Here is a 115,343-nt window from a genome sequence, read left to right on the forward strand (position 1 = left end):
CACCACGCGCAACAGGTAGTCAAAATCTCCGGTCATCAGATAGCACTCCATTACCTCTGGCCACTGCGCAATGGTGGACTCAAAGTGCTGCAATTCTTTCTTTACCTGGTGATTCAGGGTCACCTGAATAAACACGCTCACCGGTAGGCCCACCATATCCGGTTCCAGCAAGGTGACGGCGCGCTTGATAAAGCCCTGTTCGTGCAGGTTTTTCACACGGCGGGAACAAGGGGAGGGAGACAGACAGACCTTCTCCGCCAGCTCAATATTGGGAATGGTCGCGTCCTGCTGAAGAATTTCCAGAATGTGCTTGTCGATGGCGTCCAGCATATAGGCCATAGGGGGGTCCTGGTGTTTCCGTCTGTTTTTGATCTAGGTGCAAATTAGGTGGCGCTGGTAGCGAATGCGACAGCTGCCACCGCGGACATTGTCTTGAAAAGCATACTTCCCGTGACCGGATTGTTGAACTGGTTCAATCGGGAATCGCCAATTACCCGCGCTCGGGCAGGCACTGAAACCGGCGGCGGGACACAATTTGATAAAGATTCTCAATAATTGTCCACGGCTTGTTGATTATTGCAGAAACCGTTAGAGAAGTGGTGAATTCTTTCCGTCTTGCTCGCGTTTTCTAGTGAATTTGGTATGACCTGCTCGTCTTTCCGGTGATAGCGTACGGAAAACAACAAATTATCACCGGATTACGCCGACTTGCCCCCCTTTGCATCCGGCGCCGGAAACAGCGAGAAGGTCCCCACCATGGCGATGGTCGAAACTGATCAGGAATTGGGCTTTGACCGGGAGTACTCCCTGACGGCGGCGTTTACCCGGGAATCCGGACGCGTGTTTCTCACAGGTATCGATGCTCTGGTACGCCTGCCGTTGATGCAAAAGCAGTTGGATGAACAGGCGGGCTTGAACACGGCCGGTTTCATTTCCGGTTATCGCGGCTCACCTCTCGGTGGATACGATCAGGCACTGTGGCGCCACAAGAAGCTGCTCGCCGAGCGGGATATCCACTTTGAGCCGGGTATCAATGAGGATCTTGGCGCGACCAACATCTGGGGAACCCAATTGTTGGATCACTACCGCCAACAGGCCACCCGCGACGGGGTGTTTTCTATCTGGTATGGCAAGGGGCACGGCGTGGATCGCAGCGCCGACGTTTTCCGTCAGGCCAACATCCAGGGGACCTCGAAGCTCGGTGGCGTGCTGGCGCTCTGTGGCGATGACCACACCGCGGAGTCCTCCATGTTTTCCCACAACACCGACCAGATTTTCGAGTCGGTGATGATGCCGCTGCTGTTTCCCGCCACCATCGACGAATACCTTACCCTGGGCCTTGCGGGTATCGCGCTTTCCCGTTTCTCCGGCCTTTGGGTTGGTTTCAAGACCATCACCGAAACCGTGGAATCCGGAGCTTCCATTGTGGTGCCGGAATTGCCTCGGTTTGTACTGCCGGATTCGTTCCCGGTTCCGGCCCACGGTCTCAATTACGATCCACACCTCAACTGGCCCGCCGAGCGCCTCGAGTACGAGCGACGCATGTTGGAAGAGCGTCTGCCTGCAGCGCGCGCTTTTGCCTATGCGAATAAGCTCGATCGGACCATCATCGATGCGCCGGTAAAACGTTTTGGCATCGTCACTGTTGGCAAGGCCCATGGCGACCTGCTGGAAGCGCTCAAGTTGCTGCAGCTAACGGAGCAGCATCTATTGGACGCGGGTATTTCCATCCACAAGGTCGCCATGAGCTGGCCGCTGGAGCCCCGCGGCATGTCGGAATTCGCCCGCGGTATGGAGCGGATTCTGGTGGTGGAAGAAAAGCGTCCGCTGGTGGAAGACCAGATGAAAAACCTCTTCTACGGCTGGCCGGATCAGCAGCGCCCGAGAGTGGTGGGCAAAAAAGACCTCGACGGCAATGACCTGCTGCCGGCCGTCTGGGGTTTTGGCCCGGATCAAGTGGCGAAGGCCATTGCGCGCTGGCTGGCGGATACCGAACTCGCGACGCGCCTGTCGCCATTGGCAGAAAAACTCGGAAAAGATGTGGTGCAGAAAGCCAGTGGGTTGCTCGCCCGTGAACCGATTTTCTGCGCCGGCTGCCCCCACAACAGTTCGACCAAATTACCGGAAGGCAGCATCGGCAGTGCCGGTATCGGCTGCCACATCATGGCGCTTGGCAAGGGATTGCGCACGGATACCTATTCCCACATGGGAGGCGAGGGCGCGCACTGGGTGGGCTTGCATCGCTTTTCCAGTGACAAGCATATTTTCCAGAATATGGGCGATGGTACCTACAACCACTCCGGCTTGCTGGCGATCCGCCAGGCGGTGGCGAGCAGGATCAACATCACCTACAAGATCCTGTTGAACGACGCGGTGGCCATGACCGGTGGCCAGCCTGCCGATGGTGAAGTCACCGTGCCCACACTCTCCCGGCAGCTGCTGGCGGAAGGAGTGGGGCAGGTGTGTCTGGTCAGTGAAAACCCCGATCACTGGCGGCAGCATCGCGATCTGTTGCCGGCGGACCTGCAGATATTCCATCGCGACGAACTGGATCAGGTGCAGCGCCGGTTGCGCGATACGGCCGGGGTCACCGCGATCATTTACGAGCAGGTGTGCGCGGCGGAAAAGCGCCGCCGCCGCAAAAAGGGGCAGATGCAGGACCCGGCGAAACGCCTGCTGATTAACCATCGCGTTTGCGAGGGGTGCGGCGATTGCAGCGTGCAGTCGAGCTGTATTGCCGTGGAACCGCTTGAAACCGGGTTTGGCCGCAAGCGCCAGGTGAACCAGTCGAGTTGTAACAAGGATATGCGCTGTGCCGACGGCTTCTGCCCGAGCTTTGTCAGTGTGGAAGGCGGCGAACTGAAAAAACCGGCACTGGATACACTGGCTGAGGCGATTGACCGCGCCACAGAAAATCTGCGGGATGCCCCGGCGCCAGAACTCGAGCAGCCACTGAGCATTTTGGTTGTCGGTATCGGTGGCAGCGGTGTACTTACCGTGGCCGCGCTGCTGGGCATGGCTGCGCACCTGGAACAGAAGGGCAGTACCACTCTGTATTTCACCGGGCTGTCGCAGAAAAATGGCGCGGTCGTGGCGCATGTGAAAGTGGGGAACACGCCGGAAGACATCACCACCGCGCGCATTCGCGATGGTGCCGCCGACCTGCTGCTCGCTTGCGATATGGTGACCGCGGCGGCGCAGCGCCACAAGTTTGCCAGTGGCAGCATGAAAGCACTGGTGAATACCGCGGAAGTTCCGGTGGCTGCATTTGTGCGTAACAATGAGCTGGCGTTTCCTGCGGACGCCACCGCGGACAGTATCCGCTCTGTGGCTGGAGAATATTTCGGCTTTGATGCAAACCACTACGCCGAGGCGCTGTTCGGAGATTCGGTTGCGGCAAACCTTATGATGCTCGGTTACGCCTGTCAGCGCGGGTTGCTTCCTGTTTCACAGAATGCCGTGGAGCGCGCGGTTACCCTGAATGGCGTTGCCGTAGAAAATAACCTTCGCGCGTTCCGCGCCGGTCGCCTGCTTGCGGTCGATGCCGCTGCGCTTGATCAACTGGTGAATCCGGCTCAGGCCGTACACATTGCTGAGCCGCTGGAAACTACTGAACAACTGGTGACACGACTGGCCAATGAGCTTATTGAATACCAGGGCGCCGGCTACGCGCGACAATTTACCACGGCGATCACTGCGCTTGAGCGGGCGGAAAACCGTCTTCAGGAAAGTACCGGGAGCCTCACCCGTATCGCCGCGCGAAGCCTGTTTAAAGCCATGGCCCATAAAGACGAGTACGAGGTGGCGCGTCTGTACAGCGGAGCGTCGTTCAGGCAACAGTTGCGTGAAACATTCGCCGGTGACTACAAAATCCGTTTCCTGATGGCACCGCCACTGATTGCCCGACCGGACGCCAGCGGCAAAATCCGCAAAATTACACTTGGCCCGTGGCTGGCAAAAGTGTTACCGGTACTGGCCAAAGGCAAAGTATTGCGCGGCGGTATCTTTGATGTGTTCGGCTATACCGCGGAGCGTCGCGAGGAGCGCCGCTGGGCCCGGGAAGTGCACGACGTGGTGACCACGGTGGCTGGGAATCTGAGCATTGCCAATGCTGAGCTGGCGGCTGAACTGCTGGCACTGCCGCAGCAGGTGCGTGGTTACGGCCATGTGCGGGCAGAAAAGATGGCGGCGATTCGCGAGCGCTGGGAGGTGCTCAAGGAGCGCTTTAAGAAAGGCGGTAGTCCCTTTGTGGGAAGTGGTGTGATTGCCGGCGCACGCTAGGTTATCAATAAATGCAATGCCCGGATTACTGCGTAATGCTGTTCACTCGGTAGCGGCACCGCCACAGAGCTGCTTAAGTGAACAGTATTACGGATAACTCCGGGCTTTCCGGGCCTCCGGATAACGGCCGCGAGGTAGACGTTATTGCGGCTTTATGGACAGAAAAGGGTTCACAAGCTTGCCCAGGAATCCAGTGAGCGCCACCGGCGCCTCCACTACGGAAAGGCAGAGACACTCCTGATCCAGGGTGGCGGTAGGGCGGTGGACCTCACCGGGTTCCCGCACCAGAAAATCGCCCCGTGAATAGACTCCGTCTGCATCGGAAAAACTTCCGTATAGCACCATGGTGATCTCCTTGCCGCGGTGATCGTGCTCGGCCACCTTATTACCGGGCGCAATGCGATGGAATGCCACTTCGTGACGGGATTGGCCGGTCTTCAACCGCGCCTCCCGCAGTCCCTTGGACAGTCGGCGCCACTTCAGCACGGGATTGCGCTGCATCAGTTTTTTCACCACTGGCGGCAAACTGGAAAAGACCGGTTCCCGTGAAGGGGATGGATTCTCAGCGTCCACCACCACGCGATCCATCACGTTTTCATTTGTATCGATCCTGCCCATCAGCCGTGAAAAAGCACTCTCGGTATCATCGGTGTGATTTGCGGGCGGTACCGCGGACTCAAGTAAGGCGCCGCCAATGCTGTTTAGCAACTTCAACTGTGCCGCGCACTTGGGGCAAAGTTGCAGGTGCGCGGACACCACCAGGCTGTGTGCCCAGTTAAGGCTGCCACTGGCGTATTCCAGCAGCATGTTGTTGTCGGGATGGTGTTGAATCATGGTTACCTACCTGACAAGTGTGCTCTGCAATTTCTTTAATGCCAGGCGCACTCGGGATTTGACGGTCCCCAATGGCAGCCCCAGCTCCGCAGAGATCTCACTGTGAGATTTTCCCTCCATATAGGCTTTTTCAATGACGTGACTCTGTTCCGGAGGCAGACTGCTGAGACCGGCTTCTACGGTAATCTGAGCTCGGGATTGCTGTAGATAGACCAAAGGCTGGTTGTCAAAGCGTTCATCCCAGATGTCATCCACTTCCAGGCTGTCATCGGTATCCGGTTGGCGACTGTTGCGGCGCAACGCATCAATTCGGCAATTGCGCATAATGGTGAATACCCAGGTGCTGGCTGAGGAGACGGCCGGGTCGAAACTTGGCGCCTTGCGCCATACCCGGAACATCACCTCCTGAACCAGTTCATCGGCGGCTTCCGGCGCCGAACTCTGCCCACCGCGACTGAACTGGAACCCCTTGATCAGCGGCGCAAAGTGGTTGAAGAGCTTCTCAAATGCCACGCGATCCCGCGATACCCCAACTTTTACCAGCAGGGTACTCCACTCGTCGTCTCGTGTTTGCGGGGAAGACTGCATTGCCTTCAGGCCACCTTTTCCTGATTCCATTGCCGCCATGGTAATACGATTCGCTCTCTTTTTTCGCCCGGTATCACAGTCGCGCCTTACTTTACGCAGCGTGAACGCATTCGGATCACCTGTGCATCCTTCCTCTGCGCCCCCTGCTCAGTGCATGAGTGTGAACTGGTGGTCATGTAATCCAATACCCGGATGGCAGCGTATGCAGCCTAAGTACTGGGTTTAATGAGGAGGGGCCTTGAATGGCGCCGCTATTAGAGAAACTCGAAGATCTTTACGGGGATTTTCTCGCCGTGGATCCCCGACAATTGCGCGATGTTTATGCGGAGAGTGTCATCTTTCGCGACCCGATCCATAAGCTGCGTGGCCTCCCGACAGTTGAAGATTACTTCGCCGGTATGGCCGCCAATCTGAGTGAATGCCGCTTTGTGTTTGATCAGACGCTGGCAAGCGCTGACAGAGCCTCGCTGTGGTGGACCATGCACTACCGCCACCCGAAGCTGGCCGGCGGCAAGTTGCTGTCGTTGCGCGGTGCCTCACTACTCACCATAGATCCGACTGCGGAACGGGTGCTCGAACATGAGGATATCTACGATCTCGGAGCGATGGTCTACGAACAGATTCCGGTACTCGGCGCGGTCGTGAATCTGGTCAAGGGTCGGCTGGCGAGCGGAAGCCGGCGTGCGCCAATGTCTGCCGCGACGCCCTTCCGCGGGGAGGAAAGGAGATGAGCTGGCAGAATGTAACGTCAACGCAGAAAGAGCGGGCACAAACTTGCAAAAAGATGGTTTGGATAACCGGTGCCAGCTCGGGAATTGGTGCGGCGTTGGTGCGCAGGCTGGCTGCCGATGGGCACTTTGTAATTATCAGCGGTCGCAACCGGGATGCGTTGCTCAAAATTCAGCAGCCGTCGCCGAAATTGGTCAAGGTGCTCACCTGTGATGTTGGCGACGACATCTCCATGGCGCAGGCCGGGCGGGAACTCGCGGAGATCACCGACCAGCTCGATCTGGTGATCGCCTGTGCGGGGATCTGCGAGTACGAAGACAACCTCGAGCTGGACGTACACATGTATCGGCGGGTATTTGATGTCAATTTTTTCGGGGTTGTGAACACCCTGCACCAGTCGCTCCCCCTTCTCGCAAACAGCCGGGTACCGGTCTTTGCCGCCGTTGGCAGCCTCTCTTCCGTCGTGGGTTTTCCCCGGGCCGAGGCTTACGGGGCCTCCAAGGCCGCGCTCAGTTATTTCATGGAATCGGTGCGAGCGGATACGTGCCGCGTGCGGCTGCGCACGGTACTTGTCCGTCCGGGATTCATCGACACACCGCTGACGAAAAGCAATGACTTTGCAATGCCGTTATTGATGAGTCCCGAGCAGGCGGCGGATCGTATCCTGCGTGGGCTTTCAGGGAGTGGTTCCACCATCGATTTTCCCCGTCGCCTTAGCTGGCCACTGCGGATACTCGGGGTCTTGAAGCCTGTGTGGCACAGACTGTGTGCGCCACGTATCACCAGAATCAGAAAGTTGAGGAGCGCCTGATGCGTATCGCTATTGTCGGAAGCGGAATTTCCGGCCTTACTGTGGCCTATCTGCTGCAACAGAAGCACCAGATCACTCTGTTTGAAGCGGGGGACAGGCTGGGAGGACACACGGCCACCGTTGATGTCGTGCACGGCGGCGACAGGCTGGCGGTGGATACCGGCTTCATCGTATTCAACGATTGGACATACCCCAACTTTATCAAGTTGATGGCGCAGCTCGGAGTGGAGTCCCAGCCCACGGACATGGGCTTCAGTGTAGTGTCGCCACTGGAGCAGTTCGAGTATGCCGGCAACAGCGTCAATTCACTTTTTGCGCAGCGTCGCAATCTGCTTGATGGCGGCCACTGGCGTATGCTCCGGGATATCGTGCGCTTTAACCGCGACGCGGTCGCAGACTGGAAACGGGGTGTACTTGATGAGGAAATGACACTGGGCAGTTATCTGATCAGCAACCAGTATTCCAGCGAATTCGCCTATCGCTATCTGGTGCCGATGGGGTCCGCAATTTGGTCCGCGAGCATGGCGCGAATGCTGGACTTTTCTGTCCATTTTTTCATTCGTTTCTTCTACAACCATGGCTTGTTAAATCTGTTTAACCGACCTCAATGGCGGGTGATCAAGGGCGGCTCCCGCAACTATATCGGCCCACTGACAGCGGGGTTTCGCGATCGAATACGCCTCTCCACACCGGTAACAGGTGTCCGCCGCCTGGAGAAGGGGGTGGAATTGCGCTTCCAGGGTGCTCAGGGCGGTGATCAGTGTGAATCTTTTGACGAGGTGGTGCTGGCGTGTCATTCAGACCAGGCCTTGAACATGTTACTGGACTCGAATGCCGCGGAGCGGGAAGTGCTGGGTCAGATACCGTACGAAAAAAATTCCGTGGTGTTGCATACCGACACCAGCCTGCTGCCCACACGCAGGGCCGCCTGGGCGAGCTGGAACTATCGTCTTCAAGGGGCGCATGACACGCTGCCGGTGCTCACCTACAACATGAACATCCTTCAGCGCCTGAAGAGCGAGCACACCTATTGCGTAACCCTCAACGCCGACAGCGCCATTGACCCGCAAAAGATTCTGCAGCGCTTCGAGTATGACCATCCGCAGTTTTCCGCCGAAGGCAACAGGGCGCAGCGCCGTTGGGGCGAAATCAACGGTGTAAGGCGAACCTGGTTTTGTGGGGCCTACTGGGCCAATGGCTTTCATGAAGACGGGGTGGTAAGTGCGATGCGCGTGGCGCGCGGTCTGGGAGTCGAGTTCTAGTGCGCAGTGGTATTTACACTGGCTGGATCCAGCACAGACGCTTCGCTCCGCGGAACCACAGTTTTCGCTACCGCGGATTCATGGTGTATGCGTTTCTGGATGAGCTGCCGCTAATCCTCGCGCAGACAGCGCTCTGGTCTGAAAGTCGCTGGGCGCCGGCGCAATATCGACGGGAAGATTTTTTCGGTAATCCGGATGTACCACTGGATCAGGCGGTGCGGGATCGTGTGGAAGAGGAGGGCGGCTGTCGTCCCGAGGGACCCATTGCCTTTCTCGCCAACTGGCGTTACTTCGGCTACAACATGAATCCCATCAGTATTTACTACTGTTTTGATCGTACGGGGAGCGCCGTGGAGGCGCTTCTGGTAGACGTCCACAATACCCCCTGGAATGAACGACACGGCTACGTGTTGGCATTGGGGGAGCGGAATCGCAACCGGGTCCAGAAAACCTGTTTTCAGAAAACTCTGCACGTCTCTCCGTTTATGCCTCTGGATCAAGTGTACCTGTGGCGAAGCACTACGCCCGGTGACCGCCTCACTGTCAGTATCCGCTCGATCGAAGCCGGAAACTGCGTGTTCGATGCCTGTATGAGTCTTGCGCGCGAGGAAATAACCGCTTCCGTATTGCGAAACAAGCTGATCCAGTTCCCGTTGTTCACCGTAAAAGTCATCAGTGCCATTTATTGGCAGGCGCTCAAGTTGTTTGTCAAACGCGTGCCGCTGTTTTCCCATCCGGGTAATACGCTGGGCGCGTTGGCTAGTCGCCCGCGCAAGAAGCATTCATAAGACGGAGTCAACAGGATATGAAGTCAGCAGTTCAAACGGCGATGAGCAGTGCACATCCCTACTCGCGGGGTAGGGTAAACCTGCAGTCGGTTGCAACGGTTTCCGGGCTTGAGGCCGACAGCGGAGCCGAGAGCTGGTTTGACCGGCTTGCTCGCAAGCTGGTATTGCACCGCCTGGCGGACATCACCGTGGGCACTCTGTATATTCATGAAACGCGAGTATCAGACCACGGTATACAGGGCGTGCGGAATCAGGCCCTAGGTGGTAATACCGTGCATCATTTCGGTCAGGCACCGGGCAGCTCCGATATCGAAGCCCATATCCACGTGCGCGAGCTTTCTGCCTATACGCAGGTGCTGCTCAACGGATCCATCGGTTCCGGTGAGGCTTACATGGACGGTGCCTGGCATACACCTGACCTAGTGCAGGTCATTCGTTTGTTCGTGGTCAATATGGCTGTGTTGGAACAGCTGGACTCCCGTTGGAGTTCTGTTTCGAAATTCCTGCTGAAAGGATTGCACCGCCTGAATGCCAACTCCATCCGGGGAGCGCGCAAGAATATTGCTGCCCATTACGATCTTGGCAATAACTTCTTCCGTCTGTTTCTCGACCAGAGCATGCTCTACTCATCCGCGGTGTTTCCCAGTGTGAACGCGAGCCTGGCCGAGGCATCCCAGTTCAAACTTGCGCGTATCTGTCGCAAGCTGAGACTGCAGCCTTCGGACCATCTTCTGGAAATTGGCACAGGCTGGGGTGGTATGGCGATTTATGCCGCCAAGCACCACGGTTGTCGCGTAACCAGCATCACTATCTCTAAAGAGCAGTACGAGTACGCACAAGCCTGGGTGAAACGCGAGGGTCTGGAGGATCGGGTTACCCTGCTGCTGCAGGATTATCGTGAGCTCGACAGCGACGCCGAAGGACAGTTCGACAAGCTTGTCTCCATAGAGATGATTGAAGCGGTCGGGCACGAGTACTATCGCGAGTTCTTTTCCCGCTGCAGCCGCCTGCTCAAACCGGACGGCATCATGGTGATGCAGGCGATCACGATTCAGGACCAGCGCTTCGACAGCTACAAAAGCAGTGTCGATTTCATCCAACGCTATATTTTCCCGGGTGGCTGCCTGCCTTCCAATCACATCATCGCCAAACATATTGCCGAAGATACGGATATGCAGATTGTCGGCCTGGATGACATTACATTTGATTACGCCAAGACATTGGCAGCTTGGCGCGGTGCATTTTTCGAGAATCTTGAGGAAATCCGCCATCAGGGTTTTGATCAGCGATTCATCAATATGTGGGATTTCTATTTCTGCTATTGCGAGGGCGGCTTCCTTGAACGTGTTATCAGCACAGCTCAGTTTACCTTTGCAAAACCACGCTTTCGGTGGGCCGCTTAGTTATTTCTGAGTGCCGCCATCGGTGGTTTCGTGGCACTGAAGGAACCTCTCTGGCTGACCCTCGCGCTGCTTTCACTATTGTGGTTGCCGTTCCTTGTGGGGGCGATGAAATTGGCCAGGTTACCCTGCCTGAGGTATTGAATATGATTCACGCGATTGCAGCCATTGCCATCTCCACATCGGTGTGCGTTGTCCCGGAAGCGGTTGTGCAGCAGGCGGCTGTGATCGGGCTGGCGAGGAGTGTCGGAGCAGGCGGAAGTGACTCTGCTGCGTTGCAATACTGCGAATACTTTCTGGTCGATGATACGGGCAAGGCCCGGGTTCTGTACTACGATCCCCGTGGGCAGAAAATTGCCGAAAAACAACTGTCCTCAACGGTCGCCAGTTCTGGGGAGGCGCAGTTGGAGGAAGCACGGCCGGATGTAATGCAGGAAGATTTTCGCCTGGGCGAGATTCGCGAGGTCATACGGGATGGCGACCGCTGGCAGATGCGTTATCGAAAAAACCGCCAGGACAAAGTTGGCGAGGTTGAGGTGCCCGATTCCGACGTCGACGTAGTCGATGCAGGCTTTGACCCGTTTGTGCGGCAGCATTGGGAGCAGCTCGCGGCCGGCGGCAGCATCGAATTCAATTTTGCCTCGCCGCCGCACGGCCAGGTGGTTCGTTTACGTGCGCGTGCAGTGGCTTGCGATGGCAGCGTGGCGGCAGCGGAGCATCTGTGCCTCAGGGTCGAGCCCGCCAATGCCCTGCTGCGCTGGTTTGCTGGAGATCTCTTTTTGGCTTACTCGTCCCGGGATCGCCGGCTCCGCTATTTTACCGGTGTAGTAAACCTGCAGGACGCGCGTGGCGCGGCGCAGAAGCTGTCCATTCGCTACTCCTACCGCTAGCCTGAATTGCCTCGGTATTGCAGGGCCTTGAGTCTCGTCTCCTTTCTGGAATCAGGTATGAAGCCTGCATTATTCCCGCTACGCATCGCCTGAACAGGCAGTCAGCAGGTGAGCTCGACTCGGCAAAAATTCTTCCATGCCGTTGGCACATAACCAAAATGTCGTCTAAACCTACAGTTGAAGCAGGCGACAATGTGGTGATGAGCGCCAATGAGACTGAATATCCTGGCCGCTGTGGGCCTGAGCGCAGCAACCCTATTTGGATGTGCCTACCAGCAGGAGCAGGTGCCTGGTGCCGGCAACATCGTGATTGATACCTACGGCGTCAACATGCGTCAGTATCAGTTGGATCTCGCCGACTGCCGAGGTCTGTCTACCGCCGCGCGCAACGATGCCGGTCGTCGCGGTGTCACCAGGGCTGCTGGTGGTGCTCTACTGGGTGGCGCCCTCGGCGCGATCATTGGCGATACCAGTAGTGCCGCTCTCGCGGGTGCCGGAGCCGGTGCCTTGCTCGGTGGCGTCAGTGGGGTGGGCAGTTCTGGCGCGGAAGCGAGTTACATCACCCGTAACTGCCTGCGTGGACGCGGCTATCGTGTGCTGAACTAGCCGTGTATTGAATTAACTCCAAGTGCTATTCGGCAACTCTCACAGGACTTGGCTTGGCCGGAGTAACCCTCCGGCTTTTTTTTGCGGTGATGCTGTAATCCGTTTGTCATAAAAAATTCATCTTACTGAAGCCTAAAAAAAAACTATGCCTTTAGAATCCCCGGGTCATTTACAGGGGGTTCCATGCGATTATTTTCCAACCTGACACTTACCTTACTGCTGCTTTGCTTTTGCGGGATTGCCGTTGCCGATGTTTCCGGCAATGTTCACCGAGATCTTGAGGAAAGGGTTTCGCGCATTATTGCCCGTATGTCCGAAGATCTGTCACCAAAAGAACGCATAGCGTTGACCGCGGACTCTGCTGCCAGGTTTCTCACCCGGGATGAGCGGGATTATTTGGGAACCAGCTTTTCCCATTTTCGCGTTGATCGCCCGGCCGTTATTTATGTCGCCTTCGATGCTTCTTACGGGGAAACGCCGTTCTGGCTTAAGGATCAAAAATTCTCGCGGAGAACAGAACTCGACTTCATCGTGGATGAAGAAGACCCATACCATGTATGGTCGAAGCAGGTGGAAGCGGGGCAGGTGAATTTGGGTGTGCCCAGTCTGTCCGGTGAGTTGAAGCCCTATCTGGTGTTTGCCGGTGCGCTGGATGGAAAAGCACCGGTTACCATCACTCCGCTGATTGAAGGTGTGGACGTGCAGATCGCGGAAGTCGGCGGCCTGCCGTTTATCGACGATAACGACTACTTCAACACTTTGCCGCAGGCGCTGGTTGGCCTGCCGGTGTTGCGCAGCTACGAGAGCTGGGAGCTGGTATCGCGCTTTGTGGGTTACTTCCGCGAAACCCGCTATCCCTCGTCATCGCGGCCGGACCATCTGCAGTTGACCTGGCAGGGCGACCCGGCAACATCCGCCACGGTACAGTGGCGCACCGACAACAGTGTGGAAAAAAGCCGGTTGTGGGTGGCCCCGAAAAACCGCTTCCTCGCGCGCGGTAACCGTGCCGGTCAACGCAAAAACGCGACCTACACAGAATTGCACAGCCGTCAGGTGGTGAATGACCCGGTGGTGCGACTGCATCGCGTTGTGCTGAGGGACCTGCAGCCGGCCACGGACTACCTCTATGCAGTCAGTACCGATGACGGCAAGAGCTGGACTTCACCACGAGAATTCCGCACCGCGGCGAGTTCTCCTGTCGAGCCGTTTTCTTTTGTCTATCTGGGCGATCCCCAGAACGGTCTGGATCAGTGGGGGCAGTTGATCCGCCAGGCAGATTTCGAATTCCCGCACGCGCGCTTTTACATGATTGCCGGAGACCTCATCGACCACGGCCAGGAACAGGACAACTGGGATCAGTTTTTCCACGAGGGCAGTTCCGTTTTCGACCGCTCCATGGTGGTGCCGGCGCTGGGTAATCACGACAGTCACGGCGGACATCCCACGTTGTATCTCAAGCAGTTTGCGCTGCCGGCGAACGGCAGTGAGCAACTGGATGCCGGCCGCACCTATCACGTGACCTATCAGGATTTGCTCGTCGTAGTGATGGATTCCAACTATCACCTGGTGGAACCGGAGCTGCAGGCGGAGTGGTTGGATCGGGTGCTGGGCGAGAGCGAGGCGCGCTGGAAAGTGGTGATCTATCACCATCCGTTCTATGCCTCCCGCGAGGGCAGGGACAACAAGCCGATCCGCGACGTGTGGGGGCCGATCTTCGACAAGCATCACGTGGACATCGCGTTCCAGGGCCACGACCACGCGTATATGCGCACCGTTCCCATGCGCGGTAACGAGCCGGTGGCGGCGGACGAGCAGGGCACTATTTATCTGGTGGCAGTGTCCGGGACCAAAATGTACGAGCAGGAGTTGCCGGAGTTCGCCGCCTTTGGTGCGGTGAATACCCGCACCTATCAGGTGATTGACGTGGACCCACTCTCCGGCTCACTGAAGTATCGCGCCATCGACGACAACGGAAATGTGATCGACCAGTTTGCACTGCGCAAACCGGTAAACACACAAGCGCGGCGATAATCCATAGACGTATTTTCGTCGCGCAAAAAAAGAAGCCCGGGAATTTCCCGGGCTTCTTTTTGTGAGGCGATTACTGCCCCAGGGTAAACAACTGCGTGTTGCCGCCGGTTGCCACGGTGTTGACCGTCTTGGTCTTCTCGTTGGCAAAGCGGAACAGGTAGTGCGGGCCGCCGGCTTTGGGGCCGGTGCCGGAGAGGCCCATACCGCCGAACGGGTTCACGCCCACAACCGCACCCACCATATCGCGGTTGATGTAGCAGTTGCCCGCATCAATGCGCTTGAAGATGGCGCCGGCGCGGCCTTCGATACGCGAATGCAGGCCGAAGGTGAGGCCGTAGCCGGTGGCGTTGATGCTGTGGATCACGTCTTCCAGCTCTTCTGCCTTGAAGCGCACCACATGCAGGAACGGACCGAACACTTCGCGCTTTAGCAGATTGATGTCGGTGATCTCTACCACTTGCGGGCCGAAGAAGGTGCCGTGCTGCGGGCGCTTGTTTTCGTCGAACGCGAACAGGGGGTTCGCCTCCGAACTCATACGCTCGCGGTGCTTCTCCAACAGGCCGAGGGCTTTCTCGTCGATCACCGGGCCGATGTCGGTTTCCAGTTTTGACGGGTCGCCCAGCACCAGTTCTTCACAGGCGCCTTTCAGCATGTTCAGCAGGTTGTCCGCGATCACGTCCTGCACACACAGAACACGCAGGGCGGAGCAGCGCTGACCGGCGCTCAGGAACGCGGATTGGATCACGTCGTCCACTACCTGTTCTGGCAGCGCGGTGGAGTCCACGATCATCACGTTCTGGCCACCGGTTTCGGCGATCAGCGGCACGATGGGGCCATCTTTCGCGGCCAGCTGCATATTGATGTGCTTGGCGGTTTCGGTGGAGCCGGTAAAGGCCACACCGGCAACCCGCGGGTGATCCAGCAGCGGCTTGCCGATGGCGGCACCGGTGCCGGTGATCAGGTGCAGTACTTTCTGTGGAATACCGGCCTCGTGCATCAGCTGTACTGCGCGCGCGGCGATCAGTGGGGTCTGCTCCGCGGGCTTGGCGAGTACCGCGTTACCAGCGGCCAACGCCGCAACCACCTGGCCGGTGAAAATCGCCAGCGGGAAGTTCCATGGACTGATACACACGAACACACCGCGCCCGCACAGGCTCAGTTCATTACTCTCGCCCGTGGGTCCGGGAAGAATGGTGGGCTCGCCGAAGTGCTGGCGCGCGCCGTTGGCGTAGTAGCGGCAGAAGTCCACTGCTTCGCGCACTTCGCTGATGCCGTCGTTCAGGGTGCGGCCGGCCTCGCGGCAGATCATCGCCACCAGTTCGTTCAGATGCTGCTCGTAGAGGTCCGCGACCTTGTCGAGGATTTTTGCTCGGGCTTCGCCGCCCAGACGGTTCCAGGCGCGCTGGTGCTCGGCAGCGGAGGTAAACGCCTTGTCGATCAGCGCGGCATCGGTGTTGGCGGTGTGGCCCACCACCTCGCCGGTGGCCGGGTTGAGCACCGCCAGGTCCGCCTTGCCAGCAATGCCGTCCACGATGGGGCCGCCGCTCCAGGTTTTGCCTGCAGACGCTTCCACCATCTGTTTCAGTGGGGCGAAGGCAATCGGGTCGGTGAGTTCAAAACCGTGGGAGTTTTTCCGCGGCAGTGTCTCATGGCCGATGTAGATATCCGCCGGCACCGGGATTTCCGGATGGCGGTAGGGGTTGCAGGCTTCGCTCAGCTTCAAGGTGTCCTGCACCAGCACGTTGACCGGGGTCTTCTCGTCCATAAAGCGGTTGACGAAGGAGCTGTTGGCCCCGTTTTCCAGCAGGCGACGCACCAGGTAGGGCAGCAGGTCGCGGTGCGCACCCACTGGGGCGTAAACCCGCACCGGCGCGCGTTTGCCGTGTACCGCTTCGATCTGATCGTAAAGCAGGTGGCCCATGCCGTGCAGGCGCTGGAATTCGTAGTCGGTACGGTTGCCAGCCATTTCCAGGATCAGGCCCACGGTATAAGCATTGTGAGTGGCGAACTGCGGATAGATCGCATCGTTCGCGTCCAGCAGCTTGCGTGCGCAGACCTGATAGGAGAGGTCGGTGTGGCACTTGCGGGTGTATACCGGGTAATCGGACAGGCCCATCTGCTGGGCGTGTTTGATCTCGCTGTCCCAGTAGGCGCCCTTGACCAGGCGCACCATCAGTTTGCGGCCGGTATCGCGGCCGAGCGCAATCAGCCAATCCGCCACGTGTGGGGCGCGCTTCTGGTAGGCCTGCAGCACAAAACCGAGACCCTGCCAGTCGCGCAGCTCCGGCGCGCGCGCCAGGGCTTCAAAAATATCCAGGGAGATATCCAGACGGTCCGCTTCCTCGGCATCGATATTGAGGCCCATCTGGTATTTGGCGGCAGCCGCGCACAGCTCGATGACTTTCGGCAACAGCTCGTTCATCACGCGCTCGCGCTGCAGCTCGCTGTAGCGCGGGTGCAGGGCGGAGAGCTTGATGGAAATGCCGTTTGCCTCCACCACGTTGCGCTGGCCTTCGCTCTTCTTGAGGTTGTCGGCGCCGATGGCCTCGATGGCCATCATGTAGGAGTCGAAGTAGCGCTGGGCGTCCGCCATGGTGCGCGCGCCTTCGCCAAGCATATCGAAGGAGAAGCGGGTGCCGGGCTTGTTTTCGGCGGGGCCGCGCTTCAGGGCTTCCTTGATGGTGCGGCCGAGCACATACTGCCCGCCCATGATCTTCATGGCCTGCATCATGGAGGTGCGCACCATCGGCTCGCCCATGCGACTGACCAGTTTCTTCATCCAGTGGGACGGCTTTTCGGTGATGTCCGGGTCCAGTTCCACGATGCTGCCGGTCAGCATCAGCCCCCAGGTGGAGGCGTTCACGAACAGGGAGTCAGACTGGCCACGGTGACTGGACCAGTTGCCGGAGTGCACCTTTTCTGCGATCAGCTTGTCGGCGGTATCGGCATCCGGCACGCGCAGCAGGGACTCCGCCAGGCACATCAGCGCCACCCCCTCCTTATTGGAGAGACCAAACTGCTGCAGAAAGGCATCTAAAGTACCGCGCTTGCTGCGCTGCTCGCGGGACTTCACCACCAGTTGGCTGGCGGTGGCGAGGATCTTCTCGCGCAGGGCCTCACCCGGGCGGGGGGCCGCCAGCAGTTCGCTGACGCACTGGTTTTCGTCGGCATGCAGGTATTGGCGGGCTTTCTGGCGCGCGTTTTTCAACTCTTCGGTCAATGGGCCGGCGAAGTGAGTTGGCATAGATTTTTCCTCAAAACTCCCTGATACAAATGGGTGCAGGATAAAAACCCAGATTATGTGGTAAGAGTCCTAGAATTAATCGCCATTTTAGAAAAGAGTGTGGTTAAATATAGGGCGTATTTGCTTGATCACCAGTAGGGTATTTTGTCATGTCTCGTAAGTTGGAAGATCTGGATCGTATCGACCGTCAGATACTGCGGATTCTGCAGCGAGCAGGCCGCCTTCCCAATGTGGAGCTGGCCCGTCGCGTCAACCTCAGCCCCACACCCTGCCTCGAACGCGTGAAGCGGCTCGAGCGCGAGGGCTTCATTAAGGACTACGTAGCGCTGCTCGACCCGTTGAAGGTACACGCGGGCCTGGTGGTGTACATCCAGGTGTCTCTTACCGATACCGCGACCGAATCGCTGGAAGCGTTCAATAAGCACGTGTCCGGCTTAGAGGAAGTGCAGGAGTGCCATATGGTGGCTGGTGGTTTCGACTACCTGGTAAAAATCCGCATTAAGGATATGCTCGGTTACCGCCAATTCCTCGGCGAAAAGCTGGCCTCCGTTCCCGGTGTGCGCGAAACCCACACCTATGTAGTGATGGAGGAAGTGAAAACCGATACCTCGGTGGCGGTTCCCGACCCGGAGCCCAAAAGCGGCAAGCGCTGACAGGGTATGTTGGGAAAAGATGGCAGGTGCCGGGCGCCTGCCATCTTTCGTTTATAGCTGAATAAATAATTGGCCGAATAAATTTTTGTTCGGGTAAATCCCTAGCCGTATGACTCAGCGGTTCTGTCTGGCGGTTTCAAAAAATGACTGAGCAATCCGCTTCCATAATGCAAGGCAATCGCCGGGCGACGGTTCTGGCGCTGGCAGCCGTGCTCTGCTGGTCCACTGTTGCTAGTGCCTTCAAGCTCTCGCTGCAATATCTTTCTCCACTGCAGCTGGTGACCATTGCCTCAGTGGTCTCCACCCTGTTTATGTTCGCGGTGATCTGCTGGCAGCGCCGATTACCGGAGCTGCGCACCAGTTGGCGTGCCAATTACAAATGGTATCTCGCCCTCGGCTTTTGCAACCCGTTCCTCTACTACCTTGTCCTGTTCAATGCCTACGCGCTGTTGCCCGCACAGCAGGCACAGCCGTTGAACTACACCTGGGGCGTGGTATTGGCCCTGTTGTCCGTTCCTCTATTAAAACAGAAGCTGCGCAGGCAAGATCTGCTGGCAGGGCTCGTGTGCTATATCGGCGTACTGGTGATTGCCACCAAAGGCGATCCTTTTTCCCTGCAGTTTGATCAGCCATTCGGTGTGGCACTGGCGCTGTTCAGTACCGTGATCTGGTCCTGTTACTGGTTGCTGAATACCCGTATCGGCGGCAATGCTGCAGTGAATCTGTTGCTGACATTCTGTTGCGGCCTGCCGTGGCTGTTCGCTGCTGTTATGTGGCAGGGTGGCTGGCAATCGCCGCCAGTGGAAGGCTGGCTGGGGGCTCTGTATGTGGGCCTGTTTGAAATGGGTATCGCCTTCCTGCTGTGGCAGGGGGCGCTGCTCAGTTGCGACAATACCGCGCGCATCAGCAATTTCATTTATTTGTCACCACCGCTGTCGCTATTGCTGATCGCACTGCTGGTGGGAGAAAGCATACACGTGGCTACCATTGCGGGCCTCGGTCTGATTCTGCTGGGCGTGGCGATCCAGCAGGGTGCGCTGCGCCACTTGCTGTTCCGGTGGCAAGCATCCCGGTGAGCGAAACTACGAAACCACCGTCATCGATACAACAATAAACAGCCTTTGCCACAGTGTTTACCACATGGTTTGGAAGGCGAGTATGAGCGAGAAAACACCATGAATTTTGCACTGACCGAAGAACAACAGATGATCCAGGAGGCCGCGCGCCAGTTTGCCGAAAGCGAACTGAAGCCGATCGCCGCGGAGCTGGACAAGACCGGTAACCGTCCACTGTTTCTACAGAAACTCAAGGAGCTGGCGGAGCTCGGTTTCATGGGCATCGACATCGACCCCGAATACGGCGGCACCGGTGCCGGCACCATCGCCTTCAGCCTCGCTATCACCGAAATTGCCCGCGGCTGCGCTTCCACCGCCACCACTACCTCGGTCACCAACATGGTGGCGGAAGTGATCCAGGCGATGGGTACCGATGCACAGAAAGAGTATTTCCTGCCGAAAATCTGCAGCGGCGAATACGCTGCGGGCTCCTTCTGCCTGACCGAACCCAGTTCCGGTTCCGACGCCGCCGCCATGCGCACCCGTGCGGTCAAGGACGGCGGCGACTATGTGCTGAACGGCAGCAAGCTGTTTATCAGCAGCGCCGAGTTTGCCGGTGTGTTTGTGGTGTGGGCAGTAACCGATTCCTCGGCACCGAAAGGCAAGGGGATCTCCTGCTTCCTGGTCGAGGCTGGCACTCCCGGGCTGGTGATCGGCAAGGCGGAAGAAAAAATGGGGCAGAAAGCGTCTGTCACCAATGAGGTGGCGTTTGAGGATTGCCGCATCCCCGCGAGCAGCATGCTGGGCGAAGAGAACCGCGGCTTCCGCATCGCCGCCGGCGAACTGGCGGGCGGGCGCATCGGCATCGGTTCGTTAGCATTGGGCATTGGCCTTGAAGCTCTGGACTGCGCGCGCATTTATCTGCAGGAGCGCGAGCAGTTCGGCAAGCCGCTGGCCCAATTTCAGGGGCTGCAGTGGCAACTCGCAGACAAATACACCGAGTTGGAGGCGGCGCGACTCTTGTTGTTGCAAGCGGCCTGGCAGAAAGATGCCGGTTTACACTTCGGCCCTGCGGCTTCCATGGCGAAGCTCTACGCATCGGAAAAAGCCAACGAGGCCTGCTATGTGGCGCTCCAGATGCACGGCGGTGTGGGCTATACCAGGGAGTTTCCACTGGAGCGGATGGCGCGGGATGTTCGCATCACTACTATCTATGAGGGTACCAGCGAGATTCAGCGCCTGATTATCGCGCGGCATCTGCTGGAGGGGGTGCGCTGAAAGATTAATGTGTGCGACGGGCAGGAAATGCTGACCGTCGCATTAATTGGCGCGAACTTCTACGGCCGAACTAATAAAGTAGATTTTCGAGAGCACGTGGTATTTATTGTCAGGTCAAATCGTGTAATTTGGTCCTTCACAAGGATTCGTTACCGGGACAATCAATAACGAGGGGAATACCATGTCGATCACGCTCAATGTCAATGGTGCCGAACATCAGGTCGACACCACACCGGATACACCGCTGTTGTGGGTGATCCGCGACTACCTGGAAATGACGGGTACCAAGTTCGGCTGTGGTATGGCCATGTGCGGCGCCTGTACAGTGCATATGGACGGCCAGCCGATCCGCTCCTGTTCCACGCCGGTACAGCTGGCGGCGGGCAAAAAAATCACCACCATCGAAGGCGTTTCCTCATCCGCGGCTTCTCCCGTGAGCAGGGCTGTGCAACAGGCCTGGGATGACGGGCAGGTAGTCCAGTGCGGCTATTGTCAGTCGGGGCAGATCATGTCCGCCATTGCGCTGCTGGAAAAGAATCCGAAACCTACCGATGCGGATATTGATTCCGCGATGTCCGGTAATATCTGCCGCTGCAATACCTACCAGCGAATTCGCGGTGCCATCAAAGAAGCGTCGAAACAACTGGTCTGAAAGGGAGGGGATCATGCGCTGGATTAATAACGAAACCCGTGCAGAACTGGCAAGGAGCTTTCAGGAAATTGACGGCTTAGCAAGTCCGCAGGAGAGTCGCAGACATTTTCTCAAGGTCATCGGCGGCATTGGCGCCGGCCTGACTCTGGCTGTCAGCAGCCCGGGAACGCTGGCGAAAATGCTTCCTACAGGAGTGACTGCTGCAGAAGGCGAGGCTTTCGCTCCCAACGCCTTTGTGCGTATCGGGACCGATAACCGTGTGGCGGTGGTCATCAAACATGTGGAAATGGGGCAGGGCACTTACACCGGCCTTGCCACGCTGGTGGCCGAAGAACTGGACGCTGACTGGGAGCAGATCGATGCCGTTGGCGCCCCCGCCGATGGCAAACGCTACAACAATCTGTACTGGGGCCCAATGCAGGGTACCGGCGGCAGCTCCGCCATCGCCAACTCGTATCAGCAGATGCGCATTGCCGGTGCCACAGCCAAAGCCATGCTGGTGGCGGCCGCGGCGCAACGCTGGAATCTACCGACAGCGGAGATCAGTGTTAACAAGGGCGTGTTGAGTCATGCGGGCAGCGGCAGAAAGGCGACTTTCGGTGAGCTCGCAGAACTCGCAGCCACCTTGCCAGTGCCGGATGAAAAATCAATCCGCCTCAAGGAGCCTGAGGAATTTACCTATATCGGTACGTCGATGCCGCGCAAGGATGTGGGCAAGACCGACGGCACCGCGATCTATACCCAGGATGTGTGGCTGGAGGGCATGCTCACCGCAGTGGTTGCCCACCCGCCGCGCTTTGGGGCAAAAGTGAAAAGCTTCGATGCAAAGGAAGCCAAGGCTTCCAACCGCGTGGTGGACGTGATCCAAATTCCCACCGGTATTGCCGTGGTTGCGAAGGACTACTGGAGTGCAAAAGTCGCGCGCGACAAGCTCAACATTGAATGGGATGAATCCCGGGCGATGGACAAAAGCACCGACCAGATAATGGCGGAATACCGTGAGATCTCGAAAAAACGCGGTGGTGTGGCGCACGATCACGGTAGCGTAGGCGATGCGTTGGACAGTGCCAAAACCGTCATTGAGGCCACTTACGAATTTCCCTATCTCGCGCACGCGGCCATGGAGCCGATGAACTGTGTGGCACTGGTCAACAAGGACAGCTGCGAAATCTGGAACGGCGAGCAGTTCCAGTCGATAGACCAGATGAACATCGGTAAGTTGCTGGGGCTGCCGGTGGAAAAGGTAAAACTGAATATGCTGTTTGCCGGCGGCAGCTTCGGCCGTCGCGCCAATCCGGTGTCTGATTATCTTGTAGAGGCGGTGCACATCGCCAAAGCAAAAATGGGTACCCCGATCAAACTGGTGTGGTCCCGCGAAGACGATATGCAGGCGGGTTATTTTCGCCCGGCATACGTACACCGGGTGCGTGGCGGTCTGGATGCGGAGGGCAATATTGTCGGCTGGGAACAGCACATTGTGGGGCAGTCCATTCTAACGGGTACGCCGTTTGGGCAGGGGATCAAGAATGGCGTCGATCATTCATCGGTCGAGGGCGCGAGCACACTTCCTTACGCCATTCCCAACCTGCGTGTCGAAGTTACCTCCACCGAAGAGCAGGTCCCGGTACTCTGGTGGCGCTCCGTGGGCCACACCCACACGGCCTATTCCACGGAAACCTTTATCGACGAACTGGCCGTGAAAGCAGGGCAGGACCCGGTGGACCTGCGTATGAAGTTATTGGCTGACCACCCGCGCTGGCAGGGTGTGCTGAAACTGGCTGCGGATAAAGCCGGTTGGGGTAAGGCGCTGCCGAAAGGTTGGGGTCGTGGTGTCGCCGTGCATGAGTCGTTTAATTCCTATGTGGCCCAGGTGGCGGAAGTATCCGTGGCGGATGACGGTAAGTTCAAAGTCGAGCGGGTGGTGTGCGCGGTGGACTGCGGTGTGCCGATCAACCCGGATGTGATCCGCGCGCAGATGGAGGGTGGCATCGGCTTTGGTTTGGCCCCTGCGCTGGTGAGTGCGATTACCCTCAAGGATGGCAAGGTCGTCGAGTCCAACTTCCACAATTATCAGGTATTGCGCATTAACCAGATGCCCGAGGTGGAGGTGCATATCGTGCCCTCCGCGGCGCCGCCTACCGGCGTCGGTGAGCCGGGAGTACCGCCGATTGCACCGGCAGTAGCCAATGCGTTGGCGGCTGTCACCGGCAAGCGCTACTACTCATTGCCGATCAAGGTCTGACTTATCCATGTCGAACCATCTGCTTGCGCTCTTGAAGTCCTGGTACCCATTACGCGATTTCTGCGACTGGGTACTGGGCACCGTGTACAAAACCGAGGGCCCATGCTACCGCAAGGCGGGCGCGATGATGCTGTTTAGTGCCGATGGACAACAGCTCGGGATGCTGAGTGGCGGTTGCCTGGAGTCGGATATTCACCAACAGGCCCGCCGCGTAATGCAAAGTGGCCGTGCGGTAACGCTGACCTATGATGGCAGCGACGAAGACGATTTGTCGTTCCAGCTGGGCATTGGCTGCGGTGGTACGGTACACATTCTGCTGCAGCCGGTGCATCGTGAGAATGGCTACCTGGAACTGGATCGGGTTTACACGGCGCTGCAGGAGTTTCGCTCCGGTTACTACTACCAGTGTGTCCCCGAAAAAAACGGCGCGGCACGATCGCGCTTTATGGACAACGATGCGGTTAGCATCGAATCATTCCAGGTTAAGGCACAGCTGGTGCAAGAGGACGAGAGCCACTGGCTGTGTACCGGCATCACGCCGCCGCCCCATCTGTTGATTGTCGGCGGTGGCATTGACGCGCGACCTCTGGCGGCTATCGGACATCAACTGGGTTGGCGCATCAGTGTGTGGGATCCGCGACCGGCTAATGCGCGGAGAGAATACTTCCCCGACGCGGATGAACTGTTGAGCGTTCCGGCGGAGCATTTGCCGGAATTTGTGCGCAGTTGCAAGGTCAACGCCGCCGTGTTGATGAGTCATAATATCGCGCTGGATGCCCGCGCGTTATTGGTGTTACACGGCGAGTCACTCCGTTATCTCGCGCTGCTTGGGCCGCGCAAACGCCGCGAACAGGTAATTGCGGAGGCGGGAATAAATCCGGATAAGCATTCTCCAGTGATCGCTGGCCCAGCCGGGTTGCAAATCGGTGCCGATCTGCCGGAAACCATTGCCCTGTCGATTCTGGCGGAGTGTCAGGCCGCGCTAAACCAGGGCAGTGGCCGCTCAATGAGTGGCGTACTTGCATCTGATACGCCACCGCGCTCCATGCAAACCGTCTTCAGTTGATCGCGTACTGGGCTTGCGGCCCTGTGTCAGCTGCTTCCATATCGAGAAAGAACGACATATAGCGATGCATGGCGTGAACGGCGGCCAGATCACCTTCCATCGCGATCATCAGCGGTGGGTGAAAGGCAATCAGGTGGGCCATGGCGAGGTGAAAGTCCTCGCAGGGTTCGCTGAGCGCATCCGCGATCACGGATGCAATTCGCTTTGCCGCCATTGACGTGGAGCCATTATCGGTCAGTGCCTTGGTCAGCGATGTGCAGAACCTCTCCCGATGAGGTGCGTGCGGCGCAAAGAGTTCGATAGCGTGATAGATCTGTTGTCCTACTGACATGGTGTTCCCCCCAATGAAAATGAGCGGCGCATCCTAGCGGTTGAGACCTCACCAACCTATATGTGATGGGGGCTTTGCCATGAATCCGGTGACATTATTTGTAACCGAGCAGTCACTAGATCTAAAACGCGCCGGAAATTTCACTTGGCTGGAACCGGTACTGCCAGCACCGAAACCAGAACCTAAATATCAGTTCTCATGATGGATATGCCGATGACGTCGGAAGCGATCAAATCCCGATCTATTGCCGCCATGATCATGGCGGCCGGAGAGGGACGGAGATTCGGTGGTTGCAAGCCGCTGGCGACCGTTCATGGAACCTCTCTGGTGCAGAGAATGGTCAAGCAGGTGCGGCATTTGGTGTCGCATACCTGTGTGGTTACCGGTGCCTGGCACACCTCGATCGTTCAGGCGCAGAGGGATGGAGACTTGACCGACGTAACACTGATTTACAACCCGGCCTGGAAAAATGGCTTGGGACACTCGATTGCCGCAGGCGTATCGCAGTTGGAGCGCGATTTTGACGGGATTTTAATTTTGTTGGCTGACCAGGTTGCGATTACCGCCAATGATATTGAAGCCCTGATTGATCAGTTTGAATGGAATAACATCGCTTGCGGTTACTATGCCGGCCGCCGCGGCGTACCGGCAATTTTCGCAAAAAACAGTTTCCAGCAGCTGAAATCCCTCACGAATGACCGAGGTGCCAAGCGGCTCCTTTACAGTTCGGATGTCCCTGTCTCCGAATACAATATGCCGGAAGCGTCGGTCGATATTGATACGCAAAAAGATCTCGAGGACTGGGTGCGGATAGCGCCAGCAGCTTTGTATAAATCTGTGTGAAAATAGCGCCTATCTCAAAATGAGAGCAGTTTAATCTCCCATTGAAATTTCCGGGTATTCGATCGCACAGATGTAATAGGTTGCTCAGCGCCAACGATGTCAGCGACTTCTTGAAGCGGAAGCTCTCCGGATTGCAAAATTCCGCTTTTCTTCTTGGTCTGCTTGTAGTGGTGCCGTTCGGGGCCCCGGCTTTAAATACCGCTGATTGACGGATCAGGGCGAAAATTTAGCGGTTTTGTCGCTAATTTTCGAGTCGCAGAACATGTAAATTCATTTTTTAAATCACAGTTGGAGACTTCCTGTGCGTCGTTCGATTATTAAACTGACTTTGTCGCTGTCGATCTTTCTGTCCGGTACTGCTTTGGCTGGGACATTCACTTTGGATAGCAAAGACATCTCCAATGGTGAATTCATGCCGAAACAGCATGAATTTCAGGGCTTCGGATGTAGTGGTGGCAACAAATCTCCGCAACTTTCCTGGAGTGGAGCGCCGGAAGGTACCGAAGCCTATGCGTTGATGGTATACGATCCGGATGCGCCCACTGGAAGCGGATGGTGGCACTGGCAACTCGTCAACATTCCTGCTTCGGTAAATAATCTTGATGCCGGTGCCGGCGACCCGGGAAAGAACTTGTTACCTGCGGGCAGCATCAATATCACCAATGACTACGGTGCTAAAGGCTTCGGAGGCGCTTGCCCACCAAAAGGTCACGGTGTACACCGTTATCAATTTACTCTGTATGCGCTGTCGAAAAAGCTGACGCTGCCTGAAGGGGCTTCTGGCGCATTGACTGGCTACATGGTTAAAGCTCACTCGCTGGCTACAGCAAAAATTGAGGCTTTGTACGAGCGCAAGTGATCGGCCGTCATCTGGTATGTTTGTAGCGCAGACTAAATTTGGCGTCTTAAATGCTGTTAGAATGTGTAAAACTTAAGACGCCTCCGATTTGATTAATAATCAATAAAGGCTGGTGGACGTTATGCCAATGGATGAATAGGAAGCGCTGTGGTTTCAGTTAATCTAAATTCTCAAGCATGCCTCTCGTATGAAAAGCTGAAGGAGATGGCTAAAGCTGCCGTCGATACTCACTCTGATTTACCTTTTTCTGTCTATTCTTCGGTCAAAGAACAGCGTTTGGCCAATGTGCCAGTCATCAGGCCGCTGTTAATCTTTATCCTCGGTGGTACCAAGCTACTAGGAAAGGAGCGGGAAAAGTGTCCTGCTGGCAGCTTTGTCTTTCTCTCCAATAGTCCCGATGTGGATATGAGAAATATTCCGAGTAGCAGGAATGATGGATATTTTGCTGTGCTGCTGGAATTTGACTACGCGGATTTTAGTCAGTTCAGGCATAAACCGAAAAGTACTAAAAGGTACTTTCTGGGCGAGATCAACAAGCCGTTGAGTATCGCTCTTGCACAATTCATTGAGTTTTCGACCCAAGTGCCCAAAGGTGCGCTGAAGTTTCGTAAACAAGAACTTTTGAATCTTATTTATTTGTCTGGTCACGAAGAAGTATGTGGCATCGCCGAGCCGCCGAGCTTAAGTCACCAAGTGTATGAAATTATTAATCAGAATATTGCTGATGATTGGGGCGTAGAGCGCCTATGTACCTTGCTGTGTATGAGTGAATCGACATTGCGGCGCAAGTTGAAGGCCGAAAAAACCAGTGTGCAGGACATTAAAAATAGAACCAAACTTGGCTTTGGGCTGCATTTGGTTCAAAGCACTATCGAGCCTATCGGACTTATCGCAGAACGTTGTGGGTACCAATCTCAATCGCGCTTTACTGACCAATTCAAAATGCTGTTCGGCATGACACCGAGTGATTTGAGAAAGACTCGTAAGATGGATTAGGGCGAAAACTTGACGGTTTTGTGGGTGCCGGGCGCTGCCAGTTCCTTCTAATATAGTCAGTGCTCATGTGGTCGCCACTCAGATGCAACCACATTTTGTTGCCAATCTAGAAGGAAGAATACATATGAAATATGTCGCTGTTAGCCAGCACTGGGGGAGGGGTATTCAATCTCTACAATGTAGTAAGTAACCCTCTGCTCCATTTGCTGGATCTCAATTTCATCATCCAGTCGCTTGCCGAGCAGGGCGCGGGCGACAGGGGAGTCCATGGAAATCAGGCCTTCCTTAACGTTGAATTCATCCGGGCCAACGATGCGGTATTTCACTTCTACACCATGCTCGTCTTCCAGGGTCACCCAGGCGCCGAAGAATATTTTTTCCCGGTCGTCGGGAATACGGTCGACCACGGTAATTTCTTCCAGGCGCTTGGTGAGGAAGCGCACCCGGCTGTCGATTTCCCGCAGTCTTTTCTTGCCGTAGATGTAGTCAGCATTTTCGCTGCGGTCCCCCAATTTGGCGGCATCGCTGACTGCCTGCGTAACGCGTGGCCGTTCCACTTCCCATAATTGCTTTACTTCCGCACGCATGCGGCGCGCGCCTTCCGGTGTGATGTAGCGCGAACCGCGAGGCCGCGGCGGTCTCCAGCGCCCCATCAGCATACCTCCCGCAGGTTGTCGATCTTGATTCCCGGTCCCGGGGTGGGCAGCGGAAAACCGAATATTCGGCTGTAAAACTCCAGTTCACCTTCAAGCGCCAGCTTAATGCTGTCGGCACCGCGAAAGCCGTGGCCCTCATCTTCGAAGGTGATGTAGGCCACGGGAATACCACGGTTACGCAGGGCGACCACCATGGTTTCTGCCTGGTCCGGCGGTACCACTTTGTCTTCCATACCCTGGAAGAAGATCACCGGGCAATCCAATTGCTCAATGTGATTAATAGGCGAGCGGGCGCGGTACACAGACTCTGCCTCGGGCCACGGGCCGACCAGTTTGTCCAGATAGCGGGATTCGAATTTGTGGGTGTCGCGGGCGAGCGTGGTCAGGTCGCCGATACCGTAGTGGCTGGCTCCGGCGGAAAAGGTGTCGTGGAAGGTCAGTGCTGCCAATACGGTATAACCGCCGGCGCTGCCACCCTTGATCAGCAGACGCGCGGGGTCGGCGAGGCCCTGTTGCACCAGGTATTCCGCGCCGGCACACACATCTTCCACATCGAGGATTCCCCATTGGCCCTGCAGGCGGTCGCGGTATTTGCGACCGTAGCCGGTGCTGCCGGAGTAGTTGACATCGAGGATGGCAAAGCCTCGGCTGGTCCAGTACTGCACCTTGAGGTTGAGTCCGGCTGAGGTGGCACCCGTTGGGCCACCGTGGCCGAACACGATCAGCGGCGGCTTCTCACCTGCTGGCGCGGTGTAGGTGGGGTTACAGGGTGGGTAGTAAAAGGCGTGCACCAGACGGTGCTCGTGTTCAAAGTCTATGGTTTGAGCGCGGGAGAACCAACTGGTTTCCACTGGCGCGGCACTGCTGCTGGCAATGGTGGTGAAACGGTTGCTGTCGGCCTGGTACATCACCACAGATGGAAAGTCCGCGGTACCGCTGCTGATGAAGAGGGCGCGGTCGCCGGTACAGTGGATGCTTTCAAAGTCGCAGCCACTGTGCTCGAGCAGCCGCGGTTGACCGGTGTTCAGGTCCAACAGCGCCAGCTGCCAGCGGCCGCTCCGAGTGAAGGTGCAGAAGATTCGCGCATCATCGAGAAAACCGTAGGTGGACATCCCGAATACCCACTGCGGGGTAGCGAATTCGGCGTCGAGATCCCACAGGGGTTGGTCGCTGCCTGCGAGGTAAATATTCCACCAGTTGCTTTTATCGGAGATGTAGTACAACTGGCCGCTCGGTGACCATTGGGGCTGAAAAATGGATTCTCCGTTGCCGCCGGCAATGTGGCGGGCTTTGGCAACTGCGCCGGTTTCATCCAGTTCAGCCAACATCAACTTGGTGGCGTCCCAGGGCATGTCCGGGTGGTGCCACTGCAGAAAGCTCAGTTGCAGTCCATCCGGACTCAGCGCCGGATTGGAATAGAAATCCGCGCCCTCAGCGAGCACGGTGATTCTGCCGAACTCCTCTCCCTGCTTACGATCGAGCGCAATGGCAATTAGGCGCGCGACGGCTTCGCATCCGGACTCACTTTCTTCTTCCTGCACGCAGATCAGGCGGTTCCTGCGCTGGTCCAGCTGCAGGTCAGCGAAGTGCCAGGGACCAGCCGGTGTGACGGGTTCGGGGATATCACTGCCTGGGGCGATGCGGTAGATGCGCTGGTCGGCGGCGAGCACAAAATAGACATACCCGTTGCCAACGGTGTAGACGCCGCCACCGTATTCGTGCGCCTTGGTGCGGGCGCCGAGGGGCGCGGGGATAAGATCCCTGGGCGCAGGCTTTTCACTGTCGAGGTCGTATTCCACCAGCACCGAGCGGCCTTTTTCCGCGGGGCGGGACTCCAGCCAGTAGGCTTTACCGTCAAACAGGCGCGCTTCACTCAGGCGCACATTGCCAGCGGTGAGCAGGTCGGCGCTGATATTTGAGGCCCAGCTGCCGTAGGGCGCGATTTGTTTCTGTGGCGAAGTGTTGGGCATAGCTGCGGTCAACGTCTCTGGTGATCGGAAGTGGATTTTCTAAGGACGCATTTTACGCCCGCGTTTATTGATAACAATGGGCGGACAGTATTTCTACGTTCCCCGGCCTGGTTTCAGTCTGAACAAAAGATACCCGCTTCGCAAAATGCGGCTGCTAATCTTTTACGGCGGCACATTGCGCACGTGAGCACGGAGAAGAGCAGGGCAGGGAGCGGGACATGCAGGCGTTACTTGATGGGTTGAGCTCGGTAATCAATGTCGGCAACCACATTGCCTGGGGTGGCATCGGCGGCATATGGTGGCTGGGTATCCTGATTGCGGCGCTGTTACCTGCCGGAGTGTATTTCACGGTGCGCACCGGGTTTGTGCAGATCCGCGCCTTTGGCCATATGGTCAATGTAATGGCGCGGAGTTTTCGCAAGGAACACGATGATTCCGTGTCCTCATTTCAGGCATTTGCCACCAGTGCCGCAGCGCGGGTGGGTACCGGCAATATTGCCGGTGTCGCGGTGGCCATTACCACTGGCGGTCCTGGTGCCATTTTCTGGATGTGGATGGTGGCGCTGGTGGGCATGGCCACCAGTTTTATCGAAAACACTCTTGCGCAGACGTTTAAGGAGCGGGGGGAAGTTCACGGAACCTTTCGCGGCGGCCCCGCGTATTACATCGATAAAGGGCTGGGCAAGAAGTGGAAGTGGTTGTCCGTGGTGTATTCCGTGTTCCTGATTTTCTGTTTCGGATTTTTTTTCAACGCTGTTCAGGCCAACGCCATGGCGGAAGCGATACATGCGGCGTGGGGGATCAATCCATTGCTGATCGGTGCGGCGATTGCGCTGGTGGCAGCGCTGGTGGTGTTCGGCGGCATCCAATCCATCGGTCGCTTTGCGGGCGTTGTAGTCCCGGTTATGGCGCTCTGTTACATCGCCGTTGCCCTGTATATTGTGGCGATCAACCTCGCCCGTATGCCGGAGGTGTTCGGATTAATCTTTCGCAGTGCTTTCGGCTTGCGGGAAATAGGGGCAGGGACCTTTGGTGCGGTGGTGGCCAATGGGATTAAGCGCGGGCTGTTTTCCAATGAGGCCGGGATGGGATCGTCTCCCAATGTTGGCGCGGCGGCAGATGTAAAACACCCGGTGGTGCAGGGCTATGTGCAGATGGCGTCGGTATTTCTCGACACGTTCATGATTTGTACTGCTACTGCAGCGATTATTCTGCTGAGCAATGTGGAACTGAGCAGCGCCGCAGAAGGGGTAACCCTGACCCAGACGGCGCTGGCCAGTGAGGTGGGGCCCTGGGGAAACAGCTTTGTGGCGATAGCACTGCTGTTTTTTGCCTTTACCTCCCTCATCGCCAACTACTACTACGCGGAAACCAATATCTTTTACCTCTGGCATACCCGCACGTCGATTTTCTGTTACCGGGCGCTGTACCTTTGTTTCATCCTGTTCGGGGCCTGGGTAGCGTATAGCGGTAGTTCCGACAACTTTGCGCTGCTGTGGAATATGGCTGATATGTCTATGGGGTTTATGGCGTCTGCCAATCTACTGGCCATTCTACTGCTCTCCGGTGTGGCAGTTCGCGTATTCGCGGATTACGAGACACAGCGACGCAATGGGATTGCAGAGCCGGTATTCGACGCCCGCCAGCATCCGATACGCGGGGTAGAGATTGAGGTCTGGACACCGGAGTCCAAACCCTGATTGAAGAGGCGCAGTCTTTGCCGTCAATCACTTCCCGTGACGTGGTATCGGGTTCCGGCTGCGATGGCGTTAGCGATCACCTTGTGATGCCCGTTGCCATTTTGTCATTCGCCGTTGACTGGCCGGCTGTCTGAGAACCAGTGCGCACACCGCTCAAGGGGAATCTTTTACTCTCACGCCTTCCTATATCCAGCAAGCCCTGTGCAGTGAGCTCCCGATGTCAGCCCAGCAAAAATTCCAGATTGTTTCTGCGGGTAAAACTCTCCGTGCCAAATCGCCGGCGGAGGTATTGCAGCAGATGGCTAGTGCGTTCTCTATCAAGACCGAGCAGGCGCGCAAACTGTTTGTTAAGGGCTGGGTGATCAAAGATCAACTGACTCCAGCGCAGGTGGTGCAGTATCGCACACAGCTGCAGCAGATCGGCCTGAAAATCGAGGTGCATCCGGCGGGCAAGTTCGACAACCGCGCAATCCTTGCCCGACTGCAGTTTGCCCGCCAGCGCAAGGCGAAGTTGAATCCGGAGGTGGCAGAAACGGCTCCGGTCGCGGCACTTCCCGCCGGGCTAGTCGATACGTCATCGGCGGATACGAAAAAAGCAGGGGGCAGCCTGTCTTCGCAAGACCTGCCAGCCAACCGGCCGCGTGTTCAGGTATCCCGTGAGGAGCTTCCTGGCGGTGACACGGGCGCAATGGCGAGCGCCCGCGCCCAACTGGAAGCGCTGTTTCTCCCGGAGAGCGCGCCCGAAGTTAACGTGAATACCGGCCGCTTGGCCATACTGCCGGGTATGTTCGGCGCGGCGTTGGTGCCGGCGCTTTTCTGCTTGATGTTTGGCCTGTGCGTGTATTACGCGGGGCTGACACTGTGGGCGATACCGGCGGCCATTCTTGAGGGCTCTTTCGGTTTCGCCACGATGGGGGGCGTGCTCGTTAAGCTGGTGCTGCTCGGTGTGTTTGCGGCGCTTTTGCCTATTCCCTATTTCTTTCCCGTGGTTTCTCCAGTGGATGGCGTGGCCGGTGAGCGGTTGCGCAAGCAAGAGGCGCCAGGGCTGTTTCTGTTGCTCGAGATACTGCAACAAAAGGTCGGCTTGGGGATTACCGGCAGGCTGGCGGGGCCGCGCAACCTCTCGGCCGCTAGTGCCACTACCGGCGCGCTGGTGGAGGTGACGCCCGGGGCGGAAATTCGCGTGAGGAAGGACACGGCCGGGCAACCGAGGCTGAGTCTCGGGCTCGCCGCAGTGGCCAGTTTGAAAGCCAGTGACGTGCTGGCGCTGATCGCCAGATCCATGTGCGGCTTTCACGGGCGCTGGAGCAGGCTTGCCGGCGAGCTCGCGCTGACGCCAGTGCAGCGACTGCAGCAGATGCAGGAAGCGATGGAGCAGGAACTGACCTTGCTCAGCGCCGGGGCGGGAACCGCAAAAATTCTTCAACCGCTGCACCGCTTGCTGGCCAGTTGCGGGCTGGCGCTGGTGCCGGTTACCGATCGTCTGCTCAGGCTGCATCGCGCCGCCAGTGGACCCCTGGCCCGGCGTCTGGAGACCCGTGCAGACTGCGCCGCCGCGCAGATCATCGGCAGCGATGGGTTTGCCGATTTTGCTGAGCGCTGGAACCAGTTATTACATGCGGATCTGGTATGTGGAGAAATCAACCGCGAGGCGCAATTGGTGGGCAAGCGTCTGGCCAATGTCCCGCAAGCGGTGCGTTGGTTGCGTGCCAATCTCGATGAGCAAACCCGGGCCAGTATCGAAATGTCGATGGGTGAGACCACCGACTGCTGGAGCCCGGCGGAGCCCGCCGGGCACGAGCGCATTGCCGCGGTTGAGGAGCGCGGTTTCAACCCTCTGCTGGCGCGCGGTGACTTTTCCTTTCCGAAGCTGTTCTTGGACTTCGACGGATTATGTATCAGAGTCAGCCGTGTGGGGGCGGACGACAGTTGCCGCGCGGTGGAGAATCATCTGCTACTCACCGCCAGCCGGGAGGTCGAGGAGGCTCAACAGACACTGACAGAGTATTTCAACCGGGTGATTCCGCGGGAGTTCCTACCCAATAGTGGACCAGCCAATGCAGAGCTGGCGGAGCTGGACCTGCAGCAGACCATCGACTGGTTGCGCGCCCGCCTGGTGGACTTACAGGAATTGGAACAGCGCCACGGACAACTGCAATTGCACGGCGCGCGCATCCAACTGGGGGCGGCGCTGGTGCGCGCCAACGTGCGTATCGACCCGCGCAAATATCATCTCACCGGTACCACGCCTGCAGCCGCGGACGAAACCCGCAAACACAACCGGGTGCGCATCCAGGAGAGCCAGCAGCAACGAGGGCAGATACATGCCATGTTCCTCCAGCGCATACGCAAAACGGTAGTGGGTATGGATACGCCGGAGCGCAATACGGCTGGCGCGCTGCTGGCAAAACTCGCCCTGTTTGAGCAGCTGCGGGAGCCGCTCTGCGCCCTGGAACGCACTGGCGATCTGGTGTGCGAAATGATCGAGCAGCACGCCGTCGGTGAGCTGCCCGCGGCGCTGCTGCAGAAATATCCACCTCTGGCGGTACAACAGATCCGCCAGGTTTATCAGGTTGCCACGCACAACGAGGGCCTGCTGAGTGACGATCTGCTGCAGAAACTGGCCGCCTGCGGGGAAGGAGAGGTTGTCATCACCGGCCACAGCCGGTCAGGAGAACTCATTAGCCAGTTGCAGGCGCTGGAATTGCGCTGCAAACACGCGAGTGCGGTGGTGCACGAGGGATATCAGTTACTGCTCGCGCGCCTGTTGGGATTGTGTCTGGCAGAAGAAAAGCGCCGCAACATCAAGCCGCTGCGCCTGGCAGCGGTCATTTGAGTTGAGAAGGCCGGGATCAACCCCCGGCCAGCTTTACCTTGTAGTTTTTGGACTCCAGCAGCAGCTTAATCTCATCGCGCTTGTCGCCCTGGATTTCGATCACGCCGTCCTTCAGCGCACCGCCGCACCCACAGCGCTTTTTTAGCTCCGCCAATAGCAGCTTGAGCTCGCTGTCGGTACCCTCCACGCCGCGCACACAGGTCACGCCCTTGCCCTTGCGGCCCTTGGTCTCGCGCTGGATGCGCACATAGCCGTCGCCCTGGTGGCGTCTCTCACTAGGCGGTTCCTCTTTGATGCGGCCGCGGTCAGTGGAATAGACGAGTCGGTTTTTGTCGCTCATGGGGCTGCTGGTACGTCGATGATGGGCGGGCAAGGATAGCGAAGCGCGGGATTTCGATAAAGAGGGGATCAGACCAAGGGCGCGCAGGTTGAGGTTTCGGAGCCGGGTTCGGCTAGAATGTCCGAGTATGCATCCGCCAAGAAGGAAAAGAGCGAATGGCGCTGACTGGAGCCCGCAAGTGGCTGAACGAAGTCATCTTCGGTACCGATACCCCCGCGGGTAAACTTTTTGACGTTGTCCTGATCTGGGCCATCCTGCTCAGCGTGGCGCTGGTGCTGCTGGCATCGGTGCAGAGCTGGTGGGTGCGCTATGGCGAAGTTTTTTTCGTCTTGGAGTGGTTTTTTACCGCCCTGTTTACCGTGGAATATCTGACGCGGATCTACTGTGCCCGGGACCGGCGGGAGTACATCTTCAGCTTTTACGGTGTTGTCGACCTGCTGGCGATTCTACCGAGTTATCTCGCTCTGATTTTCACCGGTGCCACCTACCTGATGGTGATCCGCTTGCTGCGCGTGCTGCGGATCTTCCGGATTCTGAAGCTGGTGCGTTACCTGAGAGACGCCAACATACTAGCGCGCTCCCTGTGGCAGGCGCGGCGGCGGATACTGGTGTTCTATGCTGGTGTACTCGTACTTTGTATCATCTTTGGCAGTGTGATGTTTGTGGTCGAAGGACCGCAGCACGGCTTTACCAGTATTCCCAAGAGTATCTACTGGACGATCGTCACCATCACCACCGTGGGGTTCGGGGATATCACCCCGCACACCCCGCTCGGGCAAACCATCGCCTCCATGACCATGCTGATCGGTTACTCCATCATTGCCGTGCCCACCGGCATAGTCACCGCGGAACTGGCACACGAGCTGGGTCGGGAAAAACAGCTGGCCCGCTGTCACAACTGCGGCCGCGCCGGCCACGATGCAGACTCCGAATTCTGCAAGCACTGCGGCTACCGGCTTGAGGAGTTCGAACCCACGCCGAGTGACTGACCAGGCGCATCGCCGGGTCTCGGGGAGTCCTTTGTCCGTTTCCTTAACAGTCATTGCGCTATCCGCTATCCTTGCGCCCCGTTTTGGCCGGTCGCGCCCCAGGTGTGCCGGTCTGTCTAACCCTCTCAGATACCGGACTTCTCCCAATGGATATCCAGGGATACTGCGCACCGGGCTATGAAGCCCTGTACGACGCTTTTGCCAGCAACTTTCGCGATCATGGAGATACGGGGGCATCCTTCTGTGCTGTGCTGCGGGGAGAGATTGTCGCCTCTCTGTGGGCCGGTAGTGCCGATCGCGATGGTGCGCGGCCATTCGAAGAGCATACGCTCACCAATGTGTTTTCTTCTTCCAAAGGTGTGCTCGCCCTCATTGCGCTACAACAGGTAGCGGCGGGCCGGCTGGATCTGGATCTGCCGGTGGCGCACTATTGGCCGGAATTTGCCGCCGCCGGCAAGCAGGATATCACCGGTCGGCAGTTGCTCTGTCACCGCTCCGGAGTCATCGCGTTTCGGGAAAAAGTTGCCGACGACCTGATCTATGACTGGGAGGCGGCACTAAGGCAAGTGGCGGCCACGGAACCCTGGTGGACACCGGGGTCGCGGCAGGGCTATGCGCCATTCCTCTACGGCTGGACACTGGGTGGTCTGATCGAGAAGGCCAGTGGCCTGTCGCTGATGTCATTGTACTGCGAGGGAGTGGCGGAACCCCTGGCATTGGACGGCGGCTTCGGCGCGGTGGGCCACCGCTCAACAAGCATTGCCGATGTGGGCCCTCTGAAAAAGCCGCTGCCGGAACTGCGCGATAACGCCATTGGCCGCTCCATTAAGGAGGATCGGCAGGGCCCGGTGGCTACCGCGTTTACCAACCCCGTCACCCTGATGATGGGAACCAATGGGGCGTCGTGGCGGGGTGCACTGATTCCGGCGGCCAACGGCCATTTCAGCGCGCGGGACCTGGCGACGATCTACGGCGATCTCGCGAGCGAAGCACCTGCGCTGCTGCCGGCGGATCTGCTGCGAACGTCCATTGAGGAACAGAGTCGCGGACAGGATGCCATCCTTCAGGCCGAGGTGGCATTCGCCTGTGGCTTTATTCGATCTGGGGAGGCCCAGGATCTTTATTTCGGCAGTCCCGCGGGCTTCGGCCACCCCGGTGCCGGCGGCAGCATCGGCTTTGCCGATCCGCTGGCGGAGGTGGGTTTCGGCTACGTCACTTCGCGTATGGGGCAAAGCCTGTTTATGGATCAGCGAGCGGTGGGGCTCATGCAGTGTCTTTACCGACTGCTGTAAGTGTCGAACACCGGAATACAGAAACGGCAATCGGGATTTGAACGCAGGTAGAGCACCATGAGCGATGAAGTAACGCGGCTTGCCGCGCGAGTGGATGAACTGGAAACCCGCCTGGCATTCCAGGAGGACACCCTGTCCCAACTGAACGATGTGATTGCGGTGCAGGACGCGCAGCTTCGCGCCCTGCTGGGGCGGGTTAAGGACGTGGCGGAAAAATACCAGGACCTCAGTTATGAACTGCAGAAGGGGTCGAAGCCGGAGGACGAAAAGCCACCTCATTATTGAACCGTTTCCAGTGCCGGCGCGCACTTTGTCTTCGCCGCTCTCTGTTGGACGCTGGTCAAAATGTCGGCAACTCGTCGTGGGCGCCATCACTAAACTGTCACCGCAACGGGGTAAACTCTTCCCGCAGCGCGTATTTCCACCCGAGTTTCTGGAAATCTCCCGGAATCCTGCCGTTCTCCCCCGGTCAAGCCTTGACAAGTTTTTTTCCACATGTTCACGCGGCCTGTGGGTAGTGGTGCATGGAGCCGCCAAATTGGTACGGGAAAAACGAATTATCTTGTAACTTACTGATTTTTAAGGAATAAATCTTTGGGGCCAAAAAGTGCGCAAATCGCTGGGGGCAAGAGATGGCGCCGGCTTGGGTCGACTTTATTGCGTTCATGCACAAAGTTATCCACAGATCTTGTGGAAGAACCCATTACAGGCGGGCACACCGAAATCAACCGTCGGTGGCAATGACCGGCGCCGGGTGTTTCCCAAGGAAACGAAATCCGGGTTTGTTCGCGGCAGGCAAAATGAAATGCAGAGGGCGTCAAATTTGGGATCTGTGCAGTAGACCTTAGAGGACTTTGCGCATAGTCTTCGTGCCCAAGGCGAATGTGGTTCAGCTTCCAGTCAGATTTCGGAAGCGATACTGCATTCAACCGCCGTATTTTTACCGGTTATCAGTAAAAGCGTTAGGAGAAGCTTAAATGAAAAAATGGGTAGCAATTCTTGCCCTGGGCTCACTGGTTGGTTGTACCACTCTGGACCCCTACACACAGGAAAGTAAAACCAGCAATGCCGCCAAAGGAGCGGGTGCTGGTGCCGTAGCTGGGGCCATCATCGGTGCGGCAACCGCCAGCAAGAGCGATCGCAAGAAAGGCGCCATCACCGGTGCGCTGGGTGGCGCAGCCATTGGCGGCGGTGTCGGTTACTACATGGACCGCCAGGAAATGGCACTGCGCCAGAAGCTGGAAGGTACCGGTGTACGGGTTCAGCGTGAGGGCGACAATATCCGCCTGATCATGCCGGGCAACATCACCTTCCCGACCAGCGGCTACGAAATCCGCACCGATTTCTACGGCACTCTGGACTCCGTAGTCCTGGTGCTGAAAGAATTCGACAAGACAGCAATTCGTGTAAGCGGCCACACCGACAGCACGGGTTCCGACGTTACCAACCAGACCCTGAGTGAACGTCGCGCCCAGTCCGTGGCCAACTTCTTCGGTTCCCGCGGTGTTGCCGCTGGTCGCGTGCAGGCGGTCGGCTATGGTGAGCGTTACCCCATCGCCAGCAACGACAGCGACGCCGGCCGTCAGGCCAACCGTCGTGTGGAGCTTGAACTGCTGCCGCTGCAGTAACAGACCCAAAGGGCGCTTCGGCGCCCTTTTTTGTTGATGATTTTGGTGACAGGCGAAAATGGCAGGGAAAGAAACCAAGGGTAGAGCGCAGGGATTGCGAAGGGGGAAGTGTTGAATCGCCCATCTATTTATACAGGGCCAGGTATGGCGTGCGGGATGGCACTGATGGCAGCCGTGGCAGTCGTCGCGGGCTGTGCCAATGAGCGCGTATCTGATGCCGCGCTGCACGCGGGCAATCTCGAAGCGCATCCAGCGGTGTCCGACAAGTCTCAGGGTGGCAGTGACCTGCCGCTCGACGAAGCCGTGTCACGTCGTGTTGCCGAGGCCGAGCTGGTGGCAAAAGTCCGCATCACCGGCGTGCACCGTATGATCGACCACGCGCTATCGGAGCCGGGTATGATGGCGATCCTCGGATACGTCTATTCCGGTGTGGCAGAGAAGGTGTGGAAAGGGGAGTCCGCCAGGTTACTGGCATTCCGGCAGACACTGGACGACTGTGAAGAAAAGCTTCATGAGGGCGAGCAGTACCTGATTTTTGCGAGTGTCGACACCGAGGGGCGCCTGCAGCTGACAAGCTGCGAAGCGGCCGTCGCGGATGGCGAGGCGGAGAATCTGCTGGTACAACTGGACCGCTACCTACAGGGGTGACCGCTCATATCTGCCCGCGTTGCATCAGCCTGTTTCCCCGCAAAAGGCGCAACCATATAGATCCCGCCTAAATAATCCGCTGGTTGTTTAATAGCAATTAATACTTGATTCCGGGAACAATGTTCCTTGAAGTGCGGCCATTGAAGATTATTCTTATCAGTATTGGCGCCGACTTCTTCTGCAATCCCGCATTCTGCGAAATCCGTTGTGGCGCTGACCGGTAACGACAGGGCAAATTGATATCGCGTCAACTGGCGCAACGGGTAGAGGTTGGCCCAGCTCGTTCTGAATCCTGCACAACCGACCAGGGGTCATTGGGTATATGAAGAAATTACTGTTACCACTGATAATTCTGCTGTTGATCATCGGCTATTTTATGGCGAAGAGAACGGACCACAGTGCGGACGACGCCTATGACAAACTGGAGAAACCGCCTGCGGAAAGTACCCAGCCGGTACCAGACAGCGACTCGGGTATGCCTGATACCACTACTCCACCGGACACCACTACTCCACCGGACACCACTACTCCACCGGACACCACTACGCCGCCAGACTCTGAGTCCACCATGCCACCAGATGACGATGACGTAGCGCCCATCACCGACGAGCCTCAGTCTTCTGACTCATTGCGCGATGAAGCCAGAGAAGCCGGTGATGCGATCGAGGGTGCGGCAAAGGAGACCGGTGACGTTATTAAAGATGCCGCCGAAGACGCCGGTGACGCGATCAAGGATGCCGGTGACGCAACCAAAGATGCCGCCGAGGATGCCTTAGACAAGCTCCGCGGCGAAGACAAAACCGAAAAGGAGCCGCAGCAGTAAGCGCCCGGAGCCTACCGTTAACGGTGTCTGCCAAAGGCCGCGAATATTCGCGGCCTTTTTTCTTTCCCGCCGCCGCATTCTTTCCTAGGCTGAAAAGAGCAGTAACAAAACTCTGACAGCCGATGATTGAGCACTGTTGGCATCACCACCACGACATTCTGGAGATCCGCCCGGTTGCGGAATTGAAGCCAGCGGAGTTTCGCGCACTCGCAGCGCAGGTCGATCCCGTTATCTGCCAGCATGGTTATCTTCAGGGGCTGTTGATCGATGCGCGCCACTTTCGCGGCTGGCAGAATTTCGCCGCTCTGGTTTCTCACTGTGTGTTTACCCGCAACCAGCACCGCCATGTGCATCGCATCGCGGTGCTTTCCGACAATGCACTGCTCGGCTTTATGCCGCAGCTGCTAAATCACTTTGTTGGCGCCGAAGTGCGTCCGTTTCCCGCCGACGACGCTGAATCCGCACTGGAATGGCTGCTCTATCCCGGTTAAATTCCCCGCTTTGAGCGAAGGAAAAGCCCGTTATGCCGTTGGCAGTCATCGCCGCAGAGCCGTCGTATTCCGAGCAGGCCGAAGCACTGGCGGCGCAGTTGCAGTTACCGTTTCTCGGGCTGGTGGATGAAAAATACATCGACGACCAGCCGTATGTGCTGAGTTGTGGCGAGCGGCTGCAGCTCTGTGCCACTGGGCGCAAGGCGCCGGGTCCGATTGCGGTGGACTTTGTCTCTGGCGCTGCTGCACACCGGCGTAAATACGGCGGCGGTAAGGGGCAGCAGATTGCCAAGGCGGTGGGTGTGCGCAGTGGGTTCTATCCGCGGGTTGTCGATGCCACCGCGGGTCTCGGGCGGGATGCGTTTGTGTTGGCGTCTCTCGGGTGCGAAGTGCGAATGTTGGAGCGCAATCCGTTGGTACACGCGTTGTTGGCCGATGGCGTCAGGCGCCTGCAGGAGGCCGCGGAGAGAGATATTGAGCTCGCCCCCATCGCCGAGCGCCTGGTATTGGAACCGCGCATAGAAAGCGCAGTGGAATGGCTTGAAGCGCAACCGGCGGAGTCCATCCCGGTGATCTATCTGGATCCCATGTTTCCGAGCCGCGAAAAAAGCGCCAGGGTGAAAAAAGACATGGTGGCGTTTCACGAAATCGTGGGCGCTGACGAAGACGCGGATGCGCTGCTGGCGCCAGCCTACGCGGCCTGTTATTACCGCACCGTGGTGAAAAGACCGCGGCTTGCGCCGGACCTCGCCGGCGCAAAACCGAACCTGCGTTTCGAGGGCAAATCCGGCCGCTTCGATCTCTATACCCGGCACGGCGTGCCGGGGTGACGAAAAGGTTGGGCTTTTTCAGCAGTTGACCGCGTTGACCGCGAGCCCACCGAGTGACGTTTCCTTGTACTTGCTCTGCATGTCGATACCAGTCTGGCGCATGGTCTCGATCACACTGTCGAGAGGCACGATGTGTGCACCGGTACCGCGCAGGGCCAGGCGCGCGGCATTGATCGCCTTCACCGCGCCCATGGTGTTGCGTTCAATACAGGGCACCTGCACCAGTCCGCCGATCGGATCGCAGGTGAGTCCCAGGTTGTGCTCCATGCCGATCTCCGCGGCGTTTTCAATCTGCTGATTGCTGCCGCCCTGGACCGCCGCAAGGCCGGCGGACGCCATAGAGCAGGCGACACCAATCTCTCCCTGGCAGCCCACCTCCGCTGCGGAAATGGACGCGTTTTTCTTGAACAGCATGCCGATAGCGCCCGCGGTGAGCAGGAATTCCACCACCTGATCTTTCAGGTCCCCGTGCTTCTCCGCCTCGTGCACGAAGTTCACGTAATAGGCGATGGTGGCCGGAATCACGCCAGCGGCGCCGTTGGTGGGGGCGGTGACAATACGTCCGCGGGCCGCGTTTTCCTCGTTTACCGCGAGTGCATACAGGCTCACCCAGTCGAGGATGGCAAGCCCCTGGCGGCGCTCATCTTCGGTCTGCTTCGACAGCTCGCGGTAGTGCTCTTCGGCGCGGCGGCGCACACCGAGGCCTCCTGGCAGCACACCTTTCTGGTGGCAGCCGCGCTGGATGGAGGCGTCCATCACTTCCCAGATGTGCCACAGGCCGTCTTTTACCTCCTGCTCGCTGCGAAATGCCTTCTCGTTCTCCATTGCCAGCTCGGCAATGGTCCAGCCGTGGCGCTCGCAGACATTCATCATTTCCTGCGCGGAGCTGAAGTCATAGGGCAGCAGGGTGGCAATCTGGTCCTTGTTCTGGAAATCCTCTTCCGACAGCACAAAGCCACCGCCGATGGAGAAATAGCTGCGCTGAAACAGCAGCTCGCCGTCGGCGAAGGCCTTGCAGGTCATGCCGTTGGAGTGCTGTGGCAGGAATACATCCCGGTGGAACTGCAGATCGCGCCCCTTCTCAAAGTGGATGGCGCGGGTGCCGTTCAGGATCAGCTGCAGGTGCTCGTCGATATATGCGAGACGCCCGTCGATGCGATCCACATCGATGGTGTCGGGGGCTTCGCCCTCAAGTCCCATCAACACCGCCATATCGGTGCCGTGGCCGATGCCAGTGAGGGCGAGGGAACCGTACAGATGTACTTCGACGCGCTCGGTTTTTACCAGTTCGCCACGGGCTTCCAGGTCGCAGACAAATTGCCTGGCTGCCACCATGGGGCCAACAGTATGGGAGCTTGAGGGCCCAACGCCGATTTTGAACAGCTCGAAAACACTGATACTCATGTGTGCGGGGTGTCTCTCGTCGCGCGCCGGAAGTCCCGGCGCAGATATAAGTGTAGTTATATGGCCCGCAGGCCTATTGCTCAGAGCGGACACGTTCGCTGAAGCCTATCAGCGGCGCAATATACGGGCAGGAATTCAAAATATTATTTGGCGCGCGCTAGAGCTGGTGCAACAAACGACTAATTTGCTGCACCATGGCGCATGGAATATTGCGGATCAAAGGGAAGGGTTGGTCGCGATCTGCCGGTTACGTCGCGGTGGCCGTCAGGGTCGCGCGCAGCGGGGCTGGGTGGCCTTCGATGGTCTTGCTGTGGTCATTCGGATCGAGGAAATCCACTAGGGATTCAAAGTGCATCCAGTCGGTGCTGCGCTGTTCTTCCAGGCGGGTGCGATCCAGATCCACGGTGCGCACATCCACAAAGCCGGTTTTGCGCAGCCAGCTTTCCAGGGTGGCGGTACTGGGGAAGAAAAACACATTGCGCATTTTCGCATAGCGGTCCTCTGGTACCAGGCAGTCTCCGAGTCCGCCCTCGACGACCAGGGTTTCCAGTAGCAGCTGGCCACCGGGACGCAGGGTCTCTTTGAGTTCGCGCAGATGATCCAGCGGCGAGCGGCGGTGGTAGAGCACCCCCATCGACAGCGTGGTGTCGAAGGCCTGCAGATTGGTGGGCAGGGCCTCGATACCGACCGGTAACACATCCACCGGTTTCTCCAGTCCCAGGTATTTCTTCAGCGCGTAAAACTGCGCGACGAATTTGGCGGAGGGATCGATGCCGATGACCCGCCGCGCGCCGGCACCATACTGCCGCCAGCAGTGGTAACCGCTGCCACAGCCCACATCCAGTACCACGCGATCTTTGAGATCGTGCAGGTGCGGCGCTACGCGGTCCCACTTCCAGTCCGAGCGCCACTCGGTGTCGATGCAAATATCGAATAGGGTCCAGGGGCCCTTGCGCCAGGGGTGCAGTTTGCGCAGTTGCGATTCCAACAGTTGACGCAGCTCATTGCTGGTGTCGGCGGCGCTGCCGATACGCACCTCGTCTGCAACGTCGATAGAAGAGGGTGCAATCTCCGGTAGCGCCTGCAATACGGCCTGCCAGTCCGGCAGATCGCCCCAGCGCGCAGGGCTGAGGCCCTCGGCAATCTGTTGCGGCAGTGTGGCGAGCCAGGGGCGCAGCGCGGGAATATGCTGCAGTCCAGCGTAAAGCGGGGTGTAGTCAATCATGGATGACGAAGGTCTGTCAGCCGTCGCGGCGCTTGATGGCGATTAGCGAGGCAAAATTAAAACACTGGAACCATACATCGACGCTGCTGAACCCTACATTTTTCAGGCGGGCGCGGTGCTCCTGCAGGGTTTCCGGGATCAGCACATTTTCCAGCGCGCTGCGCTTTTGCGCGATTTCCAGCGCGCTGTAGCCATTCGCGGCCTTGAACGAGTGGTGCAGGTCGATCATCAGTTCGTGGTGATCCACGTCGGAGAAGGCGACCTTTTCCGACAGGATCAGTACGCCGCCCGGGCGCAGGCCGTCGTGGATTTTCTGCAGAATGGCTTCGCGTTCGTCGGTGGGAATGAACTGCAGGGTGAAGTTCAGCACTACCACTGAGGCGTTGTCGATGGCCACATTCTGCAGGTCGTCGCACACCAGCTGCACCGGGATCTGGCCGCTGTCAGCGGCCAGTACGGTGCGTGCGCGCTCGATCATCGCCGGAGAATTGTCCACCGCGATGATTTCGCAATCCGCCGCCGGGATCCGGTGGCGCATGGCGAGGGTGGCCGCGCACAGCGAACTGCCGAGGTCGTAGCAGCGGCTACCGGCCTGGGCATAGCGCTCGGCCAGGGTGCCGATCATCGCCACGATGGTGGTGTAGCCCGGCACCGAGCGCTGGATCATGTCCGGAAAGACTTCCACTACCGACTGGTCGAAGCTGAACCCGGCCACCTGGCCGAGCGGTTTGGCAAAGATGTCGTCCTTCTTGCTCACTGCCGGCAACTCACAGCTTCTCTTCGTGCAGGTTCAGCGCCAGGCCAGCCTCGCGGCCCTGGCTGCCGGTCACCACCGCGGTGCTGGCTTTTTCCGGCTTCAAGTACGTTCTGCCCACCCGCTGCAGGTCCTCCCGCGTGACTTCGGTAACCTTGCGGCGGAATTCCTGGCGCACCGCATGGGTGCGGCCGTACAGGTTGGAGTGGAAGGCTTTCTTGGCTTCACCGGCGGGGGAGCCGGGTTTGTCCATACCGCCTACCACGCCGAGGATAGCCTCTTCCACCTGCGAATCGTCGTGGGTCTCGTTCAGCAGCCAGTCGATGGACGCGTCGAAATCCTTCAGAGTGTCCGCCATGCGCGGGTCGCGATAGGAGTAAAAGCGGAAGGCGCCGATGTTCACATCGTGACTGGCACCGCCGCCGTAGGCGCCGCCCTGCTCGCGGATGGTGCGGTGCAGGAAGCCATTGCGCAGGAAGCCGCCGAGCACTGCGAGCGCCGGGGCATCCGCGTGGGACATGGACACCGTGGGGTAGGCCTTGGCGCAGAAGTTAACCTGACTGTTGGCAAGCCACACCTCCTGGACCTTGTGCGGGGAGAACGGCGCGTTGTCGTCAAAGTGGCTTTCCGCACCGCCGGCGACCAGAGGTTTCAGCGCCTGGGTAAAGTCGCCCAGCTTCTCGTCTTCGCCGATCAGCAGGAACTGGCGCTTGGCATTGGCAATCTTTTGGTGGATCGCGCCGAACTTGCCGGCGAGGGTTTCCAGCCCGGCACTGCTATCCAGGGACTTCACCAGCGCCTTGAGCTGTCGCAGGCCGAGCAGGCCACCGGATTCGTGGCCATCGGCGGCAGCGCGGTTGAAGCCGGCGCTGGCGGCGGCCATGGCGAGGGCGTGGCCGTTGCCCACCACAGACTGTTCGCGGCGGGCGAGCGTCTGCAACAGCAGCTCCTTGATGCGCGGCAGCTCGTCGAAGCGTACGTCTTCGATGGTTGCCTGCATCAGTTCGGTCAGTGCGGCCTGATTTGCCGCCAGCGCCTTGCCGGACAGAATGAAATGGCCGGATTGGCTGTGCAGGTCGTCCAGCGCCGTGCGGTGGCTGGTAAATCCGTGCAGGGAGCCGGCTACTGCAGCCTGCCACTGTTGCACTTCAAGGTAGCTTTTGCTGCCGAGGCCGAGCTCGCACAGGGTCTGGCAGTAGTAGGGGAGCAGGCTGCGCTCCTCCTCGGTAAACTCGGGCAGGGTGGCGACCAGCTGCTGGTACACGAGGCCGTTGGTACCGGCGCTGTAGCGGCTGACCTTGGCGCCGTCCAGGTCGATTTCCTCGCCCTCCACTTTGGGCAGTTCCGGCGGAATATCTTCCACGCCCACCTTAGGCAGGATGGATTCATCGTCCTTGCGCAACTGGCGCTCGGCCAGCGCTTTGGCGGTCTGCATGATCTGATGTTTTTCACCGTCGTCGAGGCCGGCTTTGATCTGTGCCAGGCGGGCTTTCTCGGCCTGTTCGGCGCGGTGGGCCATGTCCGGGTCCGGTGACAGTACCAGGCGCACCCGGTGCTGGTTTTCCAGCAGAAGCTTGCGTGCGGCGTCGGCAATGAATTTCGGGTCTTTGATCTGCTCGCGCAGTTTTTCCAGGGTGGCGTCGATATTGAGCAGGCCAATGGCGTCGCCGCGGTGGGTGGCGCCGGTCAATGCAGTAAGGATCAACTGCAGGCCGTAGGGGTAACCGTCGCCGCCGATTTCGCGCTGTTGCAGTTCAAGCTGGTGTAGGGCGGCGGATACCTGTTCGTAGGGCACGCCGTTTTCCGCGACGTCTTCGAGCACCTTGAGCACCTGCTTTTCCAGCTCATCGGCGCGTTCGCGCTCGCTGCCCTCAATACCACACACAAACACCAGCTCGCGCTGGGAGTCGTCAAGGCCGCAGAGGGGGGAGGGGGAATGCCCCAGTTCGCTGGTTTCCAGCAGGTGCATCAGTGGCGAAGCACTGTTGTCCAGCAACACACCGGCGAGCAGGTGCGCGGTCATTGCCTCTTCAAGATCGGTCACATCGCCCAGCAGCCAGCCGAGCACGATATGGGTTTTCTCCTCCAGACCTTCCTCGCTGGAGAGCGGGTAATTTTCTTCCACCCGCACCGGCGCTACGTAGAGTTTTTCCCTGCCTACCTCGATGGTTTCGTGATGTCGATCAAACTTGTGCAGGGCTTTTTCTTCAAAGATCGCCTGATGCTCCGCCGCCTCGATATTGCCGAAGGTCATGAAAATGGCGTTGCTGGGGTGGTAGTGGGTGCGGTAGAAGTTCACCAGCTCTTCATAGCTGAGGTCGGGAATGTCCGCGGGCTCACCACCGGAATTGAAATGGTAGGTGGTGCTGGGGAACAGGTATTTGCTCAGCTTCTGCCACAGCTGGGACGTCACCGAACTCATGGCGCCCTTCATCTCATTGAAAACCACGCCCTTGAACACCAGATCGCTGTCCGGGTTGTCGGCTTCCGCGAATTCCAGGCGGTGGCCCTCCTGGGCAAAGTCCAGTGGATCGAGACGCGCGAAGAATACCGCGTCCAGGTATACGTCCAGCAGGTTGTCGAAATCCTTGCGGTTCTGGCTGGCGAAGGGGTAGGCGGTCCAGTCGGAGCTGGTAAAGGCGTTCATAAAGGTATTGAGAGAACGCCGTATCATCATGAAGAACGGATCGCGCACCGGGTATTTATCGCTGCCGCACAGCGCCGTATGTTCGAGAATATGCGCGACGCCAGTGGAATCTTCCGGTACCGTGCGCAGCGCCACCAGGAACACGTTTTCCGGATTGTCGGCAGCGATATGCAGATGCTGGGCACCGGTGCGGCGGTGGCGATACTCTTCCACGCGCACACCGAGAGATTCAATTTCGGCACTGGTAATCGGCTCGAATGCTGGATGTACGTTGCTCAAATGACGGCTCCATTGAATGAATTGCAGTTGCCGGTAGCGCCGGCTGGCAGAAACGGCGGCCATTTTAGCGCTCCGGGGCGGCGAATTGACAGGGTTGACAGGTTTGAGTTGACACCTGCGCCGCCGATGCGAAACTTCCGACATGAGTAAACAGGCGCCTGTGCAATCGGCGCTCTGCAGATTTCACAGGTACGGCAAAGTTGCCATAAATGTAGTTGATAGGGGAAAGCGTGTTGAACTGGATGGATTATGCAAGCCTGGCGGGGTTCTGCCTGACGTGGGCGGGCTACACCTTGTTTGCCCGCAGGAAGGCGAAGACGGCCTGGTGTCTGGCGTCGTCCATGCAGTGGTATCGGGTCGAATGGATGCTGCGCATGCTGGAGCGCGAGGTACGTATCCCGGACGCGGCCATCCTCGGCAATCTGGAGCGTGTCATCGGCTTCTTTGCGTCCACCAGTATCCTGATCCTGGCGGGTCTGGTGACCGCACTGTCGGCCAACAGTGCTGCGGTGGAAGTGCTCAGCAGCCTGCCATTTGCCCAGCCCACTACGGTGCAGCAGTTTGAACTCAAGGTGCTGGTTCTGATCCTGATCTATATCTTCGCCTTCTTCAATTTCACCTGGTCCCTGCGCCAGTACTCTTTCGCCAATGTGCTGCTCGGCGCTGCCCCGTTGATTGAGGAAGAAGAGGTAACAAGGGAGGAGCGTCGCCGTTACGCTATTAGTGCGGCCAAGGTGATCGACCAGGCCGGGCATAGTTACAACTACGGTCTGCGCTGTTACTACTTTTCAATGGCGGTAATGGGGTGGTTCGTTCATCCGGTATTGTTTGTCGCGGGCTTTGCTACGGTGGTCTGGGTGCTATACATGCGTGAGTTCCACTCCAGAACTCTGCAGGCGATCCTTGCGGCTGAGGGGCGCTCCCTCGACCAGAAGCGGGAGAAGTGATGCGCGGGATACTCGGAATGTCTGGCTCGCGGCACCAATCCCGTGGCTGACCGCAATTTTGACGACCTCGCCCAGCGTTTCAGAAAACGTATCTATGGGGGGCTGAAGGGCGATATCCGGCTGGCGGTCCTGGGCCGGGATCTGGCGCCACTGCTCGATCGTGCGGACAACAAACCTCTGTGCGTGGTGGATGCCGGTGGCGGCCAGGGGCAATTCGCGCTGGATCTTGCCGCCCGCGGCCACGGCGTGTGGGTTACGGATATCTCTGGCGAAATGCTGGCGCTGGCACAGGAGCAGATCGATGCCCGCGGGCTGTCGGCGCGGGCGCAGACACTACGCTTGCCACTGCAGGCACTGAGTTCCGACCCGCGTGTCCCGGCGGTGGATTTGCTGTTGTGTCACGCGGTGCTGGAATGGCTGGAGCAACCCCAGCAGGCGTTGGAGGCGCTGGCGGAATGCCTGAAACCCGGCGGCTACCTGTCGCTCACATTCTACAACCGGCGTGCCCTGGAGTTTCGCCTGCTGCAGCGGGGAAGTTTGCGGCAGCTGGATCGAAACAGGGAAAGTGGTGACTGGGGCGGGCACCCCGGCAGCCTGACACCGAAGAACCCGCTGCTGCCGGAAATGGTGCTGGACTGGGTAGGGCAGACGGGCCTGAATATCGTCGCCCACAGTGGTATTCGTTGTTTTCATGACTTTATGACGCCGGAAATGCGCGACAAATTGCCGCCAGAGGCCATCGTGCAAAAAGAATTGCTCTATTCCCGCATCGATCCCTACCGGCAGCTGGCGCGCTATGTGCATCTGCTGTGCCGGCGGACGTAAACCGGTCGCCAGTTGTCTGTTCAGCGATCCAGTTGCTTCAGCAGCAGAGCCTTGGCCGCGTTGATACGCGAAGCGAGATAGTCGTTACCGCCGCGATCCGGGTGGAATTTCTGGATCAGCTTGCGGTGGGCGCCGATGATTTCCTCGCGGCTCGCATGGGCGGAAACGCTCAGGATCTTGCGGGCTTCTTCCACCGTGAGCTGCGGCTCCCGGTCGGTGGCAGAAGCGTGGTCTCTGTGCGCCTTTTCATCGGTTGATTTCTGTTTTTCCGCGCGTGCCTGCGTGTGCCTGGCAATCAGCGGGGCAATCCACGGCAAGTGCCGCCCAAATGTACGCCATGCCTGACCGAGGAGCGGCAGAACCACGGCAATGGCGGCGCCAACCCAGTGCAGTCGACCGGTGATCGCCAGTAAAACCGCCGCCAGCGCGAGGGCAATCAGTACCCATTGCACGAGCAACTTGCGCCGCTTGTCCGGCGGTGTGTATTTGAATTTCTGGATCGCCAGCCAGGCAAAAATGCCGACGGCAATCAGCAGGATCATACGGCCCAAGGTGTGTTGCTCCGGGAAGGATAAGAGATGTCAGGCCGCAAGCGTATCAGATGTCGATTCGGATGCCGATGGCGTTGAAGCTGTCAAATTCTTGCGCAGCCACAGCGTTGCTGCCGTCAAAGCCATTTTCAAAGTAAATGCGTACGCGCTCGTTCCAGCGATACTGGAAGCCCAAATAGTACTGCTCCAGCCTGTATCGGTCGGCCAGGATAAGCGCTGCGTCGAATTCTGGATCGTCGGATACCAGGTAGTTATGCCCGCCGTAGAACGAATAGCAGTTGTCGGTGCCCCAAGTATAGCTGAGGAAAGACTCCGATCCCCTGGCATTGAAAAAGTTGGTGATGCCTTCCACGGAGCCTGCTGGTGCCAGTTGGTTGTTCTGCGAGCGCTGGAAGACCACGGCGCCGTAGAAACCTTTGGCAAAGGCCTCTTTGCCGTAGTACATGCCAAGGGCCGTGGCCCAGTCATTGCTGCTGGCATTAAACGCGTAGTCATCCCGGATCAGTACCGGTTCGACGTCGGATGTATCAAAAATCAACCCATCCTGGCTGGCGATATCCAGTTTGACACGGTTGTAGGTTGCGCCGATAAACAGCCCATCGCCGACATTGGCCGTGTATACCAGAGCGATGCCGTGGCTGAGCCCGTATTCACAATCTCCCGGTGGACATACGAGCAGGGTATCGGGGCCGACAATGTCATCCACCATGATGTCCAGATCGGCCACATGGGCAGCGGACTGCAGGCCAATCTTGAATTCGCCGGCATCGAACTTCCAGGTCTTGCGCCACGCCAGGGCACTGTCTGCACGGCCGGTGCCCGCAGGCCCCCCATCCGTATCCAGGCCGTAAGTACCACTGGCAAGGCCACCGGATACGTTATACCAGTCGGTAATGTAGGTGACCTCGTAGTAGACCCCCCATTGTTTTCCCGCGGAGAACTCTCCCCAGGTGGGGTGCTTTGCAAATGCGTGGCCCTGGCGGAGGTAAAGCGATTGCAGTTCTTCGCCGGGCATCGCCTGCTGATCCCCTTGTATCACGAGTGTCTGCGCAGAATTGATCGCCCGCACGCCCCACTCAACGTTGAAGCCCGTATCCCAGAGGTCATAGGCGGGTACATTCAGGCCAAAGCGGATACGCGAGGCTCCATTCTGCATTGCGGTATCGCCAAAAGTGTTGACCATGTGCGCGCTGAACCACCCCTCCATGTACAGTGTGACCTGATTGGACTGGTAGATGGGGACTGCCCCGGCACCGGAAGCCGCGGCTATGCCCGCAGCCGCCAGAAATCGCGTGTGGAGTTTCTTATTCATGCCCTGATCTCTTGCTCGCATGCCTCGTATTGCGTCGGGCAGCGGTGCTGCATAGAAATTTCCTCACTAGCTAAAGTAGAACAACCCATTGTTCCGGGGGGCCGGAAATGGATCTTGTGCGCGCGATTGGCAGTGCGGGCATTTTTTTGGTCGAATACACCGCATCCAACGCGGATGAAAGATGCTCGGGCGCAGTGGCTTGAAATGCCAAAATCCAGCGCCAGATTAGCAATCGTAAAAATGGTTAAACCGAGGAGGCGCGCGCTTTGGCAGAAAACAACTCTCTCAGCCGGCAGATGTTTGGTCTAACGGTGCGCAAAAACGCGCATCCGGACATGCGCCGGCTTCGGCGGGAAGCGGGGGATGCTAGCCTGCACGGTAACAAGTTCTGGAAGAGTTCCTGCCTGACGATGGATTACCTGACGAAGAATCCCCTGATCAAAGGTGCGCGGGTTCTGGATCTGGGATGTGGCTGGGGGCTGGGTGGAATTTTCTGTGCCAAGGCATTTGACGCGAAGGTGACCTCGCTGGACGCGGACCCCTCTGTATTCCCCTTTGCGGAGTACCACGCGGCGCTGAACGGTGTGGAAATCAAAACCTGGCATTGCCGTTACGAAAAGGTTACCCAGGCGGCGCTGGCAGAGTTCGATGCGGTGATCGGCACCGATATCTGTTTCTGGGACAAGCTCGAAGCGCCGCTTTTCAATCTTACGCGCCGCGCACTGCGTGCCGGTGTGGACCGCATTGTGCTGGTCGATCCGGGAAGGCCGCCGTTCCGGCAGTTGGCCGAGCGTGCGGTGGAAAAACTCGACGCTGGTTATTTCGAGTGGCAGACTCAGCGCCCAATCAAGGCTACAGGCTGCATCCTGCACGCCTGTGCATAGGAACCGCTGAATCACTAGTGCGCAAGCGCCTGGTGGCGTTCACGCGCTATGTTTTTCAAGAGTCTCCTCTCAACCCTTCATTTGAGGTTTGCAATGCACTACGACAAATCCAGTATTCCCTCCGCCGACGATGCCCTGCCGGGCCGTGCGGATGCAATGCCTATCAGCGGGAAACACTTTGTGTCCGGGCATCCGATGAAACCGCCGTTCCCAGCGGGACTGGAGCAGGCGGTATTCGGCATGGGGTGTTTTTGGGGTGTCGAGCGGCTGTTCTGGGAGGTGGGTGGGGTTTACGTCACCGCCGCCGGGTATGCCGGTGGTCATACGCCAAACCCGAATTACCGCGAAGTGTGCAGTGGCGGTACCGGTCACGCGGAAGTGGTGCTGGTGGTATTCGATCCCGCCAAAGTCAGTTATGAGGAACTGCTGCGTTACTTCTGGGAAGAGCATGACCCTACCCAGGGTATGCGCCAGGGCAATGATCTGGGCACGCAGTACCGCTCCTGCATATACACCTACGGCGATGAGCAGTTAGCCCAGGCAAAGGCGTCAGAAAAGGCCTTTCAGCAGGCGCTTCAGGAAAAAGGGTTCGGAGCCATCACCACCGAGATTCGCCCCGCGCCGGAGTTTTTTTACGCGGAAGAGGATCACCAGCAGTATCTGGCCAAGAATCCCGGCGGCTACTGTGGTCTTGCCGGTACCGGCGCCTGCCTGCTGCGCTGATCAGGTATCAGAAGACTCAGTGCGCGGATACAGAATGTGTGCGCACCAGTCGCTCCAGCTGCCGGGATAGAGTCGGCCTTTGCGTCCGATCAGCTGCAGTGAAAACAAATTGACGCATGCGGTTACGCCAGACCCGCAATAGCACACGATATCGTCGTCGGCGGGAATACTCTGCCAGTGTTCTTTTAACGCGGGCAGGGGTTTTACATAGCCGTTGTCGTCGGTCACACACTGCCAGGGTTTGTTGACGGCTCCTGGAATATGGCCTGCAATGGGGTCGATTGGCTCTTCATTGCCCAGGTAGCGCTTGCTGTCGCGGGCATCCACCAGTTGCCAGGGCGGATTCTCCAGGTGCGTATAGATGTCCTCGTAGTGCAGCAGCTCGTCGTTGTTGGCGGTTGCGGAAAAGCTGCCTGTTGCGGTGGGTATCGCCACACCGGTTTCAATGTCAAACCCCGCCGTTTTCCATCCGCTGAAACCGCCATTCAGGATGGCGACGCTCTCGTGTCCGAAATGTCTCAGCAACCACCAGGCGCGGGCGGCAAAGGCGAAGCGCTGATCGTCGTAGACGACAACCTGGGTTTCGGCACTGATGCCGGCGCCACGGGCAAATTCTGAAAACTGTTGTGCGGTGGGGAAAGGGTGGCGGCCGCCATAGCGCGCGCAGGGTGCAGATAGATCCCGATGGAGGCTGGCGTAGCGGGCTCCGGGTATATGGCCATCGAGAAACGCCCGCTTTCCGGCTCCGGTATCCGCAAGATCGTAGCGGCAGTCGAGAATGACGATTTGGTCACTGCCTTGCGCCCGCTGCGCAAGCAACAGTGCCAGTTCGGAGGCTTCAACCAAACTCTGATAGTTCATAGCTACTGCTTTTTTCTAATCGTTATGGGGCCAAATTAAGTCCCCGAACCGGATTTGTCCAGCTCAGTGTGCCTCCGAATAGCGGCTTCCGGCGGGTGTCTGTCGCAGCCGTTGCGCCTCTTCTTTTTCTTCTGCGGACTGAACTGTCTTTTCTTCCTCGGGCCGCGGCGAGACCGCCGTTTCGTCTTCTGAGTTCAATTCCTGTTTTGCGCGCTCTGCTTCCAGTTCCGCGATTTTTTTCTCAAGCTCCGCCTGCTGTGCCAGTTCTTCCCTGCGGCAGCTGGCCGCCGTTTCCACTACGGGCTGTAGTGGTTCATTGAGGAATGCGGCGGCCGCCTGTTCGGCACAGTCACTCGCGGAAATAACATCGTGAGCCAGCTGGGGAAACAATAGCCATTGGTGATTCGGCAGTTTTTTGCGCGCAGTGTCGGCGTCTTCGGCGGAGAGTACCGGGTCCAGTGCGCCGTGCATCACCAGGGTCGGCACTTCGGTTTTGATGGCACGGGATTCGATCAGGGCCGCCGAGGGAATGGCCCAGATACGGCACTGTATCTGCATCATGTCGATGTCCGAGCGCACCGAGCCGCCCAGGGTGCCGCTGGTGGCCGCCGACTGGCGTGCCTGCTCGAAGTCCACAAACGGCGCTTCCTCGTAACAGAAGTGGCTGATGCCGGCGGCGTCGCCAAAGTTGGGGTCGAGCACCAGGCCCATGAAATTCGCAATGGCGGGTTTCAACAGTTCTGCCTGTTCGGACTCCAGCTCCTGAATGATGGCCGGCAATTCCTTGTAGAAATTTTCGTTGTACAGCGCCTGGAACAGAACTCGCAACAGGCGCTGACCGGAGAGCACGAAGGGGTACGATTTGCCCGAATGAATATTGCCTGTGTCCACCGTGAGTGGTGATTCGTCCAGCTTCTGCACCACGGCCTCCAGGCGGCGCTTCAGATCCGGATAGCGCTTGTTGCATTCGGCATCTTTGCTGCAGTAGTCGATGCCGCGCTGGTAGGCAGCGATAACATCCTGGGGCAGTTGCTGGGTGTAGATAATGTTGGGGAAGACCGCGCTGTTCAGCACCATGGCGCGCACCGAGTCGGGAAAATCCCGCGCGACGGTGAGCGCGTAGCGGCTCGCATAGGACACGCCGTACAGATTCAGTTTGGGAACGCCCAACGCCTGGCGCAGGGCTTCGACGTCTTTGGCCACCGCAGCGCTGTTGTACTGGGCGAGATCGGCGGTTTCACTCAGCCGGCTATAGCAGCGCTCCATGCTGTAGGTGAATACCCGTGATTCTTCGTCCGTACTGAGATTGCGGGTAAATGCCAGGTCGGCGTCTTTGATGAACTCGTCGCAGGCAAGCCTTGGTGAAGCCATACCGGTGCCGCGGGGGTCGATAACGATCAGGTCGCGGCCGTCTTCAACACTCATGCCGGCGTAGTTGACCCACAGCCAATCGCTGGCATTTTCAGGTTCCAGCCCCATGCTGGCGCCAGGGCCGCCGGCCCCCAGGTGGAGCAGCGGTTCTTTATCCGGATCGGTAATATTCGCGAAAAAGCGCACTACCGGGAACTGGATCTTGCGCCCGGCGGGTTTGGCGTGATTTTCCGGCACTTCCATCATGTAGCACTGGGTGGTCGGCCAATTGCTCTCGGTATCGAACCAGCAGGGTTTTGGAATCAGGCGGCTGACGTTCTGGGGCGCCGACTTTTCTTCGGGGGCGCAACCGGTGGTGGCGAACAGAACCAGAGAGAAAAACAGTGTCAGGGCGGCTGCTGAAAAGCGTGTGGGCATAATCGGGTACGTCTGGATTGATGGTTTCCCGGCGCTCAGGGGCCGGGTCTGGGGCCGATGCGGGCAATGGGCGCGGACAGGTTCCAGCGCAGCGCCGCGAGGCGGATACTCAGGGTAACGAGGATCGCAATCGCCACGACGGCTTTGCCCGGCAGAGCCTCGATGTCGTCCAGTATCACCAGAGCTGCGGCGCCACTCAAGGCCGCGGTGGCATAAATTTCACGCCGCAGCAGCAGGGGGATGTCGCCACAGAGGATGTCGCGGATCAGGCCGCCAAAGGTACCGGTCATCACGCCCATGACGATGGCGATGGCGGGGGAGTGGCCGAGATCTAGGACTTTCTGGGTGCCGATCACCACAAAAACCGCAAGCCCGGCGGCGTCGGCGATCATCAGCAGGCGCATGGGCACCTGCAGGTAGCGAATGAGGTAGAAGCTGATGATCCCGGTGGCCACGGCGATCCACAGGTAGTGGCTGTCGGTGAGCCAGAAAACCGGCATATTCAGAATGATGTCGCGGGTGGTGCCGCCGCCAACGGCGGTCACGCAGGCGAGAACCACCGCACCGAACAGATCCATCTGCTTATGACCGGCCGCCAGTACACCGGTAAAGGCGAAAACGACGATGCCGATCAGGTCGCACCAGTACAGCAGTTGTTCCATGGAGAAGAATTCACGCGTAGGTTTACAGTCAGCGGAGGATTATGGTGGGACTTGGGAAGAAGGTACAGAGTGCGCGGCGGCTTGAATGGAGCGGTGTGGCGGTACTGCTACCGGGCGCCGCCTTGTAAGACACGCCGTGAACCCATCCATGGGGGCTCTTCCGCGAGGTGGCCCGGCCGCTCCATGTATTCGCGGCGCCTTCGGCCCCTCTCGCGGAAGGTCTTACAAGGCGGCGCCCGGTATCAGTACCTTCGCATCACGCGAAGTGGTGCTGATCAAGCAATGTTAGAAAAACGCCTGCAATCCAGTCTGCGCACGCCCCAGAATCAGCGCGTGCACATCGTGCGTCCCCTCGTAGGTGTTCACCGCTTCCAGGTTCATCACATGGCGGATCACATGGAATTCATCGGCAATACCGTTGCCGCCGTGCATATCGCGGGCGATGCGGGCGATGTCGAGGGCCTTGCCGCAGTTATTGCGTTTAACCAGGGAAATCATCGTGGGGTCGAAGCCGGTTTTCTGTTCGTCCATCAGGCGGCCCACCCGCAGTGATCCCTGCAGGCCCAGGGCGATTTCGGTCTGCATGTCTGCGAGCTTTTTCTGGAACAGCTGGGTCTGGGCCAGCGGCTTGTTGAACTGCTTGCGGTCGAGGCCGTACTGGCGTGCCGCGTGCCAGCAGAATTCGGCGGCCCCGAGTGCGCCCCAGGAGATGCCGTAGCGCGCGCGGTTCAGGCAGCCGAAGGGACCGCCGAGGCCTTTGATATCGGGGAAACGGTGGTCTTCGGAGACGAAGACATTGTCCATCACGATTTCGCCGGTGATGGACGCGCGCAGGGAGAACTTGCCTTCAATCTTCGGCGCGCTCAGACCTTCCATGCCTTTTTCCAGCACGAAGCCGCGGATATCGCCTTCGTCGTCCTTGGCCCAGACCACAAAAACGTCGGCAATCGGGCTGTTGGTGATCCACATCTTGGAGCCGCTGAGGCGGTAGCCGCCGTCTACTTTCTTAGCGCGGGTTTTCATCCCGCCGGGGTCGGAGCCGGCGTCCGGTTCGGTGAGGCCGAAGCAGCCCACCCATTCGCCGGTGGCGAGTCTGGGCAGGTATTTCTCTTTCTGGGCTTCGCTGCCGTAGGCGTAAATCGGGTGCATGACGAGGCTCGATTGCACGCTCATGGCGGAGCGGTAGCCGGAATCGACGCGCTCCACCTCGCGCGCCACCAGGCCGTAAGACACGTAGTTGAGGCCGGCACAGCCGTAGCCGTCGATGGTGGAGCCCAGCAGGCCCAACTCGCCCATCTCATTCATGATCTCGCGGTCAAAAATCTCGTGGCGGTTGGCTTCGAGCACCCGCGGCATCAGTTTGGATTGGCAGTACTCGCGGGCGGTGTCGCGGATCATGCGTTCTTCGTCGGAGAGCTGGCGATCCAGCAGGAGGATATCGTCCCAGTGCGCCAAAGGCTGGTTTTTGCTCATGGTTCGGGTCCGTGCGGTTTGTGGTTTGCGGATTTCGGGCATTCGCCGCGCATTCGGGGCAGCCCATCTCTCTTTGTTCAATCTTAGGCAAATGGCCGGCGACTCTCGGGTTCCGGCGAAGGCAAGGTGCTCCGCGGAAGCGAAGTGGCGCCGCGTCCGGTTCGAATACCGGGTCATCATAGCCGACCTGTTCCGGGACTTCGATAATGTGATCACTTTTTTGCGGGTGGATTGCAGCGGATTATGCGGGATGGTCGTTTTCTCGCCGGCAGGTAAACAAACGTAAAACGCCTTGGCGCCCCGGTGGAAATTTCGATAATGGGTAAATGCGGTTATTTCGAATAGAAATTATGGGCTTTTTGCCGAAGTTGACCTTAGTGGGTGCCTTGACGGGCGCGCTTTCCCTGACTGCCTGCGGCAACCAGCCGCTGCCACCTGAGCTGCCACAACAGACTCTCGGGTTGCCCCAGCAATTCAGTGCTTCGGGTTCACTTGCGCCGGATCAGCGCTGGTGGTTGAGCTTTGGCGATTACGAGCTCGATCAGCTGGTGAACATGGCGCTCGCTGCCAATCCCGACCTACAGGCCACCTATTGGCGTCTGCAGCAGGCCGATGCCGCCGCGGCCCAGGCGCGCAGCGGTTTTTGGCCGCGTCTCACCGGTACCCTGGAAAATACCGAGCAGCGCCGTGCTTCCACCAATGACTTTGATTTTTCCGGTGCCGAGAACGAAGGCAACAGCTGGAGCGGTAGCCTTGCCGCCGGTTACGAGGTGGATCTGTGGGGCCGGGTGCGCAGTGGCGCGCGCGCGGCGGAGGCGGCGCGCCTGGCCCAGGAGGACAGCCTGCAGATCGCGGCGCTGACCCTGGTAGCGGAAGTCTCCGGGGTCTGGATGCAACTGCAGGAAGCCTGGGGGCAGCAGCGCCTGCTCGCTCAACAGCTGGAGATCAATCGCAAAACCCTGCGTGCGCTGGAGTTGCGATTTGGCGGGGGTGTCGGCGCAGCGGCGGACGTATTGCAGCAGCGACAGCTGGTGCAGCAGTCACTGCAGGAGCTGGACCAGAGCCGCGCGGACGCCCGGATTCTCCTGACCCAGTTGGCCGCACTGCTCGGCACCAGTGGGGAGGAGTTGCCGGCGTTTGTTCACCAGCGCGAGGCGCTGCCGGATCTGCCAGCGCTGCCCGCCACGGGTGTGCCGTCGGAACTGCTGCTGCGCAGGCCGGATGTGCGCCGCGCCCAGCGCGAGTTGCTGCAGGGGCATTACCTGGCGGACCAGGCCTGGGCGGAGCGCCTGCCGGCACTGACGCTCAGCCTGTTTTTCAGCGGTGGCGGTCGTTCGCTTTCGGATATTGCCGAAGACTGGCTGTTGAATCTGAGCGCGGCCATCGACGGTGTGATTTTTGATGGCGGCAATCTGGCCGCCGCCGAGCGCCAGCAGAAGGCGGTGGAGCAGGAGCGCTGGGCGGCGTTTCGCAATACGGTGATGCAGTCACTGTCGGAGGTGGAGCAAGCGCTGATCAATGAAGAGGCTATTCGCGAACGCCTGCGGCATCTCGAAACACGCTCGCTGCTGGCGGATCAGATCACTGTGCGCCAGCGGCGCGCCTACGGCCGCGGTACGGTGGATTTTCTCAATGTACTGACCGCCACCAATAATCAACAATCTCTCGAGCGGCAGCTGCTGACAGCGCGCCGCGAACTGCTGGAAAACCGGGTAACACTGTACCGAGCGCTTTCCGGGGGACTGCCGGCAGACGATCTGCCCGCGCCCGCGGCGGTAGAGCTGGAAGTTTACCGGGCGGAGAACAACTGATGTCGAAGTATCCGTTGCTGGACAAAATCAACTGGAGTATTGCCATTCCGGTGCTGCTGATCGTGCTGGCTTCGCTGCTCTCAAGCTGGCTGCTGCGGGAAAAGCCCACCATGCAGCGGGGGGAGCGGAAGGCACCACCACTGACCGTGGATGTGGCCCTCGCCGAGTACGGACAGTTCCCGCTCACGGTGCGCGCTCTGGGCAAGGTAAGCGCGCGGGAACTGGTGGAATTGCAGCCACAGGTCGACGGCCGCGTGGAGTGGCTCAATTATGATCTGGGACCCGGCTCTACCCTGAAAAAAGGCGAGCTGTTACTGCGTATCGAACGCGAACCCTACGAGCTTGCGCTGCAGACTGCGCGCAGTACCCTCGCCGAGCGCCGCGCAGAACTGCAACAGGAACAGGGGCAGCGCAAAGTGGCGCAGGAGGAGTTCGAGCTGTTGGGCGACTCGCTGCCAGATGCGGACCAGTCGCTGGTACTGCGTGAGCCCCAGTTGGCCGCCGCGCGCGCCCGCGTCGATGCTGCCGCAGCGCAGCTCAGACTGGCGGAGCGCGACCTGCGCCTGACCAGTATCTCTGCCCCCTTCAATGCGCTATTAGTTTCCCGCAGTGTCGATATCGGCGACCGCGTCGCCCCGGGCACGGTGATGTATACCCTCGCCGGTGCGGACCGTTTCCAGATCGAAGTGGAAGTGCCGGCGAGCCAGCTTCCGCAGCTCAATACGCCGCAAGCGCAGGTGCGCATCCGTGGCAGCCAGTGGCCTTCAGGCGAGTTCCGTCAGGGGCGTTTTGTGCGGGTGATTCCGGTGCTGGAAGAACAGGGGCGTCTGGCGCGGGTACTGGTAGAATTGGACGATCCGCTGGGCATTGAAAACCCGTCCCATCCGCAGCTGTTGCTGAACGACCTTGCACGGGTGGAAATTACCGGCCGCGCCAAGGGCCAGCAGGTACGTATTCCGCTGACGGCACTGCAGGACGGCAACCAGGTTTGGGTGGTGGAGAATGGCAGGATTCATATCCAGCCGGTGGAGGTTTCCCATTTCGACGGGGAATACGCGATTCTGGAAAGTGGCCTGCGCGGTGGTGAAACCCTGGTGACCACGCGCCTCACCAGTGTGACGGAAAATATGCCCGTGCGCACCGCGGAAGAAGCGCGCAGCCGTCCGTCCGGGCAGCCGGGTTCGTCAGCGTTGCCGGAGGAGAAAGTGTCTCCACGCAGGTCTGCGCCCGAGGATCAGGGAGAGTCGAGCCCTCCGCCATTACCGGAACCCAGTGAGAAAAGCCGCAAGGCCGGCACCGACGGTGAACGCGGATGAGCAGCAATCACGACATCGAAGCGTATGACGGCAAGCGCCGCCGCTCGCCGGTGGATACCCGCCACGGTGCCATCGCGTGGATGACCCGCAATCACGTCACCGCCAATCTGCTGATGCTGGTATTCCTGATCGGCGGTCTGTTTTTCTCCTTCTCGATCAAGAAGGAGGTATTCCCGGATTTCAGCCTCGACATGGTCACCGTCAACATTTCTTATCCGGGCGCCAGCCCGGAAGAGGTGGAGCGCGGGGTGCTGGTGCCGGCCGAGCAGGCCATTACCGGTCTTGTGGGCATTAAGGAGCTGCGCGGCAGTGCCGGGGAGGGCAGTGCGAGCCTGACGCTGGAACTGGACGAAGACGCCGACGGCAATAAAGTGTTCCAGGATGTGCAGGCGGCCATCGACCGCGTCAGCACCTTTCCTTCCGATATCGAACGGCCCCAGGTCAGCCTGGCGGAGCGCAAGCGCGATGTACTGGATATCGTGGTACACGGCAACGTGGATGAACGCACCCTCAGGGAGTTTGTCATGCAGGTGTATGACAAACTCGAAGCACATCCGGACATTACCCAGCTTGAGGCCTATGGAGTCAAGGATTACGAAGTGGCGATCGAAGTCGATCGCGACGATCTGCGCCGCTACAACCTCTCGCTGCCGGATATTGCCGCGCTGGTACGCAATGCCGCCGTCGACGTTCCCGCGGGCGGGGTGAAATCGGAAGCGGGCGAGATTCTGGTGCGGGTGACCGAGCGCAAGGACTGGGCGCGTCAGTTCGGCGAGATCGCCGTAGCCCGTACGGACGGGGGCGGCACCGTGCGCCTGCGGGACATCGCCAGAATTCGCGACGCGCTGGTGGATGAACCTCGCAATATGGTTTTCAACGGCGAGCCCGCGGCCGGTATCGATGTTTTCCGCATTGGCGATCAGACCCCGATGAGCGTCAGTGAGGCCACCCACGAGGTGCTGGCGGATTTGCGCGAGACCCTGCCGCCGGGCATTCATGTAAGCGTGCGCGACGACGATTCGGAAATCTTCAAGGAGCGCCTGGCGCTGCTGCTGAAAAATGGCTTCCTCGGCCTGCTGCTTGTGTTCGTGGTGCTCGGTGCGTTTCTCGAATTGCGTCTCGCGTTCTGGGTAACCCTGGGCATTCCCACCAGCTTTCTCGGTGCACTGCTGTTCCTGCCGGCGATGGATATTTCCATCAACATGGTGAGCATGTTCGCGTTCATCATTGCGCTCGGCATCGTGGTGGATGACGCGATCATCGCCGGGGAAAACATTCACGAATGGCGCCAGCGCGGCTACAGCAATTTCGAGGCCGCGGTGGCCGGTGCGCGCCAAGTGGCGGTACCGCTGACGTTTGCGATTCTCACCAATATCGTCGCGTTTATCCCGCTGATGGAGCTGCCCGGCTTTATGGGCAAGATATTCGGCGTGATTCCCTATGTGGTGGGTGCGGTGTTCGTCATCTCCTGGGTGGAGGCGCTGTTCATCCTGCCCGCGCACCTTGCGCACTCCAAACGCGGCTACAAGAGCCGCGCCGCGCGCCGCTTTGCCGCGCGCCAGAAAATGATCGCCCGCAGTCTGGATCGCTTTGTTGAGCAACGCTTCAAGCCCGCTCTGGATCTGTGCGTGCGCCACCGCTATATCACCATTGCCATTTCTGTGGCCATCCTGATTGTGATGACCGGCTACGCCGCCAGCGGCCGCATGGGTTTTACCCTGATGCCGAAAGTGGAACGGGATTCCGGGCGCGTGGAAGTTACTTTCCCGCCGGGCACCGCGGAAGCGCAGTTGGATCGCGCGCGCAAGCAGATCATGAGTGCGGCGGATGAGATTCTTGAGGAAACTGGTCGCGAGGGCATTTTCATCGGTATGCGCGGACTGATCCGCGATGACTCGGTTCAAGTAGACGTTTACCTAACCCCCGGCGATCAGCGCGAGATCACCACCGGCGAATTTGTCAGCCGCTGGCGCCGAGCCGTGGGCCCGGTTCCCGGCGCACTGAGCTCCAGCTTTGCCAGCGACCGCGGCGGCCCCGGCGCGGGGCCGGCACTAACTGTGGAGTTGCGCCACACCGATACGGATCTGCTCGAACAGGCGGCACAGCAACTGGCGGAGGCTCTGAAAGGCTTTCCCGCCGTGGGCGATATCGACGCGGGCGTTTCCCAGGGCAAGCGCCAGCTCGACCTCACCCTCACCGATACCGCAAAAAGCCTCGGCCTCGCCGCCGAAGACATCGGCCGCCAGCTGCGCGCGTCGCTTTACGGTACGGAAGCTTTCCGCCAGCAGCGCGGGCGCGATCAGGTGAAGGTGATGGTGCGGCTGCCGGAGCAGGAGCGGGTAACCCTTGATGATGTAAACAACATCATGATTCGCGCGGACAACGGTCTCTGGTTGCCGCTGCCAGATCTGGTAGAAATCGAGCAGGGTCGCGCCTACGCGGCCATCAATCGCCGCGAGGGGCGGCGGGTGATGACGGTGACGGCAAATGTGGAGCCGGCGGATCAGGCGGCGTTGGTGATCAATGAGTTGAACCAGAGTGTGATGCCGCAGCTGCGCGCGCAGTATCCGGGCCTTTCTCTTTCCTATGAGGGGCGCCAGGCGGAGGAGCGGGAGGGGCTTTCCTCTCTCGGTGTTACCTTCTCGCTGACGTTGGCGGTGTTGTATTTTCTGTTGGCGATTCCTCTGAAGAGTTACATTCAGCCGCTGACGGTGATGGTGGCGATTCCGTTTGGTGTGATCGGGGCGTTGCTGGGGCACCTGGTGATGGGCTACGGGCTCAGTATGGTGAGTATGTTGGGGATGGTGGCGCTGGCGGGGGTGGTGATCAACGATACGCTGGTGATGATTGAGTACGGGAACCGTTTGCGGGAGCAGGGTATGCCGATCACCGATGCCATCAAGGCGGCCGCTGCACGACGTTTCCGTCCGATCATTCTCACTACGGTGACGACCTTCTGTGGTCTGATGCCGATGATTTTCGAAACGTCGGTGCAGGCGAAATTCATGATTCCTATGGCGATTTCTCTTGGCTACGGAATTCTTGCGGCGACCACGATTTCCCTACTGTTAGTCCCTTGTCTTTATCTGATGTTTTCTCGGGATATTCCGGCGCTGTTTGGGATGATGAGAGGACGAACTCTGAATCGCCCAGCTTCCTGATTTTCACTCCGCGTCGTTTGTGCTTTGGGCTGGCGTGGTGGCGGCAAAGCACTGGGTAACCCTTTTTGAAACCGCCATGAATACATCCCTGTAGGCTGCGTCGGAAACATCCCTGTTTCCGACGCTTTCAAAAAGGGTTACCCAGCACTTTCCCTTCAATTCATTTTTATGCACTTCGTTAGCAATGGCGCTTACGGAGTGATGAAATTGGAATCGAAGGTGGAGCGCTGGGTGGCTGCTTTCAGGACTGTCGCAAACAGGGACGTTTGCGACAGAGCGTACAGGGATGTATTCACAGCGGTCCTGAAAGCAGCCACCCAGTGATCCGCCGCCACAGGGCCTGCATCAACACTCCAAAGAGGGGGCTGCGGAGCGCCACTCCCAAAAATGCCTTAATCCCGCCGCAAATGGTCCTTGATCGCAATGGGATTGGGGAAATTCAAAACCACCATATAAGAAGAGACCAGGAAGGTAAGAATCGCCGTCGCCTGGATCAGGTGCGACGCAGCGCTGCCAATCAACTGTTGGCTCATGGCCAGATACGCAATCAATAGCGAAAACTCACTGATCTGTCCGAGGCGGAAGCCGATATCCCACGCGAGTATGGTTCTCTCGCTCTGTTGCCCGAGCAAATAGCGGAATACAACCGGTTTGATGGTGAGTACTGCGACGGCAGCCACCAGCGCCGGCAGGGCAATTTCCGGGACCATGTCGAGATGGAATTGGGCGCCGAGGCTGAAGAAGAAGAGGATCAGGAAGAAGTCCCGTAACGGTTTCAGGCTGAGCGCGATGTATTGCGAAATAGGGCTGGTGGCGAGGGTGATGCCGGCGATGAAGGCGCCGATTTCCCGCGACAGGCCCACCACTTCGGCGAGTTCGGCGAGGCCCATGCACCAGCCGAGGGCGAGCAGGAAGACGTATTCGTGAAAGCGGTCAAATTTTGCCAGCAGTGGCTGCAATACATATCGAACAGCGCCCCACGCGAGGGCGATGAGCAGGGGCAGGGCAGCGAAGGAGATGCCGAGGCGGGGGAAGTCGACGGTGCCGGTGCTGCCGCTCAGCAGGATCATGAGGCAGGCGATGGCGACGAAGTCCTGGAACAGCAATAGGCCGACCATCATTTCACCGAGGTGTTTGTGGTGCAGTACGGTGGTGGGCAGGAGTTTGATGCCGATGATGGTGCTGGAGAACATCATGGCCATGCCGATGACCCAGGATTCGGTGTTGGTGAAGCCGAAGAGTTTGCCGATGGCGTAGCCTAGGCCGAGGAATATCAAACAGCTGATGATGCCGACGAAGGTGGCTTTGCGCAGGACGGAGATGAGCGCTTTGGGCTGCATGTCGAGGCCGAGCAGGAACAGCAGGAAGACGATGCCGATGCTGGACATTTCGGCCATGAGTGCGACGTTGTCGATGATGCCGAGGACGGAGGGGCCGAGCAGGACGCCGAGGGCGATGTAGGCGACTAATAAGGGTTGCCGTCCCCAAAGGGCGAGTGAGGCGACGATGGCGGCGCCGCTGAAGATCAGGAAAAACGACTGGAACAGGGAGGTCTCGGGCACTGCGCGTCCTTGTAGCAGACTGGAGAATTACGTTGTTCGGGCATTATGGTTGTGGATTGGCAGGCTTTTCAATGGGCTCTGCGAGTTTTGGTGCTCTGGCTTGCCACTGTGGCGGTCAAGCGTCAGGTACCCATTTTCAGAACCGAGCTAGGCGCCCCCCTTCAATACATCCATGTAAGCTGCGTCGCAAACGTCCCTGTTTGCGACGCTTCTGAAAATGGGTACCCGACGCTTGACCTTCATTTTTGAGTGACGCTCTCCGTAAGCATTGGGTACAAATCAAAGTTTGAACCAGCGCAAACTCTCACCTTTTTCAGACAAGACCGGCTGCTCACATTTTTCCCCAGACGGATTTCCCAGAATCGGGCGCGCCTGCCGGATAAATTCGCTCAGGGGTGTGTCGAGCTTTTCCGGAGCTGAAATATTTGTGTCAAAACACAGCGCAAGCGGATCGTCTGCTTTCAATCCCTGATAGCGCCATACACCGTGGCTGGTGTCGTACTGGTAGTAGGGCAGCATGCGGTGGCCGTGTTCGGCGATGAGTTCGATGGCGTCGATCAGGTAGTCGACGGTTTCCTCGTCGAGGAAGTAGTTGAAGTTGAGGCGTACCCAGCCCGGCTTGAGGATGCTTTCGCCTTGGCTGACGAGTTGTTCGATGGCGGTGCTCTGTTCGTCGGTGAGGTGCAGCAGGTGGTGGCCGTAGGGGCCGGCGCAGGAGCAGCCGCCGCGGACTTGGATGCCGAAGAGGTCGTTGAGCAGGGCGACGACGAAGCCGTGGTGCAGGGGTTTGCCGTCGTGCAGCAGGTGCAGGGAGACGATGCTGACGCGTTCGGCGCTAGTGCCGCCGAGGATCTGGATGTTTTCGTTGGTGCTCCAGCGGGTGAAGGCGCGGGCGAGCCAGTGGGCTTCGTGGGCTTCGATAACATCGGCACCTACCTGGTCTTTGAGGGCAAATGCCATGCCGGCGCGCACGGATTCGACGATGGCGGGGGTGCCGGCTTCTTCGCGGCGTTCGCCGGCGGGCAGGTAGGTGTGGCGCCCGGGGCTTACCCAGGAGACGGTGCCGCCGCCGGTGACGGCGGGTTGGTTCTGGGGCAGCAGGGAGCGGCGTACGATGAGCAGGCCGGGAGTGCCGGGGCCGCCGACGAACTTGTGCGGGGATATGAACAGGGCATCTTTGCTGCTGAGTTCATCTTCGCCCCGCACATCAATCCTGACGTAGGGCGCGGCGGCGGCGTAGTCCCAGAAAGACAGGGCGCCGTTTTTGTGCAGCAGGCGGGTGACGGCGTTGACGTCGGTGCGGATGCCGGTGACGTTGGAGGCTGCGGAGAAGCTGCCGATTTTCAGTGGGCGCGCGGCGTACTGGTCGAGGGCATTCTGCAGTGCTTCGAGGTCGATTCCGCCGGCGGCATTCAGCGGGATAGTGACGACGTCGGCTATGGACTCCCGCCAGGGCAGGTCGTTGGAATGGTGCTCGTAAGGGCCGATGAAAACCACTGGGCGTTTGTCGTCGGGGATCTGTGCGGTGCTGCCGCCGAACCGACGGTAACAGTCTGTGCGCAGGCCGAGGGAGTCCACGAGACGGTTGACTGCGGCGGTGGCGCCGGCACCGCAGAATATGATCGCGTGATCGTCGCCGGCATTGACGGACTTTCGGATCGCCGCGCGCGCCTGTTCGCGAAAGGCGGTGGTCTGGCGGCCGGTGGCGGAGGTTTCGGTGTGGGTGTTGGCGTACCAGGGCAACACGCGGTTGCGGATGGCGTCTTCAATAAAACGGAGCGCACGGCCTGAAGCGGTGTAGTCGGCGTAAATCAGCGGGCGCTGGCCGAATGGTGTCTGCATCGGCATGCGTTCGCCAATCACATTGTCGCGGATGCGCTGGAGCAGGGATTCGGTTTTGGTACCGGCTTCTGGTGAACCGTTTACGGACATGACAACCTCAAATGACTGCGCCCGCAGGGATCACCTGCGGGCAGATTAATCAGTATTTGAGCTGGACTAGTCACCCGGCGGTATGGGCAGTTCGGTGGAGCTTTTGATCTGCTCCATGGCGAAATTGGATGCTACATCGGAGATTCCGGTGTGTGCGATCAGCTTTTTGTAGAAGCGGTCGTAAGCGGCTACGTCGCTGACCACGACGCGGAGTATGTAATCGTAGTCACCCGCCATGCGGTAACAGTCCACCACTTCCGGTAAGTCGGCCATGGCGCTGGAAAAGGAATCTGCCCATTCCGCGCTGTGCTGGTTGGTCTTTACCTGGGCAAACACCGAAACCGGCAGGCCGAGCACTTCAGCATCCAGCAGTGCCACTTTGCGGCGGATGATGCCGCTCTTCTCCAATTTCTGTATCCGGCGCCAGCAGGGGGTCTTGGTAAGGCCCACGCGCTCGGCCAGCTCTTCGATGGAGAGACTAACATCAGATTGCAGGATGGCAAGAAGTTGTCGATCAATCGCGTCGAGTGAGGACATAGTGCTACACATCTCCCGAAAACGCGGGGACCCGTTCCATAAAGTGGCTCCATTTCACCATCCTTAGCAACAAAATACCCCACTAATTTTGGTGGGCGCAGCGAGATCCGACTTTGGTGAGCCTCGGAAGAATCCTTTGCTGTGCCCCGTATCATGCCGGTAACGATAATCTCTGATCTGACGGATCAGTAGTGGAATTTTCTCCACATATTTACCGCATCAAAAAAGCCGGGCAATGCCCGGCCAAACAACAGGGGGATGTTGGAAAATTGTGCCTTGGAAAAGGTAAAGGGTTTCTGAAAAACGTAGCGAGCGGGCGACTGGTGGTGGCCGCCGGAGCGGAGGCAGCGGAGTGTATAGGTCATACATGAGCATGCCGAGCACCGCCGGACGCCGCCAGACGCCTGCGCAGTAGTTTTTCTGAAGCCCTAGGCGGCTTCTTTCGGCGGGAACATGGGCTCAAACAGGCCCGCGGCGATGGCTTCACGCACCCGCGCCATCAGGTCGATCTCGGTGAGCTGCTGCAGGTTTTCCAGGTCGCGAAGCACATAGTAGATGGGCTGCACTATGTCGATGCGGTAGGGGGTGCGCAAAGCATCCACCACATCAAAGTCCGCGCGCACTGGCACATCGCTCAGGGCGTAGAGGGTTTCTTTCGGCGAGGAGAGAATACCGCCGCCATAGATGCGCAGGCCATCGTTGGTCTGCAGCAGGCCGAATTCCACGGTGAACCAGTAGAGACGTGCGAGATAGGCGCGCTCTTTGGGAGACGCGTGCAGCCCGAGTTCGCCGTAGGTCTGGGTGAAGTTGGCAAACGCCGGATTGGTGAGCATGGCGCAGTGGCCGAAGATCTCGTGGAAAATATCCGGTTCCTGCAGGTAGTCGAACTCTTCCGGGGTGCGGATAAAGGTGGCCACCGGGAATCTGCGTTCGGAAAGCAGGCGGAAAAAGGTCTCGAAGCCGATTAACGCGGGCACCCGCGCGCACTCCCAGCCGGTTTCCCGACGCAGTACCGCACTCACTTCTTCCAGTTGTGGAATGCGATTGCGGGGAAGGTCGAGCAGTTCGAGACCATGTAGATATTCGTCACAAGCGCGCCCTGGGACCACCTCCAGCTGGCGCTCGATCAGGCGTTGCCAGGTCTGGTGTTCCAGCTCTGTGTACTCAATAAAGCCGCTGGCATCGGGCTCGCGGGCGACATACTTACTGGGCTTTTTGGCGCTGCTCATGGCGGTCTCCGTTGCGGGCGGTCACGGTCGTGCCGCCTCGTCTGTTGTTATTTGCTCTCTCTATTCTTAGACACCCGGGCACCGGTTCGGCAGTGGGGAGAGCCCGGAACTTGAAGGTAGAGTCCACTGGTGGCTACACTGCCTGTAAACATTTCTTTACGGGTCTGTTGTGAGAATAGAAATAACCTGTAGCGATCGCCTGGGTATTCTTCAGGAAATAATGGCGATATTCGCCGATTTTCGGATAAGCGTTCGCAGCGGCGAGATTGGTGGTGACAGTGGGGACAAGGTCTATCTGTCGGCGCCGGGTCTGTTGATGACGCAGTATCAATCCATCGAGCGGGCGCTACACCGGGTTCCAGGGGTGCGGAAGGTGCGGCGGATCGCCCTGATTCCCTCCGAGCGCCGACACTTTGAACTCGATACGCTGCTGCGCCACGTGGCCTTTCCTGTACTGTCTGTGGACCGGGAGGGCACCATTGTGGCAGCCAACCTCGCTGCCGCGCGGGCCTTCGGGGTCAGTCAGGGACAGGTGGCGGGCATGCATCTGCAGCGCTTCCTGCCCCGGTTGCAGCTTGAGGAGCTGCTGCGGGGAATTACCGCGCCGCGCTACGGTTTTCCAGTGACGATGCGTGGACGCGATTTTCTGCTCGACTGGTCTCCCATAGCGCTGGCCGACGATCCCGGTGAAGTGCGCTCCCTGGCGGGTGCGGTACTGACATTGCAGCAGCGGGAAGAGGCGCCTGAGAGGGACCCATCAAGTGAGCCACCGCCGCCCAGCGTACTCTGGGATATAGACCGTCGCCGGGAATGCTGCCTGCGCCTGCAGCAACTCGCGCCTTTGCGGGATGCGCTGTTGATTGCGGGAGAGCGCGGCAGTGGCAAAAGTACCTTTCTCGGCGCCGGCTATTATCTCAGTCCACTGGCGGAACATGGGCAGGTGCGTCAGTTCGCCGGTGCTGAGTTTGCGCCCCTGGAGGTGGCTGAGGCGGCGGCAATGGCGGAAACCGCCGTGCTGCTGGTGGATGACCTCGATCTTGCGCCGGATGATTCACAGCGCAGTCTGGCGGAGCGCCTTTTGCGCGGGCGATTTCTGCCGCGATTGGTTGTCTCGGCGCGCTCACTCGACAGCCTGTACCTGCCATTGCGGCAATTGCTGGCCGCCAACGCCATTTCCCTGCCGCCGCTGCGATCCATGCGGCCGGCTATCGGCAAATTTGCGCATATCATCCTGCGTGACCTCGGCGACCGGACTGCGCCACTGCCGGCAGATGTAGTGAGCGCGCTGCAACGGCACGATTGGCCGACTAATTTCACCGGACTTCGCGGACACTTGCAGGGGGCTCTGGCGCATAGGCGGGAACGGGATGGCGGGGAGCTGGCACTGGGGGATTTGCCGGGGCTGCCAGGTGAAGAGCTCCTGCCATGGCGAGACTGGGGGCGGGGGCTGAGTCTGCCGGAGCAGATGGAAAAAGTAGAGCGGACGATTCTGGCGGAAGTGCTGGCGGAAATGCCGGCCTCTCAGCGCTCCAGCCGGGAGTTGGCGCGGCGGTTGGGAATTTCCCACACCGCTGTCGCTAACAAGTTGCGTAAATATGGGCTTTCTTGAGAGGCGCTCAGCGCTCTATTTTTCCGAGCAGCATATCCTTATACATCATGAAGTCGCCCCACAGGGAATAGAGCGGGTGTTTGAATGTGGCGGGGCGGTTGTGCTCGAAAAAGAAATGCCCGACCCAGGCAAAGCCGTAACCGGCGATGGGTAGCGCCGCGAGGTACCACCACAGGCCAGTGGATAAGGCGGTAAGTAGCAGCACGATCACCAGACTGGTACCCGCAAAGTGCAGGCGGCGGCAGGTCAGGTTGCTGTGTTCCTGCAGGTAGTAGGGGTAGAAGTCGCGGAAGCTGCGGAATTTCCGTGCTCCATTTTCCCGCTGCTGTTGAGTCATCGCGGTATCGGTCATCTCGCTATCCTGTTATGAATTATTTTGGATGCGCAATTCGGGTTGCGTTGTTGTGATTGTACGGTCGTTCCAGTTTTAGACCAATCGGTACTGTTTTATTGCGGCAAGGCTGTTACTGTAGGTGCCCGAATTTGTGATCACTTTTTAGGAGTAGCAGTAGTTATGGCCGGTCCGTTGGCACACCTCAAGGTTCTCGATCTCAGCCGGATTCTGGCGGGCCCATGGGCCGGCCAAGTGCTGGCGGATTTCGGTGCGGAAGTCATCAAAGTGGAGCGCCCGCAAAAGGGGGACGACACCCGCCATTGGGGGCCTCCCTATCTGAAGAATTCTGCCGGGGAGGATACGGGCGAGGCCGCGTATTACCTCTGTGCCAACCGCGGTAAGAAGTCCATCACTGTCGATATCACCCGCCCCGAGGGGCAGCAACTGATCCTCGCACTGGCAAAGCAGTGCGATGTGCTGCTGGAGAACTACAAGGTCGGCGGCCTGAAAAAATACGGTCTCGATTACGACGCCGTCCGCGCGATAAACCCGAAAATCATTTACTGCTCCATCACCGGCTTCGGCCAGACCGGGCCCTATGCAAAGCGGGCAGGCTACGACGCCATGATCCAGGGGATGGGCGGCCTGATGAGTCTCACCGGCGTGCCCGAGGGCCAGCCTGGTGCTGGCCCGCAGAAAGTGGGCGTGGCGGTAGCGGATCTGATGACGGGAATGTATGCCGTCTCCGGCATTCTCGCCGCGGTGATACACCGCGACAGAACCGGCGAGGGCCAGCAGATCGATCTGGCGTTGCTGGATACCCAGGTGGCGTGGCTTGCGAACCAGGCCCAGAATTTTCTGACCTCGGGCAAAAGCCCGGAGCGCCAGGGCACCGCCCACCCGAATATCGTTCCCTATCAGGCCGTACCCGCCAGCGATGGCCACTTCATGCTGGCGGTGGGCAACGACGCCCAGTTCCAGAAATTCTGCGCGATCGCCGGCCTCGACGAGATCGCGAATAACCCGGCTTATGCGAGCAACAACGCGCGGGTGGCAGCGCGCGATCAGCTGGTGCCGCTGATCGAGCAGGCGACACGCCGGCAGCCCGCCGCGTGGTGGCTGGAAAAACTGAGCGATGCGCATGTGCCCTGTGGGCCAATCAATACTCTCGCGCAGGTGTTTGCCGATCCGCAGGTGCAGGCGCGAGGTATGGTGGTGGAGCAGGATCACCCGATCGCCGGCAGGGTAAAAACCGTGCGCAATCCCCTGGGCTTTTCCGCATCGACCCTGCAGTACGAGCAGGCCCCACCGGTACTCGGCCAGCACACCCGGGAAATTTTGCAGACGGTATTGTCGGTTGGCGACGACGAGATCGAGCGCCTGCGGGAGCAGGGCGTGATCTAGTAATCAATGCGGGAAGTTGTGACGAAAGAATAGCGAGCGCGAAGTAAACAAGAGTTTATACATGCCATAAAAGGAAAACGTTGCGCCAGAAGTCTGGTGGTAAATGGCGACTGCGCTACTATCAGTGAGTTCGCGGGGGGGGAACGTTAGTGGCGCGGGAGTGCGCCGTTGAATTCAAATCACCTGCGCGGGGTTTCATCGGCGAAGAACGTTGAGGTGTCGCCCCCTTCGCTTCCTGTCTGCTCGCACGAGGGTTCGGTGATGGATACGCCGCAGAAACCTGAATTACCGAAGAATCTGGCACTGGTATTTCGCAGAATCGGCGAACAACTGGAAGCTTATTACAGCGGTTCCGTTCAAGGCGCAGTGAATCGCGCCGAGCTGGAAAGCAAAAAACCGGGCGTTAGGCGCCCGGTCATTTTGTATCGCGACAGACCTCAAGCCAGTGCGCGGCGGCGATAGATCGGCAGGGGCTGATCCACGGCGGATTGATAGCTGTCGGTAAAGTCCTGCAGCGATTCCAGTAGACCTTCGAGTGGTTGGTTGCCCTGATAGGCAAAGGCATTGAAGCCGCAGCGCTTCAGGTAGGTCAACTGGTCGCGCATGAAGTTGCCCACCGCACGCAGCTCGCCGGTGAAGCCATAGCGTTGGCGCAACAGACGGCCGGCGGTAAAGGCGCGGCCATCGGTAAACAGCGGAAAGTGCGCGGCGATCAGAGGCAGCTCACTGGCGTGATCGCCAATCAGATCCGCGGTTTCGTCGCTGTCCAGCCACACACCGATTTCGCCCTTGCGGGCCTGAAGGTCACCGCGCAGCGCCAACCATACGGTGAGCGGCAGAATGACCTTGCCAGGTGCAAGACTGGCTGCGGTGATTTCCGTGTCCGCATCCAGGGGCAGCAGGTTCCATTCGTTTTCAGCTACGGCGCCGTCCAGAATCAGGCGGGCTGGATTTTCCGGCTGTGCGCCGACAGGTGTTTTAGCTGGCTTTGGCATACACACGCTCCTTGAATGGCTGCAGCCCGATACGGTTGTAGGTGTCGATAAACAGCTCTTCCGGTTGGCGATTTTCCACGAATACATCGAGAATCTTGCCGATGGTGTCCGGCATTTCATCGCGGGAGAAGCTGGGGCCCAGCACAGTGCCGAGTGCCGCTTTCTCGTTGGCGCTGCCGCCAAGCTGTACCTGGTAGAACTCTTCTCCTTTCTTGTCCACGCCGAGGACACCGATGTGGCCGATATGGTGGTGGCCACAGGCATTCATACAGCCGGAAATGTTCAGGTGCAGGTCGCCGAGATCGTAGAGGTAGTCGAGGTCGTCGAATTTGCGCTGGATCGCCTCCGCCACCGGGATGGATTTGGCGTTGGCGAGTGAGCAGTAGTCGCCGCCGGGGCAGCAGATCATGTCGGTAAGGGTTCCGATATTCGGGGTGGCGAAACCGTGTTTGCGCGCTGCCTGCCACAGCTCGAACAGGCGTTCCTGCTCCACGTCCGCCAGTACCACGTTCTGCTCGTGGGTGACCCGCACTTCGCCGAAGCTGAACTCGTCGGCCAGGTCGGCAATGGCTTCCAGCTGGCGGTCGGTGACATCGCCCGGGGGAACGCCGGTGGGCTTGGTGCTGAGGGTCACAGCCTGATAACCGGGTACCCGGTGCGGGAAGGTGTTGCGCTCGAGCCAGCGGGAGAAGGCCTTGTCGGCGCCCGCCTGATCGCGCAGTACGGCTTCCGCGTGGTCGCCGCTGATGGATTTGTAGGCCGGCTGTGGGAAGAAGCGCTTGGACCACTCGATGGCTTCCGGCGGCAGTTCGTCTGCACCGTCCTTGATCTGCTCCCACTCCGCTTCCACACGGCGCGCAAATTCTTCTGCACCCAGTGCTTTTACCAGAATCTTGATGCGCGCCTTGAACTTGTTGTCGCGGCGGCCCAGCTGGTTGTACACGCGCACAATGGCTTCCAGGTAGGAGAGCAGGTGCACTTCCGGCAGGAAGTCGCGGATGGCAACGCCGATAATCGGGGTGCGACCAAGGCCACCGCCCACAAACACCTGGAATCCGGTTTCGCCCTGGGCATTCTTTACGATCTGTACGCCAATATCGTGGGCGCGGATGGCGGCGCGGTCTTCTTCAGCGCCACACACGGCGATCTTGAATTTGCGCGGCAGGAAGGCGAATTCCGGGTGGAAGGTGGACCACTGGCGAATCAATTCGCAGTAGGGGCGTGGGTCTACCAGCTCGTCGCGGGCAACGCCGGCAAACTGGTCGGTCGTGGTGTTGCGGATGCAGTTGCCGCTGGTCTGAACTGCGTGCATTTCCACTTCCGCGAGCTCCGCGAGAATATCCGGCACATCTTCCAGGTTTGGCCAGTTCAGCTGCACATTCTGGCGAGTAGTGAAATGGGCGTAGCCCTTGTCGTACTTGCGGGTAATATGAGCTAGGCGGCGCACCTGGGTGCTGTTCAGGAGTCCATAAGGCACGGCGATGCGGAGCATGGGCGCCAGGCGCTGGATATATAAGCCATTCTGCAGGCGCAGGGGCAGAAATTGTTCTTCACTCAGCTCACCGGCGAGATAGCGCTCGGTCTGGCCGCGGAACTGGGCCACCCGTTCCCGGACCAGCTTGTGATCCTGTTCGTCGTATTGATACATAAGAGCTTGATTCCATTGCTTTTTTACGCCGACTCCCGGTGCCTGGCCAGTGTCCAACGGGACTTCTGGAGCCTATCAGCCACCCTGAGATGGCGCATAACATACCAGCCGCCTTATACGAAAAATAACAATTTTTTTCGCTAAATCAGTAACTGCTGGTTATAAGCCGGTGGTGGCAGTGTGGAACCCGGAAAGCCCTGCGGTTGCGCCCCCTGCGGGGATTTGGTCTACTTGGGCAACCGCCGTTTTTCCGCGGTACTGCTACCTTTAAAAACAATAATGAGTTCTTGAGTGACGGAGTATTCCGATGAGCGATCATGCAGCCCGAGAAGTAGTAGTTGTATCCGACGATAGCGATAACCTGGTAGACGCCCTGGCGGCGGTGGCGTTAGTGGCCATCTTCGTGGGCACCTGTATTTTCTGGGTGGCCTCCCAAGGATAGGAATCACAGAAAATACTGCGCGAGCGCCTGACGGCGTCCTGGCTGTGCTGGGACGCCAGCTCGGCCACTGGCTTGCTACGTTTTTTCGCGATTCCTTAGCTGTTCGAAGTGGAGCTCTGGGGCTTATCCCATATTGCTCAATACCGTTTTCACCACCAGGATCAGAGCGATCACGAAGAGGGCGGTGAAGATCACCCCTGCGGCGATGTAAGTCTTGATACTGCCGCCCTTGAAATCCCTTTCCCGGTTTTTGTTGGACTGTACGCCGATCGCGGCGGCCAGGGTGCTGAGTACTACCTGGCCGAATGATGGTTTCTTATCTTTCTCTTCCATGCCTTCCTCTTCTCACCGCGCCTTTGTAGGAGCCTGCTTGCAGGCGAACACTGCGAAGTAGTGAAACCGATCCTTGATTCGCCTGCAAGCAGGCTCCTACAGATATCCCAACCTGCAACCGTAGGAGCCTGCCTTGCAGGCGAACACCGCGAAGCGGTGACACCGAACGCCATTCGCCTGCAGGGCAGGCTCCTACAGCAGGTCTACAAATTGAGGGTCGTTAATCTTCCAGGTTCGGCCGCACCCAGCGCTCCAGCTCATCCACGCGCATGCCCTTGCGTTCGGCCAGGCTTTCCAACTGATCCCGCGAGATCTTGCCCACATTGAAGTACTTGGACTCCGGGTGGGCAAAGTACCAGCCGCTGACTGCCGCCGCCGGCATCATGGCGAAGCTGGAGGTCAGTTCGATGCCGGCATTTTCCTCTGCATTCAACAATCTGAACAGAGTGGCCTTTTCGGTGTGGTCGGGGCAGGCAGGGTAGCCTGGAGCAGGGCGGATACCGGAATACGCCTCTTTGATCAGCTCTTCATTGCTGAGTGTTTCATCCGGCTGGTAGCCCCAGTAATTCCGGCGCACTTCCCGGTGCAGGTACTCGGCGAGGGATTCCGCCAAGCGGTCCGCCAGCGCCTTCACCATGATCGAGCTGTAGTCGTCGTGCTTCGCTTCGTATTGTGCGGCGAGTTCATCCGCACCGATCCCGGTGGTAACGGCGAAGCCGCCCACGTAATCCGCCACGCCGGAGCCAACCGGGGCAATAAAGTCCGCGAGTGAGCGGCACAAACCGTCGCCACCGCGCTTCTGTACCTGCTGACGCATATGGTGCAGGCGCGCGCGCTCCTCGGTGCGGCTCTCGTCGGTGTAGACCACAATGTCGTCGCCGTCGGCGTTGGCTGGCCACAGGCCGAACACCGCGCGGGCTTTGAGGCGTTTGTTATCGATGATGTCTGCGAGCATGGTCTGGGCATTCTTGAACAGATCCGTGGCGGCTTCACCGACCACTTCGTCGTTCAGGATTGCCGGGTATTTACCGGTGAGATCCCAGGAGATGAAGAAGGGGGTCCAGTCGATGGTGTCCACCAGCTTTTCCAACGGGAAATCGTCGAGCACGGTGAGGCCCGGCTTGTTCGGCACCTTGGGCTCGAAGTTGGCCCAGTCAAACTGCGGGCCCGCCTTCAGGGCGTCCGCATAGCTCAGGCGCGGGTCATTGCGCTTGCGGTTGGCGGTGCGCTCGCGCACTTTCACGTACTCTTCCTGTACGCCTTTGACGAAGTTCGGGCGCAGCTCGTCGGACAGCAGATTGCTGGCTACCCCCACCGCGCGCGAGGCGTCGGCAACATACACTACCTGATTGCGCTTGAATTGGGGTTCGATCTTCACCGCGGTGTGCGCCTTGGAGGTGGTGGCGCCGCCGATCAGCAAGGGGATATCGAAGCCCTGGCGCTCCATTTCCGCGGCCACGTGCACCATTTCATCCAGCGACGGCGTGATCAGGCCGGAGAGGCCGATAATGTCGCACTGTTTTTCTTTCGCGGTCTGCAGAATGGTTTCTGCCGGCACCATCACTCCGAGGTCGATCACCTCGAAGTTGTTACAGGCCAGCACCACACCCACGATATTTTTGCCGATATCGTGCACATCGCCCTTAACCGTGGCCATTAGAATGCGGCCGTTGGGTTTGCTGTCTGCGGTTTTCTCCGCCTCAATGTAGGGCTGCAGATAGGCCACGGCCTGTTTCATCACGCGCGCGGATTTCACCACCTGCGGCAGGAACATCTTGCCCTCGCCGAACAGGTCGCCGACTACGTTCATGCCGTCCATCAGCGGACCTTCGATCACGTCCAGCGGGCGTCTGGCCTGCTGGCGCGACTCCTCGGTGTCCTGCTCGATATAGTTGTTAATACCTTTTACCAGCGCGTGCTCCAAGCGCTTGTTCACCGGCCACTGGCGCCAGGCCAGGTCTTCCTTGCGCTCGGCTGCGGCGCCGTCGCCGCGGTATTTTTCCGCGATATCCAGCAGCGCTTCGGTGGCGTTGTCGTTGCGGTTCAGGATGACGTCTTCAACTTTATCCCGCAGTTCCGCGGGCAGCTCGTCGTAAACCTCCAGCATCCCGGCGTTGACGATACCCATATTCATGCCGGCCTTAATGGCGTAATACAGGAATACGGAGTGGATCGCCTCGCGCACCGGGTTGTTGCCGCGGAACGAGAACGACACGTTGGAAACACCGCCGGAGACATTTGCACCCGGCAGGTTTTTGCGAATCCAGCGGGTGGCTTCAATAAAATCCACCGCGTAGTTGTTGTGCTCCTCGATCCCGGTGGCCACCGCGAAAATATTCGGGTCGAACACGATGTCTGTGGGGTTAAAACCCACCTTGTTCACGAGGATGTCGTAACTGCGTTTACAGATCTCGATCTTGCGCTCGTAGGTGTCCGCCTGGCCGGTTTCGTCGAAGGCCATCACCACCACCGCGGCGCCGTAGCGCAGGCACAGGCGGGCTTTCTCGACAAATTCTTCCTCGCCTTCCTTCAGGCTGATGGAGTTGACGATAGGTTTGCCCTGGATGCACTGCAGGCCCGCTTCGATCACCTCCCACTTGGAGGAGTCCACCATGAACGGCACTTTGGAAATATCCGGCTCGGTGGCGCACAGGTTGAGGAAGCGGCGCATGGCGGCGACGGAATCCAGCATCGCCTCATCCATGTTGAAGTCGATCACCTGCGCACCGTCTTCCACCTGGGCAGCGGCGATCTGCAGCGCGGTATCGTAATCCTCGTCCATGATCAGACGCTTGAACCGCGCGGAGCCGGTGACGTTACAGCGCTCGCCGACGTTCACAAACAGCGCGTTTTCGTCGGCCACATAGGGTTCGAGACCGGACAGGCGCAGAGCCGGCTTGATCTTCGGCAGTTTGCGCGGGGCAATGTCCACCACGGCGTCGGCAATGGCGCGGATGTGATCGGGAGTGGTGCCGCAGCAGCCCCCCAGAATATTGATGAAGCCGCTGCGCGCGAACTCCGCCACGATAGACGCGGTTTCCTCCGGCGTCTCGTCGTACTCGCCGAACTCGTTCGGCAATCCCGCATTGGGGTGGGCGGACACATATTCCGCACACACGCCGGACAGCGCCTCAACGTAGGGGCGCAGCTCGGTGGCGCCGAGGGCGCAATTCAGACCGACGGAAAGCGGCTTGGCGTGCGCCAGCGAGTAATAAAATGCTTCGGTCGTCTGGCCGGACAGGGTGCGGCCGGAGGCATCGGTGATGGTTCCGGAAATCATGATCGGCAATTCGAAGCCGAGCTGGTCGAATACCTCGTGCACCGCATAAATCGCCGCCTTGGCGTTTAGGGTGTCGAAAATGGTCTCGATCAGGATGATGTCGGAACCGCCCTCAATCAGCGCATGAGTGGATTCGATGTAGTTTTTCACCAGCTCATCGAAGGTCACGTTGCGTGCACCCGGGTCGTTCACGTCCGGAGAAATGCTCGCCGTGCGCGATGTCGGTCCCAGTACCCCGGCCACATAGCGCGGCTTCTCCGGCGTAGAGAGAGCATCCGCCGCACGGCGCGCCACTTGCGCGGCAACCCGGTTCAGTTCCGGCACCAGGTCTTCCATATCGTAATCGGACTGGGACAGACGGGTGGCGTTGAAGGTGTTGGTCTCGATGATGTCCGCACCGGCTTCGAGATAGTCCCGGTGGATGCGCTCAATCAGGTCTGGCTGGGTCAGCACCAGCAGATCGTTGTTGCCCTTGATGTCAGAGGGGTAGTCCGCAAAGCGCGCGCCCCGGTAGTCCGCTTCGCCCAGTTTCTCCCGCTGGATCATGGTGCCCATGGCGCCGTCCAGAATCAGGATGCGCTCGCCCAGGGCGGCGTAGAGCTGTTTCAGACGTTGATCGCGGGACTGCTGAGACATGGATATTTCCTTAAAACGGGGACCAAAAGGGCGGCAATCTTAGCACAATTGCCGGTGTTCTTCGGCGCCGCAGTCACCGTTCAATACCGAGTATGCATAACCTTGTAACCGACCGTTCTAGCAGAGCTTCTGGCGCGGCATTGTCGCTTTGCCACACTACACTCGCAGGAATGACGACAGGGGAGGAGCCCATGAAGATCCTGATGATTCTGACATCCCACGATCAGCTGGGAGACACCGGCAAGAAAACCGGCTTCTGGCTGGAGGAGTTCGCTGCGCCGTACTACGTGTTTGTGGATGCCGGGGCAGATGTGACCATTGCGTCCCCCAAGGGTGGGCAGCCGCCTCTCGACCCCAAAAGTGACGCCCCGGATGCCCAGGCCGCGGCGACCCGGCGCTTTCGCGACGATCCCATCGCCCAAGAGGCGCTCGCCAACACCCTGACCCTGGATGAGGTGGATACGGACGAGTTCGATGCGCTGTTCTATCCGGGCGGCCACGGCCCACTGTGGGACCTGGCCGAGGACCAGCGTTCCGTGGTCATCATTCAGGGTTTCTACCGCGCGGGCAAACCGGTGGGCGCCGTGTGCCATGCCCCGGCGGTGTTTCGCCATACGGTGGATGAGCACGGCGAGCCATTGGTGCGCGGCAGGAAAATGACGGGGTTCAGCAACAGCGAAGAAGAGGGGGTGGGGCTGACCGACGTGGTACCGTTTTTGGTGGAAGATATGCTCATAGAGCGGGGAGCCAGCTATTCCAAAGGCGACGACTGGAAGAGTCACATCTGCACCGATGGGCTCCTGATCACCGGTCAGAATCCAGCTTCTTCGGAAGGTACGGCCCGGGCCCTGCTGGGGGCGCTCTCACAGGTGCGCTGAACCCACTTGCGAGGCGTGTGTAGCAGTCTGGTTTCACTCGCGCGCAGATGGGCGTAGAATACCCGACTGCCGAGGTTGGTTATTCCCGTTCGGCGCTGTTTCAGGAAGTCCGGTTATTTGAGAAGGTCTATGTCAGCACAGCCGTCAGAATTGAACGTCACCATCACCGACTCCGCCCAGGAGTACCTGCGCGATCTGTTGGCCAAACAGGACTGCGAGGGCATCGCCATCCGTATGTTCGTATCCAACCCGGGTACGCCCAATGCGGAAACCTGTATTGCCTACAGCCGCCCCGGCGAAGAAAAAGAGGGTGATGTGGAAGTACAGCTGAATGGCTTCAAAGCCTATTTTGAAGGCCGCAGCGTGCCCTATCTGGACGAGGCCAGGGTAGATTACTCCTCCGATAAAATGGGTGGCCAGCTAACCATCCGCGCACCCAATTCGCGTATGCCCAAGGTTACCGACGACAGCCCGATCGAAGACCGTATCAACTACGTGCTCTACAGCGACGTAAATCCAGGGCTCGCTTCACACGGCGGTCAGGTCAGTCTGGTGGAGGTTACTGAAGACATGTACGCGGTGCTGAAGTTCGGCGGCGGTTGCCAGGGCTGCGGTATGGTCGACATGACACTGAAAGAGGGTGTAGAGAAAACCCTGAAAGAAAAAATTCCGGAGCTGGCTGGGGTGAAAGACATCACCGACCACACGGATAAATCACAGGCCTACTACTGATCTGGTCTGATTGCATCTGATTCCGCTCGCGCATTCACGGCGTTGACGTTGGTCGGACACAAAAAAAGGCGAACTGTTCAGTTCGCCTTTTTTTGTGTCCGGATGTTCCTTCTTGCGGAAGTTGCCTGATCAATTCTGGAAATGTTGGTAGGCATCCAGGCCCAGTAGGTAGGCCCCGTCAAAACCAGCATTTGCAATTTTGTACAGATAAGAACCGCTGCTGCCGTAGATGATGTTCTGCCAGGTGGGAGTCCAGTAATTGACGTAATACCGGCCGCTTCCGGAAATCTCTTCTTTCAACCAGTTCGGCGGGTTGGATACCCAGTGGTTTTTCCAATAGTAACGGTTGCTTTCCGCTTCGCCGATATTCACCGTTGCCAGCACCAGCCGCAATCCGCCATTGGCTTTTCGCTGTAACTGGCGAATCTGATCTGACGTAAATTCTTCTCCATTAAAAAAGAAATCCATCACAATCACGTCATAATCTGTTTCAGCGAGAGCGTCTACCAGCGCCTGGCGAGTTGAGTACAGAGTGGTATTGGTCAGAACCAGGAAGTTGCTCGCCTCGTCAAGTTCCAGGATATCGCGACGATTTACCTTGTAAGGTTCGTCGGGGTAGAGGGGGATATTGTCGAGTTCGCGGTGGTCGGCCACATACCCGAGGTAGTCGGCGTCATCGCTCAGTTGGTAGGCATTGTCGATTTTGTGTTCGCTCACTGCGAAGTCGGTTGCCAGGATTGTGGTATTGCCATTCTTCCGGGCCATGTCCAGATAGCTGCGCAGTTCGTTGCGACGGCCGTCGGTTGTGGGCTGGTCGATACCATCGTGGCCATAAAAGAGAGCGTCTTGTGCGAGGCCATCCAGATTGCGGATATACACACTGTCCGGAGTACCATTGGTGCGTTCATTTGCGCTTACCAGTGGCAAAGCGCCGTGCCCTACAAAAATAAAGCCAGGTTTCAGTTCCCGGGCATATCCTCGTAGACCAGCGACAAAGTCGCGCATCTCCTGAGGGTGATCGGTGTATCCTTTTTCAGGGTAAAAGTTGGGTACGCGCTCAAAATCACACGCGGTGAGGGATGCCGTAAGGCATATTGTAAATAAGACGGGTAACTGAAAAGCGGTTGAAAAAATCCGTTTCACGTGGGTGCTCTCAAAACGATGCAACTTTGAGCGCGGACTATAACAAGATTGGACGGCTCCCGTCAGGGTGGCACTGTCCATTTCTACGCTACTGACTGGTAGCGGTCATCACTTCCATCTGGATAAACTCACCAAACCCGGGACCCACTCGGATACCCTATAGCGCAGGAGCGTCTTAGGGTATCCGCGTAAAAAATGCAGCGTGGCGGGAGAATCGTTACAAGACGAAGCCACCATCTATGTCCAGATAGGCGTTGCGCATTCCCACACTGGCATCGCTCAGCAGGTAGCTAATTGCTGCTGTCATGTCCTCGGGGGTCAATATTCTCCCCAGTGCCGTGTCCTGCATGGTTCCCGATAGTTCTGCGATTTGCTTTTCACTCATTCCAGCCTTGCGCTGGATTTCGGTTGCGGTCACACCTGGCCGTATCGAATTAATACGAATTCCCCGCTCTGCGAGTTCGAGATTGAGCACCCGTGCAGCGGCCTCAAAAGCGGCTTTGCTGGCACTGTATGAGGCGGCACCTGGGAAGGCTTTGTGTACCACCAGCGATGATACGAATACGACACTCGCTGGGTTATTCAGGCAGGGCAATAGTGCGTGCAGAGTGAACAGCGGCGCCTTGAAGTTGACCGCCATCGTCTGATCAAAGTTAGTCTCGCTGAGGTCAGAGAAGTTCTGCGGCAGGAAGATGCCCGCATTCAGCACAATGCCATCATAAGCAAGGCCGTCACGCTGCAGGGCGGCAGCCATGGCGGTGATCTGCGCCATATCAGCACTGTCACACAGCTGAGTGATAACTTCACCATCGCCAAGCTGGGCTATTTCTGCCGCGACATCCTGTAACTTCCCTGTGTCGCGTCCAGTGATGGTTAGATGATGGCCGGCAGAGGCCAGTTTCCGTGCGGTTGCCAGTCCAATACCCGCGGTCGCCCCGGTGATCAAATAATGCTTCTGATTCATACAACGCTCATTGCTTGTGATTGACGGTGACCACTCTAACTCCGACAATTCGCTCTGATTAGGGGCGTTCAAGGAAACGGATTGTTTCCATTTGGGAATCTTTTGAGTTGCGGAGATGTGAATAATGGACGAGCCACTGCATTTGCAATTACCCAATCTGTATGTATTTCAGCAGGTTGCCAAGCGCGGCAGCTTCCAGGCGGCCGCGGATCACTTGCAGCTGTCTCGTTCAGCGGTCAGCAAAAAAGTGGCACAACTGGAAGGGCATCTCAGTCAGCGTCTGTTGCAACGCTCTACCCGAAAACTGCGACTGACGGAAATCGGAGAATCCCTGCTGAAAGCCACGGCAACCCTGGAACAGTTGGTATTTGATACGGAGCAATTGCGGCTGGACCAGCAGCAACAACCGTCGGGTTCGGTAAAAATCAGCAGTTCCACACTGATCACTCAGCGACTGTTGCTACCTATACTGCCTGCGCTGAAAACTGAGTTTCCGCGTATTACCCTGGACCTCAATATTGATGATCAGCAGGTTGACCTGATCGAGACCGGTGTGGATATCGCGGTGCGAATCGGGCATTTGCCCGACTCTTCCCTGGTGGCGCGCCAGATTGGTGTAAAGACCTGGGGATATTTCGCGAGTCCGGCCTATTTGCGATTGCATGGTGAGCCAGTTGATCCGTCCCAACTGCGGGATCACCAATGTTTGGTTTTTCGCAGCCAACAACTGAATGCAAACCATTGGCCATTTGTCGATCCCGAGGCACCAGCTGGCGCTATTGAGTCATTACTGATTGAGCCGGCTGTTACGTCGGACAATGCCAGTGCACTGGTTGAAATGGCAACCATGGGATTGGGGATCATTCAGGTTGACCCATTGATCATTGAGCTGGAACTTACGAGTGGCGCACTGGTGCCGGTTCTGCGTCGGTGGAGACATCCAGAGAGCGCTCCGATTCACTTGGTGTGCCTTGGGCGCAAGGCCCGTAATCGTTCAGTAGATGCGGTCTGGGAATTTCTGGGGGAGAGGCTGTCGCTGAGAGCGGTCGATACTGGTATCGATCAGTCCTAGCTGTAGTTTCTGAACTATTGAATGCAGAAAACGCGGCCGTAGCCGTAATGCCAGTCAGTTGGCTTAACTGACTGGCATTCGGGCATTGCCCGCGTTTTTCATTTTCCTGTGAGACGGAAAATTACTGGTAAACTCGCACGTAATCCACATACATCCGTTGTGGGAACACGCTGCTGCTATCCGGGCTTCCCGGCCAGGTTCCCCCCACCGCCACATTCAGCAGGATGAAGAACGGATGATCAAAGGCCCAAGGGCCATACTGCTCCACCTGGGCGCGAGAGGCGTTGTAGAAGTTGTTGCCGTCCACGAACCAGCTGATGCCGTTGCTGTTCCACTCCACCGCATACACATGGTAGCCAGCGTCAACATTCTGCCCGACATTGTAGGTGCCCATGATCGGAGTGTTGCCGGAGTAACCGGGACCGTGAAGGGCGCCATGCGTGAGTGTCGGCTCGAATCCAACATGCTCCATGATGTCGATTTCCCCAGAGTTCGGCCAAGGGGTACCAGTACGGATATTACCTCCCAGCATCCAGAACGCCGGCCAGATACCCTGGGTTTGCGGCAGTTTAATGCGGGCTTCGATGCGGCCGTACTGGAATTCCTTTTTCCCGCCGGTGATCATCCGGGTCGACGTATATTGGCAGGCGCCGTACCAGCAGTTGTGGCCGCCTTCCCGGCGCGCCTCAATTACCAGCACATTACTGCCCGCCTGGGCGTCGTACTGAATAGAAGCGTTCTGGCCCGCGGTGTAGTACTGCAATTCGCTGTTACCCCAACCACCACCGCCGGTTTCAAAGGTCCAGTCAGCGGTGTTGATTGCATTGAACTCATCCGCCCATACCAGTCCATTGGTGGCTGCGGGGCTGACTACGATGGAGGTGATGTTATCGTTAAAGCCTTCGTTGTTGAGGCAACTATCGTCGCTGGTGACGGTTACCGATGCGCCGCTGAAGTTGTCGTTGGCATAGAGCGTTGCCTGGTAACCGGATGAAACGCGTATGGATGATGCATCGTTATCCACGAATCCCAGCGCCTGCAGGCTTGCAAGATTGTAACTGCCGACCCCGAGTCCCGCAGACCAGCCAGTGTAATTGCAGTGTTGATAAATGGTTGCAACACCACTGGCCGGAGTCGCGGGCACCACTTCAATCCAGTTCAGATTCCAGTCTCCGGTAGTGGCGTACACGCCGAGACTGTAAGTACCCGCATCGATGTGGACTTGGTGGGAAATGGTCTGCCAGTTTTGCCAGCCGCCAGTATTCGGTACATTCAGGCTGCCGAGCACAATCGAACCACCATTCAGGTCGTTGGAAAGGGTTCCTCCAGTCGCACTGGCAACGCGAAAACGCACGATGTACTGCCCGCTGCTGGGAATGACCAGATTGTTGTATGCAAGCCATTCACCGGCGACCACCCAGCCCACATTGTGGCCGCCGCCACTGTCGCTGGTGGCCTCGATATCCACGTCGTCCGCGCGGTAGGCGCCACCGGTATTGCCCGGGGTGGTATCGTAAAAGGCGCTATAGTCCTCGGCTTGGAACAGGGTCGCATTGGCCTGGGCAAACAGCAGCGTCGCGCACAGGCCGGCAAAAAGTGTGCAGAGGTTTCTGCAAAGATCCGGGTGTTTTCGTATTCTCATTTTCGCCTTCTCATTTTTATTGCGAGGGATGGCCCGTCAGCTTTTTGTGTCGAACAAGACGGGTTCCCAAAATATCCGGGGAAAACGGTAAGGTGGCGTCCCAGTTCTGTCCAATTTGGAAAGTGGTACGGGAAAAAGCCGAAGTTTGGCGGCTATTTTTCTCGGAGATGGCAGGAGCGTTATGTTGACGGGGTTGCAGACCTGCATGACCAGTCTGCAAATGTCGGAAGCGAATTTGGTACCGGCGTGGCAGGTTGACTGTTTCGTGATCGACCTGCGCGCCCGGTTCGAAGAGCAGGGCGTTAGTGGTCCATGCGTTTTTTGGTTTTATTGGTCGCCTGGGCCGTTGTGGGGTCATCCGGCCAGAAGTGTTTCTGGTATTTGATGCGCAACTCTTTTTTCACCTCCTGATAGGTATTTCTCCAGAAACTCGCCAGATCCCGCGTAACCTGTACCGGGCGATGGGCGGGGGAGAGCAGGTGAATCATCAGCGGATAGCGGCCATGGAGGATGGCTGGTGTTTGCGCAAGGCCGAACATCTCCTGCAGGCGCACGGCCAGCACCGGAGGAGTTTCGCGGTATTGAATGGCGATGCGCGAACCACTGGGAACCGCGACATGGCTGGGTGCCAGTTCGTCAATCCGTTGTTGGGTGGACCATTCCAGCTGCGATTGCAGGATGTTCTTCAGATCCAGTTGTTTTAAATGATCCAGTTTGCTGAAACCACTCAAATGTGGCAGCAGCCATTCATCCATTGTTTCCAGCAGTGCAGTGTCGCTCCAATCGGGAAGTGCCAGCGTATCCACCAGATCACCAAAATGCTCGCGCTGGCTATGTAAAAAACGTACCCGCTCCAGAATACACTCCGCCTCGTTGCTCCACGGGAGCGCGCGCAACCCAATTTGGCGGATGGCGTCCAGAAGGGCGCGGCTTAAAAGTGCCGGGGAGATATTCTGTGCTGGCTTTTCTTCCATTACCAGCTTGCCGAGCCTTGTCTGAATGCTGGCAATTGCGCGTCCGGTACTGTTGTCCCGGCGCACAAATTCATTGGTTTCGACGAGCTCGGCAAAATATTCGTACAGTGCCTCACTGCTGATACGGGCCGCCAGCTGAATGCGTGCATCGCGACCCTGCCCGTCGAGATCGGCAATGACAATATACTCCTGTAGCGCGAGCTCGTCGTCGTGGGAGAAATGCGCACCGCGCCCGTTTGACAACAGGAAGCGCCGCTCGCGGTCGCGGCGGCTTTTGGCAATCCGATCCGGGTAGGCGAAACCGAGCAGTACACCGGTGGTGTCGTACGGGTCCGGTGCCTGGGTGGTTCTAGGCGCGTTACCGGCCAGTTGTGCGCGCCAGGATGCTGCTTGCTGACGAATTCGCTGGATCGCCGCGAAATCTGCGCTGCTGTTTCTGGAAGTGCCGTTCAGCACTTCCATGCGCTTGTGAATATCCCTGTCCCAGCGCTGCTCCCCGCGGAAAATATCCCGCTCGGATAACAGGGCCGCAAGTAGGGTGGCGGGTTCTTCGAGAGCAAACTCCACACTTTTCAGCATCATGTGTGCAAGGCGCGGATGGGTACCCAGATTCAGCATTTTTTCGCCGTGGCCGGTAATACGCAGTTCCCGGTCAAGCGCGCCCAGTTCTATCAGCAGTTCCTGCGCCTGGGCGGTTGGCCCCGGTGGTGGCAGATCCAGCCAGCGCAACTCGCGCGCATCGCTCACGCCCCATTTGGCCAACTCCAGCATCACCGGCGCCAGATCGCTTAGCAGTATTTCCGGTGAGTTTTTCTTTGCCATGCCGCGCTGGGTGGATTCGCTCCACAGGCGCAGGCAGTGGCCAGCACTGAGGCGCCCCGCACGGCCGGTGCGTTGGGTGGCAGAGGCTTGGGAAATCTGCGTGGTGACTAGCCGGCTCATACCGGTGTTGGGATCGAAACGGGACTCCCGCATCAGCCCGGAATCCACGACAAGGCGGATGCCCTCGATAGTGAGCGACGTTTCCGCAACGTTGGTCGCCAGCACGATCTTGCGCCGACCCTGCTGGCAGGGGGCGATGGCCGCGTCCTGTTGTTCTTTTTTCAGATCGCCGTAGAGCGGAGCAATCAAGATGTCGGGGCGCTTGCCCAGTGATTCCCGCAGGTCGCTTTCCACCTGGCGAATCTCGCCCACCCCGGGCAGGAATGCCAGCAAACTGCCGTCGTGCTGCTCAATCAGCTCACGTATTTTGCGGCTCATGAGTGATGGTAGCTGGCGGGGGGCATCGGGTACCTCCGGGTGGGGTAGATACTCCACTTCCACCGGATAGGCGCGCCCCTCGCTGGTGATAACCGGCGCATTGTCCAGCAGGCCGGCCACGGCCTCTGCGTCCAACGTTGCGGACATCACCAGTAATTTCAGGTCTTCCCTCAGTACTTCCTGTGACTGCAGGCAAAGTGCCAGTGCCAGATCGCCCTGCAGATTGCGCTCGTGGAACTCATCGAAAATCACCAGCGCTGTATCGGCAAGCTCCGGGTCTGACTGCAGCAGCCGGGTGAGAATACCCTCGGTCACCACGAGGATACGGGTGTCGCGGCTGGATTTGCGCTCCGCACGGATCTGGTATCCCACCGTCCGACCCACCGGTTCCCCCAGCAATTCCGCCATTCGCGCCGCCGCAGAGCGGGCGGCGAGCCGTCGGGGCTCCAGCATGATGATCTTGCGTTCTGCAAGCCATGGGCTCTCCAGCAGCGCGAGCGGAACGGCCGTCGTCTTGCCGGCACCGGGAGGTGCCTGCAGCACAGCATTGTTGTGAATGTTGAGTGTGTCCAGCAGCGCTGGCAGCACCTCATAGATGGGTAAATCGGACATGGCGGCGATTATAGCGGCGAAATTTCTCGGTAACTCAAGAGTCATAAAACAAATTAGTTGACAGTGTCACCTAACGTGGATAAGTTGACAATATCAATTAATTCGGTAGATGAAGAAACCATGGACAAACCGGGTTCAAACCTGAGCGATACCCTGCATCGACTCGCACACGGCTATAAATGTTGCCTGCGGGCGGAAGTTTCGGAGCGTGAGCTTGGGCTCCCCATCACTCATATCCGCGCTCTCAAGGGCATCTACCGCAATCCCGAGTCCACCGCCTTTTCCATTGCCCGGCGTATGCAGCGCGATAAGGCCCAGATCACCCGGGTGCTCAAAGAGCTGTTGAATGACGGCCTGATTGAAAAGCGCCCGAACCCCACTGACGGCCGCAGCCAGCTGCTGTTTCCAACGGAAAAAGGCCGCGCCGTCATGCAGCAGTTGCTGGCGGCAGAGCGGGAAGCTGCGGCCCGGATGACTCGCGGCCTGACGCAGAAGGAGTTGCAGCTGTTTACCGAGCTGAGTGCCCGAATGGTGGCAAATCTCAATGCCGACCCTGAGTGTAATTCCAATTGAGTAACGAAATTCCCGAGGTAACCTGAATGCCGAAACCAGCACCGAGAGAACTGCAAGTGATTGGCAGCCGCCAGATCACACCGAACATGTTGCGCGTCACTTTGGGCGGTGAGGGGCTGCATGGCTTCCCTGAAGATCAGGAGAGCGCCTACGTAAAACTTCTGTTCAACCAGGGGGAAGGTCAGCGCCCGCTGATGCGGACCTATACCATTCGCCACCAGCGGGAGAGTGAAATTGACATCGACTTCGCGCTGCACGAGCACCCGGGCCCCGCGAGCGCATGGGCCATGCAGGCGAAGCCCGGCGATAAAATACTGGTTGGCGGCCCGGGAGCGCGCAAGCTTATCCACCCCGAAGGTGACTGGTTTCTGCTGGTGGGAGATATGACGGCGCTGCCGGCCATCAGTGTGAACCTGGAGCTGTTGCCCCAGAATGCCCGCGGTCACGCCATCATTGAAATTACCAGCGAAGAAGATCGCCAGCCCCTGCAGTGCCCGCCCGGGGTGGAGATTCATTGGGTAGTGTGCAGAGATATCAATGTGCCTGGCGGGCAACTGCTGTCCGAGATCAGGGCCCTGGCCTGGCCAGAGGGCAGGGCGGCCGTCTGGTGCGCGTGCGAGTTTTCCACCATGCGCCAGCTGCGCGACCTGTTCCGCAACGAGCGACCGATAGAACCTTCTATGCGGTATATTTCCAGTTACTGGAAATTCGGTTTGAGTGAGGACCAGCACAAACAGGTCAAGCGGGAAGACGAAGAAACAGCGGCGCTCGATTGAGCTAGAGAAAAGAGAAGAGTGACATTTCCATGGAACAATCCTTCTGGCTGCAAAAGTGGCAGAAAAACGAAATCGGCTTTCACAACTCAGAGGCCCATGCGCTACTAGTGAAACATTTCCCGCAGCTCGGCTTGCAACCGGGTGCGCGTCTGTTCCTGCCTTTATGCGGTAAAACCCTGGATATCCGCTGGCTGCTGGAGCAGGGTTACCGTGTGGCCGGGGCTGAGCTGAGTGAAACGGCAATCCAGCAGCTGTTCGCAGAACTGGCGCTTACACCACAAGTTGCTGAGCAGGGGGAGCTGAAGCGTTATAGCGCAGAAAATCTCGACGTCTTTGTGGGGGATATGTTCCAGCTGCAGCGTGAGGCTCTGGGTTCCGTGGATGCCATCTACGACCGCGCCGCATTGGTGGCATTGCCAGAGAATATGCGGGTGGATTACGCCGCACATTTACAGCAGATTACCGGCAGCGCGTCGCAATTGCTGATTTCCTTCGATTACGACCAGAACCTGCAGCCTGGCCCACCATTTTGTGTGAGTGACGAGGAGATACAACGACTGTACAGCGGTGCATACCAGCTGCAACTGGTTGACGCGGTGGAGGTGCCCGGCGGACTGAAGGGAAAGGTCACCGCTCTGGAGAAAGTCTGGCTGCTGCAAGCCAACAGATAATCAGAATCAGAGAAAAAAATAATGACGAGAGATCGCTGCAAATTATTTCTTCCATTAATGGGCACAGTACTGGCGGGCTTTATCTCCATCGCCAATGCGGAGTCGCAGAAGCCGGCGTATCAGCCCATCTCCATCGACGGCTTCTACGATGCGATCAAACACTGGAACGACCGCACCGGCGAAGCTGGCGTTGAGCACTTCGAGCTGAACCAGATCGAATCCATCGCAGACAACCTGTTGCTCTACCAGCGCGACAGCGGCGGCTGGCCCACCAACAAGCACCCGCTGAGAGTTGTGTCCACTGATGAGCGCAAACGGGCTCTTGAAGACAAATCCCTGGCGGATGCCAGCTTCGACAACCGTAATATTTACCCGCAGATTGAATACCTGTCAGAGGCCTTCAAGCAGACCGACGATACCCGCTACCGCGATGCGGCGCTGAAAGGGCTGCGCTACACACTGGATCGCCAATACCCAAATGGCGGTTGGGCGCACTCGCCGGACCGCACCGATCTTGCGTATTTCCGCCATATCACCATCGCCGACGAAGTCATGCCCGGTGTACTCACTTTTCTACGCAAAGTGGCTGTGGGTAAATATCCCTTCGATTACATTGACGAAACACTTCGCAACCGGGCTGCGCAAGCGGTGGTCAAGGGTGATGCGCTATTGCTCGATTTGCAGGTGCGTATCGGCGGCAAGCGCACCGGTTGGGCGGGCCAGTATCATGAAAAGACGCTGCGGCCTGCACAGGGGCGAGCCTATGAACTGCCCGGCGTGCTCGCCTGGGAAACCGTGCCGGTGCTGAAATATCTGATGTCCATCCCGGCCCCCTCCAAAGAGGTGATTCAGGCTGTGAACGCGGGTGCGGCCTGGCTGGAATCCGCAAAACTTGCAGGCTTTCGCATCGACCGGGTGGAAGCCGACAACCAGCGCTTCGATTACCACGCCGCAGACTACGATCTAGTTGTAGTGAAAGACGCCGGAGCAAAGCCCATCTGGGCGCGGTTCTACGATCTGGAAACCAGCGGACCGTTTCTTGCCAACCGCGATGGTAAGCGGGTCTATCAATTGTCCGAAGTGGATGCAGAGCGCCGCACCGGATACAGCTGGTACGGCTACTGGCCCGCGAGCTTTCTAGACGTCGAATACCCAGCATGGCAGCAAAAAAACCGCGAAAAATAGTATTGGCAATTAATGAGTCGCGCGACCAACGGGAGAAGCTTGCGCGGTGAATACCGCGCATCGAGTGACGACAATGTAGATTATTAACGGTATGGACTGACTAGAGCGGCGTTGGTACCGCATTTGCGGTTTCGCTGCGCTTTTCCACCAAACGCCCGGCGAAAAATACCAGCAGGCCACCAATGGCCAACAGCGTGCCCACGGGACCGGTAATCGACCACGTAAAGCCGGCGTTGATGGCCACGCCTGCCAGCCAGGCGCCCAGTGCATTGGCCAGGTTGAAAGCCGCGTGGTTCAGAGACGCCGCCATGGTCTGGCCGCCCTCGGCCACGTCCATCAGACGTGTCTGCACCGCGGGGCCCAATGCCATACTGGTGCCCACCAAGCCGACGAACAGAATGCCCGGCCACACATAATCCGCGGCGAAATAGAATCCCGCCTGCACCACGGCGCACCACGTGAGTATCAGCGGAAATGCCCGCAATACATTCCAGTCTGCTACGCGTGCACCGAGCAGATTGCCGGCAATGGCGCCGAGGCCGAACAGTATGAGTACCAGAGGGCCAAGAGATTCCGCCATACCCGCCTGTTGAGTCAGTGTCGGCATTACATAACTGAATACTGAGAACATACCGCCGAAGCCGACAGCGGCAATCCCCAAAGTGAACAACACTCTGTGTTTGACCAGTGCCGACAGCTCTCGCGTCGGGCTGGCTTCCGGATCCTGTGGCTGCACTGGAACGAACTGCCAGACCATCAACGCGGTCAGCAACGCCACCACACCCACGCCGACAAAGGCAATCTGCCACCCGAACAGATTACCTGCCCAAGTTGCTAGTGGTGCGCCGATCAGGATTGCCAGTGTAAGCCCCGTCATCACCCGCGCAACCGCGCGTGCGCGCTGATTGGGTGGCACTGCCGCGGCAGCCACCAGTGCGGCCACACCAAAGTAGGCACCGTGGGGAAGCCCGGCCAAAAAGCGCAAGCCGATGAACGACCAGAAGCCAGGCGCAAAGGCGCTGGCAATATTGCCCACCGCGAATACCAGCATCAGCACAATCAACAGTGTCCGCCGCGGCGCTCGCGCCGCCAGCAACGCAATAATCGGTGCGCCCACCACGACTCCCAGGGCGTAGCTGCTGATGGCATACCCCACCTCCGGCGCTGTGACTCCGAGGTCGATCGCCACACGGTTCATCAGCCCCATAATCACAAACTCGCCGGTGCCAATGCCAAAGCCGCCAAGGGCCAGGGCGATTTCCGCGAGTCGGGAATGAGCGGGCGCACCGTCCGCGACCGGCGCGGTGGTGGAGGAGGGTGGATACATCGGGGTTCCTTACAGCATGAGGGTTCGGTTGCCTTGCGGCATCGAGAGGTGGGCAATTTAGCGGAATGTGGCTGGAATGGCGAGGAATTCCAACCCGCTCTTCCGGTCGCCCGTCGCACGGTTGCGCGGCCCAGCGCGAGGATTAGGCGGGGCATAGAGACCGCAGGCGCCAACAGAAGCTCGCCGGAACAACCGGGCCGGACAACGCCATGTGGACGTCAAATCGTCCTGTGCCATACTTTTTTTAATGGAATTGCTGACAGTGAACTGCGTAGTAAAGGAGTGAGGTTCATGATTGATTCTGTCGGTTCGGGATGTGTTTTATTCGGCAGATCAGTAGCTGTCACGGTTTTCACCATGGTGCTTGGAGGCCTGCTGTCGGGCGTCTCGGCAGAGTCCCTGGCGCAGATTAACTGGGCCGATGCTCATTCTTCGGGTTCTGTTCACCGCAATTCAACCCCTAAGCCTTCACTCGGTACGAACCTCCAGCATGAAGCAGCTCAGCACTGGGAGAATGGAGGTTTCCCGGGGCTGATTGGAAACTGGCTGCCGTTGGGCAAAACACTCCGCGGCAAAGTAGAAGGCAATGGGGCGCCGTTGCGCGGCTATAAAGTGTCGCTTTACGCCAGTCGTGTAGCCGGCCTGCCGTTTGATCGCATCCTCGCAACCACGCACACCGATGCCGCAGGCGAGTTTGAACTCCGGTATTGGATGCCGCCACAATTACCCGACTACCTGCGCCCGGTACTGTTTGTGATCGCGGAGAAAGGGCCAGTCATGTTGGTGGCCGCGTCCGGAAGCGGGGCGGGAAGGCTTGAGAACGTCGTTATCAACGAGCGCACCACCGTTGCCACCGGAGCGGCTTTCGCACAGTTTGTGCACGGAGATAGGGTTCGCGGCAATACCTACGGCATGCTCAACGCCGTAAGAATGGCCGAAAATATGGCCGACCCGAAAACGGGCAAAGTCGGTGAAGTGCTGCGCCGCACCCCTAACGGCAGTGAAACATCCACCTTCGCGACCTTCAATTCTCTGACCAATGTAGTGGCCGGCTGTGTAGCCGACTCGATTCATTGTCACGCATTGTTTGCCGCAACCAGCCACGCGGGCGAAACACCGGCGACCAATGTACTGCAGGCAATCGCGAATATTATGAAATCGCCCGCTTACCCAAATTATCCTTCTGCGGCAGACGATCCGGTGTATCTGTTGTCGTTGGCGTCGCCGCTATACCAGCCGGCGCTGACCGAGAGACCAACCAACTGGTTGTTGTTTATCAAGTTCACCGGCGGTTTCTATTCTGAACAGGACAGCGACAATCTGATGAACGGTCCGGGCAACGTGGCCATTGATGAGAAAGGCTACGCCTGGGTTATCAATAACTACAAGCCGCGCGCCCCCGACGAATTCGCCTGTACCGGGCAGCGCCTGCTGAAGTTCTACCCCTGGGGTGAAACCTTTCCCGGGTCACCCTTCACCGGCGGCGGCCTCAGCGGTGCTGGATTCGGCGTAACCTTCGATCCCCGCGGGCTCCTTTGGGTAGGTAACTACGGGTTTGAGGCGCCGAGCTGTGCCAACGGCAATATTCCCCCGGACCCGGCAAAAAAAATCCCCGCAACGCACAATAGCGTTTCTCTCTTTCTGCCCAACGGCAAGCCGCTGTCACCCGAAAGTGGGTTTACAAAAGGCAACATCTGGTGGCCTCAGGGCACAGTTTCTGACAGGGAGGGCAATATCTGGATCGCAAACTGCGGCAACGACACCATTACCCTGATACCGAACGGCAATCCGCTGCTCGCGAAAAATTTCCCGCTGCCAGGTGCGGGAACACCGGAGGCGCCGAATCTGAAGCCCTTTGCGATTGCCATAGATCCCAAAGGGCGGGCCTGGGTCACCGGCAATAACTCCGGAGAGGTATACATGCTCACCGTGGACGGCGATATCCAAGTTAAGGATACCTCCATGGTCGATATCTCCTATCCCATCGGTATTTCTGGTGACAGCAAGGGCAACATGTGGGTGAACAGCACCAGCGGGGTGAGAATTCCCTGTGTGGATCCCTACGAACCGCAAGACGGCCCCAATCCTTCCATTGTGTTTTTCCCCGCGGATGGCGGCGAGCCGATGCAGATCATAAACCAAGGGGGGCTCGGCCTGCCTTGGGGCAATGCCATCGACGGCGCGGACTCACTGTGGGTGTTCAATTTTGGCCAGTCGCCGGTGGAGGGGATCACCGAAGATACCCAGTTTGGCAACACCGCCATTTCCCATTTCTGCGGCTCCGGCAAATGTCCGCAAGGCCTCAATCTGGGCGATCCCATATCGCCACCCACCGGCTACACCAGTGATGCGCTGGACCGTTTGACTGGTGGTGGTATCGATCCGTCAGGCAATATCTGGCTTATGAACAACTGGAAAAAAGCGGGTCCGGCGCTGTACGACATCAACCCAGGCGAAAATTCCATTGTGATTGTTCCCGGTGCTGCGACACCAGTAAAAACGCCATTGATCGGCCCACCGCGAACCTTCGCGAAACCTCACGTTAATGTGCATAACACCGCGAGCATGTCGCAATAAAAACGCGTGCGGTGTGAGCGTTATTGTTTTTAAAATGATCAGCGGGAGTTCTGGATATAGTCTGCCAGCTCCCGGGTAAGCTGGGCTGCAGAAATCTCCTTGCAGCCACTTACGTTTTGCCCCGCCCACAGTGGTGAGAAGTCGCCGTTGCCCAGGCTTTCGGCCTTGGCGCGAAGCGGGGCCAAGGCAGCTGACGCCAGAGGAAATTCCGGGATTTGCCCATTCATCGGCCCCTGTTCGCGCATCAAGCGGTTCACAATTCCACGAGCAGCGCCACCGCTGAACAGGTTCGTGAGCGCAGTGGTGCGGGCCTCTCGTGTTTTCAATGCGGCCCGATGCACCACTGAAGTGGTGGCTTCGGGGCAGAGCAGGTAGGCCGTACCTATCTGTGCGCCTGCAGCGCCGAGCGCCATCGCTGCAGCTACACCGCTGGCGTCGGCGATACCGCCTGCAGCGATGACCGGTACCCTCACTGCTTGCACTATCTGCGGAATCAGCGCAAAGGTGCCGACCTGGGTGGCAGGGTCTTTCGACAGAAAGAAACCGCGATGTCCACCCGCTTCCAGCCCCTGGGCGATGATGGCATCTACACCGTGTGCCTCCAGCCATAGCGCTTCGTCGACCGTCGTCGCGGAAGAAAGAATTTTCCCACCCCATGCGCGTATCCGCGCCAGCAATTCCGGCTTCGGCAGGCCGAAATGAAAACTCACCACCGGCGGTTTGAATTCCTCCAGAATATCTGCCGCCTCCGCGCTAAAGGGAGTGCGTCCCGGCTGTTGAGGCACCTCGTTTGGGGCGAGCCCGAATTCTTCAAAGTAAGGCGAGAGTGCTTTTCGCCAGCTTTGTTCCCGCTTCGCATCGGGCTCGGGCGGCACATGACAGAAAAAATTGACGTTGTAAGGCTTGTTCGTCTGGCTCGTGAGCGCCGCCAGTTCGTTTCTCAAATTTTCCGGGCTGAGCATGGCGCAGGGCAGAGAACCGAGGCCGCCGGCATTGGAAACCGCTACGGCGAGTGCATTGCCCTGTACACCGGCCATGGGCGCCTGAATGATGGGCAATTCTATGCCGAAAAGTTTCTGTAGATTCATCGTGTGTCCGGCAGATAATTATGTAGTGGACTTAGAGATTGCTGTGTCAGAATGTTCGACTGGGTCAACCGCGGACGGCCGCCTCAATAGTGGCAACGTCGATTTTCCGCATCTCCATCATCGCCTCAAACGCGCGCTTGGCTGCTGCGCGATCGGGGCTGGTCACCGCCTTTGTCAAAGCAATCGGAGTTATCTGCCAGGAAATTCCCCATTTGTCCTTGCACCAGCCGCAAGCACTCTCTTCGCCACCATTGTTGATGATTGCATCCCAATAGCGGTCAGTTTCGGCCTGGTCTTCCGTTGCAACCTGAAAGGAAAATGCTTCATTGTGGTGCGCCGAGCAAAGCTCAGGCGCAGGGAATGTTGATCGACAAGGAGGATGATTAACGGAAACTGTGCGTTGGTTTCCCGTGGGTGCAAGTCCCACCCGGGCAAGGCTGGTCCCCACCCGGAAGCGAGTCTTGGACTGCGCACGGCGACGTTCGCGGTTAAGCGTAGACAGCGAGTCAGTAGGCCACGGTGATTGAGCACCGAAATAGGCAAATCGTGGGAGCCGACGTTTTCACAAAGACGGAAGGCTATAACCATACTCTGTATCGACCTGGAGTATTGGCTCACCGGTGTCGAAGAGCCTGGCATGCTGGCAAGGAAACCCTGGGAACTCGGGAGGTCTGTTTTGTTCCTTGGTGACAACCACCTATGGCCGGTGGTTAATAAATTGGCCCATCGCAGTCAGGTGCCGGATTGTGATAACGGAATTTCAGGCACCAAACCAAGGTACCGCGGCCGAACGATAAAAAGGACGTCCGCGAGAAGATAAAGCAGAAATCGGAGCTTTCCATAGTACCGTTGAAGCGGGCGAACCGACATCCGCCGGGAGCCAGTGGAGGGAAGGGAAAGCCAACCCATCATGTCCTCAGGAGGGAAACATGTCGCAGACGCAGAGCGCGAACAGCATGTCCACTGCACTCCTGAGGTTAGCGACGCTGGGTCAGGAACATCCACAGCGGTGCTTTACCAACCTGAACCAGTACCTGACCCAAGACCTGTTGCGAGCAGCCTTCCACCAGACTCGCAAGGATGGTGCGGCAGGGGTGGACGGGCAGACGGCAGCCGACTACGGGCAGCGGCTAGATGAGCATCTCGAGAGTCTTTTAGCCCGAGTCAAAGAAGGCAGCTATAAAGCCCCGCCGGTCAGGCGCAGCTACGTGCCGAAAGGCAATGGCAAGCGTCCGATCGGCATCCCCACCTTTGAAGACAAAGTATTGCAGCGAGCCGTGGTCAGAATCCTGGAAAAGCTCTATGAGCCGATCTTCCACCCATACTCCTTTGGCTACCGACCGGGCAAAAGTCCGCATAAGGCACTGGAGCAGTTGCGACAGCAACTGTCTGAGTCGGGTGGAGGCTACGTCATCGAGATGGACATCCAGAGTTTCTTCGACACTCTGGACAAACACCAGCTGAGGGTATTCCTCCAGCAGCGGGTAGGAGACGGCGTATTACTGCGCCTGATCAACAAATGGTTAAACGCCGGAGTTATGGAAGCGGGAAGCATCCACTACCCGGAACAGGGCACGCCGCAAGGCGGAGTTATCTCCCCAATGCTAGCCAATGTGTACCTGCACCATGTGCTGGACCAGTGGTTTGAGCAAGAGGTGAAGCCCCGTCTCATCAGCAGCGCAAGTCTGATACGATTTGCGGATGACGCGGTTCTGTTGATGAAGAATGCCGAGGACGCTGATCGGGTCATGGCCGTATTGCCAAAGCGGTTCCACCGCCATGGCTTGGCCCTGCACCCGGAAAAGACCCGTGTTACCAGATTCAAGCCACAAGAGAATGTCAGTATCGACTTTCTAGGCTTTACGCATTACTGGAAGCGGAGTCAGCGCGGAGGCTGGAGTATCTGCCGTAAAACCATGAAATCCCGGTTTGCGCGCAGTATCCGGGCCATCGGCAACTGGTGCAGCGAGAACCGTCACCTGGCCCTGCCAGAATACCATGCGGCCCTCTGTCGAAAGATCAGAGGTCACTATGCGTATTTTGGTATACGAGGTAACAGTCAGGCCCTCAAGCGTTTCTTGTATGTTGTCAGGAACACTTGGGTAAAGTGGCTGCGGAGGCGTTCACAGCGCCATCGGCTGAACTGGAAAGCGGTAGAGCGTCTGTTGCTGCGATACCATCTTCCTGCGGCGCGTTTAATAACCATTAACCTGCGAATGTGATGGGTTGAGGAGCCGGATGCGTTAATCGCGCACGTCCGGATCTGTGGGGGGCGGTGATGGTGACATTGCCGTCTACCTGACCGTGAATGCGGGCCCGCCATTCAGGCCAAGGCAGGAAATACCCATTATCGTGAACTCTACCGTAAGCACGTCGCCTTCCTTGCCGGATGGAAAATCGCCTGGTGACCGGTGAACAGCGTTAACGGAGGAATCGGGAAATACATCGGCATAAAAACGCGCGGCCTCTTCGGCGTCACCATCGTACCAAAGGCATACCGTGTTCTTTGCTGGTGTTGCCATCTTATTCTCCTGTTCTGAAGTAAATTAAGACTATAGGGAATCTCTAAAAATCGTCATTCCCGCGCAGGCGGGAATCCAGAAACCCAGCAGTTACTGGACCCCCGCGTTCGCGGGGGAGACGAGAGATGAATTTTTAGAGCAGCCCCATAGATTTAGCACAACCGGATTACCACTTTGTAACTGTGACGTGCCCAAAAACCGCAGGGCGAAATGAAACTGGCGATGGCGTTACGGCAATTGCTGGGCCAGCCATTGCACGAACTGTGGTTTGGGCAGAGCGCCAGACAGGCGCGCAATCTCTCGACCCCGGTGAAACACCATCAGTGTCGGAATAGAGCGGATCTGAAAAGCGCCCGCCGTCTGCTGGTTGGCCTCTGTGTCCAGTTTCACGAATACTGCTTGGTTCGCCATCTCCCCGGCAACCTGACTGAACACTGGCGCGAACTGCTGGCAGGGACCGCACCAGGTTGCCCAGAAATCCACCACCACAGGCAGGTCGCTCTTGTCGATAAAGCGGCGGAAATTAGCGTCTGTGGCATTGATCGGATGGCCGCTGATCAAGGGAGTGCGGCATTTTCCGCACAGCGGGCGGTCGCCCAAACGCTGGTGAGGTACACGGTTCGGAGTAGTGCAGGAGGGGCAGACAATCTGGGTGAGTTGTGCGTCGGACATACAAAAATTCCTTAAGCGGGCAGAGTGGAATTGTGAACCAGCCTAGAAGGATGCGCCATCCACCTGCCTGATTTTCAAGTTCTTCAGCAATTCCGGGGCCGCCATGCGCGCATTCACCGCAATGCGTTTCACTGGGCATTTATCGGTGGTGATGTGGTGCGTCAAACACCCGCAGCTGTGGCAGCGATGGTGCTCGATATCCCGGTCACCCCAGATATAAAAGCTTTTCACAGGGTTCTGGTAATGGATGTTGACCTCACTTGGCTCATAGTAGGCCCACAGCCCCGCATATCTCCGGCACAGGGAGCAGTTGCAGCTGGTAACTTCCGTCGGGAGTCTGGCGACCTCCAGGGGGATATTGCCGCAGTGGCAGCTGCCGAATGGTTTCATTTAGGTTGCCCGTCGTTGAGGTAATGGCTGTCATTTTGGTACAGGTAGAAAATCATCACCAGCAAGGGAATGTTTTTCGTCAATGGCCCGAACGGGTGGAGCCAGAAATCGGGCTTGATCAAGGTCAGAAGAAGCGTATAGGTGACGATTACTGCAATCTGAATGAGATAGCACAGCTTTAGTTGTCTTCCAGAGAGTAGCCAAGCGCCAATCAAGAAATCCAGTGCGCTGCCAGACCATATACAGATACTGGCCAGGCTCCCATGAATTCCGCCGTGTGCCAACACTTCATAGCCGATATTTCTGGCGAAGAAAGCTGACGTAAGGGCCGTAGCCAACCAGAGGAAGCTGAGGCTGAGTCTTGCCGAAAAGTAGTTGTTGGAATGCAAAAAGGCACCTATACAACGGGAAATGGTTTAAAAACCATTAACCAGAAAATTACCAGTATCGACGCGAATGCCGGAACACCAAGTGCAACCCAGTATCGCATCAGTTTCTTGAAGTTCGGATTCAGTACACCCGAAGCCAACGAGTCCTCAGCCAGCGATTTCAACCGGTATTGAATCACGACCACCGGTATCCAGCAGATCCCAACGAAAAGGAAAAGTGCAATGACGGACTGAAACCAAGTGGAAGAAAATGAATATCCGAGTTTATGCATGAGAAGTACGCCGGTTACGAACTGGCTTAACACTGCGGGCGCCGTGAATAGCCAGTCTGCCAGCACGACATGTCGCGCCGTGGTGGCAATCGCGGCAATATTCGATGACCGATTTGCCATAAACATGAAAAATGCAATCCCCGTTCCTGTGCCCGCAACGACAACAGCGCTCAGGATATGTATCAATTTAAGGAGAAAATAATGTTCCAAAGTTATCTTTCTACCTGATGAAAAATACCGAGTGGTGAAGCCTCCTGATCAAATTCGTCCAGTGAATATAGTCCTAGGCAAGGCGTGGCTCCTCTCACCTCAATATCGCCAGAAATCAGCTTCTTGGCGAGAATAATTGCAGAAATCGTTGGGATATAAGGCCCCACACCATTCTCGGCGCACAGTGTCCATTTAATGCGCTTGCGTTGCTGATTTTTATCCAAGCCAGATAGATTTATCTGCATGCCGCCGATATCAGTGCCAAACCGTATGAAAAGTTCACTTGCTCGGACAATGGGCGAAGTCAGCGAAGCCCAGTTTCTCACGATCCCAACTCTAGCCAGAGATGCCATTGCGACCATGCCGAAGTGCAAAATGGGTAATTCAAGACCTGCCTGGAATCTGATAGAACTGACGCCATTGTAGCGTTGTGGGAAGAGCTCAAGGTCCGGAATATCAATATTTGCAAGCCATCTCTTGCCAATTGTTCCGCCGAAGTCCAGCTTCCTTGGGTTCATCCAGCCATAAATACTCACCCATTTTCCCTTATGAAACGCGAAAAATGGACGGCCTGTATATGACAGAATGCCACGCACAGTAGCCGCACCGCGCTCGGCCTGATTACCCGGTGCGATCGCGAAATCAACTTCTTCAAGCTCAGAGAATTCATCAGCGAAACGATCTATGACTGTGGATGAGAGCCCAGGTACAGAGCTTGCTCCGGATACAACCAAAAGTCCCAGGGCTTTCGCCCGGGCATCAAACGAGGTGATATCGCAAACAAAGCGGCGGTCATCGGCTAAGTCAATATAGTGGCAGCCAGCTGCGATACAGGCTTCGGGTACTCGATAGTTTTGCCCTTGAAATGGACCGCTGGTGTGTATTACCAGATCCGGTGCCAGGGACTGGATCCGTCGGGTCAACGCGGAATCATTGATGTCCACCAAGGCTGTCTCTAGTGCCGCTCTGGCGCTATTTGAACCCAACTGTTGACGCAGCTTGTCTGCTTTTGCTGCATCTCGCCCGGCTATAAGAAGGGTAATACCCTTGAGAGCAGACAGACTTTCGACAATACGTTTTCCGAAGTTTCCATAACCGCCGAGAACCAGAATCCTGCGTACCTCATTGCGTTTGTTAATGGTCATGGGCGAAGAGTATTCCTTACCTACTGTGCTGGTTTATGGCCCAACATCCGCGCTGGCAGCATGAGCAGTGCGCGCAGGAAGGCGAACAGGGCTTCGAAGGTGATGCCGATGAGACGGAATGGCAACGAGATCAACCAGACGAGAGGCCAGAGCAGGAGGGCGAGCAGGGCGAGTGGCCAGCAGAGAACGAACAGAATGAGCCAGAGCAGGAATTTGAGCATTGTGTGTCCTCGATGGCAGTGGCGACGGTGCGAAAACAACCGTGCTGCATGATCGGTTTATGTTTTGCCAGCCCAGCCTCCGCACATGGTGAAGACTGGGCCTGGTCAACATTTTACGGCCGATTTCGCTTTACTGCACTTGCATCAAGGACGTTACGCAGGGTCAGGGGCAGCTGCCTAGCACATAGTAACCAGCCGCTGTCTCCGCCAGCGTGGTGGTCACAAAGAGGTTGTAGAGACCGAGATTGTCGCCGGAGCCGGCGGCATAGGCATAGCCGCCCGTGGTCGTGGCGCGGCCAGCCTGCACGTGGTTGTAGTTGCTGGCAGTGAACTCGGTGCAGGTTATATCGCCGTCCGGAGTACTGTCGCAGGCGTTGCCGATGCCATCGCCATCGTCGTCCTCCTGGCCGGCGTTGGCGGTGTTGGGGCAGTTATCCTGCGCGTCTTCCACGCCGTCGCCATCGGTGTCTGTGGCCGGTTCGCCGCCGCCACTCCCGCTACCAGAAGAACAGGCCTGCACGGGGCCGGCACAACTGCTGTTGCCGTCGGCAATCCACTGGCAATCGCTGCCGGATGGGTACTCGTGCATGGTGAACTGGCTGGTACCGAAAGCTAGGTAACAGGCGGAATAACCCACGCCCCAGGTGATATGACCGGCACCGATATGGAAGTTGTAGTCGCCGGTCTGGCCGGCGTCGATGGTGAAGTTGACGCTAGCCTGGCTGGCGAGCTGAGTGGTGTCGGTGGCCGTGACCGTTGCTGTATTGGCTCCGCCGGGCAGGTTACAACCCTGCGCGGAATAGCTGTTGCCCGCCACATTTGCGCTCACAGAGCCATTGGCAAACGCCACTACCACGGAGGCCAGGTTCTGGTTTGCGTCCACCACCGTGCCGGTCACCGTGGCGCACTGGCCATTGACGTTGGCAGCGGTATTGCTCAACACCGGTGCGCTCGCTGCCGGTTCCGGTCCCACGCGGGTGGTAACGCTGGCGGCATCGCCGTCTGTACCTTCGTTGTCTGTAGCCACAGCGCGCACTTCGTAAAGGCCATCGGCCAGAGCAGAACTGGTTGCGCTGAAGTACCCGGCGGAATCGACCGACGAGACGTTCAACGTTTCCACCACCACCGGAGCGCCGCCATCCAGATTGCTGATGGTGATGACCACAGCGGCCACGCTGCCCTCGGCATCCACCGCATTGCCGCTGATGCTCAGCAGGCCGCTGTTCTCACTGGCCGCAAGGTTCGAGACTGCCGGGCCGGTATTGCGGTCGACGCGCTTGTTGTTGGCGGCAAAGTACTGGCCAAGGTAGGAGGCGTAGTTGATGCTGTTGGCCGAGATATAACCGCCGGAGGCACCTTCGCCGCCGGACCAGGCGTGGGGAACGTCGTTCAGCCACAGCATGGAAACTCGGCCATCCTCCCACAGGGTTTCCTCCGCGGTGCGGCTGCTGCCCTCGCTGATAGTATTGGTGCCGGTCAGCTTGCTGACGCCGTACACCCCGGCCATGCCGTTGGCATTCTGCTCGTTGTAGCAGAGGTTCACCGTGGTATCCGCGTCGCCGTGGGCAATGGAGGCGATCTGGGTGGAGAAATGGCTCTTGTAACTACCTGCATAGCTGTTGCAGCGCGCGGCCACATCCGCTGTTTCACAGGGACCGAGAGCGCCGTTGGAGCTGGTACCGATACTCGGGCCCGCGCTGATGCCCATACCCGCAAATACATCCGGTGCCAGACAAGCGGTGGTATTGGCGAAAGATGCCCCGGAAGACAGGCCGGCGATATACACCTGGTCCGGGTCGATATTGCGGCTGGCGTCGCCGCTCATGGTATTGGCGAGTGTGATCAGATTCTTATAGTCGCCCGCCGTGCGCGACTTGGTGCCCTGCCAGTAAGACCAGCAGCTGTAGCCTGCCTTGTTCATGGCATCCGGCACCGCGATCACCATGCCGTACTGCTCCGCCGCCACCTCCAGTTTTGCCGTGAGGAAATTGCTGGTGGGCTGCACGCAGCCGTGCAGCACAATCAGCAATGCCTTGCCATTACCGATAGGCGACACCGAATCCGGCGTATACACATGCACAGAATTAAAACCGCCGATGGACTGGCTCTGCTGCCAGCTGCCTGCGCTGGCAGCCGTGGCAAAGAGCCCGGAGAGAAAACACAGGAATAGGGTAAGGACGCCCCTGTAGGGCGGTTGATTATCGTTCATCGCTAGTACCTTCATTATTCGAATTATGTTTGACTGCACAAACGATTTGCGCGCACGGCCGAGAGCAGACCGCACAGAGGACGTTTGCCCTCCCAGCTTATGCGCGGGTGGAGCGGCGGCTACTAGACCAAGGTTGTAGAGCAGGGCGCAGAGATGTTCTACTGCTCCGGTATGTGCGACATGTCGCATTAGCAAAGCAATAACCCGAGAAATTAAGGCCGTTTTGATGTCACCCGTTTTTCGCGCGTCGATCGCGCTGTTTCTGCTTGTTACCGCACAGCCCAGCCTCAGCCTCAATACGATACCGGTAGACGATTCTTACACCCCGTCAGAGCGCTATTACCGCTACAAAAAACAAGATTCTTCCTTGAAATGGCCCGCATTGACCTTTACCGCTGGCCAGCAGGTATTTTTCGATCGCCGCTACAAGCAGGTCGACCAGCGCGAGCTGCACCTGGATGTGTTCATGCCCGCGCCGGAAACCAGTAACCAGCAGACCATCGTGATGATTCACGGCGGTGGCTGGCGTTCCGGCCAGCGTTCGCACATGTATGCGTTGGCAAACCGGCTCGCCCAGCGCGGTTACACTCTGGTGCTGCCGGAATTCCGCCTGTCACTGGAGGCGCCGTATCCGGCGGCCATGGAAGACGTGAACGATGTACTGCAGTGGCTTAATCAGAATGCCAGTGACTACGGCATCGTTACCGACAGGATCGCCGTGCTGGGAGGCTCTTCCGGTGGGTATATGGCATCGCTGCTGGCCTACGCGGGGCCATCACAGCTGTTTGGCAAGAGCGATGTGCGCGTCAATGCCCTGATCGACCTCGACGGCGTACTCAACCTCGACCACGAGCGTCCCAATCCGGAATCACCCCTGCAGGCGTGGCTCGGCAGCGACAGGGAGCAGTCGCCTGAACTGTGGCGCCAGGCAGCGCCAACATCGCACCTCTCCAAAACCTCGCCGGCCACCCTCGTCATCAGCAGCGGCCAGCCGAGATTTACCCTCGGACACAAGCAGGTCGGAGAGACACTCAAGGGATTCGATATTCCCTATCAGTACTACGAATTTCCCGAAGTGATTCACACCTACTGGCTGTTTGAACCCTACGTTAGCCAGTCGGTGGATATCATTGAAGTCTTCCTGCGCAAATTGGACAAGGATGCCTGAGAAGTGAAGCGGGCAGGGCGCTACTGTTGATTCATTGTCAATTTGGTGGGGTCGACCACCACATGGCGAATGCGTTTGCGTCCGACGGTATACGAGATATGTACCAGGCCGTCATCGGTCTGGATCACCGCCGGATACCCGTAGCCCTCCTTGATCGGTTCCGCCTCCAGCGTCAGTACCGGATACCAGCGTTCACCATCCTGAGACAGGGCGATATTCATTGGATAGCGCGGGCCTTTTCCGGGCGTGTTGGGCGCGTGAGCCGCGTGGTTGTACACCAGCAGTTGCAGGCCACTGGCCAGGGTTACCGCATCGGTGCCGGAATTCGGGTTGGGTAGATCAATCGCGGCCAAGGGCGTCCAGCTCCGGCCCCTGTCGTAAGACCAGGTGCTGGCCATCACTCCCTGTTTGGTACGCGCCAGCGCCTGCAGGCGCCCATCCGCGTAGGTGAGAATACTCGGCTGGATCGCGTCCAGCCCCGGGCCCGGGTCCACCTCCGGGGTCCGCGTCCAGCTCTGGCCCTGGTCTTTCGACTGCTCAAAATGCAAACGCCACTGCCCGTTGTCCTCGGTACTCGACGGCGCCAGCCAGGCGCCCATACCGGTGGTGATCGGCTTGTTTTTCACCGGGCCGATAACACCATCGGGCAGCCGGGCAGGGCGGCTCCAGGTTACGCCATCATCCACAGACTGCGTCATCATGCCCCACCACTCGCGGGGATTGGGGCCCACCTTGTAAAACAGCGTGAGTGGCTGGCCGGGTGACTGGAACAATACCGGGTTCCAGGTCGGCATCGCGTTACCGGCACTGTCGCGGCCCGTGGCGACCTTCATTGCCGGTAGCCACTCGCCATCGACCCAGCGGGCCACATAAATCGCCACGTCATAGTGGCGCTCGTGGGTACCGCCAAACCAGGCCGCCAGCAGCGCACCACTTTCGGTTTGCACCAGTGTGGAAGCGTGGCTCTGCGGATAGCCCGCATCGGCATTGATCCAGCTGCGGCTGACGACCGCCTCATTTTGAACATTGCGATCGGTCGTCGTCACACAACCGGCACACAGCAATACCACTGCCAGCACCCACTGCTTCATCGTAATCCCCGGTAAAACGTAATTCACGGCTAACAACAGGTGGAAATTCAAAACTAGGATCGCCCCGTTCTTGAATACGTCCGCTGTCAGCCGTTGATTCTACACAAGACAAGAATTTATGTGGAAATACATGCCTGAAATAATGACCGCCGCAAACAGGCTGGCCCGGGCGCTTGCTACGCTTTGAGGATGGTCAGGCGGCGGGCGAAACCACTTCGCTATAGTGGTAGCGCCAATTTCTTTTATCTGCGGAGGCTGAACGTGCAAGTCGAGACCCTGAGGGATGTGTTGGTGTGGACCCGTGAGTTCCACAAAAACTTAGCCGCCTGCCTGCAACACTGTGCGGGCAAGAATGAGAATGCACGCTCCCAGATGCTGCTCGCATACCTGGCGCGGCACGAGAAGGAACTCACGGAGACCGTCGACGGCTTCGTCGACACCGCCGAAACCCGGGCGCTGAATACCTGGTGCTACGACTATATGGACAAGCACCCCATATTGCACAGCGTGCACTGCGACGCGCCTTTCCAGGATCTTGAACCCGATGAAATCATGAGTGTCGTCAGCAACCAGCACGACCAGGTGATCGAACTCTACCGCTACCTGTACGGCAGAGCCGACATTGAGGAGACTCGAGAGCTAATGGAAGAGCTGAAGTCGCTGGAAGAACAGCAGATCAAACAGATGGTGCAAGGCGTGAACCGGATGCGGGATATGTGATTCGCTACTGCCAGTAGTATTGGCACAGGAATTTAGATGAAATCGCGCACAGGGATGCGTTTCACTATATTCCAGGCGGATCGGAGAGGTTTAAATCAATGGCCGCTGGAAATTACGATTGAGGCCGCATTCACCGGAGACCGCCACAAAGGTGCTGAGCGTTGGCCGTCCGGTGAGGAGCTTGGTTAGATTACGATGCGTCAATTTTGGTTATTGTTCCGAGAGAAACCGCAACCAGTTTTTCCTCACCATCTGCTTGGGCGTATACCTTACATTCACATGTGGATTGGCGTTTTCCTGAATATAAGACTGTTGACCTGGCGATCAATTTATCTCCGATTGCTGGTCGAACATAGTTTACTTTGTACTCTGAGGTGACACATTTTCCTAACACTGACGCTCCGGCAAAAGTAATACAGTTGTCAGCTAAATAACTAACGACACCACCATGCGCAAAGCCATTGTTTTGCTTGAGATCATCTCGAATTTCGAGGCTCAATTCAGCAGATCCGGTTTCAAATGCTTCCAACTTTGCTCCTAAAAGTAAGCTGAAAGATTGCTGTGACAAAATTTCTTTCCCTTTTTCTAACATATCGCTCAATTTTCAGCTCCTTCTTCAGTATTCCGGAAATTTAGCGCCCTGATCACACGCTTGTTGCTAACAATTTAGCTGCCTATCTCGCAAATTCGGGTTCAATGTTCATTTGATAGAGTCATAAGGCTAAAGGCAATTAACACCAATGGGGGCGCAATGGGACTGACGTCCCATAATTGTGTTTTTTTAAGTGCTATTCGGAGGAATATATTCCCAAAGTTTCTGACACTCCATCCGCGAGAACATTTCCTATTTGTTCGCGAACCCAACGATGAGCGCCGTGCCCGTGATTGCGCTCATGCCACACCATGCCTACCGGAAATCCCGTCGCGACGATGGGGGATTTGACTATTTTCAGGTCGGTCCGATTTACAACCAATCGCCACGACACCAGTGCCACCAGATTTGAGTGCGTAACAATTTCCGGAATAAACAGGAATGATGGTGCGGACAGTACCACGTTGCGTGTTAAGCCCAGTGCCTGGAGAGCCTGATCCACCGGTGTGGAAAAGTTACCACCACTTAGCGAAACCACCGCATGCTCGAGCAGCGCATAGTCTTCAAGGGGCATGTTGTCAGTGAGTTGCGGGTGGTCCTTTCGGCCGACCAGCACATAGTGCTCATCGTATAAGTGCCTGGTGCGCAGGAGAGGGGGCGCCTCGTCCGGTGTCATTAGCGCAAGATCCACCTCACCTCGCACCATCTGCGTTTCCAGCCGCTGCGGTTCCAGATTGCGTATAGCAATCCGGATACCGGGAGCCTGCTGTCTTAATGTCTGAATAAGCGACAAGCCGATAACGGTTTGAAGGTAGTCGGTGCACGCCAGTGTGACGGACAGATTTGCCGATAACGGATCAAAATGTTGGTGCGTTGTCACCGTATCCCGCACCTGGTCCAGCGCCAGGCGCAGCGGAGTGAGCAGCTCCAGAGCCATGGTGGTGGGCGTCATCCCGCGCTGGGCTGGGATCAACAGCGGGTCATTGAACATGTCCCGCAGGCGGTTCAGCTGGGCGCTGACGGCGGGTTGGCTGAGATGCAGACGCTCAGCTGCCCTAGTGACATTCTGCTCCTCCAGCAATGCCTCCAGTGTCGCCAGCAGATTGAGATCGAGTCGCTTGGTATTCATTTGCTGGATAGTAGGGCATAAAACATCAAATTTCATGGATAGCTTGTTCCAGCACACACTAGCAACTGTATCGAACACACCGGAATGCCCTACCAGGCAGGGCTTACATGAGGATGAAATAATGTCCAAAACCGTATTGATAGTGTATGCACACCCGGAGCCAACCTCGCTAACCCGCCAGTTTGTTGCTGTTACTGAACAGGTTTTTGCAGGGCAGGGCCATACCGTATTGCAGAGCGACCTATACGGCATGGGCTGGAAAGCCACATTTGACGAGCACGACTTCCCCAACCGGGTAAACCGCGATCGGTTAGCCTATGTTCAGGAGTCGGGACACGCATACACCACAAATCAGCAAACCGAGGACGTCCCCGCAGAACAGGCCAAGCTGCTCGCAGCCGATGCCGTCATACTGCAATTTCCGCTGTGGTGGTTTGGTATGCCCGCCATTCTCAAGGGCTGGATAGACCGCGTTTATGCCTATGGCTTCGCCTACGGATACAAAAACGAGGGCAATCGCTACCGCTATGGAGATGGCATCCTCAAAGGCAAGCGCGCGTTACTGTCGGTAATGGTGGGCGGCCCGGCCACCGACTACTCACCCCGCGGCATTAACGGTCCGCTGGAAGAATTGTTGTTTCCCATCACCCACGGCGCACTGTTCTTTCCCGGCATGGATGTATTGCCGACCCATGCCGTCTTCGGAACCGGCAATTTGACAGAAGCTACGGTAGATAAAGAGTTGACCGCCTGGTGCGAACGTCTCAAACATATTTTTGACGAGTCGCCCATTCCGTTTCGACGCCAGAACAGCGGGCAGTACCAGGGAAACATCCTTGCTGACCATATCGCGGAAGGGGAGGCAGGGATCGCGGTCCATATCGACAACTAAGCTTGGGCGCCTCTAAAAATTCATGTCTCGTCACCCCCGCGAAGGCGGGGGTCCAGTAGCCACGGGGTTTCCGGATTCCCGTCTTTGTGGGAATGACGATTTTTTGAGGTGCCTGCGCGATTAATTGGGTGCTGACCATGTTTTTCCATCCGTTGGCTTATCTTGTCTCCGCGACGACCAGTAACGACATCGGCAACTTTGTATCCGGATGGCTGGGTTCCGCCAAGTCAATGATGGCGTACCCGCACGCACGCAATAATTTCACCCACGAGCTGAGGGTGCGGAAGTACCAGGGCATCGGTTGCCACACACCCTCAAAGTTTCGAAAATCCTCTTCACGCCAACCGTCAAAATAATCGCCACCTACCGACCACGGGTGTACCGTCTGGATCACTAATTTTCCGCCTGGAACGAGTAGTTGCCTGACGGCTCGCAACAACGCAGCAATCTCTTCATGAAGTATCGCGAAGTTAGCGGAGACAACATCGAAACCGCTGCCTATATCGCTGGCCCCATCAACCAAATCTGCATATGTGTAGACGTGAAAGATACCGCCTCCAGACGACTGAGCCGCTTCAATTAAGTTAGGTGAGCCATCTATGCCTACGCCGTTAACGCCGTGCTTCGCAAGAGCCCGGATTAGCCAACCTTCACCACAACCCAAGTCCAACACTCGCTTCGGTTGTTGAGCGAGAACGGCCTCGACCATGGCGCGATCGGTCACGAGTCGGCGGCTTTCGATACCGCCACCACGTACAGCGGCTGTCCATGCATCGGCGTTCAAGACCCAGCTTTGTGCTATATCGGCTGATTGATCAGAACTCTGGCTCATTCAGAAAAACCTCGGGATTAGGAGGGTGTTGACTGTTCATGGGTAACTCTTGCGTATAACACCCATCGTTGGGGGGCGGAGCTACGAAGCAGTGAAAAGGTCGTCTCAAACTTGAAGGGGTGACAACTGCTGCTCCTCATGCATTTTTGTACCAGCCATTCTTTATACCTCTATACAATAACCAGCCGAAGCTACCGATAATGCCGACAGGCTGAGTTACGAGTATTGCAATACCCCAAAGACATTTGGTTTTGCCAAACAACCAGAAAAACATGCCGCACATAAACGCATAAATAATAGTTGTTGCAGTCCAAAATAGAGCTAGATAATAGGTCGCAGTAATGGGAAGTATATCTTTGGAAAAAATCGTTAATGCTGCGAATATAGCGTTCGCTAAGAATGCAAGCATTACCCACTTGAAGCGTTTGTGCGCCTCAAGCGGATAGGTAGTCATAGATGTGGATATTTCGGATTTTGGAGCCTGGTATATATTTATTTCTTTCTGGCACATAAAATAAACTACCCCTCAATGGCGCTCAATCAGGCATTTTGTCACTCTTGAACAATTAAGTTAATGCTATTGAGGATTTTATCTGGACGCCGGATATCGGCGGTTGCTTCTTGTTTCTTTTTCTGGATTATGTGGCCTGCAGTTTGTCCCAGCTATAACAGAATAGCGTCGATCATTATCCGCAATAATCTCGCAGACACAAGTACATGGATTTCCGAGCGCGCTCCCCCAGTGGTGAAGCTTGTAAATAAATTCAGAGTTAAACTGAATGTTAATTTTTGCAGAGTAAACCCACTGTTTGGGGATTCTCCTGCTTTCTAGATGTTGATGAAGCTTGAGATTCCAAAATTTAAGAAGCGGGGAAAATCCATAAGATCCAGGTTGAATTGTTTCCGACATAAGGTCCAGTGTTACTTTGTTTTCGCCAAAACTTTTGTATAGCTTTCCCAACTCCCAGTAGCCATCGATGTCATTGTTTCTACTAATGAAGGAGTTGATGATCGCGCCCGCTATATTTTTTAACTCTTTTCGATGTCCCATGCGATACCGTTAACGCCTTGTGCGGAGGGGTAAAAAATCAAAAATTTTTTTGACCCACTGTATCAACTTGTTATAGCCGAATTTTCCAAGATTGATAAGGACCATGAATTTTCCCAAGAATAGCAAAGTAATTCCTGTCAGAATGAATAAAGCCTGAAAAAAAATATTATGATGGGAGTGTAGTCTTAAACTCAATATCTCAACTTGATCAACTGTAGTAATCTTACTTAAGTAAATTTTGTACATCCCGCTCTCTTGAACGGAAAAACCCTTCAATACTTGGTCTTTGCAATGTCGGATTATTCGACAATTAGTAGAGTGCGAATCTCCTGCTTCTAAAGTTTCTGATTTATTATCATTTGATGACCGAATGTCGACGACGGCGGAAAGAATTCGAGATCTGCTAGTATTACCTCTGACTGAGGCGACGATATAATAATCATTTTTATCCGGATCTAGCTGGGTTTCTACTACGTATTGACCATAATCTCTCCGAAGCGTCGCTACAAAGTTATCGCTAATTTGATGTGAAACTCCAGTTTTTATCGCCAGGCCAATTACAACAAGACCGGCTAGAAAAACTCCAAACCAAGCGGCTATTTTTTCTTCTAAATTGATGCGAAGGCCCCTTAAAAGTTATAACACCTGTATGGCTGGCTTGAAGCGCAGGCCGCCCCCTCCCTATGTGTCAGGGTGGTTGTGTGAGTTTAAACCTCATGCGCCAACCACAAGCAAGGCTCCATACTCATTTCTGTAAACTTCGCTGTAAACGATGAATTCAGGGGGCTACACGCATAAACACCAAAACTCACTACATTTTTGGCCGGCAAAGGTGGATTGCATTTACCCATTTCTGCCGTAGTTTCACCAAGTCTGTGTAGGTGGAATATGCGCATTTGTTTGAAAACAACACCATCAAACGACGATTCGATTAAGAAATCTGGACCCCGGCGACTCAAGCGATACCAAATTTCTTTTGGCAGCGTAATATCAGATGTTGCCCAATCTGAGTAACCAAGATTCGTGACCACGCTTCCTAGTCTTGAAAACTCTTTATTTTCATACTCAATAGAAGCCTTGAACCAGTTTTCGCTGTCCAGATAAATAATCAACCCACATTGATCAAACTGCGCTTGGTAGTCAAAGTTTACTTTCGTTGTAAATGTAAAGTTTTCTCCTGACTCTATCTGCAATGCGGGAGCATTGTCATTGCGAAATCCATAGTAGGAGCGCTGCCAAAAATCTGTACCGGGTTCTGTTGTTATCGAAACTGATTCAGGAGTAACTTCACTAACGTTCGGCTTAAAAATCCACTTTCCCAGTGTAAAATCTACCATTGCTAAACTTCTTTATAATTAACCGTAATCTGCTTATTCGCATACGTCACCAGCGAGAATGGCTTACCTTGTTTGCGTTTTGGGCAAAAATGGGAGCTGTGCCGTCAGCGGCTCCTGACCCACTGAGAGCCGTACGCGCAGGTTTCCTCGCATACAATTCAAGCCACAGAGGAAAATTCAACCCGGCGGCTTGACTTGTATCAACAATTTTCATTCCACACTATGCCATCTTCGCTGTCCGGAGACTACAAGCCCTGCGGCGAATTTGAAGCGTTAAACATCCGGCTCAACATAGCCTCCCGTCCAATAGTCTATTAGGGACTTACCTGGAAATAACACTACAAGCTGTTCTGTTTCGTGCCCGCCAACGGTATCCCCAGTCATGGCCATGGAGTACGCTCGCTGCCCCCCGTTCACAGGGAGTTCAAAAATGTACAAACGATAATTGTACCGGGCCATAATTTCCTGGACTTCGGGGTCTTTAGTTCTGAATAAGCAGTGTGGGCATGATGCGGTAGATATGTAGCCGCTGTCCTGCGATGACTCTAATGAGTGCGTCATAAGGCTTTCACTCATTTCAGCTGCAATTCGCTCCATGTCATCAGCTCTTAGAATTTCATAGTATCTCTGGGCTAACCTCGCGTTTTTTGGCTTCCAGTCCACCGTGCTGGCTATGTTTCCACAGCGGTAAAGGTAATCTGATTCGAAGTCATGTTTGTCGCAACGATATCTTGGCATTTAAATCATTCCTTTGTTTTTACCTTCGAAATTTTTAGAAAAGAAAATTCACACGTCATAATTCCAAATAAGCGCGCCCCCTT

At 57.7% G+C, this 115,343-nt stretch carries 99 protein-coding genes (1 of these 99 only partly in view); 50 read left to right on the forward strand and 49 right to left on the reverse strand.

Annotated features, from left to right (window positions below; genetic code table 11):
* Positions 1-339 carry the 5' portion of an Lrp/AsnC family transcriptional regulator gene (locus GNX18_RS03900; RefSeq protein WP_138235407.1) on the reverse strand. It extends 144 nt beyond the left edge of the window, so only the first 339 of its 483 coding nucleotides appear in the window; it begins with the start codon at positions 337-339; the stop codon falls past the left edge of the window.
* Between the two features lie 369 nt (positions 340-708).
* Between GNX18_RS03900 and GNX18_RS03905 the strand changes: the two genes are divergently transcribed.
* Positions 709-4,281, forward strand: a complete 3,573-nt coding sequence (locus GNX18_RS03905) for an indolepyruvate ferredoxin oxidoreductase family protein (RefSeq protein WP_240914215.1) — start codon at positions 709-711, stop codon at positions 4,279-4,281.
* 141 nt (positions 4,282-4,422) lie between these two features.
* Here the strand turns inward: GNX18_RS03905 and GNX18_RS03910 are convergent, their stop codons facing one another.
* A complete protein-coding gene (locus GNX18_RS03910; protein WP_166215517.1) occupies positions 4,423-5,115 on the reverse strand; it encodes a ChrR family anti-sigma-E factor in 693 nt (230 codons plus the stop codon).
* 6 nt (positions 5,116-5,121) lie between these two features.
* Positions 5,122-5,733, reverse strand: coding sequence for a sigma-70 family RNA polymerase sigma factor (locus GNX18_RS03915; protein WP_240914217.1), 612 nt, complete (start codon positions 5,731-5,733; stop codon positions 5,122-5,124).
* Positions 5,734-5,945: 212 nt separating this feature from the next.
* Here GNX18_RS03915 and GNX18_RS03920 point away from each other — a divergent pair, with 212 nt between their 5' ends.
* The 8 genes from GNX18_RS03920 (at position 5,946) to GNX18_RS03955 (ending at position 14,220) form a co-directional block, all read left to right on the forward strand.
* Positions 5,946-6,434 (forward strand): nuclear transport factor 2 family protein, encoded by a 489-nt coding sequence (locus GNX18_RS03920; protein WP_166215521.1) that lies wholly within the window; start codon positions 5,946-5,948, stop codon positions 6,432-6,434.
* 53 nt (positions 6,435-6,487) lie between these two features.
* Complete coding sequence (locus GNX18_RS03925; protein ID WP_240914218.1) at positions 6,488-7,243, forward strand: SDR family oxidoreductase; 756 nt, start codon at positions 6,488-6,490, stop codon at positions 7,241-7,243.
* Entirely contained in the window at positions 7,243-8,505 is a 1,263-nt protein-coding gene (locus GNX18_RS03930; RefSeq protein WP_166215525.1) for an NAD(P)/FAD-dependent oxidoreductase, read from the forward strand. Before GNX18_RS03925 ends, GNX18_RS03930 begins: the two co-directional genes overlap by 1 nt.
* Positions 8,505-9,293 carry a DUF1365 domain-containing protein gene (locus tag GNX18_RS03935; RefSeq protein WP_166215527.1) on the forward strand — a complete coding sequence of 263 codons (789 nt, stop codon included), beginning with the start codon at positions 8,505-8,507 and terminating at the stop codon, positions 9,291-9,293. Before GNX18_RS03930 ends, GNX18_RS03935 begins: the two co-directional genes overlap by 1 nt.
* Before the next feature lie 17 nt (positions 9,294-9,310).
* Positions 9,311-10,696 (forward strand): cyclopropane-fatty-acyl-phospholipid synthase family protein, encoded by a 1,386-nt coding sequence (locus GNX18_RS03940; protein ID WP_205828054.1) that lies wholly within the window; start codon positions 9,311-9,313, stop codon positions 10,694-10,696.
* Between the two features lie 143 nt (positions 10,697-10,839).
* Positions 10,840-11,583: a hypothetical protein gene (locus tag GNX18_RS03945; protein WP_166215529.1), complete on the forward strand. Its 744-nt coding sequence runs from the start codon at positions 10,840-10,842 to the stop codon at positions 11,581-11,583.
* Positions 11,584-11,793: 210 nt separating this feature from the next.
* Positions 11,794-12,189 carry a glycine zipper family protein gene (locus GNX18_RS03950; protein ID WP_138235416.1) on the forward strand — a complete coding sequence of 132 codons (396 nt, stop codon included), beginning with the start codon at positions 11,794-11,796 and terminating at the stop codon, positions 12,187-12,189.
* A gap of 183 nt (positions 12,190-12,372) precedes the next feature.
* A complete protein-coding gene (locus tag GNX18_RS03955) occupies positions 12,373-14,220 on the forward strand; it encodes a metallophosphoesterase family protein (protein WP_166215531.1) in 1,848 nt (615 codons plus the stop codon).
* A 70-nt stretch (positions 14,221-14,290) separates the two neighbouring features.
* Here GNX18_RS03955 and putA read toward each other — a convergent pair whose 3' ends face one another.
* Entirely contained in the window at positions 14,291-17,464 is a 3,174-nt protein-coding gene (gene putA, locus GNX18_RS03960) for a bifunctional proline dehydrogenase/L-glutamate gamma-semialdehyde dehydrogenase PutA (RefSeq protein ID WP_166215533.1), read from the reverse strand.
* A 149-nt stretch (positions 17,465-17,613) separates the two neighbouring features.
* Here putA and GNX18_RS03965 point away from each other — a divergent pair, with 149 nt between their 5' ends.
* The 6 genes from GNX18_RS03965 to GNX18_RS03990 all read left to right on the forward strand — a co-directional run bounded on the left by GNX18_RS03965 (position 17,614) and on the right by GNX18_RS03990 (position 24,410).
* Complete coding sequence (locus tag GNX18_RS03965; protein WP_105104298.1) at positions 17,614-18,117, forward strand: Lrp/AsnC ligand binding domain-containing protein; 504 nt, start codon at positions 17,614-17,616, stop codon at positions 18,115-18,117.
* A 167-nt stretch (positions 18,118-18,284) separates the two neighbouring features.
* The gene (locus GNX18_RS03970; RefSeq protein ID WP_171018949.1) at positions 18,285-19,193 is read left to right on the forward strand and encodes a DMT family transporter; all 909 of its coding nucleotides are present in this window, start codon (positions 18,285-18,287) and stop codon (positions 19,191-19,193) included.
* 99 nt (positions 19,194-19,292) lie between these two features.
* A complete protein-coding gene (locus GNX18_RS03975; protein WP_166215535.1) occupies positions 19,293-20,450 on the forward strand; it encodes an acyl-CoA dehydrogenase family protein in 1,158 nt (385 codons plus the stop codon).
* Between the two features lie 181 nt (positions 20,451-20,631).
* Positions 20,632-21,102, forward strand: a complete 471-nt coding sequence (locus GNX18_RS03980) for a (2Fe-2S)-binding protein (RefSeq protein ID WP_138235421.1) — start codon at positions 20,632-20,634, stop codon at positions 21,100-21,102.
* Between the two features lie 13 nt (positions 21,103-21,115).
* The gene (locus tag GNX18_RS03985; RefSeq protein WP_166215537.1) at positions 21,116-23,344 is read left to right on the forward strand and encodes a xanthine dehydrogenase family protein molybdopterin-binding subunit; all 2,229 of its coding nucleotides are present in this window, start codon (positions 21,116-21,118) and stop codon (positions 23,342-23,344) included.
* Positions 23,345-23,351: 7 nt separating this feature from the next.
* The gene (locus GNX18_RS03990) at positions 23,352-24,410 is read left to right on the forward strand and encodes an XdhC family protein (protein ID WP_166215539.1); all 1,059 of its coding nucleotides are present in this window, start codon (positions 23,352-23,354) and stop codon (positions 24,408-24,410) included.
* Here GNX18_RS03990 and GNX18_RS03995 read toward each other — a convergent pair.
* Complete coding sequence (locus GNX18_RS03995; protein WP_138235424.1) at positions 24,403-24,741, reverse strand: hypothetical protein; 339 nt, start codon at positions 24,739-24,741, stop codon at positions 24,403-24,405. The genes GNX18_RS03990 and GNX18_RS03995 overlap by 8 nt on opposite strands.
* Before the next feature lie 198 nt (positions 24,742-24,939).
* On the opposite strand from GNX18_RS03995, the gene GNX18_RS04000 reads away from it, so the two are divergent.
* From GNX18_RS04000 to GNX18_RS04010, 3 genes are all read left to right on the forward strand, one after another.
* Complete coding sequence (locus tag GNX18_RS04000) at positions 24,940-25,584, forward strand: nucleotidyltransferase family protein (RefSeq protein WP_138235425.1); 645 nt, start codon at positions 24,940-24,942, stop codon at positions 25,582-25,584.
* A 301-nt stretch (positions 25,585-25,885) separates the two neighbouring features.
* Positions 25,886-26,443, forward strand: a complete 558-nt coding sequence (locus tag GNX18_RS04005) for a YbhB/YbcL family Raf kinase inhibitor-like protein (protein ID WP_240914220.1) — start codon at positions 25,886-25,888, stop codon at positions 26,441-26,443.
* A gap of 204 nt (positions 26,444-26,647) precedes the next feature.
* On the forward strand, positions 26,648-27,439 hold the full coding sequence (locus GNX18_RS04010; protein WP_166215541.1) for a helix-turn-helix transcriptional regulator: 792 nt from the start codon (positions 26,648-26,650) through the stop codon (positions 27,437-27,439).
* Positions 27,440-27,579: 140 nt separating this feature from the next.
* Here GNX18_RS04010 and greB read toward each other — a convergent pair whose 3' ends face one another.
* Both greB and GNX18_RS04020 read right to left on the reverse strand, forming a co-directional pair.
* Positions 27,580-28,092, reverse strand: a complete 513-nt coding sequence (gene greB, locus GNX18_RS04015; protein WP_138235426.1) for a transcription elongation factor GreB — start codon at positions 28,090-28,092, stop codon at positions 27,580-27,582.
* Positions 28,092-30,065 carry a S9 family peptidase gene (locus GNX18_RS04020; protein WP_166215543.1) on the reverse strand — a complete coding sequence of 658 codons (1,974 nt, stop codon included), beginning with the start codon at positions 30,063-30,065 and terminating at the stop codon, positions 28,092-28,094. The genes greB and GNX18_RS04020 overlap by 1 nt, the downstream gene beginning before the upstream one ends.
* 218 nt (positions 30,066-30,283) lie before the next feature.
* On the opposite strand from GNX18_RS04020, the gene GNX18_RS04025 reads away from it, so the two are divergent.
* Together GNX18_RS04025 and GNX18_RS04030 are read left to right on the forward strand one after the other, a co-directional pair.
* A complete protein-coding gene (locus GNX18_RS04025) occupies positions 30,284-31,765 on the forward strand; it encodes a sodium:alanine symporter family protein (RefSeq protein ID WP_166215545.1) in 1,482 nt (493 codons plus the stop codon).
* A 217-nt stretch (positions 31,766-31,982) separates the two neighbouring features.
* Positions 31,983-34,601 (forward strand): hypothetical protein, encoded by a 2,619-nt coding sequence (locus GNX18_RS04030; protein WP_166215547.1) that lies wholly within the window; start codon positions 31,983-31,985, stop codon positions 34,599-34,601.
* Positions 34,602-34,617: 16 nt separating this feature from the next.
* On the opposite strand, the gene yciH is transcribed toward GNX18_RS04030, so the two are convergent.
* Positions 34,618-34,941, reverse strand: coding sequence for a stress response translation initiation inhibitor YciH (gene yciH, locus GNX18_RS04035; protein WP_138235430.1), 324 nt, complete (start codon positions 34,939-34,941; stop codon positions 34,618-34,620).
* 155 nt (positions 34,942-35,096) lie between these two features.
* Here yciH and GNX18_RS04040 point away from each other — a divergent pair, with 155 nt between their 5' ends.
* From GNX18_RS04040 to GNX18_RS04075, 8 genes are all read left to right on the forward strand, one after another.
* Positions 35,097-35,930 (forward strand): ion transporter, encoded by an 834-nt coding sequence (locus GNX18_RS04040; RefSeq protein ID WP_138235431.1) that lies wholly within the window; start codon positions 35,097-35,099, stop codon positions 35,928-35,930.
* A gap of 146 nt (positions 35,931-36,076) precedes the next feature.
* Complete coding sequence (locus GNX18_RS04045; protein WP_138235432.1) at positions 36,077-37,222, forward strand: serine hydrolase domain-containing protein; 1,146 nt, start codon at positions 36,077-36,079, stop codon at positions 37,220-37,222.
* A 57-nt stretch (positions 37,223-37,279) separates the two neighbouring features.
* Positions 37,280-37,507, forward strand: a complete 228-nt coding sequence (locus GNX18_RS04050) for a SlyX family protein (protein ID WP_166215549.1) — start codon at positions 37,280-37,282, stop codon at positions 37,505-37,507.
* A 692-nt stretch (positions 37,508-38,199) separates the two neighbouring features.
* The gene (locus GNX18_RS04055) at positions 38,200-38,850 is read left to right on the forward strand and encodes an OmpA family protein (protein WP_138235434.1); all 651 of its coding nucleotides are present in this window, start codon (positions 38,200-38,202) and stop codon (positions 38,848-38,850) included.
* Between the two features lie 156 nt (positions 38,851-39,006).
* Positions 39,007-39,498 carry a hypothetical protein gene (locus GNX18_RS04060; RefSeq protein ID WP_166215551.1) on the forward strand — a complete coding sequence of 164 codons (492 nt, stop codon included), beginning with the start codon at positions 39,007-39,009 and terminating at the stop codon, positions 39,496-39,498.
* Between the two features lie 322 nt (positions 39,499-39,820).
* Positions 39,821-40,321, forward strand: a complete 501-nt coding sequence (locus GNX18_RS04065; RefSeq protein ID WP_166215553.1) for a hypothetical protein — start codon at positions 39,821-39,823, stop codon at positions 40,319-40,321.
* Positions 40,322-40,443: 122 nt separating this feature from the next.
* Positions 40,444-40,812: an STAS/SEC14 domain-containing protein gene (locus GNX18_RS04070; RefSeq protein WP_166215555.1), complete on the forward strand. Its 369-nt coding sequence runs from the start codon at positions 40,444-40,446 to the stop codon at positions 40,810-40,812.
* Positions 40,813-40,844: 32 nt separating this feature from the next.
* On the forward strand, positions 40,845-41,642 hold the full coding sequence (locus GNX18_RS04075) for a class I SAM-dependent methyltransferase (protein ID WP_166215558.1): 798 nt from the start codon (positions 40,845-40,847) through the stop codon (positions 41,640-41,642).
* A gap of 18 nt (positions 41,643-41,660) precedes the next feature.
* On the opposite strand, the gene GNX18_RS04080 is transcribed toward GNX18_RS04075, so the two are convergent.
* The 4 genes from GNX18_RS04080 to GNX18_RS04095 form a co-directional block, all read right to left on the reverse strand.
* On the reverse strand, positions 41,661-43,046 hold the full coding sequence (locus GNX18_RS04080) for an L-serine ammonia-lyase (RefSeq protein ID WP_166215560.1): 1,386 nt from the start codon (positions 43,044-43,046) through the stop codon (positions 41,661-41,663).
* Between the two features lie 247 nt (positions 43,047-43,293).
* Positions 43,294-44,271 (reverse strand): tRNA 5-methoxyuridine(34)/uridine 5-oxyacetic acid(34) synthase CmoB, encoded by a 978-nt coding sequence (gene cmoB, locus GNX18_RS04085; RefSeq protein ID WP_166215562.1) that lies wholly within the window; start codon positions 44,269-44,271, stop codon positions 43,294-43,296.
* Between the two features lie 16 nt (positions 44,272-44,287).
* Entirely contained in the window at positions 44,288-45,028 is a 741-nt protein-coding gene (gene cmoA, locus GNX18_RS04090; protein WP_166215564.1) for a carboxy-S-adenosyl-L-methionine synthase CmoA, read from the reverse strand.
* 10 nt (positions 45,029-45,038) lie between these two features.
* Positions 45,039-48,014, reverse strand: a complete 2,976-nt coding sequence (locus GNX18_RS04095) for an insulinase family protein (protein ID WP_166215566.1) — start codon at positions 48,012-48,014, stop codon at positions 45,039-45,041.
* 179 nt (positions 48,015-48,193) lie between these two features.
* Between GNX18_RS04095 and GNX18_RS04100 the strand changes: the two genes are divergently transcribed.
* A complete protein-coding gene (locus tag GNX18_RS04100; RefSeq protein WP_138235521.1) occupies positions 48,194-48,898 on the forward strand; it encodes a DUF599 domain-containing protein in 705 nt (234 codons plus the stop codon).
* A 42-nt stretch (positions 48,899-48,940) separates the two neighbouring features.
* Positions 48,941-49,723 carry a methyltransferase gene (locus GNX18_RS04105; RefSeq protein ID WP_166215568.1) on the forward strand — a complete coding sequence of 261 codons (783 nt, stop codon included), beginning with the start codon at positions 48,941-48,943 and terminating at the stop codon, positions 49,721-49,723.
* Between the two features lie 20 nt (positions 49,724-49,743).
* Here the strand turns inward: GNX18_RS04105 and GNX18_RS04110 are convergent, their stop codons facing one another.
* On the reverse strand, positions 49,744-50,265 hold the full coding sequence (locus tag GNX18_RS04110) for a molecular chaperone DnaJ (protein ID WP_240914341.1): 522 nt from the start codon (positions 50,263-50,265) through the stop codon (positions 49,744-49,746).
* A 55-nt stretch (positions 50,266-50,320) separates the two neighbouring features.
* Positions 50,321-51,586, reverse strand: a complete 1,266-nt coding sequence (locus GNX18_RS04115) for a porin (protein WP_166215572.1) — start codon at positions 51,584-51,586, stop codon at positions 50,321-50,323.
* Between the two features lie 266 nt (positions 51,587-51,852).
* Here GNX18_RS04115 and GNX18_RS04120 point away from each other — a divergent pair, with 266 nt between their 5' ends.
* Both GNX18_RS04120 and msrA read left to right on the forward strand, forming a co-directional pair.
* Positions 51,853-52,470, forward strand: a complete 618-nt coding sequence (locus GNX18_RS04120; protein WP_138235446.1) for a methyltransferase — start codon at positions 51,853-51,855, stop codon at positions 52,468-52,470.
* A gap of 93 nt (positions 52,471-52,563) precedes the next feature.
* Positions 52,564-53,193 (forward strand): peptide-methionine (S)-S-oxide reductase MsrA, encoded by a 630-nt coding sequence (gene msrA, locus GNX18_RS04125; RefSeq protein WP_166215574.1) that lies wholly within the window; start codon positions 52,564-52,566, stop codon positions 53,191-53,193.
* Here msrA and GNX18_RS04130 read toward each other — a convergent pair whose 3' ends face one another.
* The 4 genes from GNX18_RS04130 to GNX18_RS04145 all read right to left on the reverse strand — a co-directional run bounded on the left by GNX18_RS04130 (position 53,194) and on the right by GNX18_RS04145 (position 57,977).
* Positions 53,194-54,054 (reverse strand): sulfurtransferase, encoded by an 861-nt coding sequence (locus GNX18_RS04130; RefSeq protein WP_166215576.1) that lies wholly within the window; start codon positions 54,052-54,054, stop codon positions 53,194-53,196.
* Positions 54,055-54,117: 63 nt separating this feature from the next.
* Positions 54,118-55,842, reverse strand: a complete 1,725-nt coding sequence (locus GNX18_RS04135; RefSeq protein ID WP_240914222.1) for an alpha/beta fold hydrolase — start codon at positions 55,840-55,842, stop codon at positions 54,118-54,120.
* A gap of 35 nt (positions 55,843-55,877) precedes the next feature.
* Positions 55,878-56,504, reverse strand: a complete 627-nt coding sequence (locus tag GNX18_RS04140) for a trimeric intracellular cation channel family protein (RefSeq protein WP_166215578.1) — start codon at positions 56,502-56,504, stop codon at positions 55,878-55,880.
* 285 nt (positions 56,505-56,789) lie between these two features.
* Positions 56,790-57,977, reverse strand: a complete 1,188-nt coding sequence (locus GNX18_RS04145) for an acyl-CoA dehydrogenase (protein WP_138235450.1) — start codon at positions 57,975-57,977, stop codon at positions 56,790-56,792.
* Positions 57,978-58,354: 377 nt separating this feature from the next.
* On the opposite strand from GNX18_RS04145, the gene GNX18_RS04150 reads away from it, so the two are divergent.
* Genes GNX18_RS04150 through GNX18_RS04160 form a run of 3 tightly spaced genes read left to right on the forward strand, consistent with a single transcriptional unit; the run spans position 58,355 to position 64,265 of the window.
* A complete protein-coding gene (locus tag GNX18_RS04150) occupies positions 58,355-59,788 on the forward strand; it encodes an efflux transporter outer membrane subunit (RefSeq protein WP_240914342.1) in 1,434 nt (477 codons plus the stop codon).
* Positions 59,788-61,104, forward strand: coding sequence for an efflux RND transporter periplasmic adaptor subunit (locus GNX18_RS04155; protein WP_240914224.1), 1,317 nt, complete (start codon positions 59,788-59,790; stop codon positions 61,102-61,104). The genes GNX18_RS04150 and GNX18_RS04155 overlap by 1 nt, the downstream gene beginning before the upstream one ends.
* Positions 61,101-64,265: an efflux RND transporter permease subunit gene (locus tag GNX18_RS04160; protein ID WP_166215580.1), complete on the forward strand. Its 3,165-nt coding sequence runs from the start codon at positions 61,101-61,103 to the stop codon at positions 64,263-64,265. The genes GNX18_RS04155 and GNX18_RS04160 overlap by 4 nt, the downstream gene beginning before the upstream one ends.
* 392 nt (positions 64,266-64,657) lie before the next feature.
* Here GNX18_RS04160 and GNX18_RS04165 read toward each other — a convergent pair whose 3' ends face one another.
* The 4 genes from GNX18_RS04165 to phhA all read right to left on the reverse strand — a co-directional run bounded on the left by GNX18_RS04165 (position 64,658) and on the right by phhA (position 69,525).
* Positions 64,658-65,827, reverse strand: a complete 1,170-nt coding sequence (locus GNX18_RS04165) for a cation:proton antiporter (protein ID WP_166215582.1) — start codon at positions 65,825-65,827, stop codon at positions 64,658-64,660.
* 279 nt (positions 65,828-66,106) lie between these two features.
* Entirely contained in the window at positions 66,107-67,759 is a 1,653-nt protein-coding gene (locus GNX18_RS04170) for an aminotransferase class V-fold PLP-dependent enzyme (RefSeq protein WP_166215583.1), read from the reverse strand.
* 66 nt (positions 67,760-67,825) lie between these two features.
* Positions 67,826-68,296: an Lrp/AsnC family transcriptional regulator gene (locus GNX18_RS04175; RefSeq protein WP_138235455.1), complete on the reverse strand. Its 471-nt coding sequence runs from the start codon at positions 68,294-68,296 to the stop codon at positions 67,826-67,828.
* Positions 68,297-68,724: 428 nt separating this feature from the next.
* On the reverse strand, positions 68,725-69,525 hold the full coding sequence (gene phhA / locus GNX18_RS04180; protein WP_166215585.1) for a phenylalanine 4-monooxygenase: 801 nt from the start codon (positions 69,523-69,525) through the stop codon (positions 68,725-68,727).
* Positions 69,526-69,694: 169 nt separating this feature from the next.
* On the opposite strand from phhA, the gene GNX18_RS04185 reads away from it, so the two are divergent.
* Positions 69,695-71,134: a TyrR/PhhR family helix-turn-helix DNA-binding protein gene (locus GNX18_RS04185; protein ID WP_166215587.1), complete on the forward strand. Its 1,440-nt coding sequence runs from the start codon at positions 69,695-69,697 to the stop codon at positions 71,132-71,134.
* Between the two features lie 7 nt (positions 71,135-71,141).
* Here the strand turns inward: GNX18_RS04185 and GNX18_RS04190 are convergent, their stop codons facing one another.
* On the reverse strand, positions 71,142-71,486 hold the full coding sequence (locus GNX18_RS04190) for a DUF962 domain-containing protein (protein ID WP_240914225.1): 345 nt from the start codon (positions 71,484-71,486) through the stop codon (positions 71,142-71,144).
* A 162-nt stretch (positions 71,487-71,648) separates the two neighbouring features.
* On the opposite strand from GNX18_RS04190, the gene GNX18_RS04195 reads away from it, so the two are divergent.
* Positions 71,649-72,872, forward strand: coding sequence for a CaiB/BaiF CoA-transferase family protein (locus GNX18_RS04195; protein WP_166215589.1), 1,224 nt, complete (start codon positions 71,649-71,651; stop codon positions 72,870-72,872).
* Between the two features lie 437 nt (positions 72,873-73,309).
* Here GNX18_RS04195 and GNX18_RS04200 read toward each other — a convergent pair whose 3' ends face one another.
* Together GNX18_RS04200 and GNX18_RS04205 are read right to left on the reverse strand one after the other, a co-directional pair.
* The gene (locus tag GNX18_RS04200; RefSeq protein WP_138235460.1) at positions 73,310-73,867 is read right to left on the reverse strand and encodes a DUF934 domain-containing protein; all 558 of its coding nucleotides are present in this window, start codon (positions 73,865-73,867) and stop codon (positions 73,310-73,312) included.
* Positions 73,851-75,515, reverse strand: a complete 1,665-nt coding sequence (locus tag GNX18_RS04205; RefSeq protein ID WP_166215591.1) for a nitrite/sulfite reductase — start codon at positions 75,513-75,515, stop codon at positions 73,851-73,853. The genes GNX18_RS04200 and GNX18_RS04205 overlap by 17 nt, the downstream gene beginning before the upstream one ends.
* A gap of 307 nt (positions 75,516-75,822) precedes the next feature.
* Here GNX18_RS04205 and GNX18_RS19745 point away from each other — a divergent pair, with 307 nt between their 5' ends.
* Entirely contained in the window at positions 75,823-75,957 is a 135-nt protein-coding gene (locus GNX18_RS19745; RefSeq protein WP_256367364.1) for a hypothetical protein, read from the forward strand.
* Positions 75,958-76,080: 123 nt separating this feature from the next.
* Here GNX18_RS19745 and GNX18_RS04210 read toward each other — a convergent pair whose 3' ends face one another.
* On the reverse strand, positions 76,081-76,290 hold the full coding sequence (locus GNX18_RS04210) for a DUF2970 domain-containing protein (protein WP_166215593.1): 210 nt from the start codon (positions 76,288-76,290) through the stop codon (positions 76,081-76,083).
* Between the two features lie 220 nt (positions 76,291-76,510).
* Positions 76,511-80,206 (reverse strand): methionine synthase, encoded by a 3,696-nt coding sequence (gene metH / locus GNX18_RS04215; protein WP_166215595.1) that lies wholly within the window; start codon positions 80,204-80,206, stop codon positions 76,511-76,513.
* Between the two features lie 191 nt (positions 80,207-80,397).
* Between metH and GNX18_RS04220 the strand changes: the two genes are divergently transcribed.
* Both GNX18_RS04220 and nfuA read left to right on the forward strand, forming a co-directional pair.
* Positions 80,398-81,084 (forward strand): type 1 glutamine amidotransferase domain-containing protein, encoded by a 687-nt coding sequence (locus GNX18_RS04220; protein WP_166215597.1) that lies wholly within the window; start codon positions 80,398-80,400, stop codon positions 81,082-81,084.
* 129 nt (positions 81,085-81,213) lie between these two features.
* Positions 81,214-81,816 carry a Fe-S biogenesis protein NfuA gene (gene nfuA / locus GNX18_RS04225; protein WP_138235465.1) on the forward strand — a complete coding sequence of 201 codons (603 nt, stop codon included), beginning with the start codon at positions 81,214-81,216 and terminating at the stop codon, positions 81,814-81,816.
* Between the two features lie 129 nt (positions 81,817-81,945).
* Here the strand turns inward: nfuA and GNX18_RS04230 are convergent, their stop codons facing one another.
* Positions 81,946-82,743, reverse strand: a complete 798-nt coding sequence (locus tag GNX18_RS04230) for an endo alpha-1,4 polygalactosaminidase (RefSeq protein WP_166215599.1) — start codon at positions 82,741-82,743, stop codon at positions 81,946-81,948.
* 433 nt (positions 82,744-83,176) lie between these two features.
* Positions 83,177-83,923 carry an SDR family NAD(P)-dependent oxidoreductase gene (locus tag GNX18_RS04235; protein WP_166215601.1) on the reverse strand — a complete coding sequence of 249 codons (747 nt, stop codon included), beginning with the start codon at positions 83,921-83,923 and terminating at the stop codon, positions 83,177-83,179.
* Between the two features lie 124 nt (positions 83,924-84,047).
* On the opposite strand from GNX18_RS04235, the gene GNX18_RS04240 reads away from it, so the two are divergent.
* Positions 84,048-84,995 carry a LysR family transcriptional regulator gene (locus tag GNX18_RS04240; RefSeq protein ID WP_166215603.1) on the forward strand — a complete coding sequence of 316 codons (948 nt, stop codon included), beginning with the start codon at positions 84,048-84,050 and terminating at the stop codon, positions 84,993-84,995.
* A gap of 121 nt (positions 84,996-85,116) precedes the next feature.
* Here GNX18_RS04240 and GNX18_RS04245 read toward each other — a convergent pair whose 3' ends face one another.
* Together GNX18_RS04245 and hrpB are read right to left on the reverse strand one after the other, a co-directional pair.
* A complete protein-coding gene (locus GNX18_RS04245; protein WP_166215605.1) occupies positions 85,117-86,637 on the reverse strand; it encodes a family 16 glycosylhydrolase in 1,521 nt (506 codons plus the stop codon).
* A 302-nt stretch (positions 86,638-86,939) separates the two neighbouring features.
* A complete protein-coding gene (gene hrpB, locus GNX18_RS04250) occupies positions 86,940-89,483 on the reverse strand; it encodes an ATP-dependent helicase HrpB (RefSeq protein ID WP_166215607.1) in 2,544 nt (847 codons plus the stop codon).
* 120 nt (positions 89,484-89,603) lie between these two features.
* Between hrpB and GNX18_RS04255 the strand changes: the two genes are divergently transcribed.
* The 4 genes from GNX18_RS04255 to pelA are packed head-to-tail and all read left to right on the forward strand — an operon-like array spanning position 89,604 to position 92,688.
* On the forward strand, positions 89,604-90,056 hold the full coding sequence (locus GNX18_RS04255) for a MarR family winged helix-turn-helix transcriptional regulator (RefSeq protein ID WP_138235471.1): 453 nt from the start codon (positions 89,604-89,606) through the stop codon (positions 90,054-90,056).
* A gap of 26 nt (positions 90,057-90,082) precedes the next feature.
* Positions 90,083-90,832, forward strand: coding sequence for a siderophore-interacting protein (locus GNX18_RS04260; RefSeq protein ID WP_166215608.1), 750 nt, complete (start codon positions 90,083-90,085; stop codon positions 90,830-90,832).
* 29 nt (positions 90,833-90,861) lie between these two features.
* Positions 90,862-91,503 carry a thiopurine S-methyltransferase gene (tmpT, locus tag GNX18_RS04265; RefSeq protein WP_166215609.1) on the forward strand — a complete coding sequence of 214 codons (642 nt, stop codon included), beginning with the start codon at positions 90,862-90,864 and terminating at the stop codon, positions 91,501-91,503.
* A 21-nt stretch (positions 91,504-91,524) separates the two neighbouring features.
* Complete coding sequence (gene pelA, locus GNX18_RS04270) at positions 91,525-92,688, forward strand: pectate lyase (protein WP_166215611.1); 1,164 nt, start codon at positions 91,525-91,527, stop codon at positions 92,686-92,688.
* Positions 92,689-92,788: 100 nt separating this feature from the next.
* On the opposite strand, the gene GNX18_RS04275 is transcribed toward pelA, so the two are convergent.
* Complete coding sequence (locus GNX18_RS04275; protein ID WP_166215612.1) at positions 92,789-94,015, reverse strand: MFS transporter; 1,227 nt, start codon at positions 94,013-94,015, stop codon at positions 92,789-92,791.
* On the opposite strand from GNX18_RS04275, the gene GNX18_RS04280 reads away from it, so the two are divergent.
* Positions 93,962-96,592 carry a hypothetical protein gene (locus GNX18_RS04280; RefSeq protein ID WP_166215614.1) on the forward strand — a complete coding sequence of 877 codons (2,631 nt, stop codon included), beginning with the start codon at positions 93,962-93,964 and terminating at the stop codon, positions 96,590-96,592. The two genes, GNX18_RS04275 and GNX18_RS04280, sit on opposite strands and share 54 nt — an antisense overlap.
* Positions 96,593-96,630: 38 nt before the next feature.
* On the opposite strand, the gene GNX18_RS04285 is transcribed toward GNX18_RS04280, so the two are convergent.
* On the reverse strand, positions 96,631-97,680 hold the full coding sequence (locus GNX18_RS04285) for a nitronate monooxygenase family protein (RefSeq protein WP_138235477.1): 1,050 nt from the start codon (positions 97,678-97,680) through the stop codon (positions 96,631-96,633).
* 64 nt (positions 97,681-97,744) lie between these two features.
* A complete protein-coding gene (locus GNX18_RS19415; RefSeq protein WP_240914227.1) occupies positions 97,745-98,107 on the reverse strand; it encodes a VOC family protein in 363 nt (120 codons plus the stop codon).
* 502 nt (positions 98,108-98,609) lie between these two features.
* Between GNX18_RS19415 and ltrA the strand changes: the two genes are divergently transcribed.
* Positions 98,610-99,902, forward strand: coding sequence for a group II intron reverse transcriptase/maturase (gene ltrA / locus GNX18_RS04295; RefSeq protein WP_166215615.1), 1,293 nt, complete (start codon positions 98,610-98,612; stop codon positions 99,900-99,902).
* A gap of 72 nt (positions 99,903-99,974) precedes the next feature.
* Here the strand turns inward: ltrA and GNX18_RS04300 are convergent, their stop codons facing one another.
* The 8 genes from GNX18_RS04300 to GNX18_RS04335 all read right to left on the reverse strand — a co-directional run bounded on the left by GNX18_RS04300 (position 99,975) and on the right by GNX18_RS04335 (position 105,710).
* Positions 99,975-100,202 (reverse strand): VOC family protein, encoded by a 228-nt coding sequence (locus tag GNX18_RS04300; RefSeq protein ID WP_205828055.1) that lies wholly within the window; start codon positions 100,200-100,202, stop codon positions 99,975-99,977.
* A gap of 228 nt (positions 100,203-100,430) precedes the next feature.
* The gene (gene trxC / locus GNX18_RS04305) at positions 100,431-100,874 is read right to left on the reverse strand and encodes a thioredoxin TrxC (RefSeq protein WP_138235479.1); all 444 of its coding nucleotides are present in this window, start codon (positions 100,872-100,874) and stop codon (positions 100,431-100,433) included.
* Between the two features lie 42 nt (positions 100,875-100,916).
* A complete protein-coding gene (locus GNX18_RS04310; protein WP_138235480.1) occupies positions 100,917-101,264 on the reverse strand; it encodes a GFA family protein in 348 nt (115 codons plus the stop codon).
* Positions 101,261-101,653: a DoxX-like family protein gene (locus GNX18_RS04315; protein ID WP_138235481.1), complete on the reverse strand. Its 393-nt coding sequence runs from the start codon at positions 101,651-101,653 to the stop codon at positions 101,261-101,263. The genes GNX18_RS04310 and GNX18_RS04315 overlap by 4 nt, the downstream gene beginning before the upstream one ends.
* Before the next feature lie 8 nt (positions 101,654-101,661).
* Positions 101,662-102,135 (reverse strand): DUF2269 domain-containing protein, encoded by a 474-nt coding sequence (locus tag GNX18_RS04320; RefSeq protein ID WP_138235482.1) that lies wholly within the window; start codon positions 102,133-102,135, stop codon positions 101,662-101,664.
* Between the two features lie 2 nt (positions 102,136-102,137).
* Positions 102,138-103,280: a saccharopine dehydrogenase family protein gene (locus GNX18_RS04325; protein ID WP_138235483.1), complete on the reverse strand. Its 1,143-nt coding sequence runs from the start codon at positions 103,278-103,280 to the stop codon at positions 102,138-102,140.
* Positions 103,281-103,300: 20 nt separating this feature from the next.
* The gene (locus tag GNX18_RS04330; RefSeq protein WP_138235484.1) at positions 103,301-103,501 is read right to left on the reverse strand and encodes a hypothetical protein; all 201 of its coding nucleotides are present in this window, start codon (positions 103,499-103,501) and stop codon (positions 103,301-103,303) included.
* A gap of 163 nt (positions 103,502-103,664) precedes the next feature.
* Positions 103,665-105,710, reverse strand: coding sequence for a PHB depolymerase family esterase (locus tag GNX18_RS04335; RefSeq protein WP_166215617.1), 2,046 nt, complete (start codon positions 105,708-105,710; stop codon positions 103,665-103,667).
* A 226-nt stretch (positions 105,711-105,936) separates the two neighbouring features.
* On the opposite strand from GNX18_RS04335, the gene GNX18_RS04340 reads away from it, so the two are divergent.
* A complete protein-coding gene (locus GNX18_RS04340; protein WP_166215618.1) occupies positions 105,937-106,878 on the forward strand; it encodes an alpha/beta hydrolase in 942 nt (313 codons plus the stop codon).
* Positions 106,879-106,898: 20 nt separating this feature from the next.
* Here the strand turns inward: GNX18_RS04340 and GNX18_RS04345 are convergent, their stop codons facing one another.
* Positions 106,899-107,969, reverse strand: coding sequence for an exo-alpha-sialidase (locus GNX18_RS04345; protein ID WP_138235487.1), 1,071 nt, complete (start codon positions 107,967-107,969; stop codon positions 106,899-106,901).
* A gap of 261 nt (positions 107,970-108,230) precedes the next feature.
* Here GNX18_RS04345 and GNX18_RS04350 point away from each other — a divergent pair, with 261 nt between their 5' ends.
* Positions 108,231-108,689, forward strand: coding sequence for an ATPase (locus GNX18_RS04350; protein WP_138235488.1), 459 nt, complete (start codon positions 108,231-108,233; stop codon positions 108,687-108,689).
* Between the two features lie 190 nt (positions 108,690-108,879).
* Here the strand turns inward: GNX18_RS04350 and GNX18_RS04355 are convergent, their stop codons facing one another.
* Positions 108,880-109,281 (reverse strand): PaaI family thioesterase, encoded by a 402-nt coding sequence (locus GNX18_RS04355; RefSeq protein WP_166220354.1) that lies wholly within the window; start codon positions 109,279-109,281, stop codon positions 108,880-108,882.
* A 196-nt stretch (positions 109,282-109,477) separates the two neighbouring features.
* Complete coding sequence (locus tag GNX18_RS04360; RefSeq protein ID WP_205828058.1) at positions 109,478-110,446, reverse strand: LysR family transcriptional regulator; 969 nt, start codon at positions 110,444-110,446, stop codon at positions 109,478-109,480.
* A gap of 85 nt (positions 110,447-110,531) precedes the next feature.
* Between GNX18_RS04360 and GNX18_RS04365 the strand changes: the two genes are divergently transcribed.
* Positions 110,532-111,302: an NAD(P)H-dependent oxidoreductase gene (locus GNX18_RS04365; protein WP_166215620.1), complete on the forward strand. Its 771-nt coding sequence runs from the start codon at positions 110,532-110,534 to the stop codon at positions 111,300-111,302.
* Between the two features lie 157 nt (positions 111,303-111,459).
* Here the strand turns inward: GNX18_RS04365 and GNX18_RS04370 are convergent, their stop codons facing one another.
* The 4 genes from GNX18_RS04370 to GNX18_RS04385 form a co-directional block, all read right to left on the reverse strand.
* Positions 111,460-112,134 (reverse strand): class I SAM-dependent methyltransferase, encoded by a 675-nt coding sequence (locus tag GNX18_RS04370; RefSeq protein WP_166215621.1) that lies wholly within the window; start codon positions 112,132-112,134, stop codon positions 111,460-111,462.
* 136 nt (positions 112,135-112,270) lie between these two features.
* A complete protein-coding gene (locus GNX18_RS04375) occupies positions 112,271-112,645 on the reverse strand; it encodes a hypothetical protein (protein WP_205828059.1) in 375 nt (124 codons plus the stop codon).
* A gap of 1,247 nt (positions 112,646-113,892) precedes the next feature.
* Positions 113,893-114,522 carry a DUF1349 domain-containing protein gene (locus GNX18_RS04380; protein ID WP_166215624.1) on the reverse strand — a complete coding sequence of 210 codons (630 nt, stop codon included), beginning with the start codon at positions 114,520-114,522 and terminating at the stop codon, positions 113,893-113,895.
* A gap of 273 nt (positions 114,523-114,795) precedes the next feature.
* Positions 114,796-115,260 carry a hypothetical protein gene (locus GNX18_RS04385; protein ID WP_166215626.1) on the reverse strand — a complete coding sequence of 155 codons (465 nt, stop codon included), beginning with the start codon at positions 115,258-115,260 and terminating at the stop codon, positions 114,796-114,798.
* Positions 115,261-115,343: the final 83 nt, after the last annotated feature.

Source organism: Microbulbifer sp. SH-1 (assembly GCF_011326135.1).
Classification (GTDB): domain Bacteria; phylum Pseudomonadota; class Gammaproteobacteria; order Pseudomonadales; family Cellvibrionaceae; genus Microbulbifer; species Microbulbifer harenosus.

Bases quoted from the DNA above. Each gene is read 5' to 3' on its own strand.
- GNX18_RS04240 (WP_166215603.1), top strand. From the start codon at position 84,048: ATGGACGAGCCACTGCATTTGCAATTACCCAATCTGTATGTATTTCAG.
- GNX18_RS04380 (WP_166215624.1), bottom strand. From the start codon at position 114,522: ATGGTAGATTTTACACTGGGAAAGTGGATTTTTAAGCCGAACGTTAGT.
- GNX18_RS03980 (WP_138235421.1), top strand. From the start codon at position 20,632: ATGTCGATCACGCTCAATGTCAATGGTGCCGAACATCAGGTCGACACC.
- pelA (WP_166215611.1), top strand. From the start codon at position 91,525: ATGACGAGAGATCGCTGCAAATTATTTCTTCCATTAATGGGCACAGTA.
- GNX18_RS04365 (WP_166215620.1), top strand. From the start codon at position 110,532: ATGTCCAAAACCGTATTGATAGTGTATGCACACCCGGAGCCAACCTCG.
- GNX18_RS04205 (WP_166215591.1), bottom strand. From the start codon at position 75,515: ATGTATCAATACGACGAACAGGATCACAAGCTGGTCCGGGAACGGGTG.
- GNX18_RS04335 (WP_166215617.1), bottom strand. From the start codon at position 105,710: ATGAACGATAATCAACCGCCCTACAGGGGCGTCCTTACCCTATTCCTG.
- trxC (WP_138235479.1), bottom strand. From the start codon at position 100,874: ATGTCCGACGCACAACTCACCCAGATTGTCTGCCCCTCCTGCACTACT.
- GNX18_RS04280 (WP_166215614.1), top strand. From the start codon at position 93,962: ATGAGCGGGCGCACCGTCCGCGACCGGCGCGGTGGTGGAGGAGGGTGG.
- GNX18_RS04345 (WP_138235487.1), bottom strand. From the start codon at position 107,969: ATGAAGCAGTGGGTGCTGGCAGTGGTATTGCTGTGTGCCGGTTGTGTG.
- GNX18_RS04160 (WP_166215580.1), top strand. From the start codon at position 61,101: ATGAGCAGCAATCACGACATCGAAGCGTATGACGGCAAGCGCCGCCGC.
- GNX18_RS04145 (WP_138235450.1), bottom strand. From the start codon at position 57,977: ATGAGCAAAAACCAGCCTTTGGCGCACTGGGACGATATCCTCCTGCTG.
- GNX18_RS04235 (WP_166215601.1), bottom strand. From the start codon at position 83,923: ATGAATCAGAAGCATTATTTGATCACCGGGGCGACCGCGGGTATTGGA.
- GNX18_RS04175 (WP_138235455.1), bottom strand. From the start codon at position 68,296: ATGTCCTCACTCGACGCGATTGATCGACAACTTCTTGCCATCCTGCAA.
- GNX18_RS04385 (WP_166215626.1), bottom strand. From the start codon at position 115,260: ATGCCAAGATATCGTTGCGACAAACATGACTTCGAATCAGATTACCTT.
- GNX18_RS04060 (WP_166215551.1), top strand. From the start codon at position 39,007: ATGGCACTGATGGCAGCCGTGGCAGTCGTCGCGGGCTGTGCCAATGAG.
- GNX18_RS03930 (WP_166215525.1), top strand. From the start codon at position 7,243: ATGCGTATCGCTATTGTCGGAAGCGGAATTTCCGGCCTTACTGTGGCC.
- GNX18_RS04070 (WP_166215555.1), top strand. From the start codon at position 40,444: ATGATTGAGCACTGTTGGCATCACCACCACGACATTCTGGAGATCCGC.
- GNX18_RS03950 (WP_138235416.1), top strand. From the start codon at position 11,794: ATGAGACTGAATATCCTGGCCGCTGTGGGCCTGAGCGCAGCAACCCTA.
- GNX18_RS04130 (WP_166215576.1), bottom strand. From the start codon at position 54,054: ATGAACTATCAGAGTTTGGTTGAAGCCTCCGAACTGGCACTGTTGCTT.
- GNX18_RS03940 (WP_205828054.1), top strand. From the start codon at position 9,311: ATGAAGTCAGCAGTTCAAACGGCGATGAGCAGTGCACATCCCTACTCG.
- GNX18_RS04285 (WP_138235477.1), bottom strand. From the start codon at position 97,680: ATGAATCTACAGAAACTTTTCGGCATAGAATTGCCCATCATTCAGGCG.
- GNX18_RS03975 (WP_166215535.1), top strand. From the start codon at position 19,293: ATGAATTTTGCACTGACCGAAGAACAACAGATGATCCAGGAGGCCGCG.
- GNX18_RS04170 (WP_166215583.1), bottom strand. From the start codon at position 67,759: ATGTCCGTAAACGGTTCACCAGAAGCCGGTACCAAAACCGAATCCCTG.
- GNX18_RS04195 (WP_166215589.1), top strand. From the start codon at position 71,649: ATGGCCGGTCCGTTGGCACACCTCAAGGTTCTCGATCTCAGCCGGATT.
- GNX18_RS04340 (WP_166215618.1), top strand. From the start codon at position 105,937: ATGTCACCCGTTTTTCGCGCGTCGATCGCGCTGTTTCTGCTTGTTACC.
- yciH (WP_138235430.1), bottom strand. From the start codon at position 34,941: ATGAGCGACAAAAACCGACTCGTCTATTCCACTGACCGCGGCCGCATC.
- GNX18_RS04310 (WP_138235480.1), bottom strand. From the start codon at position 101,264: ATGAAACCATTCGGCAGCTGCCACTGCGGCAATATCCCCCTGGAGGTC.
- GNX18_RS04065 (WP_166215553.1), top strand. From the start codon at position 39,821: ATGAAGAAATTACTGTTACCACTGATAATTCTGCTGTTGATCATCGGC.
- GNX18_RS04110 (WP_240914341.1), bottom strand. From the start codon at position 50,265: ATGATCCTGCTGATTGCCGTCGGCATTTTTGCCTGGCTGGCGATCCAG.
- GNX18_RS04075 (WP_166215558.1), top strand. From the start codon at position 40,845: ATGCCGTTGGCAGTCATCGCCGCAGAGCCGTCGTATTCCGAGCAGGCC.
- GNX18_RS04140 (WP_166215578.1), bottom strand. From the start codon at position 56,504: ATGGAACAACTGCTGTACTGGTGCGACCTGATCGGCATCGTCGTTTTC.
- ltrA (WP_166215615.1), top strand. From the start codon at position 98,610: ATGTCGCAGACGCAGAGCGCGAACAGCATGTCCACTGCACTCCTGAGG.
- GNX18_RS03915 (WP_240914217.1), bottom strand. From the start codon at position 5,733: ATGGAATCAGGAAAAGGTGGCCTGAAGGCAATGCAGTCTTCCCCGCAA.
- metH (WP_166215595.1), bottom strand. From the start codon at position 80,206: ATGTCTCAGCAGTCCCGCGATCAACGTCTGAAACAGCTCTACGCCGCC.
- GNX18_RS04040 (WP_138235431.1), top strand. From the start codon at position 35,097: ATGGCGCTGACTGGAGCCCGCAAGTGGCTGAACGAAGTCATCTTCGGT.
- GNX18_RS03945 (WP_166215529.1), top strand. From the start codon at position 10,840: ATGATTCACGCGATTGCAGCCATTGCCATCTCCACATCGGTGTGCGTT.
- GNX18_RS04095 (WP_166215566.1), bottom strand. From the start codon at position 48,014: ATGGCCGCCGTTTCTGCCAGCCGGCGCTACCGGCAACTGCAATTCATT.
- GNX18_RS04245 (WP_166215605.1), bottom strand. From the start codon at position 86,637: ATGAGAATACGAAAACACCCGGATCTTTGCAGAAACCTCTGCACACTT.
- GNX18_RS04050 (WP_166215549.1), top strand. From the start codon at position 37,280: ATGAGCGATGAAGTAACGCGGCTTGCCGCGCGAGTGGATGAACTGGAA.
- GNX18_RS04135 (WP_240914222.1), bottom strand. From the start codon at position 55,842: ATGCCCACACGCTTTTCAGCAGCCGCCCTGACACTGTTTTTCTCTCTG.
- GNX18_RS04080 (WP_166215560.1), bottom strand. From the start codon at position 43,046: ATGAGTATCAGTGTTTTCGAGCTGTTCAAAATCGGCGTTGGGCCCTCA.
- cmoB (WP_166215562.1), bottom strand. From the start codon at position 44,271: ATGATTGACTACACCCCGCTTTACGCTGGACTGCAGCATATTCCCGCG.
- GNX18_RS03970 (WP_171018949.1), top strand. From the start codon at position 18,285: ATGCAAGGCAATCGCCGGGCGACGGTTCTGGCGCTGGCAGCCGTGCTC.
- GNX18_RS04030 (WP_166215547.1), top strand. From the start codon at position 31,983: ATGTCAGCCCAGCAAAAATTCCAGATTGTTTCTGCGGGTAAAACTCTC.
- GNX18_RS04220 (WP_166215597.1), top strand. From the start codon at position 80,398: ATGAAGATCCTGATGATTCTGACATCCCACGATCAGCTGGGAGACACC.
- GNX18_RS04300 (WP_205828055.1), bottom strand. From the start codon at position 100,202: ATGGCAACACCAGCAAAGAACACGGTATGCCTTTGGTACGATGGTGAC.
- GNX18_RS03910 (WP_166215517.1), bottom strand. From the start codon at position 5,115: ATGATTCAACACCATCCCGACAACAACATGCTGCTGGAATACGCCAGT.
- GNX18_RS04010 (WP_166215541.1), top strand. From the start codon at position 26,648: ATGGCTAAAGCTGCCGTCGATACTCACTCTGATTTACCTTTTTCTGTC.
- GNX18_RS04255 (WP_138235471.1), top strand. From the start codon at position 89,604: ATGGACAAACCGGGTTCAAACCTGAGCGATACCCTGCATCGACTCGCA.
- GNX18_RS04360 (WP_205828058.1), bottom strand. From the start codon at position 110,446: ATGAAATTTGATGTTTTATGCCCTACTATCCAGCAAATGAATACCAAG.
- GNX18_RS04115 (WP_166215572.1), bottom strand. From the start codon at position 51,586: ATGAATAAGAAACTCCACACGCGATTTCTGGCGGCTGCGGGCATAGCC.
- GNX18_RS04155 (WP_240914224.1), top strand. From the start codon at position 59,788: ATGTCGAAGTATCCGTTGCTGGACAAAATCAACTGGAGTATTGCCATT.
- hrpB (WP_166215607.1), bottom strand. From the start codon at position 89,483: ATGTCCGATTTACCCATCTATGAGGTGCTGCCAGCGCTGCTGGACACA.
- GNX18_RS04370 (WP_166215621.1), bottom strand. From the start codon at position 112,134: ATGAGCCAGAGTTCTGATCAATCAGCCGATATAGCACAAAGCTGGGTC.
- GNX18_RS03990 (WP_166215539.1), top strand. From the start codon at position 23,352: ATGTCGAACCATCTGCTTGCGCTCTTGAAGTCCTGGTACCCATTACGC.
- GNX18_RS04025 (WP_166215545.1), top strand. From the start codon at position 30,284: ATGCAGGCGTTACTTGATGGGTTGAGCTCGGTAATCAATGTCGGCAAC.
- GNX18_RS04375 (WP_205828059.1), bottom strand. From the start codon at position 112,645: ATGTGCCAGAAAGAAATAAATATATACCAGGCTCCAAAATCCGAAATA.
- GNX18_RS03920 (WP_166215521.1), top strand. From the start codon at position 5,946: ATGGCGCCGCTATTAGAGAAACTCGAAGATCTTTACGGGGATTTTCTC.
- GNX18_RS04200 (WP_138235460.1), bottom strand. From the start codon at position 73,867: ATGCCAAAGCCAGCTAAAACACCTGTCGGCGCACAGCCGGAAAATCCA.
- GNX18_RS03925 (WP_240914218.1), top strand. From the start codon at position 6,488: ATGGTTTGGATAACCGGTGCCAGCTCGGGAATTGGTGCGGCGTTGGTG.
- GNX18_RS04055 (WP_138235434.1), top strand. From the start codon at position 38,200: ATGAAAAAATGGGTAGCAATTCTTGCCCTGGGCTCACTGGTTGGTTGT.
- nfuA (WP_138235465.1), top strand. From the start codon at position 81,214: ATGTCAGCACAGCCGTCAGAATTGAACGTCACCATCACCGACTCCGCC.
- GNX18_RS03965 (WP_105104298.1), top strand. From the start codon at position 17,614: ATGTCTCGTAAGTTGGAAGATCTGGATCGTATCGACCGTCAGATACTG.
- putA (WP_166215533.1), bottom strand. From the start codon at position 17,464: ATGCCAACTCACTTCGCCGGCCCATTGACCGAAGAGTTGAAAAACGCG.
- GNX18_RS04355 (WP_166220354.1), bottom strand. From the start codon at position 109,281: ATGTTAGAAAAAGGGAAAGAAATTTTGTCACAGCAATCTTTCAGCTTA.
- GNX18_RS04000 (WP_138235425.1), top strand. From the start codon at position 24,940: ATGATGGATATGCCGATGACGTCGGAAGCGATCAAATCCCGATCTATT.
- GNX18_RS03985 (WP_166215537.1), top strand. From the start codon at position 21,116: ATGCGCTGGATTAATAACGAAACCCGTGCAGAACTGGCAAGGAGCTTT.
- GNX18_RS04045 (WP_138235432.1), top strand. From the start codon at position 36,077: ATGGATATCCAGGGATACTGCGCACCGGGCTATGAAGCCCTGTACGAC.
- GNX18_RS04260 (WP_166215608.1), top strand. From the start codon at position 90,083: ATGCCGAAACCAGCACCGAGAGAACTGCAAGTGATTGGCAGCCGCCAG.
- phhA (WP_166215585.1), bottom strand. From the start codon at position 69,525: ATGAGCAGCGCCAAAAAGCCCAGTAAGTATGTCGCCCGCGAGCCCGAT.
- GNX18_RS04325 (WP_138235483.1), bottom strand. From the start codon at position 103,280: ATGACCATTAACAAACGCAATGAGGTACGCAGGATTCTGGTTCTCGGC.
- GNX18_RS04330 (WP_138235484.1), bottom strand. From the start codon at position 103,501: ATGCTCAAATTCCTGCTCTGGCTCATTCTGTTCGTTCTCTGCTGGCCA.
- GNX18_RS04020 (WP_166215543.1), bottom strand. From the start codon at position 30,065: ATGCCCAACACTTCGCCACAGAAACAAATCGCGCCCTACGGCAGCTGG.
- GNX18_RS04100 (WP_138235521.1), top strand. From the start codon at position 48,194: ATGGATTATGCAAGCCTGGCGGGGTTCTGCCTGACGTGGGCGGGCTAC.
- GNX18_RS04275 (WP_166215612.1), bottom strand. From the start codon at position 94,015: ATGTATCCACCCTCCTCCACCACCGCGCCGGTCGCGGACGGTGCGCCC.
- GNX18_RS04190 (WP_240914225.1), bottom strand. From the start codon at position 71,486: ATGACCGATACCGCGATGACTCAACAGCAGCGGGAAAATGGAGCACGG.
- GNX18_RS03995 (WP_138235424.1), bottom strand. From the start codon at position 24,741: ATGTCAGTAGGACAACAGATCTATCACGCTATCGAACTCTTTGCGCCG.
- tmpT (WP_166215609.1), top strand. From the start codon at position 90,862: ATGGAACAATCCTTCTGGCTGCAAAAGTGGCAGAAAAACGAAATCGGC.
- GNX18_RS04210 (WP_166215593.1), bottom strand. From the start codon at position 76,290: ATGGAAGAGAAAGATAAGAAACCATCATTCGGCCAGGTAGTACTCAGC.
- greB (WP_138235426.1), bottom strand. From the start codon at position 28,092: ATGGGGCGCTGGAGACCGCCGCGGCCTCGCGGTTCGCGCTACATCACA.
- GNX18_RS03955 (WP_166215531.1), top strand. From the start codon at position 12,373: ATGCGATTATTTTCCAACCTGACACTTACCTTACTGCTGCTTTGCTTT.
- GNX18_RS19745 (WP_256367364.1), top strand. From the start codon at position 75,823: ATGAGCGATCATGCAGCCCGAGAAGTAGTAGTTGTATCCGACGATAGC.
- msrA (WP_166215574.1), top strand. From the start codon at position 52,564: ATGCACTACGACAAATCCAGTATTCCCTCCGCCGACGATGCCCTGCCG.